General features: G+C 63.9%; 107 protein-coding genes, 1 tRNA gene and 3 pseudogenes (1 of these 111 running past the window's edge). 37 read left to right on the top strand and 74 right to left on the bottom strand.

Features of this window, described 5'->3' with window-relative positions:
- Positions 1-111 precede the first annotated feature (111 nt).
- A pseudogene (locus GY791_13605) lies at positions 112-288 on the top strand (helix-turn-helix domain-containing protein).
- Here GY791_13605 and GY791_13610 read toward each other — a convergent pair.
- From GY791_13610 to GY791_13675, 14 genes are all read right to left on the bottom strand, one after another.
- The gene (locus GY791_13610) at positions 246-704 is read right to left on the bottom strand and encodes a phosphoenolpyruvate hydrolase family protein (protein MCP4329460.1); all 459 of its coding nucleotides are present in this window, start codon (positions 702-704) and stop codon (positions 246-248) included. The pseudogene GY791_13605 and the gene GY791_13610 overlap by 43 nt on opposite strands.
- Complete coding sequence (locus GY791_13615; protein ID MCP4329461.1) at positions 697-1,956, bottom strand: UPF0261 family protein; 1,260 nt, start codon at positions 1,954-1,956, stop codon at positions 697-699. Before GY791_13615 ends, GY791_13610 begins: the two co-directional genes overlap by 8 nt.
- A 12-nt stretch (positions 1,957-1,968) precedes the next feature.
- The gene (locus tag GY791_13620; GenBank protein MCP4329462.1) at positions 1,969-2,799 is read right to left on the bottom strand and encodes a phosphoenolpyruvate hydrolase family protein; all 831 of its coding nucleotides are present in this window, start codon (positions 2,797-2,799) and stop codon (positions 1,969-1,971) included.
- 366 nt (positions 2,800-3,165) lie between these two features.
- Positions 3,166-4,503 carry an amidohydrolase family protein gene (locus GY791_13625; GenBank protein MCP4329463.1) on the bottom strand — a complete coding sequence of 446 codons (1,338 nt, stop codon included), beginning with the start codon at positions 4,501-4,503 and terminating at the stop codon, positions 3,166-3,168.
- Complete coding sequence (locus GY791_13630; GenBank protein MCP4329464.1) at positions 4,400-5,296, bottom strand: alpha/beta fold hydrolase; 897 nt, start codon at positions 5,294-5,296, stop codon at positions 4,400-4,402. The genes GY791_13625 and GY791_13630 overlap by 104 nt, the downstream gene beginning before the upstream one ends.
- Before the next feature lie 41 nt (positions 5,297-5,337).
- A complete protein-coding gene (locus GY791_13635) occupies positions 5,338-6,834 on the bottom strand; it encodes a zinc-binding dehydrogenase (protein MCP4329465.1) in 1,497 nt (498 codons plus the stop codon).
- Position 6,835: 1 nt separating this feature from the next.
- Positions 6,836-7,273, bottom strand: coding sequence for an SRPBCC family protein (locus GY791_13640; protein ID MCP4329466.1), 438 nt, complete (start codon positions 7,271-7,273; stop codon positions 6,836-6,838).
- A gap of 2 nt (positions 7,274-7,275) precedes the next feature.
- Entirely contained in the window at positions 7,276-9,333 is a 2,058-nt protein-coding gene (locus GY791_13645; GenBank protein ID MCP4329467.1) for a flotillin family protein, read from the bottom strand.
- A 15-nt stretch (positions 9,334-9,348) separates the two neighbouring features.
- Entirely contained in the window at positions 9,349-10,182 is an 834-nt protein-coding gene (locus GY791_13650) for a phosphoenolpyruvate hydrolase family protein (GenBank protein ID MCP4329468.1), read from the bottom strand.
- The gene (locus GY791_13655) at positions 10,169-12,460 is read right to left on the bottom strand and encodes an ATP-binding cassette domain-containing protein (GenBank protein ID MCP4329469.1); all 2,292 of its coding nucleotides are present in this window, start codon (positions 12,458-12,460) and stop codon (positions 10,169-10,171) included. Before GY791_13655 ends, GY791_13650 begins: the two co-directional genes overlap by 14 nt.
- Complete coding sequence (locus tag GY791_13660; GenBank protein MCP4329470.1) at positions 12,453-13,247, bottom strand: ABC transporter ATP-binding protein; 795 nt, start codon at positions 13,245-13,247, stop codon at positions 12,453-12,455. The genes GY791_13655 and GY791_13660 overlap by 8 nt, the downstream gene beginning before the upstream one ends.
- A 5-nt stretch (positions 13,248-13,252) precedes the next feature.
- A complete protein-coding gene (locus GY791_13665) occupies positions 13,253-14,500 on the bottom strand; it encodes an ABC transporter substrate-binding protein (protein MCP4329471.1) in 1,248 nt (415 codons plus the stop codon).
- 15 nt (positions 14,501-14,515) lie between these two features.
- Positions 14,516-15,586 carry a branched-chain amino acid ABC transporter permease gene (locus tag GY791_13670; protein MCP4329472.1) on the bottom strand — a complete coding sequence of 357 codons (1,071 nt, stop codon included), beginning with the start codon at positions 15,584-15,586 and terminating at the stop codon, positions 14,516-14,518.
- Between the two features lie 2 nt (positions 15,587-15,588).
- Positions 15,589-16,599 (bottom strand): branched-chain amino acid ABC transporter permease, encoded by a 1,011-nt coding sequence (locus GY791_13675; GenBank protein MCP4329473.1) that lies wholly within the window; start codon positions 16,597-16,599, stop codon positions 15,589-15,591.
- Positions 16,600-17,040: 441 nt separating this feature from the next.
- On the opposite strand from GY791_13675, the gene GY791_13680 reads away from it, so the two are divergent.
- Positions 17,041-17,712 carry a hypothetical protein gene (locus GY791_13680; GenBank protein MCP4329474.1) on the top strand — a complete coding sequence of 224 codons (672 nt, stop codon included), beginning with the start codon at positions 17,041-17,043 and terminating at the stop codon, positions 17,710-17,712.
- A 15-nt stretch (positions 17,713-17,727) separates the two neighbouring features.
- Here GY791_13680 and GY791_13685 read toward each other — a convergent pair whose 3' ends face one another.
- The 5 genes from GY791_13685 to GY791_13705 form a co-directional block, all read right to left on the bottom strand.
- Positions 17,728-19,518, bottom strand: a complete 1,791-nt coding sequence (locus GY791_13685; protein MCP4329475.1) for a hypothetical protein — start codon at positions 19,516-19,518, stop codon at positions 17,728-17,730.
- 279 nt (positions 19,519-19,797) lie between these two features.
- Positions 19,798-20,124 carry a hypothetical protein gene (locus tag GY791_13690; protein ID MCP4329476.1) on the bottom strand — a complete coding sequence of 109 codons (327 nt, stop codon included), beginning with the start codon at positions 20,122-20,124 and terminating at the stop codon, positions 19,798-19,800.
- Positions 20,121-21,215, bottom strand: coding sequence for an IS5 family transposase (locus tag GY791_13695; protein ID MCP4329477.1), 1,095 nt, complete (start codon positions 21,213-21,215; stop codon positions 20,121-20,123). Before GY791_13695 ends, GY791_13690 begins: the two co-directional genes overlap by 4 nt.
- 115 nt (positions 21,216-21,330) lie before the next feature.
- The gene (locus tag GY791_13700; protein ID MCP4329478.1) at positions 21,331-22,698 is read right to left on the bottom strand and encodes a hypothetical protein; all 1,368 of its coding nucleotides are present in this window, start codon (positions 22,696-22,698) and stop codon (positions 21,331-21,333) included.
- 161 nt (positions 22,699-22,859) lie between these two features.
- Positions 22,860-22,949: transfer RNA gene (locus GY791_13705), tRNA-Ser, on the bottom strand.
- A 215-nt stretch (positions 22,950-23,164) separates the two neighbouring features.
- On the opposite strand from GY791_13705, the pseudogene rplU reads away from it, so the two are divergent.
- The 12 genes and pseudogenes from rplU to GY791_13765 all read left to right on the top strand — a co-directional run bounded on the left by rplU (position 23,165) and on the right by GY791_13765 (position 33,925).
- Positions 23,165-23,824: pseudogene (gene rplU, locus GY791_13710) on the top strand (50S ribosomal protein L21).
- Between the two features lie 17 nt (positions 23,825-23,841).
- Positions 23,842-24,102 carry a 50S ribosomal protein L27 gene (gene rpmA / locus GY791_13715; protein MCP4329479.1) on the top strand — a complete coding sequence of 87 codons (261 nt, stop codon included), beginning with the start codon at positions 23,842-23,844 and terminating at the stop codon, positions 24,100-24,102.
- A 95-nt stretch (positions 24,103-24,197) separates the two neighbouring features.
- The gene (obgE, locus tag GY791_13720) at positions 24,198-25,229 is read left to right on the top strand and encodes a GTPase ObgE (protein MCP4329480.1); all 1,032 of its coding nucleotides are present in this window, start codon (positions 24,198-24,200) and stop codon (positions 25,227-25,229) included.
- Between the two features lie 2 nt (positions 25,230-25,231).
- Positions 25,232-26,356 carry a glutamate 5-kinase gene (locus GY791_13725; protein ID MCP4329481.1) on the top strand — a complete coding sequence of 375 codons (1,125 nt, stop codon included), beginning with the start codon at positions 25,232-25,234 and terminating at the stop codon, positions 26,354-26,356.
- A 12-nt stretch (positions 26,357-26,368) separates the two neighbouring features.
- Entirely contained in the window at positions 26,369-27,652 is a 1,284-nt protein-coding gene (locus GY791_13730; GenBank protein MCP4329482.1) for a glutamate-5-semialdehyde dehydrogenase, read from the top strand.
- Positions 27,653-27,659: 7 nt separating this feature from the next.
- Positions 27,660-28,298: a nicotinate-nucleotide adenylyltransferase gene (locus GY791_13735; protein MCP4329483.1), complete on the top strand. Its 639-nt coding sequence runs from the start codon at positions 27,660-27,662 to the stop codon at positions 28,296-28,298.
- A gap of 32 nt (positions 28,299-28,330) precedes the next feature.
- Positions 28,331-28,678: a ribosome silencing factor gene (gene rsfS / locus GY791_13740; GenBank protein MCP4329484.1), complete on the top strand. Its 348-nt coding sequence runs from the start codon at positions 28,331-28,333 to the stop codon at positions 28,676-28,678.
- A 34-nt stretch (positions 28,679-28,712) separates the two neighbouring features.
- Positions 28,713-29,171 carry a 23S rRNA (pseudouridine(1915)-N(3))-methyltransferase RlmH gene (rlmH, locus tag GY791_13745; GenBank protein MCP4329485.1) on the top strand — a complete coding sequence of 153 codons (459 nt, stop codon included), beginning with the start codon at positions 28,713-28,715 and terminating at the stop codon, positions 29,169-29,171.
- A gap of 78 nt (positions 29,172-29,249) precedes the next feature.
- A complete protein-coding gene (locus GY791_13750; protein ID MCP4329486.1) occupies positions 29,250-30,824 on the top strand; it encodes a 2,3-bisphosphoglycerate-independent phosphoglycerate mutase in 1,575 nt (524 codons plus the stop codon).
- A 13-nt stretch (positions 30,825-30,837) separates the two neighbouring features.
- A complete protein-coding gene (locus GY791_13755; GenBank protein MCP4329487.1) occupies positions 30,838-31,995 on the top strand; it encodes a peptidoglycan DD-metalloendopeptidase family protein in 1,158 nt (385 codons plus the stop codon).
- Entirely contained in the window at positions 31,992-33,374 is a 1,383-nt protein-coding gene (locus GY791_13760; protein MCP4329488.1) for a S41 family peptidase, read from the top strand. The genes GY791_13755 and GY791_13760 overlap by 4 nt, the downstream gene beginning before the upstream one ends.
- Positions 33,375-33,421: 47 nt before the next feature.
- Positions 33,422-33,925: an RNA pyrophosphohydrolase gene (locus GY791_13765; GenBank protein MCP4329489.1), complete on the top strand. Its 504-nt coding sequence runs from the start codon at positions 33,422-33,424 to the stop codon at positions 33,923-33,925.
- A gap of 39 nt (positions 33,926-33,964) precedes the next feature.
- Here the strand turns inward: GY791_13765 and GY791_13770 are convergent, their stop codons facing one another.
- The 7 genes from GY791_13770 to GY791_13800 form a co-directional block, all read right to left on the bottom strand.
- Positions 33,965-34,783: an acyl-ACP desaturase gene (locus GY791_13770; GenBank protein MCP4329490.1), complete on the bottom strand. Its 819-nt coding sequence runs from the start codon at positions 34,781-34,783 to the stop codon at positions 33,965-33,967.
- 145 nt (positions 34,784-34,928) lie between these two features.
- Positions 34,929-35,336 carry a F0F1 ATP synthase subunit epsilon gene (locus GY791_13775; GenBank protein MCP4329491.1) on the bottom strand — a complete coding sequence of 136 codons (408 nt, stop codon included), beginning with the start codon at positions 35,334-35,336 and terminating at the stop codon, positions 34,929-34,931.
- An 11-nt stretch (positions 35,337-35,347) separates the two neighbouring features.
- Positions 35,348-36,772: a F0F1 ATP synthase subunit beta gene (gene atpD / locus GY791_13780; GenBank protein MCP4329492.1), complete on the bottom strand. Its 1,425-nt coding sequence runs from the start codon at positions 36,770-36,772 to the stop codon at positions 35,348-35,350.
- A 47-nt stretch (positions 36,773-36,819) separates the two neighbouring features.
- Positions 36,820-37,707: a F0F1 ATP synthase subunit gamma gene (locus GY791_13785; GenBank protein ID MCP4329493.1), complete on the bottom strand. Its 888-nt coding sequence runs from the start codon at positions 37,705-37,707 to the stop codon at positions 36,820-36,822.
- Positions 37,708-37,743: 36 nt separating this feature from the next.
- Positions 37,744-39,273: a F0F1 ATP synthase subunit alpha gene (locus GY791_13790; protein MCP4329494.1), complete on the bottom strand. Its 1,530-nt coding sequence runs from the start codon at positions 39,271-39,273 to the stop codon at positions 37,744-37,746.
- Positions 39,273-39,833, bottom strand: a complete 561-nt coding sequence (locus tag GY791_13795) for a F0F1 ATP synthase subunit delta (protein MCP4329495.1) — start codon at positions 39,831-39,833, stop codon at positions 39,273-39,275. Before GY791_13795 ends, GY791_13790 begins: the two co-directional genes overlap by 1 nt.
- Positions 39,834-40,043: 210 nt before the next feature.
- Positions 40,044-42,254 (bottom strand): primosomal protein N', encoded by a 2,211-nt coding sequence (locus GY791_13800; protein ID MCP4329496.1) that lies wholly within the window; start codon positions 42,252-42,254, stop codon positions 40,044-40,046.
- Between the two features lie 80 nt (positions 42,255-42,334).
- On the opposite strand from GY791_13800, the gene fsa reads away from it, so the two are divergent.
- The 5 genes from fsa to GY791_13825 all read left to right on the top strand — a co-directional run bounded on the left by fsa (position 42,335) and on the right by GY791_13825 (position 46,335).
- The gene (gene fsa, locus GY791_13805) at positions 42,335-42,991 is read left to right on the top strand and encodes a fructose-6-phosphate aldolase (protein ID MCP4329497.1); all 657 of its coding nucleotides are present in this window, start codon (positions 42,335-42,337) and stop codon (positions 42,989-42,991) included.
- 21 nt (positions 42,992-43,012) lie between these two features.
- Entirely contained in the window at positions 43,013-43,747 is a 735-nt protein-coding gene (locus GY791_13810; GenBank protein ID MCP4329498.1) for a DUF484 family protein, read from the top strand.
- Positions 43,723-44,673: a tyrosine recombinase XerC gene (locus GY791_13815; GenBank protein MCP4329499.1), complete on the top strand. Its 951-nt coding sequence runs from the start codon at positions 43,723-43,725 to the stop codon at positions 44,671-44,673. Before GY791_13810 ends, GY791_13815 begins: the two co-directional genes overlap by 25 nt.
- A 108-nt stretch (positions 44,674-44,781) precedes the next feature.
- Entirely contained in the window at positions 44,782-45,432 is a 651-nt protein-coding gene (locus tag GY791_13820; GenBank protein ID MCP4329500.1) for a hypothetical protein, read from the top strand.
- A gap of 159 nt (positions 45,433-45,591) precedes the next feature.
- Positions 45,592-46,335 carry a 1-(5-phosphoribosyl)-5-[(5-phosphoribosylamino)methylideneamino] imidazole-4-carboxamide isomerase gene (locus GY791_13825; protein ID MCP4329501.1) on the top strand — a complete coding sequence of 248 codons (744 nt, stop codon included), beginning with the start codon at positions 45,592-45,594 and terminating at the stop codon, positions 46,333-46,335.
- A gap of 79 nt (positions 46,336-46,414) precedes the next feature.
- Here GY791_13825 and GY791_13830 read toward each other — a convergent pair whose 3' ends face one another.
- The 24 genes from GY791_13830 to GY791_13945 all read right to left on the bottom strand — a co-directional run bounded on the left by GY791_13830 (position 46,415) and on the right by GY791_13945 (position 72,264).
- Positions 46,415-47,107, bottom strand: coding sequence for an FkbM family methyltransferase (locus GY791_13830; protein MCP4329502.1), 693 nt, complete (start codon positions 47,105-47,107; stop codon positions 46,415-46,417).
- Positions 47,083-47,520 (bottom strand): thioesterase family protein, encoded by a 438-nt coding sequence (locus GY791_13835; GenBank protein MCP4329503.1) that lies wholly within the window; start codon positions 47,518-47,520, stop codon positions 47,083-47,085. The genes GY791_13830 and GY791_13835 overlap by 25 nt, the downstream gene beginning before the upstream one ends.
- Entirely contained in the window at positions 47,517-47,858 is a 342-nt protein-coding gene (locus tag GY791_13840) for a DUF454 domain-containing protein (GenBank protein ID MCP4329504.1), read from the bottom strand. The genes GY791_13835 and GY791_13840 overlap by 4 nt, the downstream gene beginning before the upstream one ends.
- 19 nt (positions 47,859-47,877) lie before the next feature.
- Positions 47,878-49,272, bottom strand: coding sequence for a dihydrolipoyl dehydrogenase (locus GY791_13845; GenBank protein MCP4329505.1), 1,395 nt, complete (start codon positions 49,270-49,272; stop codon positions 47,878-47,880).
- On the bottom strand, positions 49,269-49,616 hold the full coding sequence (locus GY791_13850) for a hypothetical protein (protein ID MCP4329506.1): 348 nt from the start codon (positions 49,614-49,616) through the stop codon (positions 49,269-49,271). Before GY791_13850 ends, GY791_13845 begins: the two co-directional genes overlap by 4 nt.
- A gap of 18 nt (positions 49,617-49,634) precedes the next feature.
- The gene (gene odhB, locus GY791_13855; GenBank protein MCP4329507.1) at positions 49,635-50,894 is read right to left on the bottom strand and encodes a 2-oxoglutarate dehydrogenase complex dihydrolipoyllysine-residue succinyltransferase; all 1,260 of its coding nucleotides are present in this window, start codon (positions 50,892-50,894) and stop codon (positions 49,635-49,637) included.
- 36 nt (positions 50,895-50,930) lie between these two features.
- A complete protein-coding gene (locus tag GY791_13860; protein ID MCP4329508.1) occupies positions 50,931-53,816 on the bottom strand; it encodes a 2-oxoglutarate dehydrogenase E1 component in 2,886 nt (961 codons plus the stop codon).
- Between the two features lie 62 nt (positions 53,817-53,878).
- Positions 53,879-54,754: a succinate--CoA ligase subunit alpha gene (gene sucD / locus GY791_13865; protein ID MCP4329509.1), complete on the bottom strand. Its 876-nt coding sequence runs from the start codon at positions 54,752-54,754 to the stop codon at positions 53,879-53,881.
- The gene (gene sucC / locus GY791_13870; GenBank protein ID MCP4329510.1) at positions 54,754-55,923 is read right to left on the bottom strand and encodes an ADP-forming succinate--CoA ligase subunit beta; all 1,170 of its coding nucleotides are present in this window, start codon (positions 55,921-55,923) and stop codon (positions 54,754-54,756) included. Before sucC ends, sucD begins: the two co-directional genes overlap by 1 nt.
- A gap of 172 nt (positions 55,924-56,095) precedes the next feature.
- Complete coding sequence (gene mdh, locus GY791_13875; GenBank protein ID MCP4329511.1) at positions 56,096-57,070, bottom strand: malate dehydrogenase; 975 nt, start codon at positions 57,068-57,070, stop codon at positions 56,096-56,098.
- A gap of 72 nt (positions 57,071-57,142) precedes the next feature.
- The gene (locus GY791_13880; protein MCP4329512.1) at positions 57,143-58,441 is read right to left on the bottom strand and encodes an MFS transporter; all 1,299 of its coding nucleotides are present in this window, start codon (positions 58,439-58,441) and stop codon (positions 57,143-57,145) included.
- A 53-nt stretch (positions 58,442-58,494) separates the two neighbouring features.
- The gene (locus tag GY791_13885) at positions 58,495-59,601 is read right to left on the bottom strand and encodes a cell division protein ZapE (protein ID MCP4329513.1); all 1,107 of its coding nucleotides are present in this window, start codon (positions 59,599-59,601) and stop codon (positions 58,495-58,497) included.
- 105 nt (positions 59,602-59,706) lie between these two features.
- Positions 59,707-60,456, bottom strand: a complete 750-nt coding sequence (locus GY791_13890; protein ID MCP4329514.1) for an SDR family oxidoreductase — start codon at positions 60,454-60,456, stop codon at positions 59,707-59,709.
- Positions 60,457-60,668: 212 nt separating this feature from the next.
- Positions 60,669-61,115 (bottom strand): hypothetical protein, encoded by a 447-nt coding sequence (locus tag GY791_13895; protein MCP4329515.1) that lies wholly within the window; start codon positions 61,113-61,115, stop codon positions 60,669-60,671.
- Positions 61,116-61,209: 94 nt separating this feature from the next.
- Positions 61,210-61,842 (bottom strand): FMN-binding negative transcriptional regulator, encoded by a 633-nt coding sequence (locus GY791_13900; protein ID MCP4329516.1) that lies wholly within the window; start codon positions 61,840-61,842, stop codon positions 61,210-61,212.
- 53 nt (positions 61,843-61,895) lie between these two features.
- Positions 61,896-63,527: a GMC family oxidoreductase gene (locus GY791_13905; GenBank protein MCP4329517.1), complete on the bottom strand. Its 1,632-nt coding sequence runs from the start codon at positions 63,525-63,527 to the stop codon at positions 61,896-61,898.
- A gap of 2 nt (positions 63,528-63,529) precedes the next feature.
- Complete coding sequence (locus GY791_13910) at positions 63,530-64,021, bottom strand: hypothetical protein (protein ID MCP4329518.1); 492 nt, start codon at positions 64,019-64,021, stop codon at positions 63,530-63,532.
- Positions 64,022-64,136: 115 nt separating this feature from the next.
- The gene (locus GY791_13915) at positions 64,137-64,913 is read right to left on the bottom strand and encodes a succinate dehydrogenase iron-sulfur subunit (GenBank protein MCP4329519.1); all 777 of its coding nucleotides are present in this window, start codon (positions 64,911-64,913) and stop codon (positions 64,137-64,139) included.
- A 24-nt stretch (positions 64,914-64,937) separates the two neighbouring features.
- A complete protein-coding gene (gene creD, locus GY791_13920) occupies positions 64,938-66,365 on the bottom strand; it encodes a cell envelope integrity protein CreD (GenBank protein MCP4329520.1) in 1,428 nt (475 codons plus the stop codon).
- A gap of 149 nt (positions 66,366-66,514) precedes the next feature.
- Positions 66,515-68,305 carry a succinate dehydrogenase flavoprotein subunit gene (locus GY791_13925; protein ID MCP4329521.1) on the bottom strand — a complete coding sequence of 597 codons (1,791 nt, stop codon included), beginning with the start codon at positions 68,303-68,305 and terminating at the stop codon, positions 66,515-66,517.
- Complete coding sequence (sdhD, locus tag GY791_13930; GenBank protein MCP4329522.1) at positions 68,305-68,691, bottom strand: succinate dehydrogenase, hydrophobic membrane anchor protein; 387 nt, start codon at positions 68,689-68,691, stop codon at positions 68,305-68,307. The genes GY791_13925 and sdhD overlap by 1 nt, the downstream gene beginning before the upstream one ends.
- A gap of 3 nt (positions 68,692-68,694) precedes the next feature.
- On the bottom strand, positions 68,695-69,087 hold the full coding sequence (gene sdhC / locus GY791_13935; protein ID MCP4329523.1) for a succinate dehydrogenase, cytochrome b556 subunit: 393 nt from the start codon (positions 69,085-69,087) through the stop codon (positions 68,695-68,697).
- A 1,228-nt stretch (positions 69,088-70,315) separates the two neighbouring features.
- Positions 70,316-71,383 (bottom strand): MaoC family dehydratase, encoded by a 1,068-nt coding sequence (locus GY791_13940; GenBank protein MCP4329524.1) that lies wholly within the window; start codon positions 71,381-71,383, stop codon positions 70,316-70,318.
- Entirely contained in the window at positions 71,380-72,264 is an 885-nt protein-coding gene (locus GY791_13945; protein ID MCP4329525.1) for a CoA ester lyase, read from the bottom strand. Before GY791_13945 ends, GY791_13940 begins: the two co-directional genes overlap by 4 nt.
- A gap of 183 nt (positions 72,265-72,447) precedes the next feature.
- On the opposite strand from GY791_13945, the gene pdxY reads away from it, so the two are divergent.
- Positions 72,448-73,290: a pyridoxal kinase PdxY gene (gene pdxY / locus GY791_13950; protein MCP4329526.1), complete on the top strand. Its 843-nt coding sequence runs from the start codon at positions 72,448-72,450 to the stop codon at positions 73,288-73,290.
- On the opposite strand, the gene GY791_13955 is transcribed toward pdxY, so the two are convergent.
- The 3 genes and pseudogenes from GY791_13955 to GY791_13965 form a co-directional block, all read right to left on the bottom strand.
- Positions 73,282-75,048 (bottom strand): tetratricopeptide repeat protein, encoded by a 1,767-nt coding sequence (locus tag GY791_13955; protein MCP4329527.1) that lies wholly within the window; start codon positions 75,046-75,048, stop codon positions 73,282-73,284. The two genes, pdxY and GY791_13955, sit on opposite strands and share 9 nt — an antisense overlap.
- Positions 75,045-77,027: a tetratricopeptide repeat protein gene (locus tag GY791_13960; protein ID MCP4329528.1), complete on the bottom strand. Its 1,983-nt coding sequence runs from the start codon at positions 77,025-77,027 to the stop codon at positions 75,045-75,047. Before GY791_13960 ends, GY791_13955 begins: the two co-directional genes overlap by 4 nt.
- A 107-nt stretch (positions 77,028-77,134) precedes the next feature.
- Positions 77,135-77,305: pseudogene (locus GY791_13965) on the bottom strand (glycosyltransferase).
- Between the two features lie 451 nt (positions 77,306-77,756).
- On the opposite strand from GY791_13965, the gene GY791_13970 reads away from it, so the two are divergent.
- Positions 77,757-78,404 (top strand): LysE family transporter, encoded by a 648-nt coding sequence (locus GY791_13970; protein MCP4329529.1) that lies wholly within the window; start codon positions 77,757-77,759, stop codon positions 78,402-78,404.
- Positions 78,405-78,422: 18 nt separating this feature from the next.
- Here GY791_13970 and GY791_13975 read toward each other — a convergent pair whose 3' ends face one another.
- A complete protein-coding gene (locus GY791_13975) occupies positions 78,423-79,448 on the bottom strand; it encodes an aspartate-semialdehyde dehydrogenase (GenBank protein ID MCP4329530.1) in 1,026 nt (341 codons plus the stop codon).
- Between the two features lie 94 nt (positions 79,449-79,542).
- Here GY791_13975 and GY791_13980 point away from each other — a divergent pair, with 94 nt between their 5' ends.
- Positions 79,543-79,878, top strand: coding sequence for a DUF962 domain-containing protein (locus GY791_13980; protein MCP4329531.1), 336 nt, complete (start codon positions 79,543-79,545; stop codon positions 79,876-79,878).
- Positions 79,879-79,933: 55 nt separating this feature from the next.
- Here GY791_13980 and GY791_13985 read toward each other — a convergent pair whose 3' ends face one another.
- The 11 genes from GY791_13985 to ffh all read right to left on the bottom strand — a co-directional run bounded on the left by GY791_13985 (position 79,934) and on the right by ffh (position 88,421).
- On the bottom strand, positions 79,934-80,110 hold the full coding sequence (locus GY791_13985) for a hypothetical protein (GenBank protein ID MCP4329532.1): 177 nt from the start codon (positions 80,108-80,110) through the stop codon (positions 79,934-79,936).
- Between the two features lie 56 nt (positions 80,111-80,166).
- Entirely contained in the window at positions 80,167-81,279 is a 1,113-nt protein-coding gene (gene leuB, locus GY791_13990) for a 3-isopropylmalate dehydrogenase (GenBank protein MCP4329533.1), read from the bottom strand.
- A gap of 104 nt (positions 81,280-81,383) precedes the next feature.
- Positions 81,384-81,899, bottom strand: coding sequence for a hypothetical protein (locus GY791_13995; GenBank protein ID MCP4329534.1), 516 nt, complete (start codon positions 81,897-81,899; stop codon positions 81,384-81,386).
- Between the two features lie 202 nt (positions 81,900-82,101).
- Positions 82,102-82,713, bottom strand: coding sequence for a 3-isopropylmalate dehydratase small subunit (gene leuD, locus GY791_14000; GenBank protein ID MCP4329535.1), 612 nt, complete (start codon positions 82,711-82,713; stop codon positions 82,102-82,104).
- A 43-nt stretch (positions 82,714-82,756) separates the two neighbouring features.
- Positions 82,757-84,163 (bottom strand): 3-isopropylmalate dehydratase large subunit, encoded by a 1,407-nt coding sequence (gene leuC / locus GY791_14005; protein MCP4329536.1) that lies wholly within the window; start codon positions 84,161-84,163, stop codon positions 82,757-82,759.
- 21 nt (positions 84,164-84,184) lie between these two features.
- Complete coding sequence (rplS, locus tag GY791_14010) at positions 84,185-84,607, bottom strand: 50S ribosomal protein L19 (GenBank protein ID MCP4329537.1); 423 nt, start codon at positions 84,605-84,607, stop codon at positions 84,185-84,187.
- Positions 84,608-84,618: 11 nt separating this feature from the next.
- The gene (gene trmD, locus GY791_14015) at positions 84,619-85,341 is read right to left on the bottom strand and encodes a tRNA (guanosine(37)-N1)-methyltransferase TrmD (protein MCP4329538.1); all 723 of its coding nucleotides are present in this window, start codon (positions 85,339-85,341) and stop codon (positions 84,619-84,621) included.
- A gap of 12 nt (positions 85,342-85,353) precedes the next feature.
- On the bottom strand, positions 85,354-85,878 hold the full coding sequence (gene rimM / locus GY791_14020) for a ribosome maturation factor RimM (GenBank protein MCP4329539.1): 525 nt from the start codon (positions 85,876-85,878) through the stop codon (positions 85,354-85,356).
- A 29-nt stretch (positions 85,879-85,907) separates the two neighbouring features.
- Positions 85,908-86,609, bottom strand: coding sequence for a 30S ribosomal protein S16 (rpsP, locus tag GY791_14025; protein MCP4329540.1), 702 nt, complete (start codon positions 86,607-86,609; stop codon positions 85,908-85,910).
- A 36-nt stretch (positions 86,610-86,645) separates the two neighbouring features.
- The gene (locus GY791_14030) at positions 86,646-87,023 is read right to left on the bottom strand and encodes a VOC family protein (GenBank protein ID MCP4329541.1); all 378 of its coding nucleotides are present in this window, start codon (positions 87,021-87,023) and stop codon (positions 86,646-86,648) included.
- Between the two features lie 33 nt (positions 87,024-87,056).
- Positions 87,057-88,421, bottom strand: a complete 1,365-nt coding sequence (gene ffh, locus GY791_14035) for a signal recognition particle protein (protein ID MCP4329542.1) — start codon at positions 88,419-88,421, stop codon at positions 87,057-87,059.
- Positions 88,422-88,675: 254 nt separating this feature from the next.
- Here ffh and GY791_14040 point away from each other — a divergent pair, with 254 nt between their 5' ends.
- The 8 genes from GY791_14040 to GY791_14075 all read left to right on the top strand — a co-directional run bounded on the left by GY791_14040 (position 88,676) and on the right by GY791_14075 (position 96,910).
- Entirely contained in the window at positions 88,676-89,764 is a 1,089-nt protein-coding gene (locus GY791_14040; protein MCP4329543.1) for a glycosyltransferase family 2 protein, read from the top strand.
- Positions 89,761-90,453 carry a hypothetical protein gene (locus GY791_14045; GenBank protein ID MCP4329544.1) on the top strand — a complete coding sequence of 231 codons (693 nt, stop codon included), beginning with the start codon at positions 89,761-89,763 and terminating at the stop codon, positions 90,451-90,453. Before GY791_14040 ends, GY791_14045 begins: the two co-directional genes overlap by 4 nt.
- 61 nt (positions 90,454-90,514) lie before the next feature.
- Positions 90,515-91,351, top strand: coding sequence for a diaminopimelate epimerase (locus GY791_14050; GenBank protein MCP4329545.1), 837 nt, complete (start codon positions 90,515-90,517; stop codon positions 91,349-91,351).
- The gene (gene mtaB, locus GY791_14055) at positions 91,348-92,589 is read left to right on the top strand and encodes a tRNA (N(6)-L-threonylcarbamoyladenosine(37)-C(2))-methylthiotransferase MtaB (protein MCP4329546.1); all 1,242 of its coding nucleotides are present in this window, start codon (positions 91,348-91,350) and stop codon (positions 92,587-92,589) included. The genes GY791_14050 and mtaB overlap by 4 nt, the downstream gene beginning before the upstream one ends.
- The gene (gene ftsY, locus GY791_14060; GenBank protein ID MCP4329547.1) at positions 92,586-93,557 is read left to right on the top strand and encodes a signal recognition particle-docking protein FtsY; all 972 of its coding nucleotides are present in this window, start codon (positions 92,586-92,588) and stop codon (positions 93,555-93,557) included. The genes mtaB and ftsY overlap by 4 nt, the downstream gene beginning before the upstream one ends.
- 6 nt (positions 93,558-93,563) lie before the next feature.
- Positions 93,564-94,490, top strand: coding sequence for an alpha-1,2-fucosyltransferase (locus GY791_14065; protein ID MCP4329548.1), 927 nt, complete (start codon positions 93,564-93,566; stop codon positions 94,488-94,490).
- Positions 94,491-94,571: 81 nt separating this feature from the next.
- Positions 94,572-95,495 (top strand): alpha-1,2-fucosyltransferase, encoded by a 924-nt coding sequence (locus tag GY791_14070; protein MCP4329549.1) that lies wholly within the window; start codon positions 94,572-94,574, stop codon positions 95,493-95,495.
- Positions 95,496-95,653: 158 nt separating this feature from the next.
- Positions 95,654-96,910 (top strand): MgtC/SapB family protein, encoded by a 1,257-nt coding sequence (locus tag GY791_14075; protein MCP4329550.1) that lies wholly within the window; start codon positions 95,654-95,656, stop codon positions 96,908-96,910.
- Between the two features lie 13 nt (positions 96,911-96,923).
- Here the strand turns inward: GY791_14075 and GY791_14080 are convergent, their stop codons facing one another.
- The gene (locus GY791_14080; protein ID MCP4329551.1) at positions 96,924-97,949 is read right to left on the bottom strand and encodes a haloalkane dehalogenase; all 1,026 of its coding nucleotides are present in this window, start codon (positions 97,947-97,949) and stop codon (positions 96,924-96,926) included.
- A gap of 3 nt (positions 97,950-97,952) precedes the next feature.
- On the opposite strand from GY791_14080, the gene GY791_14085 reads away from it, so the two are divergent.
- A complete protein-coding gene (locus GY791_14085) occupies positions 97,953-98,795 on the top strand; it encodes an EamA family transporter (GenBank protein MCP4329552.1) in 843 nt (280 codons plus the stop codon).
- 33 nt (positions 98,796-98,828) lie between these two features.
- Entirely contained in the window at positions 98,829-99,386 is a 558-nt protein-coding gene (locus GY791_14090; GenBank protein ID MCP4329553.1) for a septation protein A, read from the top strand.
- On the opposite strand, the gene GY791_14095 is transcribed toward GY791_14090, so the two are convergent.
- Complete coding sequence (locus tag GY791_14095; protein ID MCP4329554.1) at positions 99,387-99,935, bottom strand: NUDIX hydrolase; 549 nt, start codon at positions 99,933-99,935, stop codon at positions 99,387-99,389.
- 241 nt (positions 99,936-100,176) lie between these two features.
- On the opposite strand from GY791_14095, the gene GY791_14100 reads away from it, so the two are divergent.
- Positions 100,177-100,881 (top strand): DUF2336 domain-containing protein, encoded by a 705-nt coding sequence (locus GY791_14100; protein ID MCP4329555.1) that lies wholly within the window; start codon positions 100,177-100,179, stop codon positions 100,879-100,881.
- A gap of 16 nt (positions 100,882-100,897) precedes the next feature.
- Here the strand turns inward: GY791_14100 and GY791_14105 are convergent, their stop codons facing one another.
- Together GY791_14105 and GY791_14110 are read right to left on the bottom strand one after the other, a co-directional pair.
- Positions 100,898-102,088, bottom strand: a complete 1,191-nt coding sequence (locus GY791_14105; protein MCP4329556.1) for a phosphoglycerate kinase — start codon at positions 102,086-102,088, stop codon at positions 100,898-100,900.
- Between the two features lie 142 nt (positions 102,089-102,230).
- Positions 102,231-103,553, bottom strand: a complete 1,323-nt coding sequence (locus GY791_14110; GenBank protein ID MCP4329557.1) for a TolC family outer membrane protein — start codon at positions 103,551-103,553, stop codon at positions 102,231-102,233.
- A 627-nt stretch (positions 103,554-104,180) separates the two neighbouring features.
- Between GY791_14110 and GY791_14115 the strand changes: the two genes are divergently transcribed.
- Together GY791_14115 and GY791_14120 are read left to right on the top strand one after the other, a co-directional pair.
- Complete coding sequence (locus GY791_14115; protein ID MCP4329558.1) at positions 104,181-106,346, top strand: type I secretion system permease/ATPase; 2,166 nt, start codon at positions 104,181-104,183, stop codon at positions 106,344-106,346.
- Between the two features lie 13 nt (positions 106,347-106,359).
- Positions 106,360-107,697 carry an HlyD family type I secretion periplasmic adaptor subunit gene (locus tag GY791_14120; GenBank protein ID MCP4329559.1) on the top strand — a complete coding sequence of 446 codons (1,338 nt, stop codon included), beginning with the start codon at positions 106,360-106,362 and terminating at the stop codon, positions 107,695-107,697.
- Here the strand turns inward: GY791_14120 and GY791_14125 are convergent.
- The 5 genes from GY791_14125 to GY791_14145 form a co-directional block, all read right to left on the bottom strand.
- The gene (locus tag GY791_14125) at positions 107,694-108,908 is read right to left on the bottom strand and encodes a cytochrome P450 (GenBank protein ID MCP4329560.1); all 1,215 of its coding nucleotides are present in this window, start codon (positions 108,906-108,908) and stop codon (positions 107,694-107,696) included. The genes GY791_14120 and GY791_14125 overlap by 4 nt on opposite strands.
- 50 nt (positions 108,909-108,958) lie before the next feature.
- Complete coding sequence (locus GY791_14130; GenBank protein MCP4329561.1) at positions 108,959-109,384, bottom strand: hypothetical protein; 426 nt, start codon at positions 109,382-109,384, stop codon at positions 108,959-108,961.
- A 43-nt stretch (positions 109,385-109,427) separates the two neighbouring features.
- Positions 109,428-110,495, bottom strand: coding sequence for a hypothetical protein (locus GY791_14135; GenBank protein ID MCP4329562.1), 1,068 nt, complete (start codon positions 110,493-110,495; stop codon positions 109,428-109,430).
- Between the two features lie 641 nt (positions 110,496-111,136).
- Complete coding sequence (locus GY791_14140) at positions 111,137-111,787, bottom strand: class I SAM-dependent methyltransferase (GenBank protein ID MCP4329563.1); 651 nt, start codon at positions 111,785-111,787, stop codon at positions 111,137-111,139.
- Positions 111,788-111,903: 116 nt separating this feature from the next.
- Positions 111,904-112,851 carry a UbiA prenyltransferase family protein gene (locus tag GY791_14145; protein MCP4329564.1) on the bottom strand — a complete coding sequence of 316 codons (948 nt, stop codon included), beginning with the start codon at positions 112,849-112,851 and terminating at the stop codon, positions 111,904-111,906.
- Between the two features lie 363 nt (positions 112,852-113,214).
- On the opposite strand from GY791_14145, the gene GY791_14150 reads away from it, so the two are divergent.
- Together GY791_14150 and GY791_14155 are read left to right on the top strand one after the other, a co-directional pair.
- Complete coding sequence (locus GY791_14150; protein MCP4329565.1) at positions 113,215-113,856, top strand: hypothetical protein; 642 nt, start codon at positions 113,215-113,217, stop codon at positions 113,854-113,856.
- A gap of 16 nt (positions 113,857-113,872) precedes the next feature.
- On the top strand, positions 113,873-114,350 hold the 5' end (the start) of the coding sequence (locus tag GY791_14155) for a histone deacetylase family protein (GenBank protein ID MCP4329566.1). The gene runs 548 nt beyond the window's last position; only the first 478 of its 1,026 coding nucleotides appear in the window; it begins with the start codon at positions 113,873-113,875; its stop codon lies beyond the right edge, outside the window.

The following is a 114,350-nucleotide window of genomic DNA, read 5'->3' on the forward strand; positions in this document are numbered from 1 at the left end:
GAGGAGGATCACGCCCGGCAGCCGGTCAAACCAGCCGCCTGATTGGTGTCCAGCCCCTGGGGGTCACTCCACACATGGGTAACACTTTTCGCCCGTTGGCGGGAGGTGTTGATGCCGTGGAAAGAGAGTTCGGTTATGGAGGAACGGTTACGATTTGTTGCCCGGTTGCTGGAAGGCGAGGGCATGAGCGATGTCTGCCGGTCTTTCGGGATATCCCGAAAGACCGGCTACAAAATCTTCAACCGCTACAAGGAACACGGTCTTGAGGCGTTGTGCGGCCGCTCGCGTTGAAACCCCAGGCCCGCCGCGTCGAGTTCCGCTTTTATTTCCTGACCGTACATCCCGACAAAGGGTTCGTTCATCACACCCGCGGCACCCAGCGACTCGACAGCGTCGAGCAGGTTCTCGATTGGCTGGCCCGGATCGTGTGCGCCAAGGCCCAAAATGACCGGACAGACGCCGGCATGTGCGAGAACGTCGGGGGCGACGGCAAAGGTAAGGTCGTTTGCATTGTCATACGGCAGGAAAGACAGCAGGGAAGGCAGGCCGCGGCAGCGATACACCGCCGTGCTGTAGGCGGCCAATAGATCGGCACCGCCTTTGACGGCGCCGCGCGCCGTCAATCCGGAGCCGACCCCGGCCATTATCAGCGGTCGGCCGCTATCGATTGAGCCCTTGAAACGAGCCGAGATCTCCTCAAGCATCGTCATTGTCTCCGCCCGCGCTTTCGTGACCTCTCCAAATCCCGATGAAGGCTTCGGCCACGCGGTCCGCAAATGCCGGGTCGTTGATGTTGAACTCCTCCTCGATGCACGGGATGTCCGATCGCAATGTTCGGCGGATTTCGGCACAAAACGCGTCATCCGCGTCGTCGTCGATATACGGGCCATCCGGCCGCTTCTGATAGCTGTCGAACCCGGAAAGCGGAAGCGCCACCACAGTCGGCCCTTTGGCTTGGTTCAGCTTACCGGTCATGATTCGCGCGAGCTCGATGGCCTCCTCCTTCTTCGTCCGGACGGCCGAGACATAGGGATTGTGCACGATCAGGCGCCGATCCGGCCCATTGAATTCGGCAGGAACGGTATCGCGTGGGCCAAAATTCAACACTTCGATGGCACCCGGCACGACGACTTGAGGAATGCTCTGCCGGCCGGCCGCCGACATCCGATCGGGCCCGGCACTGAAGACACCGCCGAGGAATTCGTCCGTAAGCTCGCTGGTCGTGAAATCCACGACGCCGTCGACCAGCCCTTCATCGATCATTTGCTCCATGGCGCGGCCGCCCGAGCCGACGGCGTGGAATACAATGGTTTCGAATCCCGCGTCATGGAGTCGGTCCTGAAGCCGCAGGACGCCTGGTGTCGTCACCCCGAACATGGTTATGCCCACAAGGGGGCGGCCGGCGTCTTCACCTTCACCCCGCCACACCGTCATCCCCGCGGCGGCCAAGGCGGCATTACCGAGGATCCGTCTCGAGAACCGGTTGAGGCCCGCAATGTCGGTCACGGAATGCATCAGCGTGATGTCGCGGGTGCCGATATAGGCGGCGGCGTTCGTCACCATGGTCGTCAGCAGCAGCTTCGGCATGCCAAGCGGCATCGCCCGCATGACGCCGCTGATGACCGAGGCGCCGCCCGAGCCGGCCGCGCCGAGGACCGCGTCGCAGCGGCCTTCGTCTCGAAGCTTCTTCACGATCGTTGTCGCACCACGCTCCATGGTCGCGAGCGCCTTGGCGCGAGTATCGCTTCCCTCGCGGGAGAAGCGCAATGTCTCGATCGTCGTCCCCGCCGCGGTCGCCACGTCCGCGGCTGAGATGTCGGGCTCGATCGCCGGGTCCTTCAGTACGCCGATATCGACGAGAACGACCTCGACGCCGGCGGTCAGCAGGTGTTCTTGCAAATACCGGTATTCGCGGCCCTTGGTATCCAGCGTGCCGATCAGAACGACGGTCGCCATCCTCTTCTCGCCTCAGCTCTTGAAACTCAGGTCTTGATAGGCCCGCAACACCTCCGTCAGCGCTTTCTCGACCGGAATGCGTTCGATGCTGGAGGCCGCCAGGAAGCCGTCGACGTCGGTGGTCTCGAAACAGCGTTGAACCTCCTTCGGACTTTCGAACGGGCCACCATGCGCCACGACAAGGATATCGTCGCGGACCTCGCGGGCGGCGGCGCTGAGTTCGGCGGTCTTGCGGCAGGCGGCATCGAGATCCAGTGCGTCGCCCGCACCGATCGTTCCGCCGGTGGTCAGGCCGACATGGGCGCCGATCACGTCGGCGCCCGCATCGGCCATCTGCCGCATCTCGTCCGGCGTGAAGGCATAGGCGATGGTGAAGATATCGCGCTCTCGGCATTTTCGTATCAGCGCGACCTCCTTTGTATAGCCCAGCCCGGTCTGGTCTATATGCCCGCGGAAAGTGCCATCGTAGATGCCGGCGGTCGGAACGTTGGTGATCCCGGAATAGCCGAGTTGCAAATAGGTGGTGAATAGGGCATCGACGTCGCGATAGGGGTCGGCCGCGCCGATGCCGCCGATCACCGGCGTATTGGGCGATACGGGAACGATTTTCCCGGCAAGGTCGATCGTCATCTGATTGGCGTCGCCGTAGGCAAGATAGCCGGCGAGCGATCCGTGGCCATCCATCCGGAATGGGCCGGTATTATAGGCCATGATGACGTCGACGCCGTTCCGGTCGAGGATCTTGGCGACGAGGCCGATGCCGGCCCCGCCCATGATAAGCGGCTTGCCTGCGGCCACTTTGGCGCGAAGTCTTTCAAGTATCTGCACACGGGAAAAGACCATTTCAATCTCCTCCAAAAGGGACGTTATCCGAAATCGCTTTCACTTACGTTCGCGGGGCCATGCCGAGCACGTTGCTGCACAATTCCCGACCGCCCATCAAAATATCGGCTCATGGATACAGGCGGACCTAACGCCCCAACACACTGAACGCCCCAACACACTGAACCTCCGCTTTCCGCCCGATAGCAGGCATATCCAGCGGCCTTGCGGAACGTCCGGTCACGACCCTCAAAAGGCATAACTCATGGGAAAACGCCGTTCTCAGGGTGTCACTTCGCCTTGCAATGTCTCACTCGGGACCGACATGCGCCAAACTCGACGGATCGTGGGCCAACGAGCTCCTTAGCTTCCCCTCGGTCCGCTCACTTACGCGATCAGCCGCATGCCCGCCGGGTCATGGCTCGGGACCTTGTGGAACGCGCCGTCCTTCATGATCGCGACAAGGCGATCGTGGTCCTGGAGGACACGAATGTTCGCCAGCGGGTCGCCATCGACGAGCAGCATGTCGGCGAGATAGCCTTCGCGGATGAGGCCGAGTTCGTTGCCCATGCCCATGATCTCACCGCCGTATTTGGTACCGGCTTGGATCGCCTCCATCGGCGACATGCCGACCATATCGACGAAATATTCGAGGTCCTTGGCGTTGGTGCCATGGGGCGTCCAGGCGAAGCCGTAATCGCCGCCAATCAGCACTCGGATTCCGCGCCGGTGCATCGCCTTCATAGTCTCGATCGCATGTTCGAGCTCGCGTTCATAGGCGATGGTGATCGGCGTGCCGGGCACGATCCCGTACTCGGCCGCATTGCGCGCCGTGTTGATCAGCCAGGCCAAGCCGGGTGCGACGAAATGCTTGTCCTTGTTGGCCTCCAACATATCGAGCGTCTCGTTGTCGGAGAACGAGGCATGGTAGATGATCTCGATCCCGAACTTGACGCAGCGCTGGATCGATTCCTTGGACCGCGCATGTGCCGCTAGCCGCCGGCCGCGTCCGCGCGCCTCGCTGACGGCGACCGCGATCTCCTCGTCGGTGAACTGGTTCTCCTCGGCACCCATGCCAGTGATCTCTTCCCCGGAGAGATTGATCTTGATCGTATCGACGCCCCATTTCATCAGTTCGCGGACTTTCCGCCGCATCTCCTCGGGCCCGGAGACAACGATGCCGAGATTGAGACCCTCATGGGGAATATGCGGTAGCGAGGCGTCGCCAAGGCCACCCACGGCGGTCAGTTCCGGCCCTGCGGCGGTATATCGTGGTCCTGGAACCCGCCCGGCATTGATCGCGTCGCGGATCACCACATCAAGCCGGGGTTTGGCCGCCGCCGCCCCGTAGCCGGCAGTGAATCCGGCATCGAGGACCGTTTTTGCCATATAGGCACAGTTCAGCGCGTGCTCCTCGGGGGGCATCAACTGTATCGGATCGATTCCCGGTGCGTTGTTCCAACTGAGATGGAGGTGGGCGTCGACCAGACCCGGCATCAGCGTCATCCCGCGGCCGTCGATCCGTTGGCCGCCGCTGCCGCCGATGCCGAAACCGCCGCCGGAGCGGTTGATCGCCCTGATCCGGTTGCCGGCGACGGTTACGTCGCCGGTGTAAGGCGGCTCACCGGTACCGTCGATGATGCGCACGTTGCTGAAAACGGTTTCGTGTTCGCCGCCGTTGGAGGAGCGTTTTCCGCCCCAGCCGACGAAAGTAGTGTCGGTCATGTCCCTGACTCCTTTGCTGTCCGCATTTTAGCGCGGTCTCGTCCAAATGCGCGCGCAGCAGTTCCGCCGAGCGCTGCGGCGCTTCCAGCATCATCCAGTGGCCGACGCCGGGCACGATCTCGAGCCGCGCCCCGGCGATGGCTTGTTGCAGGTGGCGCGCCATGTCGACTGGCGCGACCGGGTCCTTGTCACCGGCAATCAGCAGCGTTGGGCAGCCGATCGCTGCGTGATCGGCGACGTCTGCCACACTCAGCGTCGAACAATGGGCGGCGTAGCCGGCCGGGTCCTGACGCATCAGGCTTTCGCGCACAAAGGCCGCCGCGGCCGGATGACCATCGGCCACGCTGCCCGCCGCCACGGCATCGGCGATGGCGGCCATGCCCGCCGACCGCGCCACCTCGGCCCGTTCCTTGAGCGCCGCGCGCGCGGCGGTGGGCGGCTCTAGGATGGGCCCGAACAGGACCAGGCTGGCCACCGTTTCCGGCCTCTCCGCGGCGATATACTGACAGATCAGCGTGCCCATGGAGTGGCCGACGAAGTGAGCCCGCGCGACGCCCGCCGCCCGCATGGTATCGCGCACCGCCGACGCCAGACCCGCGAGGCCGGGTAACCCCGGCCGGGTGGCCGATCGCCCCGCGCCGGGTAGGTCCGGGCGCAGAACGCGAAAGCCGTCCAGCCCTCCGATCAGCGGCTGGAAGCTGTTGCTGGTGCCGCCGAGGCCATGGACCATGACCACCGCCGGTCCGTCGCCGGAATCTTCGATGACCATGCTGCCAAGCCGGAGTTCGGTCATCGCCTAAATCGCCTCCACCGGGTTTTCGGGCAGCGCGCGCATCATCCGTGACCCGTCGTCTCGTGCTCGGAGATCAAGACCGTCGATGCGGTCGTCTGTCGGGCTTCCAGGGCACGATGGGCGGCCGCGGCCTCGGTCAACGGGACCCGGTTGCCGACCTCGATCGAGAGTATCCGCCGGTCGATGGCGTCGAACAGCCGCTCCGTGAGGACGGCCAACTTCTCGGGCGTGTCCGTGTAATGGCCGTAATTCGGCCGCGAGATCGTCGCCGAGTTGGATGCCAACGCGTCGATGTCCCACGATCCGATCGGGCCCGAGGCCTGGCCGAAACTGACAAGATGGCCGCAGGTTGCCAGGGCAGCGACTGAATGGGCGAAACTGTCGCGGCCGACCGCGTCGTAGATGACGTCCGCGCCGCGTCCTCCGGTCAGGTCTCGGACCTGTTGTTCGAGGCTGGCCGATCCCGGCAGGATGACGTGTTGGGCGCCGACGCCGCGGGCGATACGGGCCTTCTCCTCGGTCGACGTCGCGCCGATGACGGTTGCGCCGAGATGGTTCGCCCATTGGCACAGCAGCCGGCCGACGCCGCCGGCGGGCGCGTAGACGAGGACCGTCTCGTCGCGGCCGACCGCGTGGACCTGGTGCAACAGAAAGGCAGCGGTAATTCCCTTCAACAAGCCGGCCGCGGCAGTCACGTCGTCGATACTGTCGGGCAGCGGGATGACCAGCGCGGCATCCATCGTCCGCACCGTCGCATAGGCGCCAACCGGCGGGCAGGCATAGGCGGCGCGCTGTCCTGGGGCCAGATGGCGGACGCCCGGCCCGACATCGACGACGCCGCCGGCCGCCTCCATGCCCAAGGCGCCCGGCGGCGTCAGCAGGTCGAAGTAGCCGGTCCGGCAATAGACATCGATGTAGTTGACGCCGATCGCGGTCTGACGCAGGCGCACCTGCCCGGGCCCCGGCGGTGGCGCCGAAACCGGCGCCGGGTGCAGCTCGTCGGCCCCGCCGTAGCGATCGATGACCATCGCCATGCCGTCGAGGGCCGGCCCCGATGCCGGCGCCGCGCCAGCCGCCAATGAAGATTGCGGCATCGGGGCATGCGATTCGACCCGCGACCGGATCGCTTCGAAACCGGCCTCGTAGACGCTTTCGGCGACCAACTGTTCGAACTCGCGTTCGCGCCCGCTGGGGGTGTCGAACCGGGAGCTCCACGTCCAGAAGGTCCGGTCGCCGTCGGTCACCGGCTTCAGTGCGACCTCGGCGACATAGTTCATCAGGGGGATCTCGCTTTCAGCGATCGCATAGCGGAAGCTGCGGTCCTTGTCCGACATCGCCAGAAGCTGCTCGCGCAAATGTTCGCCGGTGCCGAGGACGAAATTGCGTACGGCGCCGACCTGATCGGTCCGCTTGCCGCCTTCGAGTGTGCTGCGGTCGACGGCGGGATGCCACCGGTCGTGGCCGTTGAAGTCGCGCAGCACCTCCCAGACCGCCGCGATCGGGGCATCGATGATCGTGCTGCGGCGGACGGTGACCATCTCAGGCCCCGAACCTGCCCTTCAGCGCATCGAACCCGCCCTGGAAGACGTCGCCGCCGATGCTGGCGACCAGTTCGGCCTCGCGGTCCGTCGGGCAATCGAATTCGGCTGACCATTCGGCGAAGGTCCGCGCGCCGTCGGTGATCGGCGTCAGCTTGAGTGTGGCGACATAGTTCTCCACCCCCATCGGACTCTCCAGGATCGAATAGGTGCAGCTGTAGTCGTAGTCCGACAGAGCCAGCAGCCGCTCGCGGATGAAGCCGCCGTCGGTCAGGCGGAAGGCGCGCACGCAGCCGACCTGGTCGGCCGGCGCGCCGCCTTCGATCCGGCTTTCCGCGATCAACGGATGCCAGTCGGGCAGGCCGTTGAAATCGCGGACCGTCGCCCAAACACGCTCGGCCGGCGCGGCGATGACCGACGACGCATAGACCTGCGCCATTCCTATTCGTCCTCCTTCTTGCGGCCCTCGACCTCTCTGGCGATGCTGTGGGCGTCGCGAGCGGAGCGGAAAACGTCACCCATGCGGGCGACATTGGGGTTCTCGACGCCGATCTCCTTCATCATCTCGTCGATCAGCGGCGCCTGAGCGCGGTAGCGGAGCGCGCTTTCGATGACCTCGTCGGTCGGCGAGCGATGGCCGTCGCCACCGTTGCCGCCGAGGCCGTCGACATGGAGGATCTTGATCGCCTCGATCCGTTCCATCGGGCGTACGCTCTCGCGGACAATGCCCTCGAGGCGGTCGATCATCTTCGACCGCAGCATCGCCGCCCGGGCGTCCTGGCTGAGAACGTTCTCGGCCTCGTTGCGCAGGCGCTGGGCTTCGGCGGCGACGGCGGCGGTGATCTTCTCGGTCTCGGCGGCGATGCGGGCGGTGTCGGCGTCCTTGTCGGCCAACAGCCGGTCGACGGCCGCGATGCGCTCGGCGATCTCGGTTTCGCGGACCGTCGCCACCTTCTCTTCGGCCTCGACGGTGCGCGCGCGGGCGCCTTCGACCTCGATGCGGGCCTCGGCTTCCTCGAGCTGTTTCTGGAGCACGGTAATCTGGCGCCCGATCTCCGCCAGTTCCAGCGCCTGCGCCCGCTCGACCTCGAGCCGCTTGAGGTCGCGGTCCTGGACGATCCGCGCCTCCTCGAGGCCGCGGTTGGACGCGATCCGTGCGCGCTCGATCTCCTCCTGGGCGGAGATCTCGGCTTCCTCGATGGATTGGCGCTGGGCGACCTGATGCGAGCGCAGCAACCGGTCGCGCTCGATCCGCGCCTTATCGAGCACCTGTTCCTGGGCGATGCGGGCGGTCTCGACGGCCTTCTGCGACGCGATCCGCGCGGTCTCGATCTCCTGCCCGCGGGCGATGTCGCGACCTTCCGTTTCCTCCTCGGCGATGATCCGCGCTTCGCGCAATTGCCGATCCGAGACGATGCGCGCCCGTTCCACGTCCTCGTTGGCAGTGATTTCCGCGGTATCGAGCTCGTGGCGTTGCTCGATCTGCTGCGTCCGGATGTGCTTCTCGCGCTCGATGCGCGATTCCTCAAGCGCACGTTCCTGGGCGATTCGCACCCGCTCGACCTCTTCCCGGGCCTTGATCTCGGCCTCTTCGACGGTGCGCCGGTGGCCGATCTCGTAGGCGCGCGTCTCCTGTTCGCTGGCAATCCGCGACCGCTCGGCCTCGGCCTCCTCGGCGACCCGGGTCTGCTGGATCTGGGCCTGCTGGGCGGCGCGCAGGGCCTCGACCTCGCGCTCCTGTTCGAGACGCGAGCGCTCGCTTTCCTGTTCCAGCTTGAGGGTGTCCTGCTCGACCTCCAGATTGCGGCTGCGGATCGCGACCATGGCCGACTGTTCGATGTCGTTGCGCAGCTTGCGGCGCTCTTCGATGGTCCCGATCAATTGCGTCAGGCCTTCGGCGTCGAATCGGTTGGCCGGGTTAAAGAATTCGAGGTTGGTCTGATCGAGATCGGTGATCGCCACCGATTCCAGTTCAAGGCCGTTGCGCGCCAGCGCGCCCGCCGCCCGTTCCTCGACGACGGCGACATAGTCGCCGCGTTTCTCGTGCATCTCGTCGAGCGACATCTCGGCCGCGACCGAACGGAGCGCGGCCACGAACTTTCCGAGCAGCAGGTCGGCCAGGCTGTCGGGCTCCATCGTGCGGCGGCCCAGCGTCGAGGCAGCGGCGGCGACCGCCGCTGGTTCCTGGATGACACGGACGAAGAACTCGGCCTCGATATCGACACGCATGCGGTCGCGCGTGATCACCGCGTCCTCGCGGGTTCGCGCCACCGGGATGCGTACGACGTTGAGGTTGACCGCGGTCACCTCATGGACGATCGGCAGGACCAGTGCCCCGCCATTGATCACCACCGTTTCGCCGCCGAATCCGGTTCGCACGAAGGCGACTTCCTTGCTCGACCGGCGATAGAGCCAGTTAAGCAGGTAGACGACGACCACGATCAGGACGATCGCGACAATGAGCCAAAGAATGATCGATCCGATCAACGCACCGGTCATGATTCCATCCTCCCTTTAGCCGCTCGCAATATTCTTGAAGGCCATGGTTTGCTCGGTCAGCGCGCTTTCCGTCGGCAGCCGTTCCATCGACGAGGCGCCATAGAAGCCATGGCAGGTCTCTGTATTGTCCAGGACATAACGGGCGTCGGCCGGCATCGACACCGGCCCGCCATGAACCAGAACGATGATGTCCGGGTTGATCTTGAGCGCCGCTTGCGCCCAGGCATCGACCAGCGCCGGGCAGTCCTCGAGGGCCAAGGCGGTCGCGGCGCCGATCGACCCACCGGTCGTCAGGCCGAGGTGGCAGACGACGAAATCGGCTCCCGCCTCCGCCATTGCCGCCGCATCGTCCTCGTTGAACACATAGGGCGTGGTCAGCAGGTCCTTCTCGCGGGCGAGGCGGATCAGATCGACCTCCTGGCCATAGGACATGCCGGTTTCTTCGAGATTGGCGCGGAAGCTGCCGTCGAAGAGGCCGACCGTCGGAAAATTCTGGACGCCGGTAAAGCCGACCGCCTTCAACTCGTCGAGGAAGCGGTCGAAGATGCAGAACGGGTCGGTCCCGTTGACGCCCGCCAGCACCGGCGTTTGGTGCACCACCGGCAGCACCTCGCGGGCCATTTCCATGACCACGTCGTTGGCGTTGCCATAGGCCATCAGCCCGGCCAGCGACCCGCGTCCGGCCATCCGGTAGCGCCCTGAATTGTAAATCACGATGAGGTCGATGCCGCCCGCCTCCTCGCATTTGGCGGACAGGCCGGTGCCGGCGCCGCCGCCGATGATCGCCACGCCCCGGCGTTTCATGTCGTGGAACTTTTCCAGCAGGTCTTTTCGCTCAAAGCGCGGCATGTTGGCGCATCCTCGTTGTTGGGTGGATTTCTTCCAGGGCCTCGACGACCGCCGTCGCGAAGGCCGGGTCGTTGATGTTGTAGGGCGTGCGAATTAGGCGGCGGGTCGTTGTCTCCTGGAACCGCGTCGCGATCGCATCGAACAGTGCCTTGTCGGCGGCCGGATCGTGGAACGGCTGGCCCGGCGCATCGAGCGCTGAGACGCCGCCCTCCGGGATCAGGAAGCGCACCGGGCCGGTCATCTCGTTCAGCCGGCCGGCGATCCAATCGCCCATCCGCGCGTTCTCCTCGGCGGTCGTGCGCATCAAGGTGACCTGGGGATTGTGCTCGACGAAGGTGCGGCCGCGGTAGCGCTCGGGGACCGTGTCACGGGCGCCGAAATTGACCATGTCGAGCGCCCCGACCGACCCGACATAGGGAATGCGCGTGCGGATGAACGCGCCGAAGCGGTCCTCGGTCGCGGGAAAGACGCCGCCCATCATCATGTCGCAAACCTCGGTCGTCGTCAGGTCTACCGCCGCCGCCAGCATGAAGCTGTCGGCCAGCTTTTCCATCGACCGACCGCCGGTGCCGGTGGCATGAAACACCAGGCAGTCGTATCGGTCGTCGAGCAGCGCAGTGATCTGCTGGACGGCCGTCGTGGTGACGCCGAACATGGTCAGGCCGAGGCCAGGCTTCTCGGGCCCGGCCCGCCGATGTTGCGCCTCCTCGGCGCCGTCTTGGACCATGCCGGCCAAGGCGTTGGCCGCGTTCGCCAGGACCCGCCTGGAAATCCGGTTGAGCCCCTGCACGTCGGTGACCGAATACATCATCATGATGTCCGACGGGCCGACATACCGGCCAACATCGCCGGAGGCGACGGTCGAGACCATGACCTTCGGAATGCCAACAGGAAGGCCGCGCATGCCGGGCGTCACCAGCGAGGTGCCGCCGGAACCGCCGGCGGAGATGATGCCGCCGACGCCGCGCTGGCGCTGGAGCCAGTTCTCGAACGCCTCGGCCATGGCGCCCACCGCCGCGCCGCGATCGCCGGTAAACATCGCCGCCGCGCCGCTGCGGTGATAGGCGGCCACGACATGGGGCGGGACGTCGGCCGATGACGGCCGGCCCGAGGTCGACAGGTCGACAGTGCGCACCGGCAGGCCATGGTCGGCCAGAACATCACGAATGTAGCTGAGCTCCGCCCCCTTGGTATCGAAAGTGCCGACGACATAGACATCGTTGCCGGCAAGGGCGTGGAGCGGGGTCGGCGGCTCCTTGAAGATGGGCTCGGGCTTGGCGTCGAAAGGCCGGACCGGCGCGGTGTCGGCGGCCGGTCGCGGCGGCGCTTCCTGGCCACCTTCGCCCTCGCGCCAGGCGGCGCTCGACCACCGGGTCGGCGCCATATAGACGAGGTTTGTCGCAGCCACTGGTTCAGGCACGGATTCGGGCGCAGGTTCGGGCGCGGCCCTCAATTCTTCGGCCGCCGCCGGTTCCACGACCTCGGGCGCGGTTGGTTCGGGCGCGGGCGCTGCGGGCACCGCCGGTTCGGGGTCCTGGTGGGAATGGCGGCCGACGCCGAGCAACTGCTCCTGCAGGGTGCGGTCGCCGGCAAGTTCCTGCGCCGGCATCACCCGGCTGATGCGGCCGTTAACCATGATCGCGACGTCGTCGGCGATCGAGGTGGCGACCGCGATGTTCTGTTCGATCAGCAGGATCGCGACATCGCGTTCGGCGGCAAGCGTCGCCAGCAGCGACTCGACCTGCTCGACGATGAGCGGCGCCAGGCCCTCGGTCGGCTCGTCCAGAATCAGCAGCCGCGGGTTCTGCAACAGGGCGCGCGAGATCGCCAGCATCTGCTGCTCGCCGCCCGATAGCTGGCCGGCGCGGTTGCGCCGACGCTCGTCAAGGCGCGGGAAGGTCTCGTAGATGCGGTCGATGGTCCACGCGCCGTCACCGCTCTCGGCGAGCCGCAGATGCTCGTCGACGCTGAGCGAGGGCCAGAGCCGCCGTCCCTGCGGCGTGTAACCGACACCCTTGGCGGCGATCCGGTAGGGCGGCAGGCCGGCGAGCTCGTCGCCCTCGAAGCGGACCGAGCCGCGTCGGACCGGCAACAGGCCGACGATGGCGTTGCACAGGGTCGTCTTGCCCATGCCGTTGCGTCCGACCACCGCATGGACGCCGTGCTCCAGCGTCAGGTCGACGCCCTGGAGCGCGTGGGATTGGCCGTAATAGACATGCAGATCCCGAATCTGCAGCGCGGGCGCAGGTTCCCGGCGCTCGCGTTCGCGCCTACGCATGGCCCTGCCCCAGATAGATTTCCTGCACCTCGGGGTCGTTTTCGATCTCGTCCGGCGTCCCTTCCTTGAAGATCCGCCCGTTGTGCATCATCGTCACGCTCTCCGAGACCCGCAGCGCCACGTCCATGTCGTGCTCGATGATGATGTATCCGATGTGATCGGGCAGCGAGCGCAGGATCTCGACCAGTTCCCCCCGTTCGGTCGGCGACAGGCCGGCCGCGGGCTCGTCGAACAACAACAGCCGGGGCGCCCCGGCCAGCGCCAGGGCGATTTCGAGCTGGCGCTGCTGCCCGTGGCTGAGCGCGGCGACCGCCGTGTCCCGCACATTGTCGAGATGCACGGCCTCGAGCAGCGTTTCCGCGGCCTGCATCGCGGTGTCGTCGGGCGGCGGTCGGCGCAGCGCGAACCGCCCGCGGCTGACCCCACGGCAGGCGAGGTAGATGTTGTCGATCACGCTGAGGCCGTCGAATAGCAGCGAGATCTGATAGGTCCGGCGCAGGCCGCGCCGAATCCGTTCGTGGACCGGAAAGTCGGTCACATCCTCACCAAACAGGCGCACGCGGCCCGTGGTCGGCGGGAAATCGCCGGTGATGGCATTGAACAAGGTCGTCTTGCCGGCACCGTTCGAGCCCAGAACCGCGCGTCGTTCCCCCGCCTGCACCGTCAGATTGATGTCGGCAAGGGCGACCAGCGCGCCGAAATGGCGGCTGACCGCTTCAAGCTCCAGCGCAAAACGGCCGGCGCTTTGAAGTCGGGACAGCGCGTCGGTTCCGGGCGTCGACGGCATCGGACTTACATGCAGGACGGGTTTTCGCGGCCGACCTGCCCGTATTTCAGGAACTCCTCATAGGAGAGGCCGAAGGTCTGCGTGACCTGTGGGATCACCTCGATCGTCTTGTTGAGCAGGTTCCCATCGGGTCCTTCGATCACTTCGGTCAGGAACATGTCCGCGATCGCCTGGCGCCGTTCGTCGAGCGACACCTTGCCGGTCGGGGTGTCGAATTCCAACGCGGACAGGGCCGCGCGGAACTTGACGCCACCGTCGGAGAGGTCGCCGCCGACCTCGTTGAGCGCCAACAGGGCCGCCTTGGTATTGATGTAATAGCCATGGGCGAACAGCGAGGGCGACGGGAAGCCGTCCGGGAACTGCTTCTTGTAGGCAGCAACGAACCCGTTCCACGCCGGATTGTCCCAGGTGTCGGAGATTGGTCCCGCCGACGGCGTGCCGATCACGAAATCGCGGGTCCGGCCCTTCGAGCCGAGCACGGTCTGGTCAACGGTGATCGATCCGCCAATCAACGGCAGCTCGCCGCCGGTCTGCTCGTACTGGGTCAGGAAGTTGACCGCATCGGCGCCACCGAGCGCGACGTAGATCGCATCGACGTCATCCGGGAGCGCGGCGATGACCGACGAATAGTCCTTGTTGCCGATCGGGACCCAGAACCGGGCATCGATCGGCGCCTTGCCGCCGAGGCGGCAGAACGGCTCAAGAAAGCCGAAGACCTGGGTATAGGGGAAGGAATAGTCCTCGGCGAGCACGGCGACCTTGCGGTAGCCCTTCTTGTTGTAGGCATACTCGCCGAGCCCGGCCATCCACTGGGCGCCATCGGTGCTGAAGCGGAAGAAGTTCTCCGCCGGGCTGCGCAGGGTCGTGTCCTGGGCCGCCGAGGTGCCGTTGAGGAAGGTCACGTTGGGTTGGGTCTTGGCATAATCCTTGACCGCGAGGCCCTCGGAACCCGACAGCGGGCCGATCAGGACCTTGACGCCGTCCTGCTCGACGAGCTTCCGCGTCGCGCGGATCGCGCTGTCGGGCGACGCGTCCGACGATCCGGTGATGAGTTCGATCTTCTTGCCGCCGGCCATGTGGCCGAACTCTTCGAGCGCCATCCGGACGCCCCGGATGCCGTCCTCACCGGGCGCGGCAAACGCGCCCTCCAATGTTGCCAACGCGCCCAACTTGATTGAATCCTGGGCGACGGCAGGGCTCGCGAATGCCAACACGATGGCCGCCGCAAGTGCTTTCTTGGCTAGTCCGTGCATAATCACCTCCACTGTTCAGGTTTGTTCGAGCGACCCGGCAGCGTGCCGGTCGACCCGTTCCACGCGGCCGGACTTGGACCGCGTGCTTCCGCCAATCCGGAGCCGGGGACGGATCCGGTGCCAAATGCCGATAAGGCCATCCGGCGAAAATAAAACCACCAAAAGAAATGCCACTCCGATCACGGTGTTGAACCGCTCCCGGTCGATCAGGTCGATCGCGAAATTCTCGAGCAGGACAAAGGCCAGCGCCCCGAGGAACGGCCCGACCGGGTGCCGGATGCCGCCAATCACGGCAATGACCAGGATGTCGATGACGATGCCGACGCCGACCGAGCCCGAGGATATGCGGCCGTTGAACCAGACAAATAGGACGCCCGCGGTGGCCGCGATCAGGCCGGACAGAAAATAGGCGACGATGCGATGCAGGGTTACGTTGTAGCCGAGCGCGCGCATGCGCCGCGGGTTATCGCGGATGGCCTGGAGCCCGAGCCCGAAGGTCGAGCGCGAGGCGTAAAGGACGGCGAGGAAGAAGAAGCCCGCCACGGCCAACGATAAATAGTAGAACGGCACTGGATCGCGCCAATAGACCCCAAGCAGCGTCGGCGGCTCGACCCCGGCGAAGCCCGTCCAGCCGTTGAACAGCACGTAGTTCTGCCGCACCAGGTAGAAGAAGGCGACGGCGATCGCCAGCGTGATCATGATCGTATAGATACCCTCGGTCCGGACCGCGACCGCGCCGACGAAGGCGCTGAACAGGGCGGCGCCGAGAATGGCGGTCGGCACGAACAGCCACCACGGCCAGTCGAGCCCCATCACTTCGACGCTGTTGTCGCCGAGGATCGCGACCAGATAGCCGGCGAGGCCGGCCACCGTCATTTGGGCCAGGCTGACCATGCCGCCATAGCCGGCCAGCATCATCAGCGACAGCGCGATCGTCCCGAGGATCAGCGAATAGGCCCCGATCTGGAAGACGAAAAAGTCGGAGGCGAAGGTCGGATAGGCGATCAGGACGACCACGGTGGCGATTGCCGCTGGATGGATATCGCTGACGGAATGGCGGCCGGAGAATAGGCTGCGCGCGTTCATGCCTAGCGTTCCCCCATGATGCCCTGCGGACGCACGGCGAGGACGACGACCATGATCAGGAACGTCAGCACGACGCCGTAAGTCGGGAAGTAGGCGAGGCCGAACTGTTCGGCGAGCCCGATCAACAGGGCGCCGATCGCCGCGCCGGTGACCGAGCCGAGGCCGCCGACGATGACCACGATCAGGGACGCCAGCAGGTAACGGAGGTCCTCGCCCGGTGCAATTGACAGCGCCGTCCCGCCGACGACGCCGGCAAACCCGGCCAGCCCGGCGCCGATCGCGAAGACAAGGGCGAAGACGAGCTGCACGTTGACCCCGGTTGCCGACAGCATCTCGCGGTCGTTGACGCCGGCGCGGATCATCATCCCGACCCGGGTCCGGTTGAGGAACAGCCAGAGGCCGATCCCGACCGCGACCGCGACGAAGAGGACGGACAGGCGATAGACCGGATATTTGATGTAGACCGGGTCGCCCGAGGCCTTGATTACCGATACCACCGGCAGGCTGGCCGCACCGAACAGCCATTCCGGCGGCTGGAACTGATAGGTGGTGCCGGTCCACACCGCCAGCATCAGGTCGGCGGCGATGATCGAGATGCCGATCGTGACCAGGGTCTGGCGCAAATCGTCCCCTTCCATGCGGCGAAAGACGAGGACCTGCAACAGCATCCCGCTGAGCCCGATGGCGACGAAGGCGGCGGCAAGGCCGAGGAACCAATTGCCGCTGGCCTCGGCGACCTCGTAGCCGATATAGGCGCCGAGAAGATACATCGAGCCGTGCGCCAAGTTGACGTTGCGCATCAGGCCGAAGACCAGGGTGAAGCCGCTGGCGACGAGGAAATACAGCCCGCCCAGGGTGATCCCGTTGAGCAGCGTATTGACGAAGGTCTTCTTGCGGCCGAGGGCGTCGATCAGCCAATCGGGCCAGACCGCGGCGATCAGCCACAGAAAAAGCGCCGCAACAACGGCGATCACGATCGCCCAAAAGGTATGGCGCTCGATGAACTGCCTCATGGGGTTTTCCGTGCCGGCCTAAGGCCGGACACGGCGCTCCCGCGTGGCGCCGAAATGCGGCATATCGTTGTCCCTCCCTGCGGCGCCGTCGCCAGCGCGACGGACACCCTTCATTTCGCTAGCGCGGGCCCCCGATCGGGCGGCGCCCATACCGCTGCAGCGTTGTTAGTTCCGCTTTGAAAAGCCTGTCTCGCCGGGACCGCCGCTGCAACCGGCGAAATCAATCGATTGGGTAAATTTGGGTAAAATTATTTGATATATTGACTGAATCCATTTTCGGTCGTGAGTCATTCTCAGGCCGGTCCGACCGAATCGCCATGGCGCGACCCCTTGCCGACCGTGGGACATCGGCCGGCTGCGGCGCGATGCCCGGAAAGGACGGCTTATCGCGGTCGCAATTCGGCCGGCCGGGGGCTAGGCTGGCCGATGATGGTGAATTGCATGACATGGCGGATCGTCCTGCGGCACGGAGGCCCGGACGCGGCGGCGGACATTCCGGCCGCGGTCTTGACGATCGGGCCCCGGTTCCGCCAGGAGGGGATGCCGGAGGAGGTCAGCATTCTGCTGCCGACCAACGCGGGTCCGAAGCGACTTATCGACGCCGTCGCCGAGGGCTCGGCGCCGGTCGACGGCGCGATCCTCGGCCTGTTTCTCGCCAGCCCGTTCCTGAATGTCGAATCGGAGGGGCGGCGCTTGGCCCAGGCGGGGGTCCGATGGGTGACGAATTTGCCCAGCGTCGCCCAGCAGGACGAGGAATTCGCCCGCCAGCTGTCCGATGTCGACCTCGACCACCGCCGTGAGCTGCAGTCGTTGGCGGCCGTTCGCGACCAGGGGTTCCGGATCGCCCCCGTCGTCGCCGACGGTGCGGACGCGGTGGCGGCAGTCGACATCGCTCCCGACGCCTTGATCGTGCTGCCGCGGGTTGCCGATTTCGCCGCCGGTTTCCCGTCCCTGCGGCAGCGCGGCGCCGCCATCCAGGCGGTCGCCAATGCCGTGGCGGCTGCGGGCTGGCCGGGGCCCGTCTTCGGTCTCGGCAACACGGGGGAGGCCGAACACGAACGGCTGTGGCCGGAGCGCCTCGACGGCATGATCTGCCGCCCGGTGCCGGTGTGACGGGGTGGGTCCTGTTCAGCCGTCGAGACCATACTTCTTGATCTTGTTGTAGAGGGTCTTGCGAGAAATGCCGAGGGCGGCCGCTGTCTCCGTCCGGTTGAAGCCGTGTCGCCAGAGGGCATCGACGATGCTGTCCTTCTCGGTGCGGATGACGGGCGCGGCGTCGGCGTCCTGTTCCAGGACCGGGAGCAGCTCGGACGGTTGAACCGGCTCGTCCCACGACCGGTCGGCAAGCGCGCCGAGGAGGGCGCGCAATTCCGCCTCGTTGCCCGGCCAATGATGAGCGTGGAGTTGTTTGGCCGCCGCCGCCGAGAAACGCGACCAGTCGACGGCAACGCTCAGGCTGTCTGCGGTCATCGCCTCGATCACGGTCATCAGGTCGTCGATGCGCTCGCGGAGCGGCGGCAGGCGCAGGGTCCAGCCGGTCATATGGGCGATCAGCTCGGGCTCCAGTCCGGCGCCGGCAAGGGCTTCCTCTTCGTGGCCCTCGGCAACCGGAAAGTCGCAGACCAGGGCCAGCCGCGGCACGACCGGCAGCGGGCGCCGCGTGCCGACCGCGCGGAAGGCGCCGTCGCGGAGCGCCCGGGCGAGCCGCCGCTGGGTCGCCGGCGGCAGGCGCTCGGGCGCACGAATGACAAGCAAGCCGATCTCGCTGTCGGCGAGCGCCGGCCGGCGCCGGGTGATCGTGTCGCGGTGGCCGAATAGGATATTGCGCGCCCGGACGGGTCGGTCCTCGCCGGCGACATCGACAGTGACGATCGCCGACGCGCGGGCCTGACCCTTCGGGGCGCTCAAAGCCTTCAGCGCCGGCATCGCGCCGATGCCCCGTTCGGCGAGCAGCAGGACCGGCTCGGATGCCGACGCCAGCGCCCGCAAACGGCGCAAAAAGGCGAGATGAGGCCGCGAGGTGCCGACTAAGCCGAACTGCCGCGCCCAGGCGACGAGGCCGGAATCGTCCGAATCAAGTTCGGCGCCATGCTTGCTGGCGTGGCGAAAGCGGTCAATCTGATCGGCGACCGACACCTCGAGCGGGATGCGCTCGATCGTCGAGCCGCCGACATAGCCGTCGATCGGCGCGAGGTTAACGATTCGCCCCAGGTCCTCCGCGGTGACGATTGGCCCGCCTTCGAGCAAGAAGCGCGTCGCCGGGTTGATACGTTTTATCAGGCGGCCGACCTCGCGGGCCACGGTAGCGACCTCCTCGATCGTCGCCCGGCCGCGGTGGCCGAAAACGCCGCCGACGTTCCAACCCAGGTTCAAGCAGATGAGGTCGATCGCCGCATCGGCCGCCAGCCGTGCCTGGGTCCGCGTCGCGCAGTAGAACATAGAGGTCAGGCCGACATCCTGGGCCGCTCGCAGGAGCTCGACCTCGCGCTCGATCCCACGCCCGGCACGCGCCAGGAGTTGTTGCATCGGGCGCGAATAGTGCATGCAGCTGGGGAAATTGACCGCCCCGGCGAAGCCGGCGTCGCGGATCGCCTCGGCCTTGCCCACCGGGTCGAAATCTGGTTCCCAGACGTTCACGCCGAGCAGGACCGGAATCCGGCACTGAACGAGCAGCTCCTCGCGGGCGAAGCGGTCGGTCAGGTTGTCAGCATCGAAGATCGGTAGCATGCAGGCGATCGAGGGCGCCCCCATGTTGCGCAGCCGGCCGGCGTTGATCGCCAGCAGGATATCGGCCCCGCCGTGTTCGGCGGCGAGCGCCGTATTGCCCGACCCGATCGCCGCACCGATCAGGAACTTGCGGGGAAACGGCAGCCCGCGGCCATCATCGTCGCCACGGAAGCCTTTTCCCGACGTAGCCACAACCAGAGCCTTTCATTATCCGAAACAGTGATAACACTAGTTGGCCACGCTCGAACTGGCCAGACTAGGCAGTCCGCCCAGATCGCCGCGGGCTGCCTCCTAGCCGCCTAGCAGGCTGCTGAAAAACTATTTCCGGCATGGATTTGAGCAAGAATGATTCCTAAATGACCCGGGGGCGATTCTTTCTTTTCGCTAGTGGCACCGTGTCGATTCTTTTATTGCGAGCCCTGCCCATCTCACCGACTTTTTCAGCACCCTGCTAGCAGGTTGCTGAAAAAGTCACGATTTTCGCGCTTTCAGGATAGCTTCGTCGCCGAGGTGGAAATGGAATTCGATTTCGAGGGTTCCATCATCTTCGAGTTCGGCGGATCCGTCACCGCGCGCCTCGTCCATTTCATCGAAGCCCTCCCAAGTGAAGAAGATGATCCGACGGGAATATTCGCAATCGAGGCCGCCCTTGACGCAACCGAATGCAAAATCTCCATGGCCATCACTTTCAAAGGTCATGTGAGCGGGCTCCAGGAGATCGAGAAAGGTACGATCCCAGAGATCGGCTTCGGTGATGCGCCATTTGCCGATCAGTTCGCAGACAATCTCCCTTGTCATGGCGGCGCTTGGGCGAGGAGCCTGGGCAAGCGGATCAGGTTGTAGGCGGCAGCGGCGAAGGTGAAGGACGCCTCGACACGAGGTTGCCCACGAAAGCGGGTCTTGGCCTGACCGGCGATAGTCTTGACCCAGCCGAAGACCTCCTCGATCCGTTTGCGATGACGCTGCGAGAGATCGTAGCCGGGCGGCGTTGGAATGGGGTGGCCACCCCAGCCGACCTCGGCTCGCCGCGCCATATGGGGCACCAAGCCCCGCTCCTTCAGCGCCTGCTTGAAGCGCCAGACATCATAGGCCTTGTCGGCGCCAAGCGTGGCGCCAGCGCGAGGTGCCTGGCCGTCGACCAAGTCCAAGGCGGCCTCGCGTTCGGCTGTACCGCTCGTGCGGGTCACCAGGATGCCAACCACCAAGCCGTTGCGGTTCTCCATCAAAGCGTGACCCATGAAACAAAGCTTGCTCTCCTTGCCACGGCCTTTGCGATAGAGCCGCGCGTCCGGATCAGTGGTGCTGGCATGGGTCTCATTCTTGCGCCTTTGGCCCCGAAAATCTCGATCCGGATTGCGGTCCTGGCCAGGGCCGCCATCGTCCTTGCCTGACCCATCAGCCTCTTTGGGGCGGAAAGACTTCATCGACGCCCAGGCCTCGATCAAGGTTCCATCCACCGAAAAGTGATCCTGGCTCAGAAGGCCCTGCACACGCTCATGCGCGATAATCCCGGACAGAAACTTGCGGGAGATTTCCGCTTCCAGAAGCCGGTCTCGGTTCTTGCAAAACACCGTCGCGTCCCAGACCGCCTCATCAACGCCGAGACCGACGAACCAGCGGTAAAGCAGATTGAAGTCCAACTGCTCCATCAACTGGCGTTCCGAACGGATTGAATAAAAGACCTGCAGCAGCAGAGCCCGAAGCAGCTTCTCGGGTGCGATCGACGGGCGGCCCCTGTGCGAATAGACCACCGCAAAATCCGCCGACAAACCCACAAGAACGGCGTTCACAACCTCACGGATCAGCCGCAGCGGATGGCCTTCCGGAACACGCTCCTCAAGATCAACATAGCTGAAAAGCGCGCCGCTCCTTCTGTCCTCACAACGCATCAACGCCTCCCTGTTCTCCGCAAACAGGGAATCACTCTCCTAGAAACAACGCGAGGACTTTTTCAGCAGCCTGCTAGTCACCTCGCCTCCTTGATTGATTCTTACCTGGGCTGAGCTAGGCTTCGGTGCCAGGATACTCTGCTTCCGCAACCTCGACCATCTGCGCCATTCCTTCAACGATATAGCCCCATTCCTGGCGAAGCTGTTCGGCGTTCTCGAGTGCCTTCTTCGTCCATTCTTCTGTGTCCAAATAGATGAAATCCTCGGAACTCCCTTGCACGCCGCGCGCGTCAAGCGCGATGCCTACAATAAAACGTCTGTCCGGCATAGTCGCCTTACCGGCGATGCAACGGGCGTGCAATTGCTCGGACCTCGCTTTGCGATACCTGGCATGGTCCTGACCCCGGTCCCCGGGACCCACGAGAAGCACATAAAGCACGTCTTCTTGAGGCGACGGAAAACAGCTGCCGATATAACCATCTCTTGCTCGTTCCACGCGTTCAAGAATCCATTTCGCGAGCAATCGCCGCGAGAAACGAGTCTCACCGGCCATTACCCGGACCGCCCGTTCGTAGTCGGTGATCGCTATCTCGTTGCCCTGCCCAAGATCCTCATTCATGTACAAATTTGTCAAATATCCGATAAGGCCGTCCCAGAGGAAGGAAATCTCGTTCTCCTCGCGTGCGGCAAGGAACTGTGCGTCAGCCTCAACTTGCTGCCAAAGGTTCGGCTCGAGCCGGAATGGGGTTGAACTGGGAATAGGGAACTCGCGATTGTGCCAAAGGAAGTAGCCCAAGAGGTCCAGCTCTGACTCCGCAAACGCAAATCGCCCTGAATCGAAAAGCGCCTCCTTCTTTCGCAAGTAGTCGAGGAAGTCGGCAGTCGTCGAAAGCTCAGATAGAACGATAGGCAGAGTAATCTCGTTGAAGACATGAACGAGCCCCTGGGCGGCATTGATCTTTCCAACTGTGAAGCGCTCACTGTCGTCCTCGGCGATTGCCGAGATAGTCACGTCTCGTCGGCCGGTTTCAGCCATCGCTCGATCCGATGCTCCAAGGGCAATGCAGACACGATGAACCCGCAGGTTCGTCCCCGGCGGGAGCACTATTGGCAGTGGCCTGGCGCATTTTGCATCGAGAAAAATGCGTTCGGGTGATTTCTGGACCCAATTTTCGGCCCGATGAATCTGGTGTGCGGATCTAGCGATTGAGCGACGATACCATCGGCTCCAATCTAGCGCGGCATCACCGCTGTCCGGATAGGCGCAAGACTTATCGGAAAAGATAACAATATCATCGCCAAACACCACCAAGAGGTCGCACAGCTCCTTGGCCACCGCACGATACAGATTCGGATAGCTCCAGAACGAAAGAAAGGAACGATCGCAAAGGTTGGATAAAACCTTTTCGGATGGAGTCAGACCACTGGCTTTCGTAAACCGCATCCTAGCCTCGGCACAGATATCGTCACGCAATTTGCTCAAGATGCTTTTCGGCGTTCTTCTTCTGCCCCGCATCCTCCATAAATCGCCCCTTCGTGCCGTCATGGTTTGCAGATTGTTTGCAAATCATGAGCGGAGTACGAAGTTCACACTCGGTTCACTTAAAGGTGTCTTACCCCAAGCGCTTGGCACCGAGGGGAAATTGGCGGAGGGGGTGGGATTCGAACCCACGGTACGCCTAAGCGTACAACGGTTTTCGAGACCGCCCCGTTCGACCACTCCGGCACCCCTCCGCGGACTGTGATTGGTCTTGGCCGGCGCGCCTTTCCGGAGCCGGCGCGCACCCTAATCGAAAGGCCTTGGCACCGCAATCACATCGTTGTCCGATGCTCGTTGTTGCGGGTTGACTCGCGTTGCGCGGCCGCTATAGTGCCGCCGCTCTGCAAACAGACTGCTTGCACTCTCAGTCTGTTCGCTATTTATATATATCCCCAAAGGTTGATCGGACATGTTCGCAGTCATCAAGACAGGCGGGAAGCAATACAAGGTCGCGCAGGACCAAGTGATCGTTGTGGAGAAACTCCTCGGCGACGCCGGCGCGGTTGTCGAATTCGACGACATCCTCGCGATCGATAATGGTTCCGCGCGCACCATCGGCACGCCGGGCATCGAAGGTGCCGGCGTTCGCGGTACCGTGGTCGAGCAGATCAAGGACGAGAAGGTCGTCATCTTCAAGAAGAAGCGCCGCAAGAACTATCGGCGCAAGAATGGCCATCGCCAGCAGCTGACGACAATTCGCATTACCGAGATCGTTCCCGAGGGTTTCAAGAAGGGCGCTGCCAAGAAGACGGCGGCGGCCAAGTCCGAGGCCGCGCCCAAGGCGGCGGCTACGCAATCAACCTCCCCGGATTCGGCTGGAAAGGAACCGGCTGTTAAGAAAGCTGCTGCTAAGACGGCAGCGGCTAAGAAGACCGCGGCCAAAAAGGCGGTGGTCGGAAAGCCTGCGGCAAAATCGACATCTGCACCTAAGGGCACAGAATAGGAGGATTTCATGGCAGCGAAAAAGGCGACGAAGAGGACCGCGGCGAAGAAGAAGGTCGCGAAGAAGAAGACCGCGGCCAAGAAGAAGGTCGCGAAGAAAAAGACGGCGGCGAAGAAGAAGCGCTAGCCGAGTAGGAGAAAGAGATGGCTCACAAGAAAGCAGGCGGAAGCTCCCGCAACGGCCGAGATTCGATCGGACGGCGGTTGGGGGTAAAGAAGTATGGCGGACAGGCCGTCATCGCCGGCAATATCATCATCCGTCAGCGTGGCACCAAATTCCATGCCGGCGAGAATGTGGGCCTGGGACGGGATCATACTTTGTTTGCTTTGGCCGATGGCGTCGTGAAATTCACGCGCCGGGCAAATGATCGAACATTTGTGTCGGTGGTACCACCGTCGTCATAGACGCTCCCGACTTGATGAACATGATCGGGGGAACGGCTTGGCCTTCCCCCGATTTTTTTTGACAGATGGCGCCGGCGGCTTGAGAGCGCAATCGAATGAAGTTCCTCGACCAAGCGAAGATCTTCGTCCGTAGTGGCGACGGCGGAGCCGGCTGCGTTAGTTTCCGTCGCGAGAAATTCATCGAGTTCGGCGGCCCGGACGGCGGCGACGGCGGCCGAGGCGGCGACGTCGTGGTGGTTTGTGTCGAAGGGCTCAACACGTTAATCGACTTTCGCTATCGCCAGCATTTCAAGGCCGAGCGCGGGCACCACGGAATGGGCCGCAACCGAACCGGCGCCGACGGGGCCGACGTTGTTATCGAAGTGCCGGGCGGAACCCAGATCATCGAAGATGACCGCGAAACCTTGGTCGCCGATCTCACCGAAATCGGGCAGCGCGAGATTCTGGCGCGCGGCGGTCGCGGCGGTCGCGGCAATACGCGGTTCAAGTCGTCGACCAATCGGGCACCGCGACAATTCGATCCCGGCGAGTCCGGCGAGGAGCGCTGGCTATGGTTACGGCTCAAACTCATCGCCGAGGCCGGTCTCATCGGCCTACCCAACGCCGGCAAGTCGACCTTGCTCTCGGCGGTCTCCCGGGCGCGGCCGAAAATCGCCGACTACCCGTTTACCACCCTCCACCCCCAACTCGGCATGGTCGATGCCGGCGGCGAAAGCTTTGTCCTGGCCGACCTCCCCGGATTGATCGAGGGGGCCCATGACGGCAAGGGCCTGGGCGACCGTTTTCTGGGCCATATCGAGCGATGCCAGGTTCTGCTTCATCTCGTTGACGGGATATCGGATGACCCTGTCGCCGACTATCGAACGGTCCGCGACGAGCTCGCCGCGTACGGCGCCGGAGTGGCCGATAAGCCGTCGCTGGTCGCGCTGTCAAAGTGCGATCTGTTGTCGAAACAGGATGAAATCGAACGCTGCGCAATGCTCGCCACCGCTGCCGGCACCTCGATCGAGGTCTTTTCCGCGGCCACCGGTAGAGGCGTAAAGGAGTTGATGGCGAAGCTCCTCGCGGTGATTCAGAATTTGCGCGATCGGCAGGAACCGGTCGCGGCGGGTTGTTGGCAGCCATGACGATGGCGGAGAAGGCCCATTGTCTCGCCGATAGCCGGCGGCTCGTCGTCAAGATCGGCTCGGCCCTTCTCGTCGATGATGATACCGGACGCATCCGAAACGACTGGCTGGATGCCCTCGCCGACGACATCGCCGCCGGCCGCGGCAAGGGGCAAGAGGTCGTCATCGTATCCTCCGGCGCGATCGCCGCGGGGCGGCGCGATTTGGGACTGGCCGGCGCACGACTGCGCCTCGAAGAGAAGCAGGCCGCGGCCGCGGCTGGCCAAATCCGCCTCGCCCACGCTTACCAGGATAGCCTCGCTCGCCACAACCTGCGGGTGGCCCAAGCTCTGCTCAGCCTAGAGGATACCGAACGTCGCCGGCGCCACCTCAACGCGCGCAATACCTTGGAGACGCTGCTCCGGCTCGGCGCCGTCCCGATCATAAACGAAAACGACACGGTCGCGACGGAGGAGATCCGGGTCGGCGACAATGACCGCCTCGCGGCCCGCGTCGCCCAAATGATCAGCGCCGATACACTGGTCCTGATGACCGATATCGACGGGCTCTATACCACCGATCCGCGGCGCGACCCGTCCGCCGAGCCGATACCCGTGGTGCGGGCAATTACGCCGGAGATCGAAGCCATGGCCGGCACCGCGCCCGTCGGCATGAGTTCGGGCGGCATGGTCACCAAGATTCAGGCGGCGCGAATCGCGCTCAACGCCGGCTGCCGGATGGTCATCGTCGACGGTCGTGCACCTCATGCCCTGGCCGAGGTCGATCGGTCGGAACGCCACACCTGGTTCCTGCCCGGGGCCAACTCACGGACCCAGCGTAAGAAATGGATCGCGAGCGTGCTCAATCCGCTCGGTGCGATGATCGTCGATGACGGCGCCGTAAAGGCGCTGAGCAGCGGCAAGAGCCTGCTCCCGGCAGGTGTCGTCGAGATCCGCGGAGATTTCGAACGCGGCGATGCCATCATCGTCCATGACCGCGCCGGCAACGAAATCGCCCGCGGCCTTGCCGCCTACGCCGCCACCGAGGCCCACCTCATCGCCGGCCACAAAAGCGATGAAATCGAGGGCCTCCTGGGCTACCGTGGACGAGACGAAATGGTTCACCGCGACGATCTGGTACTGAGCTGAAAGGATCGGAAGATGACGGCGGTTCAGGCCGAAACCCGAGACGACATACGCGACATCATGCACCGATTGGGCGCTGCCGCCCGCGTCGCGGCACGCGCGTTGTCGAGTGCCGACGCCGCGGCCAAGTCGCAGGCGTTGCGTGCGGCGGCGACAGCCGTTCGCGGCGATCGCGAGGTCATACTGGCGGCCAATGCCAGGGACGTCTCCGCAGCCGTAGCGCGCGGTACGACCGCCGCCTTTCTCGACCGCTTGAAGCTCGACCCGGACCGCATCGGGGCAATGGCGGACGGGCTGGAGGCGGTGGCCGACCTGCCCGACCCGGTCGGCCGGACGCTGGCCGAATGGCAGCGGCCCAACGGCCTCGTGATCAGTCGGGTCAGTGTGCCGTTGGGTGTCATCGGCATCATTTACGAATCGCGTCCGAACGTAACCGCCGACGCCGGCAGCCTGTGCCTCAAGTCCGGCAACGCGACCATTCTGCGCGGCGGTTCGGAGAGCTTTCATTCGTCAACCGCGATCGCCGCCTGCCTCCAGCACGGACTACGGATAACCGGCCTGCCCGAGACGGCCATTCAAATGGTGCCGACGACCGACCGCGCCGCGGTTGGTGAAATGCTGACCATGCGTGGGGTTATCGACATCATCGTGCCGCGCGGCGGTAAATCCCTGATCGAGCGTGTTGCGGCGGAAAGCCGTATTCCGATCATCGGCCATCTCGAAGGGCTGTGTCACGTCTATGTCCATGCCGCGGCCGACCCGGAAATGGCCCGCGATATCGTCGTAAACGCCAAAATGCGCCGCACCGGCATCTGTGGCGCCGCCGAGACAATTATGGTCGACCGCGGTGCGGTGGATCGGCACCTGTCGCCGATCCTTAAAGCATTGTTCGAATCGGGGTGCGCGGTACGTGGCGACAACGAAGTGCAACAATGCGACCCGCGCGTCAGTCCGGCGTCGGAGGAAGATTGGTCGACCGAGTATCTCGATGCCATCGTCTCGATTCGCGTCGTCGACGACATCGATGGGGCGCTGGCCCATATCGAGCGCTATGGCTCCCATCACACCGATTCGATCGTCACCGAGGACGCCGATGCCGCGGCGCGCTTCTTGGCCGAGGTCGACAGCGCCATCGTCCTTCACAATGCCTCCACGCAATTCGCCGATGGCGGCGAGTTCGGCATGGGCGCCGAGATCGGGATCTCCACCGATCGTCTTCATGCGCGCGGCCCGGTTGGCGCCGAGCAATTGACCAGCTTCAAATACGTCGTGCGTGGAACCGGCCATATTCGACCCTGATTCCGGCGTGGATACGGTCTACGACTTGGCGGCGCGAACCGCGGACAGGAAGGTCGGGATTCTCGGCGGTTCGTTCAATCCGGCTCATCGCGGCCATCTCCATATCAGCCGCCTCGCATTGCATCGTCTCGATCTCGATCAGATCTGGTGGATGGTTTCGCCGCAGAATCCGCTGAAACCGCCGGATGCGACCGCGCCCATGGCGGTCCGCATGGCCGAGGCGTGGGCGGTTGCCGGAAGCGATCGACGGATCGTCGTCACCGACATCGAAGCGCACCTCGGCACCCGATTCACCGCCGATACCCTAACCGTCATGCGTCTGCGCATGCCACGAATCCGCTTCGTCTGGCTGATGGGTGCCGACAATTTGATTCAACTGCCGGACTGGCACCATTGGGAAACCGTCATGGCAACCGTCCCGGTTGCGGTTTTGGCGCGCCCCACGTATTCTTTGAGGGCGATGGTTGGCAAGGTGGCACAACGGTACGCGGATTATCGGTTGCGACCCGAAGCATCTCATTACTTAGCTGATCGGTTTCCGCCGGCATGGACGTTCATTGCCGGGCCGATGCATGCCGCCTCCGCCACCGCAATACGCGCCGCACGGCGCGATGAGGACGATAACCAAAGGAGGAGACAGTCATAGTCCATATCGACAAGTCCGCGTCGGATGACGATATGCTTCTCGACGTGGTCACAAAGTCGCTCGATGAAGACAAGGCAGAGGACATTGTCGTCATCGACCTCGAAGGCAAGACCAACTATGCCGATCACATGATCATCGCCAGCGGGCGTTCACGGCGCCATGTCGGCGCAATAGCCGAGCATCTCATCGAGAAATTGAAACACGAAGCGCGACGCCTGGTCTCCACCGAGGGCAGGCAACAAGGCGACTGGGTGCTGGTCGATGCTGGGGATGTCGTCGTGCATATCTTCCGGCCCGAGGTGCGTGCCTTCTACAACCTCGAAAAAATGTGGGGCATGGCCCTACCGGAGCCGGAGCGGGTGACCGAAGCGATGGCCTAGCACCATTCTTCCGTCGTCCCGAGGCTAATCCCGAATGCGGATCCTGATCACAGCGGTCGGGCGCTTGCGCTCAGGCCCGGAAAAGACACTCTACGAACACTATATCGGCCGCTTGACCTGGACCGTGACTGCGCGCGAGGTCGAGGATCGGCGCGGCGGCACAAGCAAGGCGCGGCGCCAAAGAGAATGCGGCCTCTTGCTTGCCGCGCTGCCCGAGGCGGCAATTACCGTGGCCCTCGATGAAACCGGCCAGGCTCTGACCAGCAGCGCTTTCGCGCAGCGGATCGGTCAGTGGCGGGATAACGGACAACGCGACATCGCCTTCGCCGTCGGCGGAGCCGATGGGCTCGACGATCGGATTCGCCGCCGCGCCGATCTCGTGCTGTCCTTCGGCAAGGCGACGTGGCCCCATCTCCTGGTTCGCGCCCTGCTCGCCGAGCAGCTCTATCGCGCCCAGCAAATCCTCGCCAACCATCCCTATCACCGCGATTGAATAGGCTTCCGAGGCGCTTGGAAATCGGTTCCGCATGGGGTACCGCCGGTTGGTAAAACGGCCTATATAACGGGCACGATGAACACTGCCAGTCCACAATGGCCCGCCGTTCTGTGTGTCCTTGACGGTTGGGGCGAAAGATCGGCGACCGCCGACAACGCGATCGCGCTCGCCCGCACGCCGGTCTGGGACCGGTTTGTGGCGTCTTGCCCCCATTCCCAGCTCGATGCGTCGGCCGAGCAGGTCGGTTTGCCGACCGGCCAAATGGGCAATTCCGAAGTCGGCCATATGAATCTGGGAGCGGGGCGCGTCGTGCTTCAGGATCTGCCGAGGATCGACGTCGCCATCGCCGATGGCAGCCTCGCCCGAAATACGGTCCTGGCAACGTTCGCCGAGCGGATGAAGCGATGCGCCGGAACGGTTCACCTGATCGGCCTGATGTCGCCGGGCGGCGTTCACTCGCACCAGGGCCATATTACCGAACTGGCGCGGATTCTTTGCGATGCCGAAATCCCGGTCCGCGTCCATGCGATTCTCGATGGCCGCGATACCCCGCCGCGCAGCGCGGCTGAATTTTTGCGCCGGTTCATCGACGATACTTCGGACCTCGATGGTCTTAGGATCGCCACAATTTGTGGCCGTTACTACGCCATGGATCGGGATAGTCGTTGGGACCGAGTGGCACCGGCCTATGAGGCCATCGTTGCGGGCGCCGGCGCCCATGCCGACGACCCCATTGCGGCGATCGCGGCGGCCTACGATGCCGGCCGTGGAGATGAATTCGTCGAACCGACGGTGATCGGCGATTACGCCGGGTGCGACGACGGCGACGGTATCGTCATGGCGAATTTCAGGGCCGATCGGGTTCGCCAACTCCTGACCGCACTCCTCGATCCGAATTTCGACGCCTTCCCGCGGGCGCAGGTGACGGCTTTCTCCAACGCTGTCGGCATGGTCGGATATTCGGAGGCGCTCAACCGGTTCCTCGGTGCGGTGTTCCCCGCCCAGCAACCTGTCGACACGCTGGGGCAGATCGTCGCCGACAACGGCCGCACCCAGCTGCGCATTGCCGAAACCGAAAAATACGCCCACGTAACCTTCTTCTTCAATGGTGGCCGCGAGACACCGTTCGACGGCGAGCAGCGCATCCTGGTGCCGTCGCCGAAGGTCGCGACGTACGATCTTCAGCCGGAAATGTCGGCACCGGAAGTCACCGACCGGTTGATCGACGCGATCGACAGCGGTCAATTCGATTTTATCGTCGTCAACTACGCCAATACAGATATGGTCGGGCACACCGGCAATCTCGACGCCGCGATCCTTGCGGTGGAGACGGTCGATGGCTGCCTTGGACGGGTTGACGCGGCAATCGCAAGAGCGGGCGGCGTCCTGCTCATCACGGCTGACCATGGCAACGCGGAAATGATGCGCGATGACGCCGGCAACCAGCCCCATACCGCCCACTCCCGGAACCCGGTCCCGTGCATCTTGGTCAACGGGCCCGCGGATGTGGTCAATCTCGAATCGGGCTGTTTGGCCGATGTTGCGCCGACCGTCCTCGCGCTGATGGCGATCGGCCAGCCGGCCGCGATGTCGGGCCGTTCGCTGCTGGTCACCAGCGGCTCCCGCAATTTGGCCGAAGCCGCCGCCTAATGATCGAATCGCCATGAAACCGCTCCTTGCCGTCCTAATGATCATGTTCGTCGCCGGTGGCGCCGCCGCCGACGAACGGTCATCCTTGCGCGAGGTCGAGGGCGACATCGTCGCCGGCCGTGGACAGGCGGCCGAACTGAAGGCGGAGACCGACAAGATCGAGGCCCGGATAACCGCGCTGCGGGCGCAATCGGTCGCCATGGCGCAACGGGTTCAGGAGGCGGAACAGGCCCTCGATGATATCGAAGCCAGGCAGGCCATATTGATCGACCAGGAAAGCCAGCTTTCGGAGCGGCTCGCCGCACGCCACGCCCAGGTCAGCGAGGCGCTGATGGCGTTGCAGCGTCTCGGCCTGCATCCTCCCGATTCGCTGGTTGCCGTTCGCCTGTCGCCGACCGAAACGCTGCGAAGCGGCCTACTGTTGCGGGCGATCGTGCCGGTTCTGCAGACGCAAGCCGGTGAGCTCGCGGCGCAGCTTGCCGAGCTTAATCTCGTCCGCGCCGAGATCGCCGAAACCCGGGAGAGCCACCGCGATCGGTTGGCCACGCAGGAGGCGGAACGACTGGGAATCGAGCGGCTGCTGACGGAAATCGGCACGCTTCGCGCCGCCACACTGGGGCGGGCCAGGAAACTCGCCGAGCGCAACGCGGCGCTGGCGAAAAAGGCAAAGGATCTGAGCGCTTTCCTCCGCGAGCTCGACGCGGCGGCGCCGGAGACCCCTTCGCTCAAGCCGGCCCGTGCTCCGGCGCCCGCTATCCGCAGCTTTGCCGGCGCGCGCGGCCGCATCGATCTGCCGGTTCACGGCCGGATAATTCAGCACTATGGCGCGGAAATTCCCTATGACAGAACCAGTCGGGGAATCAGGATCGAAACCCGCGCCGGGGCCCAGGTGGTCGCACCGTTCGATGGCGAAATCGTCTATGCCGGACCGTTTCGCGACTATGGGCTCATCTTGATCATTGAACACAGCGACGGATATCATAGTCTTTTGGCAGGATTCGACCGTATCGTCGGCGGAGTCGGACAATGGGTGCTCGCCGGAGAGCCGGTGGGAACCATGGGCCGTTCCGACAATGAAAAGCCGAATCTTTATGTTGAACTTCGCCGGGACGGGCAACCGATCAACCCCTCGCCCTGGCTAATCGTGCTCAAGCGCAAGGAAAACGGATGATGCGTCACAAGTGGATCGCGGCGACAAGCGCCGTATGGATTGCCTTAATCGTCGTATTTCACGTCGCCGCCAGCGACGCCCAGGAAGACGGCGCCGACACCTATCGCCAGCTCAACCTGTTCGGCGACGTGTTCGAGCGGGTGCGCTCCGACTATGTCGAGGAAGTCACCGACGAGGAGCTGGTGAAGTCGGCCATCAATGGCATGCTGCAATCGCTGGACCCTCATTCGAGCTATATGGACGCAAAGAATTTCGAGGAAATGCAAGTCCAGACCAAGGGCGAGTTCGGTGGCCTCGGGATCGAGGTCACGCTCGACAGTGGATTCGTCAAGGTCGTCTCGCCGCTCGATGACACGCCGGCGGCCCAGGCCGGGGTCCAGCCCGGTGATTTCATAACCCACTTGGAAGGCGAATCGGTTCTCGGCCTCAGCTTGAGCGAGGCGGTCGAGAAAATGCGCGGCCCGGTCGGAACCGACCTTACGGTCACGATCCGCCGCGAGGGCGAGGAGCCCTTCGATCTGACGATAACGCGGGCGGTGATCACTATCGAATCGGTGCGCAGCCGCGCCGAGGGCAATGTCGGATATATCCGGATTACCGCCTTCAACGAGCACGCCGACGACGGCCTCAGCGAGGCGCTGGAAGAATTGGACGAAGAACTCGGCGAGGATATAGCGGGTATCGTTCTGGATCTGCGCAACAACCCGGGCGGATTGCTCGATCAGGCGATCGAGGTTTCCGACGCTTTTATCGACAAGGGAGAAATCGTCTCGACCCGCGGCCGGCTAAGCGAAGATATTCAGCGCTACAACGCGGATGAAGGAGATCTGGCGCACGGCCTGCCGATGGTCGTCCTGATCAACGGGGGCTCGGCATCGGCGTCGGAGATCGTGGCCGGCGCCCTCCAGGACCATGGCCGCGCGATCGTTCTCGGCACGCGTTCCTTCGGCAAGGGCTCGGTTCAGACCATCGTGCCGCTCGGCTCCCACGGTGCCATGCGCCTGACCACGGCGCGTTATTACACACCCTCGGGAACGTCGATCCAGGCGACCGGCATCGTCCCCGACATCACCATCGAGCGCGCGCGTATCGAGCGCGTCGATACGGCGGCGACGCGGCGCGAGGAGGATTTGCGCGGGCGCCTTGAAAACCCCGGCGCAAATGGCGAAGGCGTGGAACACGATGACGAGGCGGCCAAGGACGAAACCGGGGAAACCGGGGACGACGCGGACGCGGGTGCGAGCGAAGACGCCGACGATGGCAGCGACAAAGCGGCCGAGACCGACGACGACGACGCTTTCATCGAAGACTACCAGCTCTCCCGCGCGATCGACCTGATCAGGGGCCTCCAACTGTTCCGTGCGGCCAATGTTCAGTAGGTGGGCGATCCGAGCCATCGATTGACGCCGGCCGCCGCGACCGCGCAATGACGCCGAACAAGGATTCACTACCCTATCGGTCGTGCGTCGGAATCATGCTGGTCAATGATACGGGGCACGTGTTGGTCGCCCAACGTCGCGACCTGCCGGGCGATTCCTGGCAAATGCCTCAAGGCGGCATCGACGACGGCGAGACGCCGGCGCAGGCGGCGCTTCGCGAGTTGCGGGAAGAGATTGGAACGGTCAAGGCCGAGATTCTCGCCGAAACCACCGAATGGTACGCCTATGACCTCCCCGATGACTTGATCGGCAAGGCGTGGGGGGGCCGCTACCGCGGACAGGAGCAGAAGTGGGTCCTGGCGAAATTCAAAGGCTCCGACGCCGACATCCAAATCGAAACCGAGCACCCCGAATTCGTGGCCTGGAAATGGGCGCCGTTGGAGCAGCTAACGACGCTGATCGTCCCTTTCAAACGTAAGGTCTACCGCCAAGTGGTCGCGGAGTTCCAACCGATCGTCAACGAGTGCCGCGGTGCCGTAGGCGGGAAATGAATTGGATCGGCGCCAATTGGCCGCCGGTACGCCAGGCGATCAGGCGTCGGCCCGTTCGAGCCGCGCGACGCGGGCGCTCACAATGCGATAGCTGAGCCCGGCCAGGGCCTGCGCCACCGGTTCCCGGCGCCGGATGCCGGCGGCCTTGAAGCTCATCGACACCATCCGCTCCAAGTGCTGCTTGCGATAGACGCGATAGACGCGGCGAGCGTGGGCGCGGGTATAGCGCCGCCGCTCATAGGGCTCGTCGGGGCCGGCGTTGGCGGCGTAGTAGGCGTAGGCCAGTTCGTCGTCCTCGGATTCGTTGATCCGCCCCAGAACGACCATAAGGCGGCGCAGACGTCCGATACGGTCGCGTTCGAGGTACCGGTTCATGTGGGTGTAGAACAGCTTGTAATGACGGAACTCGTCGCCGGCGATGTTCTTGCAGAGCTGGTTCAGCACCGGCTCTTCGGCGGCCTCGGCCAGCGCCGTGTAGTAGGAGCTGGTGCCGGTCTCGACAATGCAACGAGCGACCAATTCGCCGGCGCGCGTGCCGCGGACCGACGCCGTCGCGTCGAGCGGCAGCCGATAGCCATCGGTGAATCGCCTGAATCTGGCTTCGAAATCGAAATCCGGATCGGCCAATTCGGCCCAGCGTCCAAGCGCGCGCCCGTGCTGCACCTCTTCCTCGGCCCAGGCAATGACTGCTTGTTTGAAATCCGCGTCGTCGTGGAAGACGTTGCAGAGGTAGGTTGCGTAATCGCCGCCGTTGTACTCGACCAAGCTCGCGGCCTTGACGACCTTCAACAGGTCGGAGTCGACCTTAGACGCATCGAACCGCTCCCAATCGATGTCCTCCAAGGTCCAATACTTCATGCCCTACCTGCCCCTTTTGCTCGTTTGGCGACCGGCTTAACCCACACTGTCAACAGGACCAGCGCACGCGCCGAAAGGACCCCTACCCTAGGTAACAATTAAAATGCGATTCGCGAGCTATTTCCACGGCTCTAGGCGCTCACAACTAGCGGCTTTGGGCGGCCGCAATCTTTGCTTCGCCAATGGCGATCCGGCGCTCTACGGCGCGGGTTTCGGCCTCCTCGGTGGCATCCTTGAGGTCGTCCCGGGCGTGGCTGAGGTCCTCTTCCACCGGCGCAATCTCGATGTCCTCGATCGCCACCGCCTCCTCGGCCAAAACCGTGCACCGCTCCGGCGTCACCTCGGCAAAGCCGCCGGCGACGAAAATCCGTTGGACCACGTCGTTGCCCTGATAGACATTGATGATCCCGGGCCGTATCGAGGACACCAAGGGGGCATGTTCCGGCAGTACGCCGAAATCGCCTTCGGCGCCGGGAATGACCACCATATCGACCTCCTCCGACATGAGGAGCCGGGCCGGCGACACGAGTTCGAAGGATACCTTGTCGGCCACATTCGCCTCCGCTACGCCGCCTCGGCCGCGATGCGCTTCGCCTTGTCGATCGCTTCCTGAATGGTGCCGACCATATAGAACGCCGATTCGGGGAGGTCGTCGTATTCCCCTTCGACAATCGCGCGAAAGCCCTGGATCGTGTCTTCCAAGTTGACGAACACGCCGGGGAAGCCGGTGAAGACCTCGGCGACATGGAACGGCTGGGACAGGAAGCGTTGCATCTTTCGGGCCCGAGCGACGATCAGCTTGTCCTCTTCCGACAGTTCGTCCATGCCGAGAATGGCGATGATATCCTGGAGCGCCTTGTAACGCTGGAGGACGACCTGGACATCGCGGGCGCACGCGTAATGCTCATCGCCGACAACCCGCGGATCGAGCATGCGCGACGTCGAATCGAGGGGATCGACCGCCGGGTAGATGCCGAGCTCCGCGATCTGCCGTGACAGCACCGTGGTCGCATCAAGATGCGAAAACGAGGTTGCCGGTGCCGGGTCGGTCAGATCGTCGGCCGGCACATAGATAGCCTGGACCGAGGTGATCGACCCCTTCTGAGTGGTCGTGATCCGTTCCTGCAGAATACCCATGTCGGTCGCCAGGGTGGGCTGGTATCCGACCGCCGATGGGATTCGGCCGAGCAGGGCCGAAACCTCGGAACCGGCCTGGGTGAATCGGAAAATGTTGTCGATGAAGAGCAGGACATCCTGGCCCTCTTCATCGCGAAAGTACTCGGCCAGGGTCAGGCCGGACAGGCCGACCCGGGCGCGGGCCCCCGGGGGCTCGTTCATCTGGCCATAGACGAGCGCCGCCTTCGAGCCCTCGCCGTCGAGGTTGATAACGCCAGATTCGATCATCTCGTGATAGAGGTCGTTGCCCTCACGCGTCCGTTCGCCGACACCGGCGAACACCGAATAGCCGCCGTGAGCCTTGGCGATGTTGTTGATCAACTCCATGATGATGACGGTCTTGCCGACCCCGGCGCCGCCGAACAGGCCAATCTTGCCGCCCTTCGCATAGGGCGCCAGGAGATCCACGACCTTGATTCCGGTGACCAGAATCTCGGCCTCGGTCGACTGGTCGGTGAGTTTCGGCGCGTCGCGGTGGATCGGTAGCTTCATCTTGGCGTTGACCGGGCCGCGCTCGTCGACCGGCTCGCCGATGACGTTGAGAATGCGTCCCAGCGTCTCGGGACCGACCGGAACCTGGATCGGCAGGCCCGTATCGGTCACCTCCGTCCCGCGCACCAAGCCCTCCGTGGTGTCCATCGCAATCGTGCGAACCGTCGATTCGCCGAGGTGCTGCGCCACTTCCAAGACCAGCAACTGGCCGTCGTTGTCGACGTGCAGCGCATTCAGGATCTTCGGCAGATCACCATCGAAATGGACGTCCACGACGGCGCCCGTCACCTGCGAAATCTGACCTACGATATTCTTCGCCATGTCCTGCTCCTAACCGGAAATCGGCCTTCCGTTTCCAAGTGGTTTGTCTAGATCGCCTCGGCGCCAGAGATGATCTCGATTAGCTCCTTCGTGATCTGAGCCTGCCGCGTGCGATTGTATTGCAGTGTCAGCCGGTCGATCATGTCACCGGCGTTGCGCGTCGCATTGTCCATCGCCGTCATGCGGGCGCCTTGCTCGCTGGCGTTGTTCTCGAGCAGGGCGCGGAAGATCTGCGTCGAAAGATTGTGCGGCAGCAGTTCAACGAGTATTTCTTCTTCTTCGGGCTCGTATTCATAGATCGCCTGCGGCCCTGCGGCCGCCGCGTCCTCTTCGGCCTCAGGAGCCGGGAACGGGATCAGCTGTTGGTCGGTCACGAACTGACTGATCGCCGACTTAAAGCGGTTGTAGAAGATGCTGCACACATCGATCTCGCCGGCTTCGAACAACGTCTGGATGCGCCCGAAAATATTGAGCGCGTCGTCGAAGGTCAGTCGCGGGCGTCCGATATCGGAGATCGCTTCGACGATCAGGCCACCGTATTCGCGGCGCAGGATGTCGCGGCCCTTGCGGCCGACGCAGAACAGCTTGACTGTCTTGCCGTCGATCTCGAGCTGCCGGATCTTCTGCCGCACCCCGCGGACGATGGACGAGTTGAAGCCGCCGCACAGACCGCGGTCGGAGGTCGCAACAATAATCAGGTGAACATCTTCCTTGCCGGTGCCGATCAACAGCGGCGGCGCTTCCGGCTTGTCTTTGGCGCTGGCCGCCAACGAGCTCAGAACGGTTTCCATGCGCTCAGCATAGGGCCGCGCCGCCTCGGCGTGCTCCTGGGCCCGGCGCAGCTTCGCGCCGGCGACCATTTTCATGGCCGACGTGATCTTGCGCGTCGAAGTGACGCTATTGATCCGAATACGGAGGTCTTTGAGGCTGGCCATGGGCGCTGCTACCGGCTTTTCGAAACGATCGCGGGTCTAGACGTAGTTCTTCGTGAACGCGTCGATGAAGTCCTTGAGCTTGCCCTCGGTCTCGTCACTCAGTTCCCCAGCGTCGCGGATTGCCTTCAACAGATCCTGGCCGCTCGCCCGTACCTCGCGCAGCAGCGCCTGTTCGTAGTCGACGATGCCCGCGATCTCGATGTTGTCGAGATAGCCGTTCACGCCGGCATAGATAACGACCACCTGTTCCTCGACCGGCAGCGGCGAATACTGATCCTGCTTGAGAACCTCGGTCAGCCGCGCGCCGCGGCTCAGGAGCCGCTGTGTCGCCGCGTCGAGATCCGAGGCGAACTGCGCGAAGGCCGCCATTTCGCGGTATTGCGCGAGCTCCAGCTTGATCTTGCCGGCGACCTGTTTCATCGATTTGACCTGCGCGGCCGAGCCGACGCGGCTCACCGAAAGGCCGACATTCAGGGCCGGGCGGACACCGGAGAAGAACAAATCGGTCTCGAGGAAGATCTGGCCGTCGGTGATCGAAATCACGTTGGTCGGGATGTAGGCGGAAACATCGTTGGCCTGAGTCTCGATGATAGGCAGCGCGGTCAGGGAGCCGCTGCCGAAATCCTTGTTCATCTTGGCGGCCCGTTCGAGCAACCGGGAATGGAGATAGAAGACGTCGCCGGGATAGGCCTCGCGTCCCGGCGGCCGGCGCAGCAACAGCGACATCTGACGATAGGCGACCGCCTGCTTCGACAGATCGTCGTAGACGATCACCGCATGCATGCCGTTGTCGCGGAAATACTCGCCGATCGTGCAGCCCGTGTAGGGGGCCAGGAATTGCAGCGGCGCGGGCTCGGAAGCGGTGGCCGCGATGACCACCGAGTATTCCATCGCCCCGTTGTCCTCGAGTGTCTTGACGATCTGCGCCACCGTCGAGCGCTTTTGGCCGATGGCGACATAGATGCAATAAAGCTTCTTCGATTCGTCGTCGCCGACATTGATCGATTTCTGATTGAGGAACGTATCGATGGCGATCGCAGTCTTGCCGGTCTGACGGTCGCCGATGATCAATTCGCGCTGCCCGCGACCGACTGGGATCAGGGCGTCGATGGCCTTGAGGCCGGTCTGCATCGGCTCGTGGACCGACTGACGCGGAATGATTCCGGGGGCCTTGACTTCGACCCGTTTGATCTCGACCTCGCCGAGCGGACCCTTGCCGTCGATCGGGTTGCCGAGGGCATCGACGACGCGGCCGAGCAAGGCTCGTCCGGTCGGCACCTCGACGATGGCGCCGGTGCGCTTGACCAAATCGCCTTCCCCAATATTACGGTCGTCGCCGAAGATGACGATACCGACGTTGTCGGTTTCGAGGTTGAGCGCCATGCCCCTGGTGCCGTCCGCGAACTCGACCATCTCGCCGGCGCGAACCTTGTCGAGGCCATAGACGCGGGCGATGCCGTCGCCGACGGACAACACTTGGCCGACCTCGGCGACATCGGCTTCCTTGTCAAACCCGGCGATCTGTTCCTTCAGAATCGCGGAGATTTCGGCGGCGCGGATTTCCATCAGCTAACCCCTTTCATTGTAAGCTGGAGACGCTGCAATTTGGTCTTGAGAGAATTGTCGATCATGCGCGACCCGACCTTGACGATAAGCCCGCCAATAATGTCGGGGTCGACGCGCGTATTCATCGCCACCTTGCCGCCGACCGAACGGCGCAGGACATCGTCGATCGAGGCCAATTGCGCCTCCGTCAGCGGCACCGCCGACGTCACCTCGGCGGTGACCTCACCACGGCGCTCCGCAAGCAAGGCGCGGTAGGCCGAGATCATCGCCGGCAGGGTGAAAAGACGGCGATTTTCGGCGACCACGGCGACGAATCGCCGCACCAGATCCGAAATGCCCGCCAGCTCGAGGACCGCGGCGATTGCCTGAGCCTGCTGGACGCGGGTGAAGACCGGGGACCGGATGAGAAGGCGGAGATCGGCGCTATCCGTGATCAGCTGGCCGACACTGTCGAGGTCCGACTTCACCGCATCGAGCAGTTTACGCTCGTCGGCGAGGTCGTAGAGCGCGGTCGCATAGCGTCCCGCGATCCCAGATACGCCTGTCACGTCGGATGCCACCCTGGCGTTCCCCTTTTTTGGCCTTTGTCGGAAGCCGCTAACTCATTGAATTCAAAGAGTATAGCGCAAACACGAGCGGGGCGGCGCGGGCCGCCCCCAAAACGCGCGTCTAGGTATCATACTCATCTCCCCCATGCAAGCCGAGTCCCCCTTCCGCAACGCGCCGAAAACCGCCCTTTTCCTGCGGCGAATCGACGCCGCGCGGTGCCGTCACAGAAAGCTGTAGGGGCCGATGTCGACATGCAGGCGGACGCCGCCCGGCACCTTGATCTGACCCAACCAGTGGCGCATCAAGCCCTGAATATCGATATCCAATCTGGTCCGCACCAGCAGGCGGCGCCGGTGACGGCCGCGCAATAACGACAGCGGCGCCGGCGCCGGCCCCAGGGTCTCGATGCCGTCACCAGATGGCGCCACCCGGCCGAGCCCCGCCGCCACCGCTTCGACCCGGCCGACGTCGCGACCGCTGACCACAACCGCCGCCAACCGGCCATAGGGCGGCCAGTGGCGCGCCTTGCGGTCAGCCGCCTCGGCCTCGAGAAAGCGATCGCGATCGCCGCTGAGCAAGCCTTCGATGACCGGGTGGTGGGGCTGGAAGGTCTGCAGCAGCACGCGGCCCGGGCGTTCGGCGCGGCCGGCCCGGCCGGCGACCTGGTAGAGCAGCTGAAAGGTCCGTTCGGCGGCGCGCAGGTCGCCACCGGACAGGCCGAGATCGGCATCGACGACGCCGACCAGGGTCAGCATCGGAAAATGGTGGCCTTTGGCGATGATCTGGGTCCCGATCAACAGGTCGATTTCGTGGTCGACGATGCGGCGGATCACCTCTGCGGCGGCGGCGGGACCACGAACGGTATCGCTCGCGACAACAGCGATGCGGGCCTCGGGTAGGAGCGCCGCCGCCTCCTCGGCGATGCGCTCGACGCCGGGGCCACAGGCGGCGAAGCTGTCCGCGGCGCCGCATTCGGGGCAACTGCCGGGCAGGACCGCGCCATAGCCGCAATGGTGGCATTGCAGCCGCCGCGATAGGCGATGCTCGACGAGCCACGCGGTGCAGCGCGGACAGTGCAGGCGGTGGCCGCAGTGGCGGCACAGGGTCAGCGGCGCATAGCCGCGGCGGTTCAGGAACAGCATGGCCTGTTCGCCGGCGCCCAGCACCTCGCACAGCGCTTCCCGCAGCGGCGGCGACAGCCACGCTTGTCGCGGCGGCGGATCGGCACGAAGATCGACGGCTGAGATATCCGGTAGCGATGCTGTGCCGTGACGGTGAGGCAGGTGAAGGTAGCCGTAGCGCCCGCGCTGGACGTTGGTCATCGTCTCCAGCGACGGCGTCGCCGAGACCAGTACGATCGGGCACTCGCCGAGCTGCGCGCGCACCACCGCCATATCGCGGGCGTGGTAGACGACGCCTTCCTCCTGCTTGTAGGACGCATCATGCTCTTCGTCGACGACGATCAGTCCGAGATTTTCGAAGGGCAGGAACAGGGCCGATCGCGCGCCGACGACGAGGCGAATCGTGCCGTCGGCGACCGCGCGCCAGGCGGCGCGTCGGGTCGCCTGGGTGAGGTCCGAATGCCATTCGGCCGGCCGCGCGCCGAAGCGGTCCTCGAAACGCGCCAGCCATTGCGCGCTGAGCGCGATTTCCGGCAACAGCACGAGCACCTGGCCGCCGGCCTCGAGAGCGGCGGCGATGGCCTCGAAGTAGACTTCGGTCTTGCCCGATCCGGTGACCCCGTCGAGTACCGAAACGGCGAACCGGGCGGCCCCGACGCTGGCGACGAGGCGTGCCGCCGCGCCACCCTGCTCGACCGACAGCTCCGGGCCGGGCCATTTCGGATCGGGAACCGGCCAGCGCGGGCCGAATGTGGCCTGGCCCACATCCAATAGACCCGCCGCCGCCAGCCCCTTGACCACGGAGGTGCCGACGCCGGCGGCGCGGGCGAGATCGGCGGCACTGCGCGGGGGGCCGTCGGCCGCCTCCTCGAGGACCCGTTGCCGCGCCGGCGTCATTCTGAATCCGTCGCCCGGCGTTTGGGCGGATCGCGCGAAGACGGTCTTCGGGCGCGGCGGATGCAGCGCGTCGGGCACGCTCATCGCCATGCGCAAAACCGCGCCGGGGTTGTACAGGGTGTAATCGGCAACCCAATCGACGAAGGCGCGCATGGCGGCCGGCATCGGCGGTACGTCGAGAACCGCTTCGATGTCCTTCAGCCTGGTCTCTTCGATATCGTGACCGCCCGGACCCCAGACCACGCCATTCGCCCGGCGGCTGCCCAGAGGGACCTCGACGAAGCTGCCGGACCCGACCGTCAAGTCGGCCGGCACCCGATAGTCGTAGGGGCCCGCGATCGGCAGCGGCAACATCACCTGGACCCGCGCCCCGGCGCCGAATGTTTCCGTGTTCCTGGTATCCCGATTCGCCATGGGCTATACACTAAAGAAGGATTTCCGCGGCGGCCAACGATGCCGTAGCGGGCCCTGTCGATGGGGGAAAGGATAGGTTCATGAAGTTTTTTGTCGACACCGCCGATCTTGACGAAATTCGCGACCTCGCCGCGACCGGCTTGCTTGACGGCGTCACCACCAACCCCTCCCTGGTGGCCAAGACGGGGCGTGATTTTTTCGACGTCCTGAAGGAAATCTGCGAGGTCGTCGATGGACCGGTCAGCGCCGAAGTAACGGCGACCGATCACGAAACGATGCTGCGGGAAGGCCGCAAACTGGCCGCGCGCGCCGACAACATCGCGGTCAAGGTGCCGCTGACCCCGGATGGGCTGAAAACCTGCAAGGCGTTATCGTCGGATGGCATCATGGTCAACGTGACCCTTTGTTTCTCCGCGGCGCAGGCGATTTTGGCCGCCAAGGCCGGCGCCAGTTTCATTTCGCCATTCGTTGGCCGGCTTGATGACGTGGCGACCGACGGCATGCAACTGATCGCCGATATCGTTCAGATCTATGAGAACTACCCCTACTTCCAAACCGAGGTGCTGGTCGCCTCCGTCCGTCATCCGATTCATGTCGTCGAGGCGGCGAAGATGGGCGCGCATGTCGCGACCGTGCCACCCGATGTCATGCGCAAGCTGTTCAACCATCCCTTGACCGACAAAGGTCTGGCCGCGTTCCTTGCCGACTGGGAGAAATCCGGTCAGTCGATCCTGTGAGCGGGGAGCGGGGCGAATGACATGAGCAAGATCGAAACCGACAAGGCCAAACCGGCAGCCCCGGCGGGCGAAAGGAAATTGACGGCGTCGGAAGTTGTCGATTACTTGGCCGAACATCGCGATTTCCTGTCGCGCCGCCCCGAACTGCTCAGCGAGTTACTGCCGCCGTCTCGTTTCGGGCGCAGCACCGTGGTCGATTTCCAGCAGGCGATGGTGCAGAACCTGCAAGGCCGGCTGCACGAGCAAGAGGAGCGCCACCAGGACCTGATCGCCACCAGTCGCGCCAATCTCTCGGTTCAAAACCGCGTTCACGAGGCTGTTCTGACGCTGTTGTCGGCGCGCACGTTCGAACACCTGATCGAGATCGTCACAACGGATCTTGCCATCCAAATGGATGTCGACGTGGTCACCGTCTGCGTCGAAGGCGAACGCGACCGGCTGCCGAGCGCTGTCGGATCGGTGGTTCACGTGCTTGCCCCCGGCACCGTCGATCGGCTGCTTGGGCCCGGACGGAACGTGTTCCTGCAACGGCGCATGACCGACGAGGCGACCATGTTCGGCCCGGCCGCACGGCTGGTCGCTTCCGCCGCGTTCCTGAGGCTGACCGTGAGCCCGGCGACACCCCCCGGCCTTCTTTGTCTTGGGTCGCGATTGGAGGACAAATTCCACAACGGACAGGGCACCGAACTGCTTATCTTCCTCGCCCGTGTCATCGAATATTCGATCAACGCATGGCTCGACCTGCCACCGAAATAGACTACCGCGCGGCGGCCGATGCGCGCGCCGCGATCATCGACTGGCAGCACTGGCTGACCGCCGAAAAACGCGTATCGCCTCACACCCTGGACGCCTACAGCCGCGACTTGGACGCGTTCTTCGCCTTTTTGACCGACCATTTCGGCGCCCGACCCGGCCTCCTGGCCCTCGGCGCCCTGACGACGCGTGACATCCGCGCGTGGCTGGCCCATCGCGCGGCGGCGGGACTCGACAATGCCTCGACCGCGCGGGCGCTGTCGACGTTACGCAATTTCTTTCGCTTTCTCGACCGCCGCGGCCATGTCCACAACGCGTCAATCGCCCACATTCGTGCGCCGCGCATCCGGCGGTCGGTGCCGAAACCCCTCTCCGTCGGCGATGCCGAGGATTCGGTGGTCGCCATCGGAGACCTCAGCGACACGCCATGGATCGCCAAGCGCGATGTCGCATTGCTGACGCTGCTATATGGCTGCGGCTTGCGCCTCGGCGAGGCGTTGAGCCTCAGGCGGCGCGACCTCCCGCGGGAGGAAACCATGATCGTCACCGGCAAAGGGCGGAAGGATAGGGTCGTACCCGTGCTGCCGGTGGTGCGGGAGGCCATGGCGGCCTATGTGGCGGCCTGCCCTCACACGCTGAGCGCGGACGGTCCATTGTTTGTCGGCGCCCGCGGTGGCCCGCTCAACCCCTCCGTCGTCCAACGCCAGGTGCGCAAACTGCGGGCCTGGCTGGGCCTGCCCGAGAGCGCGACACCGCACGCCCTGCGCCATTCCTTCGCCACCCATTTGCTGGCCGAAGGCGGCGACCTGCGGGCCATTCAGGAACTCCTCGGCCATGCCTCGCTGTCGACGACCCAACGCTACACCGCGGTCGATATCGAGCGTCTGGCGAAAGTACACCGGGCCGCCCATCCGCGAGCGCGCAACTGACCCATCCAATCGCGATGGCCGGGGCGTCAATGGTCGGAGTCGGGTCCCTTTTGTGTTAGAATGGCAGCGCTATTCGATGCTGTATCTCGTGATTGGGGAGGCTCGGCAATGCTAAGCAAGTGGATGGTCTTGGTTGTAGCAGCAATCACGTTCACGATGACCGGTACATACGCGCCCCCGGTCACCGCCGCCGATGACATGGAGCGGACCTACACGATCAAGCGCAACGGCAGCAAGATCGGCACCTTGACCCACAAGGTCACCCGTCGCGGTGATTCCCTGACCTTCGAATCGGACACTAGAATCGCGGTCAAGGAGCTCGATATCACCCTTTACCACCGGGACAACAAATTCCGTTCGGTGTGGCATAAGGGCGAACTCGAGTCGTTTTCCAGCGACACCGATATCCAGGGCAAGAACTCGCATATCGCCGGCATCAGGCACGGCGACCGACTTGTCATCACCGGGCCCGACGGCACTGCCGACGCGCCCAACAAAAGCATCCCCAACACGTACTGGAACATTGCCACCGTCGACGCGACCCACCTGATCAATAAGGAAAACGGCGCCATTCAGGAAATCGACATCAGCAAGGTGCAGTCCAAGGACATCATGGCCGGCGGCAAGAAGGTCGAAGCCCAGCACTTTCTAATGACCGGCGGTCAAAACCAAAGCCTCTACTACGACGACGGCGGGACCTGGCTCGGCACCGTGTTTCGCCACTCCGGCGGCAACCTGATCGAGATCGTGCTCGAATAGCCGGAGCCGACGTCAACGGGAACGCGGCGGGATCGTGGTTCGCGCGCACCGAAGCCGTCCCCCCGGTAGGCGTAAGCGCCGCTTCGTGCTTCTCATTGCCGTTCGCGCGGCGCACAATGTGACCCTATCCACGCCACTGGGACATGGTGGGAGGTGGTAATGATCATCTATCCGGATATCGAATTGCGGAAAGGCCGCTGCGTCAATCTCGAACGCGGAAGCATGGACACCCCGGTGGTCTATGAGATCGATCCCGTCGATGCCGCTTGCGACTTCGCCGCCCAGGGCGCGCAATGGCTTCATGTCGTCGATCTCGACGCGGTCTTCGATGACGGAGACAACGCCGCCATTATCGAAGAGATTATCGAGAAATCCGGTTGCCCGGTTCAGGTCGGCGGCGCAATCAGGACGATGGACAAGGCGAGGCGGTGGATCGATGGCGGCGCGCAGCGTGTCGTCATCGCGACCGCCGCGGTAAAATATCCGCACTTCGTGAAGGAAGCGGCCACCGCCTTTCCCGATCAGGTCGTTGTCAGCGTCGACGCCCGCGCCGGCAAGGTAGTCGTCGAAGGGTGGCGGGAGGCGACGGTGTTTACACCGCTCGAGTTCGCCCGCCAGTTCGAGGATGTGGCGCTAGCGGCGATCATTTATACCGACATCGACCGCGACGAGAACGCGCCCGAGAGCAGCATGTCCTATACGACGGACTTGGCGGAAGAGTTGGAAATCCCGGTTATCGCGAGCGGCGTCGTCAAGTCGCTGGACGATATCTCGACGTTGAAATACCTGCCCAACATATCCGGCGCGATCACCAGCCGGGCCCTGTTCGGCGGTGTTTTCAAGCTGTCCGAGGCAATCGAGATTGCGGCCGCGCCGGCGGGGGCCACGGCGCCGTTCGTTTAGGTGCGCGTCACGACGGGATCGAATCGGTTTGCGGGTGCGCGTGGGTGGCGGTCTCCCCACGGCCGATACGGGAGGCGATCTACGGCCGGAAGAAGACCCCGTCGACCTGAAGCTGGCGCTTGAGGTGTCGGCTGTAATAGCCGGGAATGAAGAGGTGAGGCGCGAAACCGCGGCGAGTGAGCGCGGCGAAGAGGATTTCGAACGTCGCCTCGCCCCGGTAAAGCGGGAGCAGTGACATTTCGAGCTGGAATCCGGCGATGCGGTGGATGACACCCTCGCAACCCGCGACCACTTGCCGCTCATAGCCCTGCGTGTCGACCTTGATCATGACCCGGTCTTGGGCGCGCGCATAATCTTCGAAAACATCATCGAGACGGACGATCGGGACCTCTTCTCGTCCGACATAGGCCGAGCTTGGCGAGGATGCGAGGAACTCCGGGTCGAATTCGAGAATCGAGCTCATGTCCGGCTCGGCGGATCGATTGATGGTCGCCGTGCCGTCGGTATCGCCGATTGCCAAGCGTGGCGCGACGTCCCAATCCGCGTCCTCGCTCGCGGCCGCGACGAGCGCGTCCCAGGCGTCGGCCAGGGGCTCGAACGAAACGATTCGGCCGTCATAGCCGGATCGCCGCAGACAGGTGGCGTACTGGCCGACATTGGCGCCAACATCGAAGACCAGCGATACGCCCTGGGCGCGCAGGATATCGACCAGCTCGGCCCAATGGAGCGAAAGCTCGGCTCCACCGTTCATCGTCCGGTCGCGTCGCGCCATGAGGCGACCTTGCGGGCGAGACGCTCGTCGAAACGGTCCCAGTGGACGACGTAGCGTTGATGGCGGCCGCGCCCGATCTCCTCCAATTCGTCGCGCGCCACCACTTCGAACGTCAGCTTCTGTCCCTCACGGGCGACAAGCTCGGCATCGACGGTGACCGCCATGCCGATCGGCGTCGCGGCGCTGTGGGAGACATCGACATGGATGCCGAGACTTCCTTCGCCGGCCTCGAGGTGCGTCGCGATCGCGTCGACGCAGGCCCATTCCATCAATCCGACCATGAATCCGGTCGCAAAGACGCGAGGCATCGAACGGATGATTTCCGATTCCGGAAAAATTTCCGGCACCGCCTTCGAATCGGACACGGTGAACGTATGGCTGTGGGTCAGTCCCACGGCGAGGCTATCTTTCATTCCGTACCCCTTTTCCTTGCTCGTCCGAAGCGTGCCTTGAGCGGCGCCAGCCGTCGCCTGATCCAGTCCATGGCTTGCTTTTCCAAGGTCTCGAAGCGGGCGAAGCGTTCGGGATAGCGCTGCCGCAGCCAACGCCGGACGCGCTGGCGCACCAGCCGCGCCCGGGCCGAGCCGAGCGACAGGAAATAGACGCCAACCAACAGGAACAGGATCCCCTGCAGGATTGGCAGGAACAAACCGGCGATACCGAGTAGGACGAAAATCCATCCCAACGACAGCAGCGCCGCCCGTTTCCACTTCGATGGCCGGCGGACGGGATCGGTTCCGGAATTCGTCATCGAAGCCCGGCCGCGGGCGCTACATGTGTATGGCGCGCTTGGCGACGTCGAGAGCCGCTTCCTTGACCGCCTCGTTGTAGGTCGGGTGACCGTGGAAGGAACGCGCGAGGTCCTCCGCCGAGCCGCCGAATTCCATCAACACGACGACCTCGTGAATCATGTCGCCGGCCTCGGGACCAATGATATGGGCGCCGAGGACCCGATCGGTCTTGGCATCGGCGAGGATCTTGACCATGCCGTCGCTCTGCATGTTGCAGCGCGCCCGGCTGTTTGCCATGAAGGGGAACTTGCCGACCTTGTACGCGACCCCCGCTTCCTTGAGCTGTTCCTCGGTTTTGCCGACCGCGGCGACCTCGGGCCAGGTATAGACGATGCCCGGCACGGTCTCGTAATTGACGTGTCCGGCGCCGCCGGCCAGCATTTCGCTGACGGCAACGCCCTCCTCCTCCGCCTTGTGCGCCAGCATCGGCCCGCGCACGACGTCTCCGATGGCGTAGATACCGTCGACATTGGTCTTGAAGTGATCGTCGATGACGACGAACCCGCGCTGATCGGTCTCAACGCCGACATCGGCGAGGCCCAATCCTTCGGTATGGGGCCGCCGTCCGATCGACACCAGGACCGCATCGCCGGTGAGTTCCTCGGCGTCGCCGCCGGCGGCCGGCTCGACGGTGAGCGCGACCCCGGCATCGGTCACCTTGGCCGCCGTGACCTTGGTGCCGAGACGGAAAACGATGCCCTGGCGCTTGAGAATGCGTTGAAAATTCTTGCCGATCTCGCCGTCCATGCCGGGGACGATGCGGTCGAGAAACTCGACCACGGTGACCTTGGCGCCGAGCCGCCGCCACACCGAACCCAGCTCGAGCCCGATATACCCGCCGCCGACCACGATCAGGTGGCCGGGAACCGGGGACAGCGACAGGGCCCCGGTCGACGACACCACCTTATTCTCATCGATCTCGACTCCCGGCAACGGCATGACGTCGGACCCGGTGGCGATAACGATATTCTTGGTCTTGAGCACCTTGCCGTCGTCGACCGCGACCTCGCCCGGCGCGGTGATCCGGCCCGCGCCCTTGACGTAGTCGACCTTGTTCTTCTTGAACAGAAACTCGACGCCCTTGGTCAAATCGGCGACCACCTTGTCCTTGTGCTTGAGCATGCCGTCGAGGTCGAGTTCGACATTGCCGGCCTTGATGCCGAGCGCGGCAAAGGCGTGGTTGGCCTCCTCGAATTTTTCCGACGCGTTGAGCAATGCCTTCGACGGAATGCAACCGACGTTGAGGCAGGTGCCGCCGAGGGCGCCCCGCTTTTCGACGCAGGCGGTCTTGAGGCCGAGTTGCGCGGCGCGAATGGCACAGACATAGCCGCCGGGGCCGCCGCCGACGACAACAAGATCATAGGTATCGCTCATCGCATATCGCCTTTGCTAGCCGCGGCGGAACCGGTGCCCAAGAATTCGGGAACCTTGCCACCGTAGACCTCATGAACAGTCGTACGCTGATCGCCGCGGAGAAATCCCGCCGCCAAAATTCCCGCGACCGTCTCCTGATACTCCGCCGAGGAAGCGAGGCCCGCGATCGATTCGGCGTCGTCCCACAACGTCATCGTAATCCATTCCTCGCCCTGGCAGGCGAACATCACGCCACGATTGCCGGCCTGTCGCCGCAGCACCGGCAGCGATATGTCGTTGGCAAAACTCTGCAACTCACCAAGCCGGTCGCGGTCGAATTGGGTCGTCCAGATACGCGCGATCATGCTGCGGCCGCGGGTCGGCTACATGTCGAGTAGGATGCGTTCGGGATCCTCGAGACATTCCTTGACCCGAACCAGGAAGGTCACCGCTTCGCGGCCGTCGATGACGCGGTGGTCATAGGACAGCGCCAGATACATCATCGGCCGCGGCTCGACCTTGTCGCCGACCACCATCGGCCGCATCATCGTCTTGTGCATGCCGAGAATGCCGGATTGCGGCGTGTTGAGGATCGGTGTCGACATCAACGAGCCATAGACGCCGCCGTTCGAGATGGTGAAGGTGCCGCCGCTGAGATCCTCCATGGTCAATTTACCGTCGCGCGCCTTGCGCCCGAGCTCGGCGATCGTGCCCTCGATTTCGGCGAATGACATTTTGTCGGCATCGCGAACGACAGGAACGACCAAGCCCTGGGGCGTGCCCACGGCGACGCCAAGATCATAGTGGTTCTTGTACACGATCTCGTCGCCGTCGATTGACGCGTTGACCGCCGGGATCTCCTTGAGCGCGATGATCGACGCCCGGGCGAAGAACGACATGAAACCAAGCCGCACGCCGTGCTTCTTCTCGAAGGCGTCCTTGTGGGTTGCGCGCAGCGCCATCACCCGCGTCATGTCGACCTCGTTGAACGTGGTCAGCATCGCCGCTGTGTTCTGCGCCTCCTTGAGACGCTCGGCGATGCGCTTGCGGAGCCGGGTCATGCGCACCCGCTCCTCGCGCGGGTCCGCCGCGGCGGCAGGCGCCGGCGCTGCATCGGCCTTGGCCGGCGCGGCCTCTGCTTTCGCCGGCTCGGGCATTGCGGCTTTCTTTTCGAGATAGTCGAGTACGTCGCCCTTGGTCAGCCGGCCGTTCTTACCGCTCGCCGGAATGGCCGCCGGATCGAGGTCGTTTTCGGCGACCAGACGCTGCACCGCGGGTGATAGCGGCGCCTCGCCTTCGTCGGCCGCAGCGGCGGGTTGCGGGTCCTCGGCCGGCGCGGGCTCGGGTGTGGTCTCCGGCTTTTTCTCGCTCGCTTCCGCCGCGGCCGGTGCGGCCGCTTTACCGTCGGCATCTCCAATCATGCCAAGAACGGCGCCGACCTCGACTTCGGCGCCTTCTTCCGCCTTGATCTCGACCAGCGCGCCGCCGACCGGCGCCGGCACCTCGACGGTGACCTTGTCGGTTTCCAACTCGACCAGCGGATCGTCGACCGAAAACGGTTCACCGACGGCCTTGAACCACTTCGCCACCGTGGCCTCGGAAATGGACTCGCCAAGCGTCGGGACGATGAGTTCGGTGGCCATGATATTGCGCCCTTGTCTCTGGTTGATTTTGCCGGATTACGACACGGTCAGCGCGTCGTCGACGAATTTCTTCTGCTCGGCCTGGTGCCGCTTGAGGGAGCCGCTCGCCGGCGACGCCGCGGCCACCCGGCCCGCGTAGCTCGGCCGCTTGTGGCGCGCGCCGACCTCGCCGAGCACCAATTCGATCGACGGCTCGACCGAACTCCAAGCGCCCATGTTCTTGGGCTCTTCCTGGCACCACACCATCTCGGCTTGGGGGAACCGGGCGAGCTCGTTCGTCAACGCCTCACGGGGGAACGGATAGAGCTGCTCGAGGCGCAGCAGATAGACGTCCTTCAGCCCCCGGCTCTCGCGTTCCTGGTAGAGATCGTAATAGACCTTGCCGGTGCACATCACGACACGCCGGATATCGCCGTCGTCGGCCAGCGTCCCGGCCTGCTGGCCATGGTCCCACAGCACGCGGTGGAAGGTCGTTCCCTCGGTGAACTCCGACAAATTCGAGATCGCCATCTTATGCCGCAACAGGGATTTCGGCGTCATCAGGATCAGGGGCTTGCGAAACTTGCGATGAATCTGGCGGCGCAGCGCGTGAAAATAGTTGAACGGCTCGGTGATATTGCAGACCTGCATGTTGTCCTCGGCGCAGAGCTGCAAATAGCGCTCCAGCCGGGCCGAGGAATGTTCCGGCCCCTGCCCCTCGAAGCCGTGGGGCAGCAGCATGACCAGTCCCGACATGCGCAACCATTTGGATTCCGCGCTGCTGACGAACTGGTCGAGTATGACCTGGGCGCCATTGGCGAAGTCGCCGAACTGCGCTTCCCAAAGAACCAGCGCATTGGGCTCGGCCAGGGTAAAGCCATATTCGAAACCGAGCACCCCGACCTCGGAAAGCGGGCTGTCGATGACCTCGAACGGCGGTTGCGCCGGCTTGACGTGGTTGAGCGGGATGTAGCGGGCCTCGGTCTCCTGGTCGACCCAGACCGCGTGGCGTTGGGAGAACGTGCCGCGGCCGCTGTCCTGTCCGCTGAGCCGCACCGGGCAACCTTCGACCAGCAACGAACCAAAGGCGAGCGCCTCGGCGGTGGCCCAATCGATGCCCTCGCCGGTCTCCATCATCTTGCTCTTGGTCTTGAGTTGGCGGACCAGTTTGCGATGAATATTGAAGCCCTCGGGCACGGTCGTCAGCGCGGTGGCGATCGTCTTGAGGATCCCCTCGGGGACCGCGGTGACACCGCGCCGGGCCTCGCCGGCCGCGGTTTCCATACCGGTCCATGCGCCTTCCAGCCAATCCGCCTTGTTGGGCTTGTAGGAATTGGCGGCATCGAAATCCGACTGCAGGCGATCGCGAAACTCGCCGAGATAGGCATCGACCTCGTCCTGGGTCGCCACCCCGCCATCGACCAGTCGCTTGGCATAGATCGCCCGTGCCGTCGGGTGGTCGGCAATTTTCTTGTACATCAACGGTTGGGTGAAGCTGGGCTCATCGCCCTCGTTGTGGCCGAAGCGGCGATAACAGAACATGTCGACGACGACGTCGCTCTTGAACTGCTGACGGTACTCCATCGCGATTCGCGCGACATGAACCACGGCCTCGGGATCGTCTCCGTTGACGTGGAAGATCGGCGCCTGGACGATTTTTCCGACATCGGAGCAATAGGGCGAAGATCGTGAAAACCGTGGACTGGTCGTGAAGCCGATCTGATTGTTGATGATGAAATGGATGGTTCCGCCGGTACGGTAACCCTTGAGCTCGGACAGATCGAGGGTCTCGGCCACCAGGCCTTGGCCGGCGAAAGCCGCGTCGCCGTGCATCAGCAGGCACATGACCTGGCCACGCTCGGTATCGCCGCGCTGCTGCTGCTTGGCGCGGACCTTGCCCACGGCAACCGTATTGACCGCTTCGAGGTGAGACGGGTTGGCGGTCAGCGAGAGATGCACGACGCTGTCGTCGAACTCGCGGTCCGAGGACGTGCCGAGGTGGTATTTGACGTCGCCCGAGCCTTGGACGTCCTCGGGGTTGGCCGTATTGCCCTGGAATTCGGAGAAGATCGCCTGAAACGGCTTAGCCATGAAATTGGCCAGCACGTTGAGGCGGCCGCGATGGGGCATACCGATCACCACCTCTTTCAGGCCCAATTGACCACCCCGCTTGACGATCTGCTCGAGCGCCGGAATCGCCGATTCGCCGCCGTCGAGGCCGAATCTCTTGGTTCCGGTGTATTTCTTGTCGAGGAAGTTCTCGAACTCTTCGGCTTCGACCAAACGCTCGAGGATCGCCCGCTTGCCGCGGTCGGTAAACTGGGTCCGGTTATGGACCGCCTCGATCCGTTCCTGAATCCAAGCCTTCCGGTCGGGCTCCTGAATGTGCATGTATTCGACACCGATGGTGCCGCAGTAGGTATCCCTCACCCGCCTTACGATCTCGTGCAGATTGGCGGTCTCGAGACCGAGCACGTTGTCGATGAATATTTCGCGATCCCAATCCCCGTCGGTGAAACCATAGGAGCTCGGGTCGAGCTCGGGATGGTCTTCGGGCTCATGAATACCGAGCGGGTCGAGGTTCGCCATCAGGTGCCCGCGGACCCGGTGCGAGCGGATGAGCATCAGTGCGCGGATCGAATCGAGGGTCGCGGCACGAACATCGCCTGGAACGGCGGATGCCGCGGACGGCGCCGTCATGGCCGCCGGTGCGGTCTCGGCGGTCAGCGAACCGTCGCGGGCCAACTCCTTGAGGTCGGCCGACCAGGTGGCGCCGCGAATTTCGGTCAGCACCGCCTGCTCGTCGTCGCCGAGACTGCTGAAGAATTGTCGCCAGCTTTCGTCGACCGAATCGGGGTTTTCGGCGAAACGGCCGAAGAGCTCGGCCACGAAGGCGGCATTGCCGCCGGAGAGGAAGGAATCCTGGTCGATCTGACTAGCCATTCTCGTCTCGGTGCCGGTTCGCACCCTCCCTTGCCATCGTCACCGCGGCGACGCCGCGATATCTATCCACCCATCGCCTTGGCCATCGCGGTGCCGATATCGGCCGGCGAATCCGCCACCACGATGCCGGCGCTGCGCATCGCCTCGATCTTTTCCTCCGCGCCACCCTTGCCGCCGGAAATGATGGCGCCGGCGTGGCCCATGCGGCGCCCCGGCGGCGCGGTCCGGCCGGCGATGAAACCGGCGACCGGCTTCTTGACCTTCGATGCAGTGAGGAAATCGGCGGCGTCTTCTTCGGCGCTGCCGCCGATCTCGCCGATCATGACGATGCCCTCGGTCTCCGGGTCGCCAAGAAACATGTCGATGCAGTCGATGAAATTGGTGCCGTTGACCGGATCGCCACCAATGCCGATACAGGTCGTCTGGCCGAGCCCGGTGGCGGTCGTCTGGGCGACCGCCTCGTAGGTCAGGGTGCCGGATCGAGACACGATTCCGATCTTGCCGCGGCTGTGGATGTGGCCGGGCATGATCCCAATCTTGCACTCGCCGGGGGTAATGACTCCGGGGCAGTTGGGGCCGACCAGTCGCGTATCCGATCCACGCAGCGCACGCTTTACCCGCACCATGTCGAGGACCGGGATGCCCTCGGTAATACAGACCACCAAAGCGATGCCGGCATCGATCGCCTCCAAGATCGCGTCCCCGGCAAACGGCGGCGGCACGTAGATCGCGCTCGCCGTCGCACCGGTCGCGGCGACGGCGTCGGCCACCGTGTCGAAGACCGGCAAGTCGAGGTGGCTGGTGCCACCCTTGCCCGGGGTCACGCCGCCGACCATCCGTGTGCCGTAGGCGATCGCTTGCTCGGAATGAAAGGTGCCCTGGGCGCCGGTGAATCCCTGGCAGATGACCTTGGTGTTATTGTCGACCAGGACTGCCATCAGGCCGCCTCCTTGACCGCTTTGACGACCTTGTCCGCGGCGTCGTTGAGGTCGTCCGCGGAAACGATTCGCAGCCCCGAATCGGCTAGAATCTTCTTTCCCAGATCGACGTTTGTGCCTTCGAGCCGGACCACCAGGGGCACGTCGAGGCTGACTTCCTTGGCCGCCGCCACGACGCCCTCGGCAATGATGTCGCAGCGCATGATGCCGCCGAATATGTTGACCAGAATGCCTTGCACGTTTTGGTCGGAAAGAATGATCTTGAATGCTTCGGTCACCCGTTCCTTGGTGGCGCCGCCGCCGACATCGAGAAAATTGGCCGGCGCCGCGCCGTAGAGCTTGATGATATCCATCGTCGCCATCGCCAGGCCGGCGCCGTTGACCATGCAACCGATGGTGCCGTCGAGCTTGATGTAGTTGAGGTCGAACGCCGCTGCCCGCCGCTCGGCGGGGTCCTCTTCGGTCTCGTCGCGCATATCGGCGAGGTCGTTGTGCCGGTATAGCGCGTTGTCATCGAAATTCATCTTGGCATCGAGCGCGATGACGCCGCCGTCGCCGGCAACCACCAGCGGATTGATTTCGACCAGGCTCGCGTCGAGGCTGGTATAGGCGTTGTACATCGCCAACAGGAACTTGACCGCGGCGCCGACCTGCTTGCCTTCGAGGCCGAGCCCAAAGGCAATCTTGCGGGCATGAAAAGCCTGCATTCCGGTCGCCGGGTCGATGGCCACGCGGAGGATCTTTTCCGGCGTCTTGGCTGCCACTTCCTCGATGTCCATGCCGCCCTCGGTCGAGGCCATGAGGGTGATACGGCTGGTCTCGCGGTCGAGCAGCACGCCGAGATAGAGCTCGCGCGCGATATCGCAGCCCTCTTCGACATAGACGCGGTTGACGACCTTGCCGGCGGGCCCAGTCTGATGGGTCACCAGATTCATGCCCAGCATCTGTTCCGCCGTCTCGCGCACCTCGTCGATCGATTTCACGACCTTGACGCCGCCACCCTTGCCGCGTCCGCCGGCATGGATTTGCGCCTTGACGACCCAGACCGGGCCGCCCAGCACCTCCGCCGCCTCAACCGCCTCTTCGACGCTGAAGGCAACCCGACCCTGGGGAACCGCGACGCCGAAGCGGGCCAGCAATTCCTTGCCCTGATGCTCGTGGATATTCATTGAATGGCCCGTCCCCGATTGCGAAACCGCCGCTGGGCAATCCCGGCCTCTGCCGATTTTTCCCTAACCCTTAATAACACGCCCGGCGGGGAGCGCAAACGCCCGCCCAGAGCTTGACGCGCCAACAACCGTCCGCCCGATGGATGCTGACGGCGCGGGCAATCCGGCCCGCTTATCTCGCCTTCTTCTTGCTTTCCGCCAGAAGTTTCTTCGACGCGCCGATCAGCCCGCGCACCGACGCAACAGATGCGTCGAACATTCTTTGCTCGGTCTTGTTGAGGCTGATTTCCATGATCCGCTCGACGCCCTTCGCGCCGATGACCGCGGGAACACCAACATAGAGACCCTTGACGCCGTATTCGCCGTTGAGATAGGCGGCGCAAGGCAGCACCCGCTTCTTGTCACGGAGATAGGATTCGGCCATCGAGATCGCCGACGCCGCCGGTGCGTAGAACGCCGATCCGGTTTTCAGCAGGCCGACGATCTCGGCGCCGCCGTCGCGGGTGCGCTGGACGATGCGGTCGATCCGCTCCTTGGTCGTCCAGCCGATCTTGATCAGGTCGGGCAGCGGCACGCCGGCAACCGTCGAGTAGCGGACCAACGGCACCATGCTGTCGCCATGACCGCCAAGCACAAAGGCGCTCACGTCCTCGACCGAGACCTTGAATTCCTTCGCCAGAAAGTACCGGAACCGTGCCGAATCGAGTACGCCGGCCATGCCGACGACGCGGTTGGTCGGTAACCCGCATTCCTTCTGCATGACCCAGACCATCGCATCGAGGGGGTTGGTGATGACGATGACGAAAGCCTTGGGACAGTATTTCTTGATCGCGCCACCGACGGTCGAAATCACGTTGGCATTGATGCCGATGAGGTCGTCGCGGCTCATGCCCGGCTTGCGCGGGATGCCGGCGGTCACGATGACCACGTCCGATCCGCGGATCGCGCTGTACCCGGTGGCGCCGCGATATTCGGCATCGAAACCTTCGACCGGCGTCGCTTCGGCGAGGTCCAACGCCTTGCCCTGAGGTATGCCGTCGACGATATCGAACAGTACGACATCGCCCAAGTTCTTGAGCCCGGCGAGCAGGCCGAGCGTGCCGCCGATATGTCCCGCGCCGATCAGCGCGATCTTGTTTCGTGCCATGACCAAATTCCCGCTTTGATGGTTGGCGCCGCCCGCCGGCGCAAGCGAAGGCCGGCGGCAGCCCTTGGATATCTACGGCGAATCGTCCTCACGAGCAAGGACATCGCCCGACGATTCCGTTTCGGCATGGATTTCCTCCGGCTCGTCGCCGCGCGGGTCGAGTGCGCTCGCCATCGCCGTCGTTGGCGGCGGTGCGGCATAGCCGCCCTGTTGATCGGTCGGCACCGGCGCCCGCCGGAAAGTGCGATAAAGGGTAAACAGCGCCGTCAGCGCCGATACCGTCGCCATATAGAGAATCAGCCCGCCCTGTGGCAGGTGCTCGACCGCCTGGCCGGCGATCGCCGGGCCGGTGGCGGCGCCCAGGCTGTAGGCCAAAATCAAGCCGCCACTGGCCGCGACCAGGTCCTTGCGTTCGATGTAGTCGTTCATCTGGGCGACGCTCAGGGGATAGACCGTGAACGCGAAGGCGAATAGCAGCCCGACCAATATCCACAAAATCTCGGGACCCTTGAAGAGTTCGAGAAGGAAGATCCCGACGCATGAGATAAACACCGCGGTCAGACACCCGATAACGATGTAGCGCCGGTCGGTGCGGTCGGACAACCAACCGACCGGCCACTGCATGCAGAGCCCGAACAGGATCACCACCGTCATCAGGGTGCCGACCTGCGAAACCTCGAGCCCGCCCTGACGTTGGGCGGTGATGGGAAACAGGCCATAGAAGGCTCCCATCAGCATGCCCGACGTGAAGCAGCCGATGATCCCCATCGGCGAGATTCGATAGAGCCGGGCGAAGTTCATGAACGATCGCTCGGGCAGCGGCGGCGCCTTGACGCGAGTCAACGCAACCGGGACCAGCGACACGGCGAACAACAATCCGATCAGGGCGAACGGTTCGACGCCAAGGGGATCGTAGACTCCGAGGAAGAGCTGGCCGAGGCCCAGCGCCGAATAGGTCGTCACCATGTAGAGCGACATCACGCGGCCGCGCCACTTTGTTTCGGTTTCTCCGTTGAGCCAGCTTTCGATGACCATGAAAAGGCCGGCGATGGAAAATCCGACCAGCCCGCGAAAGACGCATAGCGAAATCGGATCGAAGAACAACCCCGACAGGATCGCGCCCGCCGCGCCAAGACCGGCGAAGGCGGAAAAGGAGCGGATATGTCCGACCGCCCCGATAATTCGCTGGCTGGCGAAGGTGCTCAGGATGAAGCCGAGGAAATAGGCGGATTGCACATAGCCGGCGAGGTCGGCACCGAGATCCTCGAGGTCGATTCGGATGCTCAGCAGCGTGCCGAATAAACCGTTCCCGAGGAGGAAGATGAAGGCGCCGATCAGCAGTGAGGACAGAGATATGATAATGCCGCCCATGGGGCCTCCCGCGCTACCTCCGCTCAATGCCAGTGGCGTCGGGCGCGGTCAAGTCACTTGCCGGCGATGTAGCCCTCGGCCTGCATTTCGATGAGGCGTGAGGCGGTGCGCAAGAACTCGTCGGCATGGTGCCCGGCGACATAGAGCTGGTTCGGCGGTGCGGCGGCGGCACAGATCAGATTGGTACGGTTTTCGTAAAGCGAATCGATGAGTGTGATGAAACGGCGCGCTTCGTTGCGCATGTCGGCATCCATTCGCGGAATGCGGTCGACGATCAGCGTATGGTAGCGCGCCGCCAGCGCGAGATAGTCGGCGGCTCCCCGCGGCTGCTCGCAAAGGTCCGAGAAATCGAACCGCGCCACGTCGCGCGCCGCTTTGGGCACGTCGAGCGTGCGTCCCTGCACCTCGAGCGCTTCCGGCGCGCCATCGGCGGCGTCGGTTAGGTCGGCGAAGGCGCGGTCAAGCGCGGCCGAGGATTCGGCGCCGAGCGGCGTGTAGTAAACCGGCCTCCCCTTGAGGCGCGCGAGGCGATGATCGGTGCCACCGTCGAGCACCAGGACATCGAGCCGCGCCTCGAGAACATCGATGAAAGGCAGGAAGCGGTCGCGCTGCAGCCCGTTCTTGTAGAGCTCTCCCGGCGCGGTGTTCGAGGTCGCGACCACCACGACCCCCTGGTCGAACAACGCCGTGAACAGCCGGCCGAGGATCATGGCGTCGGCAATGTTGGTGACTTGAAATTCGTCGAAGCAGAGCAGCCAGTCGGTGGCGAGATCGCGTGCCAGCGGCTCGATCAGGTCGGCACCTCCGCCGCCGGCGGCCCGGCGCGCCTCGTGGAGGCGGCCGTGGACCTCGAGCATGAACGCGTTGAAATGGACCCGGCGCTTGCGGTCGGTCGGTGCCGATTCGAAGAACAAATCCATCAACATCGACTTGCCGCGACCCACCGGGCCGAAGATGTAAAGCCCTTGGGGCGGTGCCTCCTGCCGCCGCGCCAAACCGAACCGCGCCTTCCACCCGGCGGCGCCGGTGTCCGGATTGTAATACCGCAACGCGTTGTGCAGGCTCTGCAGCTTCTCGGCGCCCAGCGCCTGTGCTGGATCGCCGATCAACGCACCCTGCTCGACCAAGGTCCGGTAGGTTGCGATCGGCACCTCGACCATGCCCACTCCATTCCAACGGCGGCTTCCCTACAGGGAAAGCGGCGCTGTTGTAAAGGGAGCGCGATGGCGGTTCCGCGGTCGGCGCAAAGGTCGGCACGCGAAAGCTCACCGTCCTCCGGCGACGTGGATGTTGGCGGCGGTGACATAGGACGCCGCATCCGAGAGCAGCCACAGGATCGTCTCCGCGGTCTCCTCGGCCGAACCGGGACGCTGCATCGGTACCAACGGCGCGAGCCGCTCGAGCCGGCCGGGAAGCCCCGCCGAATCGTGAATGTCGGTCTCAATCAGGCCGGGGCTGACGGCGTTCACGCGGATACCCTCGGCGGCGACCTCTTTCGCCAGACCGAGAGTGAAGCTGTCGATCGCCCCCTTGGAGGCGGCGTAGTCGACATATTCGTTGGGGCTACCAAGCCCGGCGGCGCGGGATGACAGGTTGACGATCGCCCCGCCCTCGCCGCCGTGCCGGGTCGACAGCCGGCGGACGGCCTCGCGGGCGCACAGAAAGCAGCCGACGACGTTGATGTCGAACATACGGCGTAGCGCGTCGGCCTCGACGTCCTCGACCCGGCCCGCCCGGGTGATGATGCCTGCATTGTTGACGAGCGCGTCGAGGCGGCCGAATTCGGTGTCGGTGGCCTCGAACAGGGCCAGGATATCGGCCTCGTGGCCGATGTCGCCGGCGACGGTGATGGCCCGCTGCCCTGCCGCCCGCACGTCGGCCGCAACCGCCTCGGCGGCATCGCGGCTTTGGCGATAATTGATGCACACATCGTAACCGCGGCGACCGGCGAGACGCGCCGTCGCGGCGCCGATTCCCCGGCTGGCGTCGGTCACGATGACAACCCTGGACATCATTCGAGCTTATACCAGCGCCGGCCCGAATGACCAATGACGGCCGGACCGAAAGATCGCAGGCTCAGATGGCTGCTTCCCGGGCATCTCGCGCACCGCCTGCGGCGGCGCGAACGAAGGGGCCGCCGGTTGCGGACGGCGGCCCCATGAGGTCGGCTCGCGGACGGGGGGTTGGAGCCCGAGGGCCGACCGTCGCCGGTCGATCGACGGGCGGTTTAGTACCGGTATTGACCGTCGGGCGTGAAGGTGCCCGACCAGCCGACGACCTCACCGTTTCGCTTCAGGTGACGACCTTCGACGAAATAGCTGCCGTCATCGCCCCGCGTCGCACGCCGCTTCGTGCCGGTCGTGGTGCCGTTTGGCCACACCGTCTTGCGGCCCGACGCGTAGGTGCCAGCCTCGCGGTCCCAGGTCGTCCGACGCTTGTTGGTATAGGTGCGACCGTTGTGGGATTGGGCCTTCGTGGTCGAGGAGCGGAAACCGGGTTCGCGGGTTACCTTGCGGCCGAACTTGCCGTGACCGCCGTTCGATCCCACCCAATGGCCGCCGTATTTCTTGGTCTCGGCCTGAGCCGTCGATAATGTCAATCCGAGCGCCGCGACCGCGATGAGGAGTGCGCCGGCCATTTTGATCGGAAGGACGTTGCTGTACTTCTTGAGCATCTCAGCCTCCGTGGTTGAACCGTTTCGGGAATGGATGCGGCCGCATTCGATTCCTTAAACGATCAACACGAAGACTCCCTGCGCTAAAAGTTGGTCAATCGGCGGCCGGCTCATGACCGGACATGAGCGCGGCGAGCGCGGCGTCCAAGTCGCGGCCCGAGGCGCCCAACGCCTCGATAACGCCCCTGCGGTCGGCAGCGGTCTTGTCTTGGCTGAGCTTGGCTTTGCCTTGCCACCGCGCGATCGGCAACTCGAAGGCCACGATTGCGCGCTGCATGCGATCGAGGAATTCCGGGTCCCGATCGGCGAGCCGCCACGGACGGTCGAATCCGGCCTCATGGGCGATGACCAGGCGATCGAGGACGGCGCGGACCCGTGCCGGCTCCTCGATCACGCGCGCGACCCCATAAGCATGGACCGCGGCATAGTTCCACGTCGGCACGTAACCGCCCGCCGCGTACCATTGCGGCGAGACGTAGCCATGCGGTCCCTGAAACACGACCAGCGACTCGCGATCCTCCCGAAAGGCGCGCCAATGGGGGTTCGCTCGGGCCATATGGGCAACCAGCACGCCTTGCCGACCGGCGTTGGCCTCGAACAGAAATGGCAAATGTGTCGCCTCGGGCACGCCGTCGATGGCGGTCACCAAAACACCGAAAGAATAGCCGTTGATCAGGTCGCTCAGGAACGGCGGGTCGTCTATGGCGAAACGGCTTGGAACGTACATATTGTTGGCTGACCCCCGTGGTTGATTTCCGCTTCGCGGCGCCGCGGGCGCGCCTATCCGGTGATCGTCTTGGTGACCGGACCGACGGCGCGCAGCGCCAAGGCGGCGATGGTCAGCGTCGGGTTGGCAGCGCCGACGGCGGGAAAAACGCCGCTTCCCAGCATGAACAGGTTGTTGTGATCGTGGGCGCGAAGATCGCTGTCGACGACCGAGGTTTTGGCGTCGTTTCCCATCAGCGTCGTTCCCATGATATGGCCCGCGCCCTGGAAGTCGGCGTCATCCTTATGATTGATGTCGCTACAGCCCATGCGCTCGAAGAGCAGCTGATGAACCCGGCGCGATTCCGCCAGGCCCTTCTTGGTGTAGCCGTCGAGACGGTAGGACAGGCGCGGCCGCGGAATACCGATCGCATCCTTGCGCGTCGGATCGGGGACGATCCGGTTTTCGGGATCGGGCAGCTGTTCGGTCAATGTTGCCAGGCGCAGCTGACGTTCGCAGCGGTGGCGAAGAAGCTCCGCCAATCGGCGCCCGCGAATGCCTTGACCGACGAGATCTTGGACGTCGCTGAGCGGCGCACCGGTCGGCCACGACCACCCCCAATTGCCCAACTCGATACGGTAGGACGGCCGCTCTCGCCGCCAATCTCCGGCGCGGGTGTTCTCGACGCCTGAGGTGGATCCCGGGCCGCGATAGGGAAAAATCGGATTCGGCGTCAACGCCCAGCTGAGCTGCGTCGGGTGGTCCATCAAGTTGCGGCCCACCTGATCGGAGGAATTGGCGACACCGTTCGGCGTGCGCTCGCCCTTCGACATGAGCAGGATTTTCGGCCCCTCGATGGCATGGGCGGCGAGGACATAGACCTTGCCGACGGCCCGTCCTCCGCTCATGTCGGGGCGCTTGAAGCGGACGCCCGACACCGCGCCATTGCTATCGACCTCGACGAATTCGACGACATGCTCGGGCATCAGGCGCGCGCCGCTGCGCTCGGCCAGCGCCAAGGCTGCGGTCGCATCGTATTTGGCCTGGATCGGGCAGATCGGGATGCAGCTCGCGTTGCCGCAGCATCGCGGGCGGCCGCCCCGGGTCACCGAATTTCGTGCCTGCGGCGTCGATTTGAGGTCAAAGGGCGTCCCGTCGAAGGCGTGCTTCCGGACCTGCCGATCGAGATAGCTCTGCGCGATCATCGGCATCGGATAGTCTCGGGACCGGGGAGACCCCAAATCGTCCGAAGAATCGCCGGCGACGCCGATCTCGTGCTCGGCCTTCGCGTACCACGGCTCGAGGTCGTCGTAGGACAGCGGCCAATCGCGCCCGCGGCCGAATTTGGTGTTCAGGCGAAAGTCGTCCGGTACCAGGCGCAGAGCCGTCCCCAGCCAGTGCCATGTGGTTCCGCCGACCAACCGGACATAGGTGCTGGCGAACTTCGCCGGGCCGGCCTGGACGTAATAGGAATCCAAATCGTCCGACTTCGGATGGGGCGCATAGGGCGCATCCGGATAGGGAGCCTCAGGGACGCCCTTGAGTGGCGACGCATAGTAGCGCTCCATATTCGCCCCGCGGTGCGTCATCGGGCCGGCCTCGAGAATCAGGACCGAATGACCCGCCGCCGCCAGTTCCTTCGCCACCAAGGCGCCCGCGATACCGGCGCCGACGATCACCGCATCCGCGGTCAGTGTCTCCGCCATGCTCAATCCTCGCCGCCGGTGGGCGGCGCGTCGGCCCATGAAATCCAATCGCAATGAGCCGGCGGCTTGGTGAAATCGAGCGCCCGCCAAACCAGCGCGCCGTTCCACAGAATGCTGTGCTGGGTCCCGTCGCGATCGGTCACGATCCCCGTATACCAAGCCTTGACGATGGTGTTGGCGAGGTCGTCGAGACCGGCATCGGCGATCACCGCGTCGAGGTCCCCGGTCTGGTGGGCTTCGACGAGTTCGGCCAGCCGGCGCAGCTGAGCGGGATCGGTCGATGCCTGGATGGCGGCGAAAAACCTGTCGAGTTCGGCCAGGCCCTGATCGGGGATCAGCCCGTTGAGCTTGTTGGAAAAGCTGAGAAACGTGCCCGGCGTGAGCTCGAACGCGCCGGCGTTCAGCGGCGGCAGCAGCGCCCCGCCGGCGAGGCCGGCGATCAGGGTCAGGAAAGTGCGCCGATCGGGCCCGGTCACCGGTTGCGCTCCACTCATGACAAGCCTCGCGTGTAATGATTGGACCGCGCAAAGATATCGGCTTTGGGCGATGGCGACAATCCGATGCCGTCCGGGATAGGCCGCGAAGTGATGAACACGCGGCGGCGGCCGCTTACTTGCGCGCCACCATGAGCTGCTTGATTTCAGCGATGGCGCGTGCCGGGTTGAGGGCCTTGGGGCACGCCTTGGTGCAGTTCATGATAGTATGGCACCGATAGAGCCGAAATGGGTCCTCGAGCAGGTCGAGACGCTCGCCCGTCGCCTCGTCGCGGCTATCGGCGATCCAGCGATAGGCCTGCAGCAGGATGGCGGGACCGAGATAGCGGTCGCCGTTCCACCAATAGCTGGGACAGGACGTGGAGCAACAGAAACACAGTATGCATTCCCACAACCCGTCGAGTCTTTGGCGCTCCTCCGTCGATTGCAGCCGCTCGCGGCCGGGCGGCGGGCTTGAGGTCATTATCCATGGCTGGATCGACGCATACTGCGCGTAGACCATGTTGAGATCCGGCACCAGATCCTTGACCACCTGCATGTGCGGCAGCGGATAGACGTTGGCGTCACCCTTGATGTCATCGATGTACTTTGTGCAGGCCAACGTATTGGTACCGTCGATGTTCATGGCGCAGCTGCCGCAAACGCCTTCGCGGCAGGACCGCCGGAAGGTCACCGTCGCATCGGTCTCGTTCTTGATCTTGATCAGTGCATCGAGGACCATTGGTCCGCAGGCATCGAGGTCGACATCATAGCTGTCGATGCGCGGGTTCTCGCCGTCGTCCGGGTTCCAACGGTAGACGTTGAACTTCTTGATGTTGGTGCCGCCCGAGGATGCCGGGTGATGGGTGCCTGGTTTGACCCGAGAATTCCGCGGCAGATTGAACTCGACCATTTCGTACGCCTCCTGGCGCTGCCTTTATGCCCGGCCCGATGCGAGTCCGTCAATGTTTGGCGATGTCGTGCGGGATCGAAGGTTTCGAGTCGCGTACATGGTCGCGGTCAGCGCCACGAACAGAGTCAGCGCGCCGGCCAACAGGGCATAGTCCTGGGCGTTGAGGACAAAGTAGAGGACCAGATAGAGCGCGGTTAAGATCGCGCCGACGATTGCCGCGTCGCGCTTGGTGCTCATGGCGGCCCCGACATACACCGAAATCACCGCGATCTCAGCCACCGTCGCGACGAGGTAGGCGAGCGCGAAGCCGATATGCTCGGCGAAAGAAAACAGCAGCAGGAAGAACAGCACCAAAGCGCCACCGACGACCCCATACTGCAAGAGATGCAGGCGCCGTCCGGTGACATTTTCCATGACAAAGAACGTCAGAAGCGTAAGCGCGACGAACAACAGCCCATATTTGGCCGCGCGCACGGCCTGTTGATAGGGATCGACCGGCTGGTAAAGCCGGACCCCGGTGGCGTGACGGTCGGGCCGATATTGCGCTTCGATGCTCAGCGGATCATGAACCCAGTGCTGGGGCAACGATCGCGCCAGATGTGGAATGTTCCACTCTGCCGAAAATCCGGTTTCGCCGATCTCACGCGCGGTGGGAAGGAAATCGCCATCGAAACTCGGATGGGGCCAATCTCCCGACAGCGCAATTCTACTCTCGCGACCGGTCGGGACAACGTCCAGGCTTGCGCTTCCGTTTAGGTCGAATTCAAAGGCAAACGGATAATCACTCTCCCCCGGTGCGAGATCGGCCAGCCGGGCATGGATTCCCGATTGGACGACCGTCACGCCACCGGTCCCGGGTTCGAGAACCAGGCTACGACCGGCGAACGTCGCCGTCCCGATATCACGTATCGCGGTCGTGTCACCGATGCCGAGAACGAGCAAGGCTTGATCCCACAAGATCTGCCGATCGCCCCGTCCGGCCAGCAATTCCGACTCGGCGGGCACACGAAAGGTGCCGGCGATGCTGGAATTCGCCACGTATACGATGCTTTCGTAAATGCTTCGCTTGCGCTTTTCATGATCGAGGGTCACCGCCACAGACAAGTCATCTGGAAGAATGATCAGATGGCGCAGCTCGACGATTTCTTCCTCGGCCGACTTGATCCACGGGCTGCGGCCGTCGTCGGTGCGCGTTCGCACTGTCCGCGACCGTTCCATGGGAATGACCAGGAGCGGACCGGTCAGCGTTTGGGGATTGCCCCAAATATGGGCGATCTCGGCGCGCACTTGGTCGCGCCTTCCTTTGCGTTCATCGATTACATCCTCGACCAGCGCCAAGGGTACCGCCATGAGAAGGCCGATCGCCGCAATCAGAAGTGCGCGAACTGTTTGTGCGGTTTGTTGGGTATCGAGACGCTGAAAGAATGGCGGTCGGCTGTCGCTATCGCCCATGGCGCTTGCCCCTGCATTGTGCGAGCAGCCGACAGCCTGAAACTCCGAGAGGGCTGTTCAAAGACCATTTTGCGGCAATATTGGGATTGGATATCTAGAGCGCTCTTGCGTGACGGCATCCGCAGCGCGCCACACACGGCGACACGGCGTCAGTACACGCGGGCCTTGGGCGGAAAGTGCTGAACCTCATTGCTGAGCGGCTGCAGATGAACCGGGCGGTAGTCGATTGCTGTCTCTCCCGCCTCGTTGCAGGTCGTGATGGTGTGCTTCAACCAATTGACGTCATCGCGGTCGGGGAAATCTTCGCGGGCATGCGCGCCGCGGCTCTCGGTCCGATTGCGCGCCGAATTGATCGTCACCTGAGCCTGGTAAAGAAGGTTATCGAGTTCGAGTGTCTCGACCAGATCGCTGTTCCAGATCATCGACCGGTCGGTGACGCGGATATCGCTGCGTTTACTCCACAGGTCCGCCATCCGTTCGCACCCCTCGCCGAGCGTTTCGGCGGTCCGGAACACGGCACAATCGCGTTGCATGATTTGCTGCATTTCCAGCCGCAGCGCGGCCGTCGGCGATTCTCCCTCGGCATGGCGGAAACGGTCGAGGCGGTCGAGCGCGCGGTCTCCGATTCCGTTGGTCAGCGGTCGCTGTGGCTGACGGGGCGTCATCAACTCACCGCACCGGTTGGCGGCGGCGCGGCCGAAGACGACGATATCGAGTAGCGAGTTCGAGCCCAAGCGGTTGGCGCCGTGCACCGAGACGCAAGCCGCCTCTCCAATCGCCATCAGGCCCGGCACGATGGCGTCCGGATTGCCACCGTCCAAGGTGACGACCTCGCCGTGATAGTTGGTCGGTATGCCGCCCATGTTGTAATGGCATGTGGGCAGGACGGGGATCGGCTCGCGTGTCACATCGACACCGGCGAAGATACGCGCCGAATCGCTGATGCCCGGCAACCTTTCGTGGATCGTCGCCGGGTCGAGATGTTCGATGTGCAGGTGGATATGGTCCTCGGTTTCGCCGACCGCGCGGCCTTCCCGGATCTCCACCGTCATCGCGCGGCTGACCACATCGCGGGATGCGAGATCTTTGGCCGAGGGCGCATAACGCTCCATGAACCGCTCGCCCTCGCTATTGGTCAAATAGCCGCCCTCGCCGCGTACGCCTTCGGTGATCAACACGCCGGCGCCGTAAATCCCGGTCGGATGGAACTGGACGAACTCCATATCCTGCAACGGCAGGCCGGCGCGCAACACCATCGCATTACCGTCGCCGGTACAGGTATGGGCCGAGGTGCAGGAGAAATAGGTGCGGCCGTATCCGCCGGTCGCCAGCACGGTCATGTTGGCGCGAAAGCGGTGAATCGTGCCGTCGTCCAGGTTCCACGCCATGACGCCGAGACAGGTGCCGTCATCGTCCATGAGCAGGTCGATGGCGAAATATTCGATGAAGAACTCCGCATCATGCTTCAACGCCTGTTGATACAGCGTGTGAAGAATCGCGTGCCCGGTGCGGTCGGCGGCGGCGCAAGTTCGCTGGGCGGTGCCCTCGCCGTAGTTGGTCGTCATGCCGCCGAAGGGACGCTGATAGATCTTGCCGTCCGGCGTTCGCGAAAATGGCACGCCGTAATGTTCCAGCTCGACGACCGCTGGAATCGCCTCGCGCACCATGTACTCGATGGCGTCTTGGTCGCCCAGCCAATCGGACCCCTTGATCGTGTCGTACATGTGCCAACGCCAATCGTCGGGACCCATGTTGCCGAGCGCCGCCGACATACCGCCCTGGGCCGCCACGGTGTGGCTGCGGGTCGGGAAGACCTTGGTGATGCAAGCCGTGCGCAGGCCTTTTTCGGCCATGCCGAATGTCGCGCGTAAGCCCGCGCCGCCGGCGCCAACGACAATCACATCATATTCGTGATCGATGACTTGGTAGGCTTGCGCCATCAGATGCCGGCCCCCAGAGCGATGCGCAGCACGGCGACGACGGAGGCGACGCCAAGCACGATCGCGAGCCCTTTGACGGCGATGATGGCACTGATCTTGATCGGTTCGCTATGCACGTAGTCCTCGATCACGACCTGAATCCCCGATTGCGCGTGATGGAAGGTCGCGACGATGAGCAGAACCAGGAGAACGGTCACCACGGGCGAACTGATCCATTGCAGGAAGACCGCATGATCGGCCCCGGTCAACGCCGCCACCGATGCGACGAACCATATTGTCAATGGGATCAATGCCAGGGCGGTGAGCCGCTGGGCCCACCAATGGGCAGTGCCGTCCTTGGCTGAGCCCAGGCCGCGCGCGGTCTTCATCGGTGTCCGAAACGCCATCGTTCACCCTCCCATCGCGGCATAGCCGAGGATCCACGACAACAGCGTAAGGCCGATGGCGGCGAACACGACGATCCACCCGGTGGCCGTCATTGTCTTGATTTCAAACCCCAACCCGGCATCCCAGGCAAGGTGACGAATGCCGTTGCACAGGTGGTAAAATAGCGCCAGCGACCACCCGAAAAGCATCAACCGGCCAATCCACGACCCGATAACCGCTTGCGCGGTCTCGAACGGACCCGGTCCGGCCGCCGCCGCCAGCAGCCACCAGACCAAAATAAATGTGCCGACCGCCAGCGCGACCCCCGTGAGGCGGTGCAAGATCGACAGCGCCATGGTGATTTGCCAGCGGTAGACTTGCAAATGCGGAGAAAGAGGCCGGTTTTCGGACGCCATGATCGCAATCCCAGAATAGGGCATGGAACTAGGTACGAATTTCGTCGTTCGATGCCGCCTACACCATCAATGTTACTTAGACTGCCGCTGCCCGCCGAGTCAACTTAGCGGCGGCGGCGATAACGGCGAAGAACGCAACTGCAACAATTTTGCGGCGAGCTTGTGGTCGCATTCGCCCGGAAGCCACGACATCTAGAAATATTCCATTGAAAGGGTCCACAATCGTTGGCTCCTGTGAATAAGTTTGTGGAAAAAATTTGGAGTAATTGTGTGTCTTTCGAGTAGATATACACAGAAATATCGAAACACCCGTGAATTTATTATTGCGGTTCAACTTTGCCCTGAGCAGTATTGTTTCAGGTACGCGATGCGTCGGAGCGCAATGTGTCAGGAAGCGAACGGAGCCTTCGGGCCGAGTGAGCGGAAAGATGAGGCGCGCTTCGGGTCGAACGGGAAACCGAACGACCAGCCGGAGTAACCTGCGGAACCTCCGGGATCCAAGGGTTGCAGCCGAAGGGCTCTTGTCTCCGGCCGCTCGGTCCCAAGTGACCGGCATGGGTTTCGCCTCGGTGGAACCGGTGTCAGGACACGGCGGCGCCTCTCCCTCCCGAGATGGCGATGCAGGGATCGGGGCTCGGCGGACCTGTCGGGAAACCGGTGGGAACGGCGGGGCGGCAGACGGGCAACCGTGTGTCGGCAAGGCCGGAGACAGTCCTCCGGACGATTTGCCGGGCAACCGGGAGGTCGGACGGAACGGTGGGCGGGTAACCGCCCGACGGATGGGCCGGTGACGGGTCACCGGAAGGCTCGCTGGGCGACCAGCGGACTGGACGGATCGGCGGGTGGGCAACCACCTGACGGGATGGCCGGAGACAGTCCTCCGCGAGGTGCGTTGGGAAACCGGCGGGCTGAACGGAGCGCCGGGCGGGAAACCGCCTAGCGGAAAGGCCGGAGGCAGCCCCTCGGGGCGCGACGCCGAAAGGCGAAGCGAAGTTCATCACGAGCGTCAACTCTGTCAGGGGTGCACGCTCAGCTGCAGGGATGGACGGAAAGGCTTGTAACGCGTGCTGCGAGGAACCCGCTGGGTTCCTGAGGCGCCAAGGGTGTCCCCGCCGGACAGGACCTTATGGTCCAAAGCCCTTGGCGCCTCGCGCATTTTAACACAGGCGATTCGCATTCACAACAATATTTTGTGTTATCAGCCACACGGCGTGGCAAATGTAGTGATTCAAGCCGCGGGATCCCGACGCGGCATCAACACCGTATAGTCCAAATCGAGCAAGATCGCGGGGTCTTCGGTTGGCCCCGGATCGCGGCCCGGGAAATCCGTGCATGGGAGATCCTTGGTTGCGACGGTCCGCAGCCGCAGGGCGCCGAACCCGGGGGCCTGCTGCACCTCGAACCGGTCCACCACCTCGCTCCACGCATACACGGTGTCGCCGGCAAAGGCCGGATTGAGATGACGGCCGCCGTTGAGGGCCGCCACCTTGAACGCATTGGCGAGGCCATTCACGCTGAGCGCGCGGGCGAGACTGATGATGTGCCCGCCATAGACGATGCGGCGGCCGAACCGGCCGTTGCGTTCGGCATGTTGATTGAAATGCACTTTCGCCGTGTTCTGGTAGAGTCGGGTTGCAAGCATGTGATCGGCCTCTTCGATTGTCATGCCGTCGACATGATCGATGCGCTCGCCCGCTTGGTAGTCATCCCACAAATAGGGACTGCCGCTGTCGGCAACGTCGTAGGAGTCGGCGCCGAGGCCGGCGGGTATCACGATATCCTGCGCCGATGCCGCCGTCGGCAATTCCGGAACCTCCGACGCGGGCGCCGGCGCATCCGGGTCGCGCTTGCGAACCATCACCCAGCGAACGTAGTCGAGGACGGTTTCGCCGCGCTGGTTGCGGCCATTCGAATGCGCGTAAACGACCCCCGTCTTGCGGTTGGAATTCTCCCTCAGGCCGACAATGGTGGAGGCCGCGGACAGAGTATCGCCGGGATAGACCGGGGCGCCGAAACGCCCCGCCGCATAGCCGAGATTGGCCACCGCGTTGAGTGATATATCGGGCACCGTCTTGCCGAACACGATGTGAAACACGAGCAAATCGTCGAGCGGCGCCCGGTCCAGCCCGAGGGTGCGGGCGAACTCGTCGCTGGAGGGAAGCGCGAAGCGGTTGCCGTAAAGCGCGGTGTAGAGCGCGGCGTCACCGGTGGTTACCGTGCGTGGGGTGGCATGGCGAATCTCCTGGGCGAGGCGAAAATCTTCGAAAAAGTTGCCCCGGTTGGTCTTTTCGCTCATTCGGCGGCGTCTTTCGAAAGCGCTTCGATGGCCTCGGCTAGCTTGACCAATCGCCGAGCGTTCTCGACGTGGAGGTTCTCGATCAATTTTCCTTCGACGACGACCACGCCTTTTCCGGCGGCGGCGGCTTCCGCATGAGCTTCAATGATGCGACGGGAAAACGCGACCTCTTCCTGCGACGGTGCGAAAACCTCGTTCGCGACTGCAATCGTCTTCGGGTGAATCAAGGTCTTGCCATCGAATCCGAGTTCCAAGCCTTGCCGGCAAGACTCGGCGAAGCCTTCATCGTCGTTGAGATCGAGGTGAACGCCATCGACGATGGCTCGGCCATAGGCCCGCGCCGCCAGTAGGCATAAGCCGAGGCTGGTCAACATCGGCAAGCGGTCGCGGGTATGGCTAGCGTGCAGGTCTTTGGCCAGGTCCGACGTTCCCATGACGAGACAGGAAATGCGTTCGCTCGCCGCCGCGATTTCTTCGGCATGAAGCGTGCCGCGGGGCGTTTCCATCATGCACCAGATGTTCATGTGCTCTGGCGCGCCATGGCTCCGCATCAGGGACTCGACCTCCTCGACCATGGTGTTGGTTTCGACTTTCGGCACCAGAATGGCATCGGCTTGGGAACCCGCGGCGGCGATCAGATCCTCCCGTCCCCATTCGGAATCGAGGCCGTTGATGCGAATCGCGAGTTCTCTTCCGCCGTAGCCACCGGCGTCGACGGCGTCGACCACCTGCTGGCGCGCAATTTCCTTGGCATCGGGCGCGACCGCGTCCTCGAGGTCCAAGATCAGCGCATCGGCCGGAAGGGTTCGTCCTTTCTCGAGCGCGCGGGCGTTCGAGCCCGGCATGTAAAGAACACTGCGCCGCGGTCTTGTGGTCGCCATATTTTCTCGTCCCCCTTATGATTCAAGCCGCGCACACTATAGGCGCGGGCCCGAGCCTGGCAAGACCTCGACAAGGTGTCGTCGGTGCCGCGCGGCGGACACCCGTTGACGCATCGACGGCGCTGTTGGCGGTCGATGGATTGTATGCCACCGTGAACGCCGCCAACACATGATCGGCGGACCATGAATATTCTGTCCATCCAGTCATCGGTTGTTTACGGCCATGTTGGCAACAGCGCGGCGGCCTTCGCGCTGCAGGCCCTCGGCCACGAGGTGTGGCCGCTGAACACCGTGGAGTTCAGCAACCACCCAGGGCGTGGCGCACGGACGGGCCGAATCAACGATTCCGGCCACCTGCGCGACCTGCTCGACGGGCTCGACCGCCTGGGCGTCCTCGGCGATTGCAATGCGATATTGAGCGGGTACCTGGGCTCGGCGCAAAACGGCGCTGTCGCGCTCGAGGCGGTTGCACGGGTTCGGGCCGCGCGAAGCAATGCAGTCTATTGTTGCGATCCGGTCATGGGCAACGAAAAGAAGGGCCTGTTCGTGACCCCGGATGTCGCGGAATTCATTCGCAACCGGGCGGCCGCCGAGGCGGACATCTTGGTGCCCAACCGGTTCGAGCTTGGGCACTTGACCGGCCGCGACATCGGCGGCGTAGCCGATGCGTGCGCCGCGGCCATGTCGCTGGCCGAGCAGGGCCCCGAAATCGTGGTCGTCAAGGGCATCCGGTCCGACGACCGCGTCGCCGCACTCGCCTGCACCGGCGGACAAACATGGCTGGTCGAGACGCCCCGCCTCGATGACGTCGCCGACGACGGTGCGGGCGATCTGTTCACCGCGATCCTGCTCGGCCGATTGCTCGGCGGCGCGAAGCCGGCGGCGGCGCTCGAACAGGCCGCAAGCTCCACCTTCGCCGTCCTCGAGGAAACCCGCACGGTTGGGGCGGATGAGCTCGCCCTGATCGCGAACCGGACCGCCGTGACCGATCCGCAACGCCGGTTCGAGGCCGAAGCGCTAAGTTGAGCGGCGCGCGACCAAAGCCGTCAGATCTGCCGCGACCCGGTCGATAACCGGCCGCCAATCCCGCGCCGCCGACTGGCGGTAGAGCCGCATCGACGGATACCACGGCGAATCCGGACGGTCGAGCAGCCAGCGCCAGTCGGGCACATGGGACAGCAGCGTCCAGGTCGGAAGCGCCAGGGCACCGGCGAGATGCGCCGTCGCGGTGTCGACGGTAATGATGAGATCGAGGTTCGCCATCGCGGCCGCCGTCTCCTCGAAGGGGCGGAGGTCATCGCCAAAAGAAACAAGTTCCAACTCGCGCGGCGGCTCCTGCGCCGCCGCCTCGCCGACCTGAAGCCCATAGAACGCAACGCCGGGAATGTTTCCGAGCGGCGCGAATTGCGCAAGGCGGATCGACCGGATGCGGTCATTGGGGTTCCTCGGATTGCCCGCCCAGGCCAATCCGACACGCAGCGGTCCCGACGAAAGGCGCTTCTCCCATGCCGCCCGTCGTGACTCTTCCGGATGGAGATAGGGGACCGCGTTCGGAATGGTTTCCTCGGTCGTGCCAAATATGAATGGCAGGCTGAGCAGCGAGATATGAAAGTCATGCTCGGGATAGGGGAGATCGGGGGAAAAGGTCTTGGCGACGATCTCGTCCCATCCGGCCGCACCCTCCAACAATGGCAACAATTCGCGCTCGCATTCGAAAACGATGCGACCGCCGCGTTCCTTGACCATCGGCAGATAGCGGATCAATTGCAGGATGTCTCCCATGCCTTGCTCGGTATGGACCAGGAGGCGCTCGCCGGAAAGGCGGCGACCATCCCACGCCGGCCGTTCGAACGGTCCGCGAACGCGTTCCTGGCTGATCAGGTCATCCTTGACGCGCCATTCAAACTCCTGCCAGCCGACGGCGAAACGGCCGAGCCTCAACAGGCATTGCGCCTTGTCGACATGCGCCTTGACGTTGTTCGGCGCGGTGCCAATTACTTGGTCATAGCACTCGATTGCATCATCGAAGCGCGCCGCGGCGACATAGGCCATGGCGAGGTCCCGCCGCGCCGGGACGGACGACTCATCGACGGCGAGCGCCTGCTTCAAAACGCCGATCGCTTCTTGCGGTCGGTCGGACCGGATCAGTGCATGTCCGAGCGCCTTGAGGTTCTCGCCGTTGCCGGGCTGGAGCGTGCAGGCTTGGCGAAAATGCACAACCGCCTGCTCAAATTTATTCTGCGCATGCCATCCGAAGCCGTCCCAATAGGCGGCCCGGCCCGCGTCGCCGCGGCCGCGGCTCATGTCGGCCAAAGCAAAATAGGCCGGGGCGAATTTCGGATGCTTTCGAATGGCGCGCCTGAGCAGGGCCTCCGCCTCATCGCCACGCCCATCATCGAGTACCAGCTTGCCGAGATTGAGCAACGCCTGGGCGAAGTTGGGTGCAACGGCGAGCGCGCCACGAAACGCGGCTTCGGCGGCGGAGCGATCATTCCGCCGCGTCTCGATAAGCCCGCTGGTGTTCAGATACGCCGCGTTCTTCGGCTCGACATCGAGCGCGCGCGTGATCAAACCGGCTGCATCCTCGATTCGCCGCTGTTGCATCCGAATCAGAGCGAGGACGTGCAGGGCATCGGCGGATTCGGGATCTTCGGAGAGGATCGCCGTACAGATCGTCGCCGGCTCATCGAGGCGGCCAATTTGATGCAACCGCTGGGCCTCGCGAAGGCGGTCCTCAAAGTCGCCGGTCCCAGAACCGGTCGCCGGGGCCACCCTACCACTCATTGGGCTTGCGCCTTTGTCGCCACCCGGTCCCCCAGGGCCGACGCCACCGCATCGACGACGGGCCCCCACGCACCCGGCCGCGGCTGGCGGAAAAGACGCATCGTTGGGTACCAGGATATACGCGAATCATCGCTACCCCAGCGCCAGTCGGCCGCGTGGGGCAGCAGGGTCCAAGCCGGCCGTGCCAACGCGCCGGCAAGATGGGCGGCCGCGGTTTCGACGGTTATGACGAGGTCGAGGTTGGCCATCACCGCCGCGGTATCGGCAAAATCGCCCAGTCGCCCACCAAGATCGATCAAATCGAACGCCGCCGAGGCAACCTGCCGCCGCGGGGCGCCGACCTGGAGGCTGAACAACGCGACCCCGTCGATCTCACCCAACGGGGCGAGTTGCTCGATCGCAATCGAACGAAACCGGTCGACGGCGTTCTTGGGGTTTCCCGCCCAAACCAAGCCGACCTTCAGCCGACGATCGCGTACGGTTTCGGCAGGAATATCACGCCGTTGCGGGTCTGCGGTCAGATAGGGAACGTCCGCCGGTACGGTGTCGACCGTCGTCCCGAATATGCCGGGCAGGCTCATCAATGGAACATGGAGGTCATAGTCGATGGCGGGATCCGTGCCCTTGGTCGACCGGACGATCTCGGCGTCGGGAAAGGACGCCCGAAAGAGTTCAACCAGTTCCTTGCCGCACTCGACGATAATCCGCCCGCCGCGTCGCCCAATCCTAGGCAGGTAACGGGCGAATTGCAGTGCATCACCGAAGCCCTGCTCGCATAACACCAGCACCCTTTCGCCGGTCAGTCGTTCGCCCTGCCATTTCGGCCGCCGGAATGCGTGGAAACCGGAACGCGCCATCAATCCTGGCTCTTCGCATCGCCACTCATATTCGGGCCATGCCTCGGCCCACCGGCCCTGCTGCAATAGCGCCAGTCCCTTGTTGAAATGGGCCTTCGCGTTGTCCGGGTGCCGCGCCAGGAGGCGGTCGGATTCGGCGATCGATTCGGCGATTGCACCGGTCAGTCGAAGCAATTGCAATCTGCCGAGCGCCGCATCGACATGGTTTTGATCCGCGTCGAGCGCCCGTTGATAGCAGGACAATGCCCGCTGATAATCGTGGCGCGCCTCATGGATCAGACCACTGTTGAAAAGGGTGTCCGCATGTCTCGGATCGAGTTCCAGGACACGATCATAGGACGCCAGCGCCGCATCTCCGTCGCCGGCCCGGTCGCGGGCGAGGCCAAGCCTGAAGTGACCGTCGGAGAGATCTGGCGCAATTCGAACAATTTGCTCCAAGGCATCGATGGCGCCCGTGCGGTCTCCCAGTTTTTCGCGGCAGAGACCAAGGATTCGCCACGCTTCGGCGTCGGAAGGTTCATCGCCGACGGCCGTCGCCAATATTTCGGACGCCTCAGCCCAGCGCTCATTCTGGGCCAGTGCTTCGCCCAATGCCATTCTCAAGATGGCATTCCCAGGCTCCAGTTCCGCGGCCCGCCGATAAGCTTCGATCGTTCCTTCTCCGTCTCCATTTCGACGCGAAGCGTCGGCGCGATGAAACCACGCCGCCACATTCTTGGGGTCGGCACGAGTCGCCCGATCAAAGAAATCGTAGGCACGCGCGAACGTACCGGCCTCTTCCGCCGCCTTGCCAAGCGCCACCAGCGCCGACGGCTCATCCGGGTCGACGCCGAGCACCTTTTCATAAACTTCCTCGGCGTCTTTGGACCGGCCAAGTAGGTTAAGGGTACGAGCCAAGGCGCCGAGGGAATGGACGTCGGCGGCGTCGCATTCGACCGCGCGCTCGAACGCCGGCAGAGCATCCGCGTGCCGGCCCTGCTTGGCCAGGGCGACACCCAGCAAATACCATGCTCGGTCGTCCCCCGACGCCTTGTCGATGGCTTGGCGGCAAAGATCTTCCGCTTCGATCGCGCGATCCTCGCGCAAGGCGCGGGACACGGAATCGATAAGGGATGAGGTCATCCTTCCGGTTGGCGCATTCATCGCACGAACGTCGACCCGCCCTCTTTGCGGCGGTACGAGGTTGACCGTTTTCGGGACCGGTCGGCAACCAGACGGCGGAGATCCTCGGCGACCCGAGCGAGGACCGTCGTCCAGTCGCCCGGCCGTGGCTGACGAAATAGCCGCATCGTTGGGTACCGGGGGAAATCGGACCGGTCGAGCATCCACCGCCAGTCCGGCACATGGCGCAGCAGAACCCATGCCGGTTTTGCGAGCGCGCCGGCGAGATGAGCGACGGCGGCGAGCAGCGGAAACGGCTGCCATGCCTCCGGGCGATCTGCGGCGGGGATCGGCGTCATTCGCACCACGTCATCCAGACATCCGCGATCGATCGGGATCCGCATCGCCACCGCCGCGTCGCTCAGATGCCGATTAGTGGCAGGCGAATCGTCTGCCACTGTCGTGCCCCATGTTGCTGCCGATTCTGGCCGCCGCCAATCTGGCCATCCACACTCACCCGTGAAGGGCGGGAGTCTAGTTGATTATGGAGCGCGACGGAACCGGCCCCGATGCCGGCGAGCCGCCTCAACCTAGCCGGCGAGGAAGCCTCGAAAACCCTGTTCAAATGCCACGCAGTGGGCTAGATCAGGACGCGGTTCTTCGTGATCGCGCGCCGGTCGAACGGTCCCTAGGCCCGACCGCGCCATTGCGTCGGCCAGGCAAGACGGCAAAGGGGGGCCGGCGAGCGGCATGGACTTGGCGCTCTTTATCAAGGGGTTGATCGTCGGTTTCGTCATTGCGGCACCGGTGGGCCCGGTCAACATCCTTTGTATCCACCGCACCTTGACCGTCGGCCGGCGCTCGGGATTGATTTCCGGCGTCGGCGCCGCGCTCGCCGATACGTTTTTCGGCATCATCGCGGCGTTCGGCCTGACACTGATCGCCGATTTTCTCATCGCCCAGCAGTTTTGGCTGCGGACCATCGGCGGCATCATAATCATCACCTTGGGAATACGCGCCTTGTTCTACAAGCCGAAGCCGCCGGGCAGCGTGGAACGGCGCTGGCACAAACGGATCGCCGGCGACTTCACCAGCACATTTGCGCTGACGATCACCAACCCGATCACGATTTTTTCGTTCGTCGCGATCTTCGCCACCGCCAACGCCGTGGTTCCCGAAGACGATTTGAGCGCGGCGCTTGCCCTTATCGCCGGCGTTTTTGTCGGTTCGCAAATGTGGTGGTCGACCCTGACCTTCGGCTCCGGCATGTTTCGCCACCGCCTCGACGAAGACGCGCTGCGCTGGTTGAGCCGCATTTCCGGCGCGCTGATTATCCTGTGCGGCGCGGTCGCGCTGTTGAGCGTGGTGCCGCCGTTCAACAAGATTTTCGAGTACTGACCACTTGGATCTGCCGTCTTAGGCGGCCCGCTTCATATGACCGTCGATCAAATTTTCCGCGATTTGTATCGCGTTGAGCGCCGCACCTTTGCGCAGGTTGTCGGCGCACACCCACATCGCGAGCCCGTTGGCGATGGACGGATCGCGGCGGATGCGGCTGACATAGACGGCATCCTCGCCGGTGCACTCGACCGGGGTCACATAGCCGTCGTCGGTCCGGTGATCGACGACCGCAACCCCCGGCGCGTCGCGTAGGATTTCGCGCGCCGCGTCGTCGGACAGCGGGCGCTCGAATTCGACATGGACGGCCTCGCCGTGGCCGATGAACACCGGAACCCGCACGCAGGTGGCGACGACCTCGATTTCCGGATCGAGAATCTTCCTCGTCTCTTCCCGCATTTTCCACTCTTCCTTGGTCGAGCCATCGTCCATGAAGACGTCGATATGCGGGATGGCGTTGAAGGCGATCTGCTTGGTGAATTTCTCTTTCTCGACCGGGTCGTTGACGTAGATGGCGCGGGTTTGCTGGAACAATTCGTCCATCGCCGCGTTGCCACCACCGGACACCGACTGGTAGGTCGCAACCACGATCCGCCGGATGCGGGCCACGTCATGGAGCGGCTTCAACGCCACCACCATCTGGATGGTCGAGCAATTGGGATTGGCGATGATGTTCTTCTTCGCGTATCCGGCGATCGCCTCGGGGTTGACCTCGGGAACGACCAACGGAACCTCCGGGTCCATGCGGAACTGGGAGGTATTGTCGACTACCACGCAGCCCGATTGCGCCGCGCGCGGCGCGTGAACCGCGGAAACCTTCGCGCCAGGCGAGAACAGCCCGAGATCCCAACCCGTGAAGTCGAAGTGATCGAGCGCCTGTACTTTGAGTCGCCGGTCCTCGCCGAAACTCACTTCCTTGCCGACCGACGCCGTCGACGCCACCGCCGCAATCCTGTCGACCGGAAACTTGCGCTCGCTCAGGGTATTGAGGATTTCGAGCCCGACATTGCCGGTCGCCCCGACCACCACTACATTGTACGTCATATCGCCGCTTCCGTTCGAACCATTGCGTCCCCGACCTTGCCGTCGCGGGATCGATTGAATTACGCTTTCATCACCGAGTTTTCAAGGATTGGCCGTGACCGGACGTTTTCAAACCTTCGCCGAGTTCTGGCCGTATTACCTCGGCGAGCATGCACGGCCGCTGACCCGCCGGCTCCACTATTTGGGCACCTCCCTCGGCATCCTGCTGTTCGTTCTGGCGCTATCGCTGGCCGAGCCGTGGCTGCTGCTCGCGGCGTTGATCGCCGGATACGGCTTCGCCTGGTTCGCACACTTCGCCGTCGAGCGGAACCGTCCGGCCACCTTCACCTATCCGCTGTGGTCTTTTGCCGGCGATTTCAAGATGTTGTGGTTGTGGCTCACCCGCCGCCTCGACCCCGAACTCGAGGCCGCCGGCGTCAAGAAGCGCTAGACAGGACGCCGCGAGCGACCCGCATCGTCGCGCGGCCGAAAATATCGTCGCCGAATCAGCCTTGCGGCTTGGTTTCGGTCGGCACCGGCGTCATTGGCGCGCCCGCGGTTTGCGCCGGCTTCTCGGTATGTGCGCTTTTCAGTCCGCCACAGCCCGGCCCCGCCATTGCGACGGAGGTCGTCAGCGCGACCATGGCCAAACCGCCAACCAGCGTCAGTATAAGCCTTTTCATGGCGCTGTCCTTTTCTGCCGTGAACCGACCAAGTCTACGACCAAAACGACCTGCGCTCAAGCCGCCAGGGCGTCGAGCTCGAGCAAGAGTTCGGCCCCCATTTGGGCGGTCGATACCAACTGCATGCCGGGCTGCATGATATCGGCTGTGCGAACCCCGCGCTCGAGCACGTTGTTGACCGCTCTTTCGATCACCTCGGCGTCGGCGGCCAGATCGAAGGCATAGCGCAGGGCCATCGCGAAACTCAGGATCATGGCCAGCGGATTGGCCTTGTCCTGACCGGCGATATCCGGGGCACTGCCGTGGACCGGTTCGAACAGCGCCATGCGCCGCCCGGTGGCATCGGGTGCGCCGAGCGACGCGGACGGCAGCATGCCGAGCGAACCGGTGAGCATCGCGGCCTCGTCCGAAAGCATGTCGCCGAACAAATTGTCGGTGACGATGACATCGAATTGCTTGGGATAGCGCACCAACTGCATCGCGCAGTTGTCGGCGTACATGTGGGTCAGCTCGATATCCGGAAATTCGGCGTCGTGAAGCCGCTGCACCTCCTGCCGCCACAGCACGCCGGTCTCCATCACGTTCGCCTTTTCCGAAGAGCAGACCCGGCCGTTGCGCTTGGCGGCGAGTTCGAACGCGACCCGCGCGACGCGCTCGATTTCGGGCGAGGTGTAGACCTGGGTATTGACCCCGCGGCGGGTGCCGTCGGCCAATTCCTCGATGCCGCGGGGTTCGCCGAAATAGACGCCGCCAGTGAGCTCTCGCACGATCAGGATGTCGAGCCCACTGACGATTTCAGGCTTGAGGGTCGAGGCATCGACGAGCGCTTCAAAACACATCGCCGGGCGCAAGTTGGCGAACAAATCCATCTCTTTGCGCAAGCGCAGCAGTCCACGTTCCGGCTTCCGCTCGAACGGCAGGTCGTCCCATTTCGGTCCACCAACGGCGCCGAGCAGAACCGCGTCGACCGCCAATGCATCGGCCATCGTCTCATCGCTCAAAGGGGCGCCATGGACATCGATGGCGGCGCCGCCGACATGGCCCTCGGCGATATCGAAACCGACCGCGCGGCGGCGGTCGAGCCAATCCACCACGTGCCACACCTGGCGCATCGCCTCGGGGCCGATGCCGTCGCCCGGCAGCGCAAGGATCTTTCTGTTTGAAGCCATCGGTTATCGCTCGCTGTCGAAGTTTCTTGTTTCGGTTGGCGCCCGTTCCTACATCGCCAGCCTCGGGGCGACAAGGTCCGCGTCGATAGTGCGCCGCGAGACCGTCAATTGCCGATGATGCGCATGAAGGTACGGTACATGGCGTCGTCGGCCGCTTCGCCCCGGCGCTTTCCCGAATCGGTGAAAAAATGGGCAAATCCGAAAACCGTCTTGTCGCCGCCGACGAAGAATGCGCGCGAGAAAAAGGTGCCGCCGGAATCGGCGCATTCGACGATCGCGCGACGGGCGAATTCCCCGTTGCCGACGGTCCGACGGGCGTGCATGCGTACGCGGGGCCGGCCGGAACAGCCCTTGGACCAATCGATGACTACCTGACGGACAACCTTGTCGAAATCGGCAAGGACACCGATCGGATAGGAGGCGAGAACGCCGTAGACCGATTCGCGGACGTCGCCGACCACCGCATCGTTGCTCCAGACGAAGCTGGCGTCGGGCCAGTCGTTCTCGATCTGCGCCGCATCGAGGAGGCGGAAATCGGATAGCCCGGCGACGTCGAGTAGTGTCCGAACGTCGGCGTGCTCAAGCGTCGCGTCCGGCTCGGCCGCCGCGGACGACGCCATCGTGCTCGCCAATAACGGCGCCAAACAGGCGCCGACAATCGCCAGCCGGACGATCGAATTATGCCTAAATCGCGTCGCTTCCGATGCGTTGCGCCCGCGCCGGTCGGTTGACCGCATGTCCCCCTCTACCAATCGACCCCAGACCTAGTGGCCCCATTTTAACGCGTTCGGCCGACCTGCGGGACTTCTTCTGTCGCGCCCGTCAGCGCCACAGCCAGGGGTGTCGCTGGCGGAGGCTGTCCTCATGGTTGTCGATATGGGCGGCCTTTTCCATGGTCAGGCCGATATCGTCGAGGCCGTTTAGGAGGCAATGCTTGCGGAAGGGGTCGACGTCGAATTCGATGATTCCGTGGTCGTGCCCGGTGACCGTCTGGTCCTCGAGATTGACCGTCAGCGTCGCATTCGCCCCGCGCCCGGCATGCTCGAGAAGGCGCGCGACGTGATCGTTGTGCACGGCGATCGGCAGGATGCCGTTCTTGAAGCAGTTGTTGTAGAAAATGTCGGCGAAGCTCTCGGCGATGACGCAACGAATGCCGAAGTCGAGCAGCGCCCAGGGCGCATGCTCGCGCGACGAACCACAGCCGAAGTTTTTGCCGGTGACGAGGATTTCAGCGTTTTCGTAGTGCGGGTGATGGAGCACGAAGTCCTCGATCCGCTCGCCTTCGTGGGTGTGGCGCAGCTCGTGGAACAACCCGGCGCCGAGCCCGGTCCGCTTGATCGTCTTGAGGAACTGTTTGGGGATGATCATGTCGGTGTCGACATTGTCCATGTGCAGCGGCGCCGCCACCCCGGTTAGTTCGATGAATTTGTCCATACCGTGTTCCCGCCTCTATTCGGGTCGTTGCGTTATTTGAGACCTATTGCATATCCCGCACGTCGGTCAGGTGGCCCGCGATCGCCGCCGCCGCGGCCATGGCCGGGCTCAACAGATGGGTGCGCCCGCCACGTCCCTGCCGGCCCTCGAAATTGCGGTTCGAGGTCGAGGCGCAGCGCTCGCCCGGCTCGAGCCGGTCGGCGTTCATCGCCAGGCACATCGAGCATCCCGGTTCGCGCCAATCGAACCCGGCCTCGACCAGGATGCGGTCGATGCCCTCGTCCTCGGCCTGAACCTTGACCAAGCCGGAGCCGGGCACGACCATGGCATGAATGCCGTCGGCGACCGTGCGGCCCTTGGCGATTTCGGCGACGGCGCGCAAATCATCGATGCGGCCGTTGGTGCACGAGCCGATGAAGACCTTGTCGATGGCGACCGCGTTGAGCGGCGTCCCCGGCGTAAGACCCATATAGTCCAGGGCGCGCTCGATGGCGCGGCGGCGTGATTCGTCGCTTTCCGCCGCCGGATCGGGCACCGCGCCGGTGATCGGCAGCACGTCCTGCGGGCTCGTGCCCCACGTCACCTGTGGCGGAATGTCGCCCGCGGCGAGGCGCACTTCGCTGTCGAACACCGCGCCGTCGTCGGTCGGCAATTCGCGCCAGTGGGCGACCGCCTGCTCCCAGGCCCCCGCCTTCGGCGCCATCGGCCGGCCCTTGAGATAGTCGAAGGTCACCTCGTCCGGCGCGATCAACCCGGCGCGGGCGCCGGCCTCGATCGTCATGTTGCAGACCGTCATCCGGCCTTCCATCGACAGGCCACGGATCGTGTCGCCGGCGTATTCGATGACATGTCCGGTCCCACCCGCGGTGCCGATGCGGCCGATGATCGTCAGCACCAGATCTTTCGCGGTGACACCGAGCGGCAGATCGCCCTCGACGAGGATCCGCATGTTCTTGGCGACCTTCTGAATCAGTGTCTGGGTGGCGAGGACATGCTCGACCTCCGACGTTCCGATGCCGAAAGCCAGGGAGCCGAAAGCGCCATGGGTCGCGGTATGGGAATCGCCGCAGACGATGGTCATGCCGGGCTGCGTCATGCCCTGCTCGGGCCCGATAATATGGACGATGCCCTGGCGGACATCGTCCATGTCGAAGAACTCGATACCGTGCTCGGCACAGTTTCGGCGCAGGGTCTCGACCTGGATGCGCGACTCCTCGTCCTCGATTCCGCGGCTGCGATCGTCCGTTGGCACATTGTGGTCGGCGACGGCGAGCGCGGCATCCGGCCGCCGCACCTTGCGGCCGGCCATGCGCAGACCTTCGAACGCCTGGGGGCTCGTCACCTCATGGACGAGGTGGCGGTCGACATAGATCAGGCAGGTTCCTTCGTCTTGGCGATGGACCACGTGATGGTCCCAGATCTTGTCGAACAGCGTCCTCGGCGACGTCATCCGGTCCTCCGCCGTTGTCGGTTAACTTCCCGCCTTTTTCGCCTCTGCGGCGGCACTCCGCGACTTGGCGGCGGCCATGCCGCGCCCGGTCGTCCGCTCCGCGATCCGCGCCCGCTTGCCGGTCCGGCCGCGGAGGTAATACAGCTTGGCCCGGCGGACCTTGCCGCGGCGGACGATTTCGATCTTCTCGATGCGCGGCGAATAGAGCGGAAAGACGCGTTCGACGCCTTCGCCGTAGCTCAGCTTGCGCACCGTGAATGACGAGTTCAAGCTGGCATTGCGACGGCCGATGCAGACCCCCTCGAACACCTGGATACGCTCGCGCGTTCCTTCGACGACACGAAGGTGGACCTTGACCGTATCGCCCGGGCTGAAGTCGGGGATCGTCTTGGACTCGGTCAGCTTGGCGATCTGATCTTGCTCGATCTGCTCGATAACATTCATAACCACACCTCCTATCCCTGCCCGCGGCGGGCGACATAGCGCGACCACAGGTCGGGCCGCCGTTCGCGGGTAATTCTCTCTGCCTCGGCCAAGCGCCAGGCCCTAATTCGTTCATGGTGGCCGGATAGCAACACTTCCGGCACCGCGCGGTCGCTCCAAACTTGCGGCCGCGTATAGTGCGGGTACTCCAACAATCCCCGCTCGAAACTCTCCTCGGCGAGCGACGCCTCCGCACCCACGACCCCCGGCAGCAATCGCACGCAGGCATCGATCAGCGCGATCGCTGCCGGCTCGCCGCCGGAGAGGACGAAGTCGCCGAGACTCACCTCCTCGAGTCCGCGCGCCTCCACAACCCGTTCGTCCAAGCCCTCATAGCGGCCACAAACCAATGTGATCGCCGTTTCCCCGGCCAACCGCCGGATCCGCTCCTGATCGAGCATCCGTCCCCGTGGCGACAGGTAGATCAAAGGCCCGGCCGCACCGTCGGCCGCATCCAGTGCCGCGTCGACGACGTCCGGCCGCATCACCATTCCGGCGCCGCCGCCGAATGGCGTGTCGTCCACGGAGGCGTGTTTATCGCGCGCGAAATTCCGAATGTCCACTGTTTCCAGCGCCCAAATGCCATCGGCCAGACCCCGCCCGGCCAGCGACAATCCGAGGGGGCCCGGAAACATTTCGGGGAAAAGGGTCAGCACCTTCGCCGTCCACACCGGGTTCCGCGACATCGTCGTCATCGCCTCCGACCGTCAACTTTCCTCATCTACCGCCGTGTCACCTTCGGGCGGCGGTTTGATCACCACTCTGCCGCCGCCGATGTCGATTTCGGGCACTGCTTCCCTGGTAAAGGGAACAAGCACCTGTCGGCGATCCGAATCCACGACCTCGAGCACGTGGCCGGCGCCGAAATCGTACACCGCCTTGACCTTGCCAACCTCGCGACCGTCCGGATCGACCGCCGTCAATCCGATGAGGTCGGCGTGGTAGAACTCCTCCGGATCGGTTTGCGGCAACGCCGACCGCGGTACATAAAGGCGCGTCCCCTTGAGAGCCTCGGCCGCGTCGCGATCATCGATACCGGCGATACGGGCGATGAGCTGTCCCCGGCTGCGCCCGACGATTTCGAGATCGTAGCGCCGCGCCCCGTTCTTGTCGCTGAGCGGCCCGTAGCTTAGGAAATCTTCCGCGTTCGCCGTAAACGAGGCGATTCGAATATTACCGCGGACGCCGTGCGGGGCACCGATCGCACAAACACAGATCATCGCCTCGCCCATCGCTGTCGATCCCGGATTCTCGGCGACTGTTACTCCTCTTTCTTGACCTCTTCGCCCTCGCCCGGCGCGGCGTCCTCTGCAGGTGCCTCTTCAGCCACCGCGGCCTCATCCGCCGGAGCCTCTTCCGTCGCGGTTTCTTCCGCCGCAGCCTCTTTCGCCGGAGCTTCTTCCGCCGCAGCCTCTTCCGCCGGAGCTTCTTCCGCCGCAGCTTCTTCCGCCGGAGCTTCTTCCGCCGCAGCTTCTTCCGCCGGAGCTTCTTCCGTCGCGGCCTCTTCCGCCGGGGCCTCTTCAGCAACGGCCTCTTCCGCCGGGGTTTCTTCGGCCGGGACTTCCTCGGCAACCGGTTCCGCCGCCTTAGCCTCTTCGGCCGCTTTCGCCGCCACCACGGCGGCAGCCGCAGCCTCTTCCACGACCTTCATCCGCTCGACCGCCTTGGCCTTGGGCTGGTTTTTCTTGGTCTGTTCGGGGATCGCCGGCGCCGCGGCGATGCTGGCATCGCCCAGGAACCGGGCGACACGGTCGGACGGCTTGGCACCGACCGACAACCAGTGACGGATCCGCTCTTCCTTGAAGGTCAATCGATCGCCATGGTCTCGCGGCAACATCGGATTGTAGGTGCCGAGCTTCTCGATGAAGCGGCCGTCCCGTGGATCGCGGGAATCGGCGACGACAATGCGATAAAACGGCCGTTTCTTGGCGCCGCCCCGCGCCAGACGAATTCTTAGGGCCATGCAAGCTTCCTCCTGAATTGATCCTGATTTCGTGGACTATTCCGCGTCGTAACAAACGGCTTCTATCTTGTGCCCGTCGGGGTCGAAGACGAAGGCGCCATAGTAGGTTTCGCTGTATTCCGGCCGCAGCCCGGGCGCGCCCGCATCGGTGCCGCCGGCCGCGATCGCGGCGTCATGGAATGCTCGAACCAAGTCGCGCGACTTGGCCTGAAAACAGACATGCATCCCGTTGCAGGGCGCCGTCGGTCGGTCACCATCGAGGGGCCGCGTGATCCAAAACTGCATGGACGGCATCTCGGGGCCATAGGCTGCCGCCTCGCCGTCAATATCGTACAGCCGCTGGTACCCCAGGACGGCAAACACCCGGTCGTAGAAATCGCGCGAGCGGACGATGTCGGCGACGCCGATGGACATGTGATCGATCACGGTTCCCGCCTCCTGCCTCGCCTACATGCCGCCGAATCCAGGCGGCAGCCCGCCCGGCGCCATACCGCGCATCATGCCCTTCTTGCCGAGCTTGCCCATGCGCTTCATCATCTTGGTCATCTGCAAATGCTGCTTGAGCAGCTTGTTGACCTCCTGGACGGTCGTGCCCGAACCGGCGGCAATGCGGCGTCGGCGCGAGGCGTGAATGACTTTCGGACTGCGCCGCTCCTGTTTGGTCATCGACGAGATGATCGCCTCCTGGCGGCGGATCATCCCGTCGTCGATCTTCGCCTCGGCCAATTGCTTCTTGACCTTGCCGACACCCGGCATCATGCCGAGCAGTCCCTCGAGGCCGCCCATTTTCCGCATTTGCTGGAGTTGCTGGGCCATGTCGTCGAGATCGAAGTCGCCCTTCTGCACCTTGCGCGCGAGCTTCTCCGCCTCTTCCTGCTCGATCGTCTCCTGCGCCTTCTCGACCAGGCCGACAATGTCGCCCATGCCGAGGATGCGGCCGGCGATGCGCTCGGGGTGGAAGGCTTCGAGGGCATCGAGCTTCTCGCCGACACCGATCAGTTTGATCGGGCACCCCGATTCCATCCGCATCGACAGCGCCGCGCCGCCCCGGGCATCGCCGTCGACCCGGGTGAGAACGATGCCCGTCAAGCCGACCCGATCGCCAAACGCCCGCGCCACGTTGACCGCGTCCTGACCGGTCATCGCGTCGGCCACCAGCAGGGTCTCGACCGGGTTGGTCGCGTCGCGGATCGCGGCCGCTTCGTCCATCAGTTCATCGTCGATGGCGAGCCGCCCGGCGGTGTCGAGCAGCAATACGTCGTAGGCCTCCAGCGTCGCCTTTTGCACCGCGCGGCGGGCGATCGCGACCGGCGGCTCGCCGGCAACGATCGGCAGGGTATCGATTCCCGCCTGCTCGCCGAGCACCGCCAGCTGCTGCTGGGCGGCCGGGCGCCGGGTATCGAGCGCCGCCATCAGGACCTTGGACTTCTGCCGTTCGGCCAATCGCACCGCGACCTTCGCCGTCGTCGTCGTCTTGCCCGAACCCTGCAGCCCGACCATCAAGATCGGCACCGGCGGGTTGGCCCTGAGGTTCAATTCGACGGCTTCACCGCCGAGCATCTCGACGAGCTGGTCGTGAACGATCTTGACCATCTGCTGGCCGGGCGTGACACTTTTCAGCACGGTCTCGCCGGTTGCCGCCACGCGGACATGGTCGATGAATTGCTTGACCACCGGCAGCGCGACATCGGCCTCGAGCAGCGCCACCCGGACTTCGCGCAACGCCACGTCGATGTCGGCCTCCGACAAGGCGCCGCGCCGGGTCAGCCCGTCGAAAATGTCACCCAGCTTACCGGTCAGGCTTTCGAACATTGCCGCATGACTCCAAAACACAAAAGCGCCCGTGCGCGAAACTCGCGGACGGACGGGCCCCCTCGGGGGCATGGGTTACTCAAATTGATTGAGCGCGGCGGAATTTATGCACCCCGGCCGCCAACGTCAAGCACGACCTTGCTCCCTATCTCGGGGCGCACGACCGCATTTGGCCGCGTGTACCGACGCCGCCGCCTTGCTATGATCGTGCGCCCAAACGATTTACATCGCAGCCGAGGCACGACGCGCAGGCCATGATCGACTTCCTCGCCACCTGGATCCGGGTCGTCTCCCACGGCGGCGCGGGCGCGCGCGTGCTGACCAACGGCAAGTACACTGGATGGTTCTTCGGCGCCAGCGATGCCGGTACGATCGACCCGGCCGGCTTGGGTCGCGTCTCGTGGGTGGTTGTGCGCAAGACGCGGATCAACGAGGTGCCGCTGCCGACCCTTCGAGCCGTGGCGAAGGGTTTCGCCTGTCGGCTGGAGAATGCCCGCTTCATCGTCCTGCAGCGCGGCGCGGCGGCCCGCCCAAGCGCGTTTCTCGATGCTGTCCGGCGCCAAATCGGCAGCGACACCGACGCGCCGGCCGGCCCCCTATTCGACGACGCCGACGCGGCCTCATCCGGCGCCGAAGCGGTCGCGACCCGAGCCATCGTCGTGACGACTTACAACCGACCCGCGGCACTTGCCCGGACTCTGCCGCAGCTGATAGCGCTCGGCGTTCCGGTCCTCGTCGTCGACGACGGCTCGAACGAGGATGCCAGCGACGCCAACCGCCAGTGTGCCGAACGACTGGGCGCCCGCTATCTCGCCCTGACGGAAAATCGCGGGGTTGCCGGGGCCGTTAATTTGGGCGTCGCATACTGGCTGGCCGATCCCAAAATCGAGTGGATTTCCTATTTCCAGGACGATGTCGACGTCGACCCGGAGCTGTTCGACGTCCTGGCCGTCTACGAGGACCCGCTTCGTCAGCCGGTGCTGACCGGGCTCGACACCAACGAGCATGCCGCCACACGCGAGACCACCGACCGCGGCCACAAATTGAAATACAAGGCCAACAGCACCGGCATGCATCTACACTGCCACCGCGATTACTGGGCCGCCGTGTTGCCGGTTCCGTCGCGCTATCTTGGCGCGCCGAAGGCGGGCCGCGGCGGATCCGGCGCCGATTCGTGGATCGTCAAGCGCGCGCCCGGGTCCATCGTGCAGCGTGGGATGAACGCGCTCTGCGTCTGCGGCTTGGTGACGTCGTTCGCCTGGCGCAAGGAAGATTCGACCTGGGGCAACCAGCATCTGGTCGACCCGCCGCAGGACCCCGCCGACGGCTCGCCGGCGGAATGACCGGGGACGACGACGTGCGGGACGCGATTGACTGCGGTGTCAGCGCCGCCGGCTTGGTCGTGCTTGGCAGCCTCGCGGTCGGTCGGGCCGATTTCGCCGATATACGCTCCGGCACCCTGGTACTGATCGGCAATGCCGGCCCCGCCATGTGGCGCCATTTCTCCACCGACCGCCGCGACGAACCCGATCCGCTGAACGGCTGGTCGCGGCGTACCCTGGACGCGATCGCTCAAGGTCTGACGCCTGAATTTGGCCCGATGCGTGTGCTCTACCCCTTCGATGGCCCGCCCTATCACCCGTTTCAGGCCTGGGCGGTCCGCGCCGGCGCCGCATTTCCATCGCCGATCGGCCCGCTGATCCACCCCGTCTACGGTTTGTGGCATGCCTATCGCGGCGCTTTCCTGCTTGCCGAGCGGCCGCATACGCCGAGCCCGAACCAGGCGCTCCACCCCTGCGAAAGCTGCGCCGAAAAGCCCTGCCTGACGACCTGCCCGGTCGATGCCTTCACCGCCGGCGGCTACGACGTCGCGGCCTGTGTCGGCCATATCTCGGGGGACAGCGGGGCCGAGTGCAGGGAACTCGGTTGCCGGGCGCGGCGCGCTTGCCCGATCGGCCGCGAATTCCATTACGGCGGTGAGCAGGCGGGCTTCCATATGGACGCATTTTTGGCCGCGCGCCGGGACCCTTAGCGGCGGCGGCGAGAACGCGCGGGCATGGACATTTTCGGCCTGCGCAACATATAAACTGCTCATGGGCGACTATCCCTTCAAAAAGATGCACGGTCTGGGCAACGATTTCGTTGTCGTCGATATCCGCGCCGATCCCCTGGTCCTATCGCGCGACCGGGCACGGACGATTTGCGACCGCCGTCTCGGCGTCGGCTGCGACCAGTTGCTTGCCGTCGAACCGCCGGCCAACGGCCGGGCCGACGCGTTCATGCGCATCTACAACGCCGACGGCAGCGAGGCCGGCGCCTGCGGCAACGGCACCCGGTGCGTGGCCGATCTGCTGATGGCAGAGACTGATAAGGACGCGATTGCGATCGAAACCATTGCCGGCGTGCTGACCGCCGAGCGGTGCGGCGATGGCCGGGTCGCGGTCGACATGGGACCGGCAACGGCCGAGTGGCAGCTGATCCCGTTGGCCCGAGCGATGGATACCGACCATCTCGACCTGACATGCGGACCGCTCAGCGACCCGGTCGCGGTCAATGTCGGCAATCCGCACGCGGTTTTCTTCGTCGATGACGCGGCGGCGGTGCCGCTCGAGACGTTGGGCCCCGAGCTGGAGACCGATCCGCTGTTCCCCGATCGCGCGAATATTGGCGTGGTGCAGGTTCTGGGGCCCGACCGGCTGCGGTTTCGGGTCTGGGAACGGGGCGCCGGGATCACTCGTGCCTGCGGTTCCGGCGCCTGCGCGGCCGTGGTCGCGGCGGCGCGGCGCCACCTCATCGCCGGTCGCCGAGCCACCGTGGTTCTCGATGGCGGCGCGCTCGACATCGATTGGCGCGAGGACGGTCACGTCATCATGACCGGCCCGGTCGCCACCAGCTACCATGGCCGGTTCGCCGCGGATCTCCTGCAATGACCGCGCCACGCGTCATCACCTTCGGTTGCCGTCTCAACGCCTACGAATCGGAATTGATCGCCGGGTTGATCGGGGACAGCCCTTGCAACGATCTGGTCGTCGTCAACACCTGCGCGGTAACGGCGGAGGCCGAACGCCAAGCCCGCCAGACGATTCGCCGCGCCTGGCGCGAAAACCCGGCGGCGCGGATCGTCGTGACCGGATGCGCCGCGCAGATTGACCCCCACGCCTATGCCGCCATGGCGGAAGTCGATCAGGTCCTGGGCAACGAAGAAAAGCTTCGCGCCGAGAGTTATCTCGCCGCCGACCGTGTCATCGTCGGCGACATCATGACCGTGCGCGACACCGCGGAGCATCTCGTCGAAGGCTTCCACGGCCGCAGCCGGGCCTTCGTCCAGGTCCAGCAGGGCTGCGATCACCGCTGCACGTTCTGCATTATTCCCTTCGGTCGCGGCAACAATCGCAGCGTCCCGGTCGGCCGCATCGTCACCGAGGCGCGCACGCTGGTGGCGGCGGGGTACCGGGAAATCGTGCTGACCGGCGTCGACATCACCGGCTACGGAAGCGATCTGCCGGGCCGGCCGAGCCTGGGCCAGATGGCGCGGCGCCTGCTCAACCTGGTTCCGGAACTCGAACGCCTCCGGCTCAGCTCGCTGGATCCGGTCGAAATCGACGGCGACTTGTTCGCGCTGATCGCCGACGAGCCACGCCTGATGCCGCACCTGCATCTCAGCGTCCAGTCGGGCGACGATCTGATTCTCAAGCGCATGAAGCGGCGTCACCTGCGGCGCGACGTGATCGATGTCTGCGACCGGGCGCGGCGGGTGCGGCCGGACGTGGTGTTCGGCGCCGACATCATTGCCGGCTTTCCGACCGAGACCGAGGCCATGTTCGAACGGACATTGGACCTCGTCGTGCGCTGCGATCTGACATACCTGCACGTCTTTCCCTATTCGGCGCGGCGCGGAACGCCGGCCGCCCGGATGCCGCAGGTGCCGATGGCGATCCGCAGGGAACGGGCCGCGCGGCTGCGGCGCCTCGGGGATGAAACGCTTGGCCGTTTCCTCGACCGCCGCATCGGCGGCACGGCAACGGTCTTGGTCGAAAAACCGGATACCGGCCGCAGCGAGCATTTTGCCGTCGTGCAGTTCGACCGCCGGGCGATACCGGGGACGATCCGGTCGGTCCATATTTCCGGCGCGGAAAACGGCCACCTGGTGGGTACGCTCGCTGCATGAGCAGGGACGAATCGCCACCGGAGGGGAGCTGGCTGGCCCGCCTCAAATCCGGCCTCAAACGATCGACCACCAAACTGAGCGACGGCATCGGGTCGGCTTTGACCGGCCGCCGGCTTGACGACGATGCTCTCGAATCGCTCGAGGAGGCTTTGATCAGCGCCGACATCGGGCCGGCCATGGCGGCCCGCCTTACCGCGTCGCTGGCCAAGCAACGATTCGGGCGCGACATCACGCCGCGACAGGTCCGCGAGACCTTCGCCGGCGATATTGCCGCGCTTCTGGCCGACGTCTCCGTGCCGCTCGAATTCGAAGACAGCGATGGCCCGGTGGCCGTACTCGTGGTCGGGGTCAACGGATCCGGCAAGACAACGACCATCGGCAAGCTCGCCCATTGGTTGGATGGCCGCGGCAAGCGCGTCATGTTGTGCGCCGCCGATACCTTTCGTGCCGCCGCGATCGAGCAATTGCAGAGCTGGGGCGAGCGCAGCGGCGTACCGGTCGTCACCGGACGCCAAGGCGCCGACCCGGCCGGGCTGGCCTTCGACGCCCTCGAACGGGCGCGCCGGGAGAATATCGACGTGTTGCTGATCGACACCGCCGGCCGGCTTCACAACAAGGCCGGGCTGATGGCCGAGCTCGAAAAGATCAGCCGCGTGATCAAGAAGCTTGACCCATCCGCGCCGCACCATTGCCTCTTGGTCCTCGATGCGACGACGGGCCAGAACGCGTTGGCCCAGGTCGAGACCTTCCGCGAGGTGACGAACGTGACCGGTCTGATCGTTACGAAATTGGACGGCAGCGCGCGCGGCGGGATACTTGTCGCGCTCGCCGAACGGTTCGGCCTGCCGGTTCATGCGATCGGCGTCGGCGAAAGCGCGAAGGACCTGCGGCCTTTCGATGCGCACGAATTCGCCCACAATTTGCTCGACATCGAGCCCGGTGTCGATCCCGCGATCGCCTCGCGGTGATCGCGCATGCCCGGTTCGCCGACGCACCCAGCGGCACGGGACGGCACGGCCGCGCGGTACCGTATTTATGTGCAGCTCGACGGAAGACTGGGCAACCAGATGTTCCAATACGCCGCCGGCCGCGCCCTCGCCGACACGCGGAACGCAGCGCTTGTTCTCGTCAGCCCAAACACCGGTAACGGGAAAAAGCCGGGCTGCGCGCTCGACCCGTTCGAGCTTGGCGACGTTGAACTCGTCGGCCCACTGATTCCGGACGATCCGTGGCGACGCCGCATTCAGCGGATCACCGACAGATGGTTTCCCGCCCACAGCCGGCGCCTCGGGCTGCCGGTCATCCGGGAGGCCGATATCCGGTCGCCGGAACAATTTTTTGGCCTGTCCCGGAGCAGCTGTCTGGTCGGATTTTGGGAATCGCCGGGATATTTCGACCGCATCGCCGATCGCATCCGCGCCGACTTCGATCTCGGCCGTTTCGCCGCGGAAGCGCAAGCCGAGACCATGGCAACGATTTCGGCCCGACAGACGGTCGCCGTGCATGTTCGGCTCGGCGATCTCACCGACGCCAGCCGTCGCGACGGCAGTTTCGATTTCTGCCGGCGCGACTATTACGATCGCGCCCGTGCCCTGATCGACCGCTGCGGTGAAGATCTTCACTATCTGGTTTTCTCCGACGAGCCGGCCACCGCGCGCGCGATGCTTTCGGATTGGCGTAAATGCACGTTCGTCGAGGGAAACTCGCCCTACCAGGACATGATGCTGATGAGTCGATGCCGGCATTTCATCATCGCCAACAGCACGTTCGGCTGGTGGGGAGCGTGGCTGGGCGCCGGCGGCGAATCGATGGTCGTCGCGCCGCGATTGTGGCTGTCGCTCAACCTGTATCGTGCCAATCATCCGAACGATCTCTATCCGGAGGATTGGATCGTCGTTTAGACCTCGCGTCTTCCACAGCCGTCACGAGGGCCCTATGCTGGTCGCCGCGGAGAGGCATCACGGTTCCAAGATGTGTGACCGATGACGGCGAACGGTGCGGCGCCCTCGACGGCAGGGTCGGAGCGTCGACGTCATGTCTTTGCCAAGCTCGACGGACAGCTTGGCAACCAGATGCTGCAATACGCGGCCGGGCGGGCGCTCGCCGAGCACCTCACCGCCGACCTCGTACTGGTTACCCGGCAGCGCGACCAGGAGGGGCAATTAACGACCCACCTGGCACCGTTCGAAATCGACGGCTTCGAATTGATCGGGCCGGAGTTGCCGCGCACCTGGACCGGCAAGAAATGGCGCCGCATCAAGGAGCGATGGCTGGATCGGGATGACCGCCGCATGGGCGTGCCCATCGTGCGGGACGACCGTCTCCGGTCGATCGATGATTTCTTCACCATCACCGATGATTGCTATTTGGCCGGTTACTGGCAGTCGCCGGGCTTTTTCGAGCCGATCGCCGACCGCATCCGCGCTGAATTCGACCTCCGCCGCTTCGACCAGCCGCAATTGCGCGGCACCCATTCGCTCATCGATCCGGCGCGCACGGTCGCGGTTCATGTCCGGCTCGGAGATTTTGTGGGGAAAGCCGAGCGCAGCGATTGGTTCGATTATTGCCGCCGCGACTATTTCGATCGCGCCCGCAAGCTCCTCGATCGATCGCTTCCGGAGAAACACTACCTGGTTTTTTCCGACGATCCGTCGGCGGCGCGACGAATGTTGGAAGGGTGGTCCGACTGCACCTTTGTCGAGGGCAACTCGGCAACCGAGGATATGTTCCTGATCTCCCGCTGTCGGCACATCGTTATCGCCAACAGCACGTTCAGCTGGTGGGCGGCGTGGCTCGGCGCCCGACCCGACTCGCTCGTTATCGCGCCCCGACTGTGGCTCGGCACGCTTGGCCGCGGGCCTCATCCGCTTCCCGATCCCTTCCCGAAGGACTGGATCGTCATCTGAAAACACGGCGCCAACGCGCGCGCTGCCGGCTGCCGGCGGGCCCGTGATTCCGCGATCATCGAATGGCCCGGGAGCTCCCCGGTTGATCTGGCGCAACGCCGCGGCATCCGGCGGCTCATACCATGGCATTGGCATCGAAGGAGAATGCCGTGGGCGACTTGGAACTATACCAGCGCCTCATGGTCGCATTGGCGCTCGGCTTCCTGATCGGCTTCGAGAGGGGCTGGCATGCGCGTTCGGCGCCGGAAGGCGCGAGAATCGCCGGCGTCCGTACCTTCGCGATCACCGGTCTGCTCGGCGGGCTGTGCGGCCTACTGTCCTTGCAGCTCGGAGAAATCGTGTTGGCCGCCACCTTCATCGCCTATGCGGCGATACTGATCGCGGCCCGTTGGAGTCACGTCAGGCAAAGCGGCGACCAGGGCATAACCACCGTTGTCGCCGCGATGCTGACCTTTGTTCTCGGCGTGGTGGCGGTTCGGGGAGAGGTCGCGATCGCCGCCGCCGGCGCCGTCGCGGCGGCACTGCTGCTCGGCATCAAGCCGCCCTTGCATAAATGGCTGGAGCGCATCGAACGGGACGAAATGCTGGCGGTGTTGAAGCTGCTGGCGATGACCCTTGTATTGCTGCCGGTGCTGCCGGACCAGGGGTATGGACCCTGGCATGCGCTCAACCCCTACGAGCTGTGGCTGATGGTGATCCTCATCGCCGCGATCTCCTTCGTCGGCTATGCGGCGGTGCGAATCTTCGGCACCACCGGCGGCATGATCTTGGCCAGCGCGGCCGGGGGCCTGGTCTCCTCGACCGCGGTCACGCTGACGTTCGCGCGCCTGGCGCGGCGCAATCCCGAGGCCACGCCGTTGCTGTCCGCGTCGATCTTGATCGCCGGCGGAACGATGTTCCCCCGCACACTGCTCGTAGTCTGGATTATCGCACCCTCGATGGCCGGCTACCTGGCGCTTCCACTCGGGTTGGCGGGTATTGGCGCGTTCGCCGCCGCGTACATGTTATGGCGGCAGCAAGCGAAGCATCCGGAGACGCCGGCGCTAAAGCTGCGCAATCCATTCGAGTTCATGACCGCGCTCCAGTTCGGTGCCTTGCTGGCCGCCATCATGCTGTTGTCTCGCGCGCTTCAGGCATGGTGGGGTGACGAAGGCATCTATGTTCTTGCCGGGGCCTCCGGACTCGGCGACGTCGATGCGATCAACCTTTCTCTGTCCGGCATGGTGAAGGCCGCGGAACTCACTCCCGAAGTCGCGGCAACCGGGCTTCTCATAGCGGTTATCTCCAACACGCTGGTCAAAGGCGCGCTCGCAACGGTCCAGGGCACACGGCGCCTCGGCATTCGCGTGGCCGCGGGTCTTCTCGTGTCCGTCGCGGCGGGGGGCTTTGGTCTGCTGCTGATGGCGGCGCTTTAGCGCTAACCGCTGCTCACGCCAGTTTGGCGATCATGTCGACGAATTCCGCGACTGCGCGGCCGATCTCATGCGGCGAGTCTTCTTGGATGAAATGCTTGCCGGCAACCGTGATCTCGGTCTGGTTCGCCCAGCCACGGCAGATTTCCCGCTGCGGGCCGATCAGGATCGAGCCCGGCTCGGCATTGACGAAGAGTTTGGCAAACGGTGCCCCGGCCATGAAAGACTGATTGGCCGAAACCAGATCCGCCATCTCCGGCGGCTCGCCGTCGATCGGTATCTGCCGCGGCCAGGTTAGCGTCGGGCGGCGGCTCTCGCCCGGCTCGACGAATGGCGTGCGATAGACCGCCATCTCTTGTTCGGACAGATCGCGCAGCACACTGGCCGGCAGGATTCGTTCGACGAATACGTTTTTCTCGAGCACGAGCTCCTCGCCGGCCGGCGACCGCATCGCCTGAAATATGCCGCGCGCCGCTTCCGGCCAGCCGTCCCAGGTCAAGGGGGTGACGATGGTTTCCATATAGGCCATGCCGCGTACCTGGGCCGGATTGCGGCGCGCCCAATACATGCCCAGCGCCCCGCCCCAGTCGTGAACGACCAGGATAACGGGATCGGAGCCGACGACGTTCTCGAACCAGCCGTCGAGATACCGGGCATGATCGCGGAAGGCATAGCTGCCATCCGGGGCCCGGCCCGACCGGCCCATGCCGACGAGATCGGGGGCGAGACAGCGGGCGTGCGGCGCGACATGGGGAATCACGTTGCGCCACAGATAGGACGATGTCGGATTGCCGTGCAAGAAAACGACTGTGGGCGATTCCTGTCCGGTTTCGACATAGGAGATCTCGGAACCGGCGACGGCAACGGTGCGGCGCGGATGACCGTCCTCGGCGGATATGGTCGTGGTCAAGAGGACTCCTTCTTTGTTCGCGATCCCATTCTTCGGTATCACCGGACGCCACGACCATACATCCCGACGATCCTGTTGACCATTCGTGCGGTGCGGCGGATTGTCACGATTCCACAATATCCGTCTTGCCATCCCATGCCCTTCGATCTCGCCGTCCTCGTCCTCATTGCAGCGGCCATGCACGCGTCCTGGAATGCGTTGATCAAGGGCGGCCGCGATCCGCTCACGGTTCAGGTCATGATATTCGGCGTACCGGCCGTGATGGCGGTGCCGCTGATTCCAATTCTCCCCCTCCCCGACCCCGCGAGTTGGCCGTTCCTGGCCGCATCGACGGTCATTCACGTCGCCTATTACATCTCCCTCGCCGCCGGATACCGGGTCGGTGATCTAAGCCTTGTCTATCCGATCGCGCGTGGAATCGCGCCGGTCCTGGTGACCGTGCTGGCGCTGGCCTTTGAGGGCGAAGTGCCGACTCCCATCCAACTGGTCGGCGTCGCATTGGTTTCGCTTGGCATCATCAGCCTCGGCGCCCGTCGCGGCGGACCGCCGCGCCACCGCCACGCCATCTTCTTCGCCATCCTCACCGGCATCTGCATTTCCGCCTACACCGTATCGGACGGCATGGGCGTCCGCCGCACGGCGATTCCCCTGAGCTATATCGCGTGGCTGTTCTTGTTGCAGGGCTTCCTGTTCGCCACCATAACGGTCGCCTGGCGTGGCCGCGCGGTGCTCGAATCGATGCGGCTGGAGTGGCGGCGCGGCGTGTTCGGCGGCGTCATTTCGGCATTGAGTTACACGATCGTAATCTGGGTCATGAGCCTCGGCGCGCTGGCCCCGATCTCCGCCCTGCGCGAGACCAGCGTCATCATCGCCGCGCTGCTCGGCACCACACTCCTCGGCGAGCCCTTCGGCCGGGCCAGGTTCGTTGCCGCGATCGTCGTCTGCGCCGGCGCGGCGCTTCTCAGTCTGGCGGGCTAGCGTATCGGTGCGCTGGGCCCTATATAGGGCAGCATGAATCCGGTGCTCAAGATCGCCGTCGAAGCAGGCCCATTGGTGGTGTTCTTCGCGGCCTACGCCTGGGGCGACATCTTCGTCGCCACAGCGGCCTTCATGATCGCGGTCATTGTCGCGCTGTCGGTGTCGTGGCTCGTCCATCGCCGCATACCGATGGTGCCCTTGTTTACCGCGATCATCGTGATGGTCTTCGGTGGTCTGACCCTATGGTTCAACGACGAGACGTTCGTAAAGATGAAGCCGACGATCATCAATGCCGCCTTCGCGTTGGCGTTGTTGGCCGGGCTCATCTTCGACCGCCCGCTTCTCAAACCGTTGTTCGATTCGGTGTTCCAGGTCGACGACAAAGGGTGGCGGTTGCTGACCTGGCGCTGGGCCCTGTTCTTCGCTGCCATGGCGGTCCTCAACGAAATCGTCTGGCGAAGCTTTTCGACCGACGTCTGGGTCAGCGTCAAGGTGTTCGGCTACCTGCCACTGACCCTGATCTTCAGCGTCATGCAGATGCCGTTGATTCAGCGTCATGGCATCGCCGAGGAACCCGAGGCCGCAGACTAGTCAATCCTGGGCCATCGTCATCGCCTGTCCCGCCGGATTGCGATGCGGCGCGAAGTCGGTTTTGCCCCGCGTATCGGCGAAGTGATTGAGCGCCCATGTGACGCTGGGAAAGGCGAGTTCGTCCCACGGAATTTGTTCCCATGAAAACAGGGCGACCTCCTGGTTTTCTGGCCCGGCGGAAATATCCGGCGACAGTAGACGGGCGCGAAAGAAGAGCTGGATCTGACTGATGTGCGGAATATCGTAGAGCGCGATCAGCGCATCGATCTCGATACGCGCACGGGCCTCCTCCCACGCCTCGCGCTTCGCGCCGTCGGAAGAACTCTCATTAACCTCCAAATAGCCGGCCGGCAGCGTCCACTTGCCGATGCCAGGGGCGATCGCCCGCCGGCAGAGAAGGATTCGATCCTCCCACTCGACAACCGCGCCGGTAACGATCTTGGGGTTCTCATAGTGGATGAAGCCGCAATCGGGGCAGGTTAGCCGCTCCCGCTCGTCCCCCTCGGGAACGGTCAAGACGGTCGGCCCGGAAGGTTTTTGGCCTTTCATCCCTTTTCCCCGGCGATGGCGGCCGCCGGCGGCTGGCATTTCCATGATTTCGGCGTTCGCCGGCGCCATCCCGACGATAGGGCCATAATCGGACAACGCATAGAGAACTTGTTTCCGGCACCCGCACTATGGTTAACGCGGCTCGGGATACCGCGCGCCGGGCCGCACTTTGGTTAACTTTTTCGAAAGGCGTAAACGGAATAATAGAAACCGGAAGCGTAAGAGCGAAAGGGATGAAGCGATGACTATCGGCGCCGCCCCCGACATTCAACCGGACAAGCTGCTTGGATTGGCACGCACGCGATCGATCGCCTCGCGCGCGACCTTGGCGGCTTCGCTCAGCGATTTGTACTTCAACGGTTCATCGGATCGCAGCGATCGCGAAAAGGAGCTGATGGCAGAGGTGCTTCAGAACCTGATTCGCGACGTCGATACCTGTATGCGCGAGGTTCTCGTTCGGAACACGGCGCCGAGCCGCATTCCAGCCAGCGACATGGCCCGTGTTCTGGGCAGCGACAATGCCAACGAGGTCCACAAGACACTGCGTGAAAGTGGCAATCTTACCGACGACGACCTGGTCGCCGTCGCCCGCCGCCGATCCGATGACTACAGGCGCGCCATCGCGGAGCGGGATGGCCTAACCGAGCGGGTCACCGACGCGATCGTGGCCGTCGCCGACGACGCCGTCATCTTGCGCCTGGTCGCCAACCAAACGGCGGCGCTGTCCGTCGATGCCGTTGAGCTGCTGATCTCGCGCTCGGCCGATGCCCCCGCGCTTCAAGCCTTGCTTCTCGAGCGGCCCGAGCTGTCGTCGGAACAGATCAATCGCCTTGGTATGCCGCGGAGCGCCGCCGCTCCCCAGTCGGCCGCAGAGAGCGACGGCGAGGCCAAGCTTTCGTCGCTGCCAAAATGGTTGCGCCGCGGCATCGCCGAAGGAACCGCCTAAAGCGGAATCGCATCGGTCAGGAGTCCCGGTATAGAACCGCGACGCCCGGCAGTTCTTTGCCTTCCAGCCATTCCAAGAAAGCTCCGCCGGCGGTCGACACATAGCTGAATTCGTCGACCACCCCGGCATGGGAGAGCGCGGCCACGGTATCGCCGCCACCGGCAATCGAGCGCAAGCGGCCCGCCTGCGTGAGCCGCGCCACGGCCTGCGCAACCTCATTCGTGCCGGCATCGAAGGGCGGATGCTCGAAAGCCCCCAAGGGGCCATTCCACAGCACGGTCTTGCACGCGGCCATGGATTCACAAAGCGCCCGGGCGGATGCCGGTCCGATGTCGAGCATCATGTAATCGGGCGGGATCGCGGCGACCGGCACGACGCGATGGCCGACGCTATCCCCGAGACCGGTCGCGATGACGGCGTCGGCGGGGAGAACGAACTCGCAGCCGAGCTCATCGGCTTGAGCGAGAATTCGGCGCGCCTGATCCGCCATGTCCGGTTCGCACAGCGACCGCCCGACGTCGACGCCCAGGGCGTGAAGAAACGTGTTGGCCATGCCGCCGCCAACCGCCAGGCGGTCGACCTTGTCGATCAGATGGCCAAGGACGGAAAGCTTGGTCGACACCTTCGCGCCGCCGACGACGGCGGTCACCGGTCTTTCAGGGTCCTCGAGCGCGGCGGCCAGGGCATCCAGCTCCGCCTCCATGAGCAGGCCGGCGGCGGACGGCAAGATCGCGGCGATCGCGAAATTCGACGCGTGTGCCCGATGGGCGCACGAAAAAGCATCATCGACATAGAGATCGGCCAACGCCGCCAGCTCGGCGGCAAAGGCGGAATCGTTCGCTTCCTCGCCGGCGTGGAAACGCAGATTCTCGAGCAGCGCGATATCGCCGTCACCCAGCGCAGCGACCGCGTCCCGCGCCGACGGCCCGATACAATCCTCGGCAAAGCGCACACGCCGGCCCGACAACGCCTTCTCGAGGACAGGGACCAATGGGCGCAGCGACAGATCGGCGACAACACGGCCCCGTGGTCGGCCGAGATGCGACATCAAGACCACCCGCGCCCGCCGTGACAGCAGATTTTCCAATGTCGGCAACAGGCGCTCGATACGCGTCGCATCGGTGACCCGGCCATCCTGCATCGGAACGTTCAAGTCGCCGCGAACGAGAACGCGTTTCCCGGCGACGTCGAAATCGCCGATTTTCATGAGTCTTCGCACCTGACGTCGAACCCTGTGTGGGGCACGGTCGGTCCGGCCCGCGACAAAGACCCGACCGCCTGGCGGGCGGTCGGCGCTACAACTGCACTTACAATGATTTTGAAACGCGAACCGTCGCTCGTCGTCAAGATTATTGCGGCGGCGGCGTTGATTCCGACGGCGACGAAATTCCGAGCGTCGGCGTCAGCAGACCCATTGTCGCGAGGACGCGGTAAACGCCGAACTCGGTCGTAAAGTCCTCGGTGACCAACTGTGTCCGCGAGACGAAAAGCTCGTTTTGCACGTCGAGCAAATCCAGCAACGATCGGCGATTAACCTCGAACTGCTGAAAGTAGGCGTCGCGCACCTTGACGTTGGCCTCGACTTCTTCCCTGAGCGCAACGCCGGTCTCGCGAGACGCGAACAAGCCGTTCCAGGCGAGCCGGGTTTCCTCAGCGACATCGCGTCGGGAAACATCGAGTTCGCTTCGCGACTGGGCGAGGCGCTCCTTGCTCTCCTGCACCCGCGCGGCGTCGATGCCACCCCGGAAAATGTTGTAGGTCATCACCGCGTTGACCGAATAGTCGGTCGCGACGCCCGAAATACCGCCCTGGTCCTCCTCGCGGTTTGCCTCCGCCCGGAGATCCAAACGCGGCCAGAAATTGGATTCGGCGACGGTCACTTCCCCGCTCGCGCGTTCGATCTCGGCGGCGGCGACCTGAACGACCGGGCTATTCGCCAGCGCCGTTTCGACCGCCACGTCGATCGTTGGCGGCAATGCGTCCTCGGGCGGGTTGGGACGCAAAAGATTCTCCGGCATCGCGCCGACAACCGCGATGTAATTGGCCACCGAGTCTTCCTGGCGCCCTCTCGAGACCGCCAAGGATGCCTTGGCGGCACCGACACGGGCGACCGCCTGGTCGATGTCGGACCTCGGACCGGCACCGCTCTGGGCGCGGCGGGTGACCAAATCGAGCAGACTCTCGTGCTCGTCGACATTCTCTTGCGCGATGCCGACGATCTCGGTGGTCCGCTGGACATCGAGAAACACCTCGACTGCACGCAACGCGAGCACCTCGACGGTATCGAAAACACGGTAGGCGGCGGACCGCACGCGACCGATCTGCCGATCGACCTCGCCCTCGCGTCCGAACCCATCAAAGATCAACTGGTTGAAGATGGCGCCGACCTCGTTCGGAAACTTGTCGACATCAGTGCCGCCGGTAGCCACGTTGTTCGACACCTCGTAGCCGTACTCGCCGGCGATATCGATGCTGGGATAGTAGAGACCGCGGGCCGCGCGAAGCTCCTGGTCGATCGCGCGACGGTTGTCGCGAATCGCCGTGACCTCGGGGTTGGTCTGCAGCGTGGTAACGATCGCGTCTTCGAGCGTCACCGCCGGCGCGCCGGTCGTACTCGCGATAATTGTCGCGGCGGCGACAGCAACGGCAGAAATCTGAGCTCGTGGCGACATGGTTCCCCTCATTTGTCCACCCCTGGAATTACGCGCAGGTTAAGTTGCCTAATCCATTGTTTTTGTTGACGACAACGCTGGTAATGAACGCAGACAATGCTACTCTTCCCCAAGATCGACGAAAAATCAAGGCCACTCAGGCTCATACCGCGGATACGACCGCGATTCCTACCTGCGCGCATTCTTCGCCGTGCGCGATAATCCATCCAACCAGACCCGATAATCGCATAATTCCGATCCAATCCGAGAAAAGATTGTTGGATATGCCGTTATGAGAAAAGTAATCGTTGCGTGGTTAGGTGCGGTGGCGACCCAACTTGCGGTGGTGTGACGGGGCGCACTGGCAGGTGCCCGTTCTCGGCGCTACTATTTCGTGACTAACTCACTGGTAACCAATATGTTTCGGTAGCAGCCACATTTCGCCACTTTTGGCGAATATGAACTGCCTCGCCGGAGGCTTACGCGCCCGCTGTCGGCTGGGTTAAGAGGAGATCTCGTGTGGGCAAAAGATCCGACGAAAGTCGGAATCGCAATTTGCCGGAACCGCCACTCACGGAGGCGGTGAAGCCGGAGGCGTCGCCGACCGTTTTCGATGGTACGCATGCTGTGGTGCAACCTGGGCCCACACTGGCGAACATCGAGACCCTGCCGGCCGAGCAGGTGCCGAAGGGCCCGACGATTGACGACCCGCTCCTCGAGTGCCTGGTGATCCTGACCGCCCTGCTTGAGCGGCCCCATTCCGGTGAGGCTCTGCGGGCCGGCCTTCCGCTGGTCCACGACCGCTTGACACCGGACCTGTTCATCCGCGCCGCCGAGAGGGCTGGGCTTTCGTCCCGTCTCGTCCGCCGCAAGCTGGACGATATTTCCGTCCTGTCCTTGCCGTGCGTGCTGCTGATGAAAGGCGGGCGGGCCTGCGTATTGGCGCGCATCGAAAAGGGCGATACCGCAGTCGTGGTCATGCCGGAAAGCGGGCGCGGCGTGCGGGAGATTTCGTTCGACGATTTGAACGAGGAATTCGCCGGCTACGTGCTCTATGCGAAACCCGAGTATCAATACGACGCGCGGTCGAAAGAGACCGACATTCCACATTCGAAGGCGTGGTTCTGGGGCACGTTGTGGCGCTTCCGACGGATCTATTACCAGGTCATGCTGGCGGCATTGATGATCAACATCTTTGCAGTCGCGACGCCGATATTCGTCATGAGCGTCTATGACCGCGTGGTTCCAAACAACGCGATCGAAACGATGTGGGTCCTGGCGTTGGGCGTGATCACTGTATTCGTCTTTGAATTCATACTGAAGAATCTGAGAGGACATTTCGTCGATACCGCCGGCCGTCACGCCGATGTGATTCTGTCGTCGCGCATCTACGAGCAGTTGATGAACATCAAGCTGTCGTCGCGCCCGGCATCGGCAGGCGGCTTCGCCCAGCAGCTGCGCGAATTCGAAAGTCTTCGCGAGTTCTTCACCTCGGCCACGGTCGCGACCACGGTCGATCTGCCGTTTATCTTCATTTTCATCGCCATAATTTGGCTGCTCGGCGGGCCGGTCGGGTTGGTCCCGACGATCGCGGTTCCCGTCGTATTGATCGTCGGATTCCTGGTCCAGGGGCCGCTGGGCCGGCTGGTCGCGAACTCGTCCAAGGAAGCGGCGCAGCGTCACGCTCTATTGGTCGAAAGCATCGGCGGCCTCGAAACCGTCAAGAGCCTTGGCGCCGAAGGCCGGATGCAACGCAAATGGGAGCGCTTCGTCGGCGCCGCCGCGAAGTCCGGTGTCAGAGTCCGCGCGCTCACCTTCCTCGGCTTGCACTTCACCGGTTTCATCCATCATCTGACGATCATCGGCGTGGTCATATTCGGTGTGTACAGAATCACCGCCGGCGAGATGTCGATGGGCGCGCTGATCGCCTGCATGATCCTGGCCGGGCGAGCCATGGCGCCCTTGACCCAGGTCGCCTCACTGCTGTCGCGATACAATCAATCCATGGTCTCCCTTCGCACCCTGGATTCGATCATGCGGCTCCCGGTGGAGCGGGCGCGCGGGGCCGCCTTTCTCCATCGCCCGGTATTGTCCGGCGACATCGAGTTCAAGGACGTGGAGTTTCGCTATCCCGAACAGGCCATCGGCGCGCTGAACAAGGTGTCGTTCAAGATTTCGGCCGGCGAGCGCGTCGGGATCATCGGCAAGATCGGTTCCGGCAAGAGCACGCTCGAAAAGCTGATCCTCGGCCTCTACACACCCGATGAGGGAGCGGTCTGGGTCGATGGTGCCGACGTGCAACAGATCGACCCGGCGGACCTGCGGCAGAACATCGGCTATGCGGCGCAGGACATTTTCCTGTTTTTCGGATCGATCCGCGACAACATCGGCGTCGCCGCCCCCTACGCCGACGACTTCGCCATCCAGCGCGCGGCCCAGATCGCCGGCATCGACAGTTGGGTCAGCAAACACCCGATGGGATACGATTGGCCGGTCGGGGAGCGCGGCGAATTCCTTTCCGGTGGCCAGCGCCAAGCCGTGGCGGTGGCCCGCGCTCTGGTTCGCGACCCCAACATTCTGCTGATGGACGAACCGACCAGCAATATGGACAAGGGCTCCGAGGAGCAGTTCATCAACAAATTGGAATCGGTGCTCGAGGGCAAGACGATAATTCTGGTCACGCAACGCGTCTCCATGCTGCGCCTCGTCGATCGCCTGATCGTGCTCGACAGTGGCAAGGTGGTCGCCGACGGGCCACGCGACAAAGTGCTCGAGACGCTGTCTCGCGGACAGATCCGCGGCACCGCCGCCTAAGCGGGACTTTTTCATGGCCAAGAAGATCAAGCACCGCGAAGATATCGATCTGCTGCCGGACGTACAGTCGGCGATCCAGGGCATGACGTACCGTTATGCCACCATCATGTTGGTGTTCATCGCGATCTTCCTGACCACTTTCGTCGGCTGGGCCTACTACGCCAAGCTCGACGAGGTCACGCGCGGCGACGGCCGGGTCATCCCCTCGCGGTCGGTGCAGGTGATCCAAAATCTGGAAGGCGGGATCGTCGCCGAAATTCTGGTGCGCGACGGCGAGGTCGTCGACGCGGGCCAAGTTCTTTTGCGTATCGACAACACCGTTGCCGAATCCGACTTCCTCGAGAAGCGGGCCCAATATCTAAGCTATTTGGGTCAAGCGGCCCGCCTCAAGGCAGAATCCGAGGGTGCCGAGGCGCCGGATTTCCCGGCACAGGTCATCGAGGAAGCGCCGGGGGTCGTCGCCGACCAACTCGCCCTTTTTGAATCGCGCAAGCTGTCGATCGCGAACAAGGCCAAGATCTACCAGAACCAGGAAGAGCAGAAGCAATTGGAATTGCGCGAGCTGCAGTCGCGCGCCTCCATGCTGAATCGGTCCTACGGCCTCGTTCGCGAAGAACTCGACATCACCAAGCCCCTGCTCGCGGACGGTGCCGTATCGCGGGTTGACGTGCTTCAGTTGGAACGGCAGGCGAACGATTTGAGGACCGAATTGGAATCGGCGCGGCTCTCCATACCGAGACTGGAATCGGCATTGGCCGAGGCCAGTCAAAGAATCGAGGAGGTCGAGCTCGACGCGCGTGCCGAGGCACGGCTCGAGTTCACCAAGACCAATACCGCGCTGGCCGCGCTCCAGGAAATTTTGGTCGCCGAAAAGGACCGCGTCCTCCGTACCGAGGTGCGGGCGCCGCTGCGTGGTATCGTCAAGGATATCTCGGTTACCACCGTCGGCGGTGTTATCCAGCCGGGCGAGGATTTGGTCCAGATCGTCCCGCTCGAGGACACGCTTGTCGTCGAGGCCCATATCAAGCCCCACGATGTCGCCTTCCTGAGCCCGGGGCAGAAGGCGAAGGTCAAGATCAGCGCCTATGATTTTGCGATCTACGGCGGGCTCGACGCGATCGTCGAACACATCAGCGCCGACACGCTCGAATCGGAAGAAAACCCGCGCGAGGACTTCTACCTGATCCGACTGCGCACGGACCGGAATTACCTGGGCACGGAAGAAAACCCACTGCCGATAATCCCCGGGATGACCGCCACGGTCGATATCCTGACCGGCGAGAAGACGGTTCTCGCCTATTTGATGAAGCCGATCCTGCGCGCCCGCTACAACGCCCTCAGCGAACGTTAGATCACCTCGCGAAAGGTGATGGGCAGCGATCGCATGCCCCGGAAGACCAGCGAATCGATCCATTCCGGCGACCGGTCCCCGAGCGCCACTTGTTCGAGACGCCGAGCCAACGCGTGAAGCGCGTAGCGTCCCTCCAGTCTGGCGAGCGGGGCACCGAGACAGAAATGAATGCCGTAGCCAAAGGCAATATGATTGGCGGACTCGCGTCGGACATCGAACCGGTCAGGGTCGGTAAACACCGTGTCATCCCGATTGGCCGCGTTGATCATGAGATACAGGCGGTCACCGGCCGCGATGCGCCGTTCGCCGATTTCGAGGTCTTCCAAGGCGATGCGCACCATGGCCTGGGTCGGGCCATCGTAACGCAGCGCCTCCTCGACGGCGCCATCCAACGGCTCGGGCGACTGTCTCAACACCGCTAAGGATTCACCGTGCCGAAGCATCGCGTATAGTCCGTTGGCGATCAGATTGGTCGTCGTTTCATGGCCGGCGAACAGCAGCAACACGCAACAGGCGATGAGTTCGTCCTCGCCGAGAACATCGCCGCGATCCTCGGCCGCGATGAGGGCGCTGAGGATATCGTCCCGCGGCGCGCGACGGCGTTCGGCGATAATATCGTGGAAGTAATCGGCCATCGCGCCGGCGGCGGCCTCGGCGCGGGCATGTTTGTCCGGGCTCAGCAAATTGCTGCCGACGAAGGTCGCCAGCTCGTCGGACCAAGTCTTGAACAAATGCTGATCGTCGCTGGGCACGCCGATCATGTCGGCGATGACCGTAACCGGCAACGGGTAGGCGAAGTCGGCGATTAGGTTGGCCTCGGTGTTGCCGGCCATAGCGGTGATGAGGCGATCGACGATTGCGATGATGCGCGGCGTCAACCGTGCCACCGCCCGGGGCGTGAAGGCCTTGTTCATCAAGCCCCTGAGGCGCGTGTGCCGCGGCGGATCGGTGAACACCGCCCAGTTGCCGACGATCCGAGCCAGGGTCGGAACGGGACGGCCCGACGTCGTCATGTGGTGGAGAAAAGGCGTAATGCGGTCGGCCGACAGACGTTTGTCGTTGAGTGATTTCTTGACGTCATCATAGCGGGTCAGCACCCAGCCACCCAAGACATCGCTTCTGTGAACCGGGTCCTCCGATCGCAAGCGCGCGAAGATCGGGTACGGGTCGGCAATAATCTCCGGTCGCCGGGGGTCATAGGAAACGGTCATGCCATCCTCGACCGACTAACGTCGAAACAAATGAATGTCGCGCCCATATCTCATGCCTCGGCCTTCGTATCGGCGTAGTCGTCGGTCGCACCGGCCGGGTACCGCCGTCGTCGCAGCCACCAACGGTGAACCACCGCGACCGTAACCAGGTAGCTCAGCGTCCACGCGATCATCGCGTAGCGGCGGTTCGGTTCCCAGAAGAAAAGGACGCAGTGATTGGCGACCGCGGTCGCCGCCAGCAGCCGCACCGTCGGGGTCGACAGCCGCGGCACCGTCAACGCGGCGACGGCGCCAACGAAAGCGAGCGCGTTGAGGATGATGCCGTACCACGAATCGCTGGTGCCCGAGATATGGAGCCAGCGGAAGAGGTGGTTGCCGACCCGCGCCAAGTCTTCTCCCAAGAAATTGCCGGCGAAGACGTCGCCGATGGCGGCGAGGTAGAGCGCCGGCGGCGCATGGAGATTGGATTCATGCATCGCCGACGTCGTGGTTGGCACAAAAACGCCGCCAAAATAGAAATTATGAAACGGGGCCAACGCCAATGGCAGGAAGACGAGTGCCGCGGCGATGAGGCTTCCCCTTTGCGCGCGCGGCAATGAATAGAAAGTAGCCGACCAGGAATACGATGGTGCCGGGACCGAGGTTGGGGCGGATAAAGAGGGCCAGCGCGAGCAGCGCATTGGCCCACAAGGCCGATCTCAAGATGCCGTCAAAATCGCGGCCGGCGGCGTTCAGATAGATGACCAGCGCGAACAGGAAGGCGGCGTACGCGATGGCCTCGCCGAGCCCGCGTTGAAACAAGTCGATGTAGCTGAGAAAGGAAAAGCCGAACGGCGAGGAAATCGGAAAGACGAGAAATATCGCCGCCATGATCAGCGCCATCCGCACCGGAAGTACCGTCCGGAACAACAGATAGAACGCGGCCGGCACGGCCAGCACGATGGTTAGAAAGCCGAACGAGGTATCGCCGAAAAACACCGAACCGAGTGCCCGTACATAGCGCAGCCCCGGCATATGCCAGTAGACCGTTTCGTTGCCGCGCAGCGCCTCCCGCCAATCGCCGCGCACCGCCGCGTCGAGCACAATGTGTCCGTAGCCTTCGTGGGTCAGGCCGTCATTGCCGCCGGAATACGGCCACCACCCTCCGATCGCATTCCCGCCCAACAGCTCGAGTGTCACCACCAATCCCGCGCCGACGCCAACGACCATCGCCGTGCGGCGCCTCTCACCGGCGATTCTTAGGTCGAAGATCAAAAGAACAATACACAGCACGGCGACCGCTTTTGTCAGGTCTTCGACAACCGCGGACGACCACAACGCCGTCGACGGATCGAGGCGCATCGCCAGCGGCGGATCGTAGGAGACCGCAATCCCGTAAACCTGCCGCCCGGCGTCCGCGGCCGTGATCGCACGGCAATCCCATGCGCCGTTGGCCAACCGATCGAAGCCGCCGCCGGCGCCGGGCCAAAACACCACGCCGCGCCAGCACAACGCACTGCCGACGCTGGCGTCGGAGAGCTCGTACATGACGAAGAAGGGCATTTCCTTGCGTTTGACGTCGCTGCGACCGTCGTACCAGTTGTACATCTTCTCGTTGACGAACCCGCCGCGGAAGGATCGCAGACCGGCGAAATCGATGCGGTCGACGGTTCGCGAATAGGGCCGCCGGCCGCCATACCGAGTCGGCTGAAAACGCGAAGATTTCCGTCGGCCATTGGTTTTGGTGGCGCCAGCATCCGGCCTTTCGCGTGCACCATTTGTCGGGCGGATAACGCGCTTCGAAGGCGGTTTCCAATTCGGCGGCGACAACACCCGGAAGCGCCGCCCGAAAGATCGGCGCCTGATCGGTCTTGAGGTAGACGTTGTGCCCCTCCTCGATCGCCGCACGGGGCAAGCTATGCTGCGCGACAACCGCGGCCAGCACGATTGCGGCGGCAATGATCGGGCGTGCGACTTTCCGCGACGGTTCGCCGAAGGCGGCGCAGAACAGGCCGAGGACAAAGAGACAGTAGGTATAGCTATCGACAATCGGCAGCCCCAAGGCCGCCACGATCAAAATAACCGCAAACGTGCGCTGTATCATTCGGTCCCGCCCCAGGGTGCGCACGGGTTGCATACCCCCGGCGGCCAACGAAGCACAAGGCCATTTTGACCGCGGAAACCAATGCCGGGACTGGTCGGTTCGATTCGCGCCCGACCGCGACCAAGACCGGCTCGCGGCCTACCGCTTACGGCCGGTGTGCTGTCAGCAAATAGTGGGGATACCAGAGCGACCGATGATGCGACGGCGGGCTTACGTTCAATCCGCAGTCCGCGAGGATTGCGGCGATGTCCGCGGCCCGTCGCGGCTGCACCCATTCACGGCTCAGAACCAAATCGTGGATCTGATTGAGGGCGCTGCCCATTCTGCGGTCGGCGTCGATATCCATGACGATAAGCCGAGCACCCGGCCGCAAAGCCGACGCCAGGTCGCGGAGGAAGGCTTCCTGGCGCGCCGCCGCCACATGGTGCAGCACATCGATCAATGTGACGACATCGTAGTCGTCGAGGTCCGGCAATGCGTCGTCCGGTGCCGTCAGGCGAACTCGTACCCTGTCGTCCGCGCCGATCAGAGATCCGGCATTACTGACCGCGTCGGCCGAAATGTCGTAACCGTGGGCGGCTCGGCAGCGCCGGTATTCAAGCGCCAGATAAAGCAGGGTTCCGTTGCCGCAGCCGATATCGAACAGTCGTGCGCCGGTCGGAATTCGGGCGAGAACCTCGTGCAGCGGCACGACGAACGGGCGATAGCGGACTTTCAGGCGATCGAGCAAACCGAACGCGCCGATGCGGCCGCCGAGTTTGGCCGACAGGGCCTTCCTGGTCAGTGTCGATGACACGGCCGTTCCTCCGTCGCGCGAGCTTTTGGCGGACAAAGTGGAGACCGGCTCAAGCGTTCCGCGCGCCGATGTCGGCGACCCGGCGTATCGTTGTCCGACACTTTCGGTGGTTGACGTCACAGGTAGAACAGGACCGCGTAAGTCAAAACCCAGCACACCACGGACGTGCGGATCATCGGATCCTGGAGCACCAGTTCGGCTGGGGCATCGGGCGTCTCGGTCACGACGACCAATTGAAGATAACGGAACAATCCGAGCGCGACGAAGATCGCCGTCGCGATAAGATAAGGCGATCCGACCCGGGTCATGGCATAGCCCGAGACACAAAAGAGAACGTAGCTCAGCAGGGTCGTCGCGGCGGCGACGCCGAGCAGGAGGTCGAGGAAGGATTTGTTATAGGCCGACAGGACGGGGCGGCAAGCGGCGGCGCGGCCATCTCCGGCTTGCGCGAGGTCGGCGCGCCGCTTGCCGACGACGAGGAACAAGGCGAGCAGTGCCGTCATACTCAAAATCCAAGGCGACGCCGTAACGCCGATCGCCGCGCTGCCGGCCAACAAACGTAGAACGTAGCCGCTGGCGACGACGAACATCTCGATGAGCGCGACATGCTTGAGCCATATCGAATATGCGATATTGACGGCAATGTATGCGGCGGCGACCAGGGCGAATATCGGGCCCAGCCCGGAAACCAGCATCGCCACGCCGGCCGCCGACAGCAACCCGGCGAACAGTATCCAGGCCTGCCGAGGTGTCACCGCACCGGCGGCAATGGGCCGGCCTCGCTTGAGCGGGTGGTCACGATCGTCGGCGGCATCGTGGATATCGTTGAACACATAGACCGCGGCCGATATCAGCGTAAAGACAAGGGTGGCGACCACGGCCACCCAGACTTGGCCGACGATCAGGATTTGACCGGCGAAGAAGACCGGCGCCGCGACGAATCCGTTCTTGATCCACTGCCATGGCCGCGTCAGGGTCAGCAACGCGGCGGCGGTACGCCCGATATGCCGCGACGGAGCGGCGCCACCGCCGATGGTGCTTCGCGCTTTGGTCGCCGGGCTCAAGATTGGCCAATCGATGGCTACTCTAGGCGGGCGCATTGCTTGATGCTGGTCCATTGCCAATCGCACGCATCGTGGTGAATTTCCGCGATTTGAACCTAGCCACAAGAAGTTAACAATTTCGCTACGTAAAGGCGCCGGCGCCCAGGCCGGTCGCGGCTACGGTCGGCCTGCCGTTTTCGCCGCTTCACCCCTGGAAAATAAGGGCAATTCTCCCCATGTACGGAGCGCGGTCGGCCCCCCACGGGGCCGACATTGGTGTTGGCAGATGGCTCGCGGTTTGGCACAGTAGACATATCGCCGACCGAAAATGCGTTTGGTGCCGGCTATCGCCCCGGGCGACGGCCCAATAAGTGAGGTGTTCCAATGAGTAAGGCGGTTCGGTCTTTGGTGTTGAGTTGCTTGTTGGTGGCGCCTGTCGCTGCGACGGCCGAAGACGGCATCACCGAGATTCTGGAATATCGTGTCCTGCGCGACGGCGATCAGATCGGCAGCCATATTTTTACGATTTCCCAAGACCAGGACCAGACCAGGGTCAACGTCAAAACCGATATTGAGGTCCGGATCGCATTTATCACCGCATTCCGTTTCGAGCACGAACGCGACGAAGTGTGGCGGAATGGCAGTCTGGTCAGCATCGAATCGACGACCAACGATGACGGTGACGAATACACGATTAAGGGTTGGGCCACGGACGATGGTTTCTTGCGCAACGTCAATGGGCGTACCGATTCGTTCGACAACGGAACCGGCCTTGTCAGCTTCTGGGACCGCGACCTGATCCTCGCCAACAATTCCTATTTCAGCGGCGTGGTCGACGAGACCTACGATGTATCGATCTCGTCTCCGAGCGTCGAAACGCTGTGGATCGACGAACGCAGCTATGACGCCGAGCACTACCGGATGTCCGGCGATTTGGACTACGACCTGTGGTACGATTCCGAAGGGAGCCCATTGAAGATCTCGTTTGAAAAGCGCGGATCGAAGATCGATTGGATCCTGAAATAGCGCGGATGTTGCGACCGTGAAGGTCGTCTATCCCGAGGCGCAGGCGCTCCATCAGCCAGATTTCTATTACATCCGCGGCAACCGATCAGGCGCCCGTGAGGTGCCGGAAAGAGCCGAAGTGCTGTTGCGCGCGGCGCGCAGTGCCGGTCACGAGATCGTGGCGGCGGAGAGTTTCGGTGCGACGCCCCGTGAAGCGGTCCATGACCGGGATTATCTGGCGTTTCTCGAAACCGCGCACGAGAGGTGGCAGGCGTTGGAAAATGCCTCGCCCCAGATCATGCCGAGTATTCATCCGGTCCGCCACATGCAGGGCCGGCCGGCCCACATCGTCGGCCAGGTCGGCTGGTTCATCGCCGACACCTCCTGCCCGATCGGTCGCGGAACTTGGCAGGCCGCCTGCGCCAGCGCCGACGCGGCGATCCACGCGGCGCGGCTGGTTCAGGGCGGCGAACGCGCGGCCTACGCGCTGTCGAGGCCACCGGGGCATCATTGCT

It is taken from the genome of Alphaproteobacteria bacterium (assembly GCA_024244705.1).
In the GTDB taxonomy this organism is placed as follows: domain Bacteria; phylum Pseudomonadota; class Alphaproteobacteria; order JAAEOK01; family JAAEOK01; genus JAAEOK01.

Excerpts from the sequence above, each read along its gene's own strand:
- GY791_13610 (MCP4329460.1), bottom strand. The coding sequence starts at position 704 with ATGCTTGAGGAGATCTCGGCTCGTTTCAAGGGCTCAATCGATAGCGGC.
- GY791_13615 (MCP4329461.1), bottom strand. The coding sequence starts at position 1,956 with ATGGCGACCGTCGTTCTGATCGGCACGCTGGATACCAAGGGCCGCGAA.
- GY791_13620 (MCP4329462.1), bottom strand. The coding sequence starts at position 2,799 with ATGGTCTTTTCCCGTGTGCAGATACTTGAAAGACTTCGCGCCAAAGTG.
- GY791_13625 (MCP4329463.1), bottom strand. The coding sequence starts at position 4,503 with ATGACCGACACTACTTTCGTCGGCTGGGGCGGAAAACGCTCCTCCAAC.
- GY791_13630 (MCP4329464.1), bottom strand. The coding sequence starts at position 5,296 with ATGACCGAACTCCGGCTTGGCAGCATGGTCATCGAAGATTCCGGCGAC.
- GY791_13635 (MCP4329465.1), bottom strand. The coding sequence starts at position 6,834 with ATGGTCACCGTCCGCCGCAGCACGATCATCGATGCCCCGATCGCGGCG.
- GY791_13640 (MCP4329466.1), bottom strand. The coding sequence starts at position 7,273 with ATGGCGCAGGTCTATGCGTCGTCGGTCATCGCCGCGCCGGCCGAGCGT.
- GY791_13645 (MCP4329467.1), bottom strand. The coding sequence starts at position 9,333 with ATGACCGGTGCGTTGATCGGATCGATCATTCTTTGGCTCATTGTCGCG.
- GY791_13650 (MCP4329468.1), bottom strand. The coding sequence starts at position 10,182 with ATGCCGCGCTTTGAGCGAAAAGACCTGCTGGAAAAGTTCCACGACATG.
- GY791_13655 (MCP4329469.1), bottom strand. The coding sequence starts at position 12,460 with ATGCGTAGGCGCGAACGCGAGCGCCGGGAACCTGCGCCCGCGCTGCAG.
- GY791_13660 (MCP4329470.1), bottom strand. The coding sequence starts at position 13,247 with ATGCCGTCGACGCCCGGAACCGACGCGCTGTCCCGACTTCAAAGCGCC.
- GY791_13665 (MCP4329471.1), bottom strand. The coding sequence starts at position 14,500 with ATGCACGGACTAGCCAAGAAAGCACTTGCGGCGGCCATCGTGTTGGCA.
- GY791_13670 (MCP4329472.1), bottom strand. The coding sequence starts at position 15,586 with ATGAACGCGCGCAGCCTATTCTCCGGCCGCCATTCCGTCAGCGATATC.
- GY791_13675 (MCP4329473.1), bottom strand. The coding sequence starts at position 16,599 with ATGAGGCAGTTCATCGAGCGCCATACCTTTTGGGCGATCGTGATCGCC.
- GY791_13680 (MCP4329474.1), top strand. The coding sequence starts at position 17,041 with ATGACATGGCGGATCGTCCTGCGGCACGGAGGCCCGGACGCGGCGGCG.
- GY791_13690 (MCP4329476.1), bottom strand. The coding sequence starts at position 20,124 with ATGACAAGGGAGATTGTCTGCGAACTGATCGGCAAATGGCGCATCACC.
- GY791_13695 (MCP4329477.1), bottom strand. The coding sequence starts at position 21,215 with ATGCGTTGTGAGGACAGAAGGAGCGGCGCGCTTTTCAGCTATGTTGAT.
- rpmA (MCP4329479.1), top strand. The coding sequence starts at position 23,842 with ATGGCTCACAAGAAAGCAGGCGGAAGCTCCCGCAACGGCCGAGATTCG.
- obgE (MCP4329480.1), top strand. The coding sequence starts at position 24,198 with ATGAAGTTCCTCGACCAAGCGAAGATCTTCGTCCGTAGTGGCGACGGC.
- GY791_13725 (MCP4329481.1), top strand. The coding sequence starts at position 25,232 with ATGGCGGAGAAGGCCCATTGTCTCGCCGATAGCCGGCGGCTCGTCGTC.
- GY791_13730 (MCP4329482.1), top strand. The coding sequence starts at position 26,369 with ATGACGGCGGTTCAGGCCGAAACCCGAGACGACATACGCGACATCATG.
- rsfS (MCP4329484.1), top strand. The coding sequence starts at position 28,331 with ATGCTTCTCGACGTGGTCACAAAGTCGCTCGATGAAGACAAGGCAGAG.
- rlmH (MCP4329485.1), top strand. The coding sequence starts at position 28,713 with ATGCGGATCCTGATCACAGCGGTCGGGCGCTTGCGCTCAGGCCCGGAA.
- GY791_13750 (MCP4329486.1), top strand. The coding sequence starts at position 29,250 with ATGAACACTGCCAGTCCACAATGGCCCGCCGTTCTGTGTGTCCTTGAC.
- GY791_13755 (MCP4329487.1), top strand. The coding sequence starts at position 30,838 with ATGAAACCGCTCCTTGCCGTCCTAATGATCATGTTCGTCGCCGGTGGC.
- GY791_13760 (MCP4329488.1), top strand. The coding sequence starts at position 31,992 with ATGATGCGTCACAAGTGGATCGCGGCGACAAGCGCCGTATGGATTGCC.
- GY791_13765 (MCP4329489.1), top strand. The coding sequence starts at position 33,422 with ATGACGCCGAACAAGGATTCACTACCCTATCGGTCGTGCGTCGGAATC.
- GY791_13770 (MCP4329490.1), bottom strand. The coding sequence starts at position 34,783 with ATGAAGTATTGGACCTTGGAGGACATCGATTGGGAGCGGTTCGATGCG.
- atpD (MCP4329492.1), bottom strand. The coding sequence starts at position 36,772 with ATGGCGAAGAATATCGTAGGTCAGATTTCGCAGGTGACGGGCGCCGTC.
- GY791_13785 (MCP4329493.1), bottom strand. The coding sequence starts at position 37,707 with ATGGCCAGCCTCAAAGACCTCCGTATTCGGATCAATAGCGTCACTTCG.
- GY791_13790 (MCP4329494.1), bottom strand. The coding sequence starts at position 39,273 with ATGGAAATCCGCGCCGCCGAAATCTCCGCGATTCTGAAGGAACAGATC.
- GY791_13800 (MCP4329496.1), bottom strand. The coding sequence starts at position 42,254 with ATGGCGAATCGGGATACCAGGAACACGGAAACATTCGGCGCCGGGGCG.
- fsa (MCP4329497.1), top strand. The coding sequence starts at position 42,335 with ATGAAGTTTTTTGTCGACACCGCCGATCTTGACGAAATTCGCGACCTC.
- GY791_13810 (MCP4329498.1), top strand. The coding sequence starts at position 43,013 with ATGAGCAAGATCGAAACCGACAAGGCCAAACCGGCAGCCCCGGCGGGC.
- GY791_13815 (MCP4329499.1), top strand. The coding sequence starts at position 43,723 with ATGGCTCGACCTGCCACCGAAATAGACTACCGCGCGGCGGCCGATGCG.
- GY791_13820 (MCP4329500.1), top strand. The coding sequence starts at position 44,782 with ATGCTAAGCAAGTGGATGGTCTTGGTTGTAGCAGCAATCACGTTCACG.
- GY791_13825 (MCP4329501.1), top strand. The coding sequence starts at position 45,592 with ATGATCATCTATCCGGATATCGAATTGCGGAAAGGCCGCTGCGTCAAT.
- GY791_13830 (MCP4329502.1), bottom strand. The coding sequence starts at position 47,107 with ATGGCGCGACGCGACCGGACGATGAACGGTGGAGCCGAGCTTTCGCTC.
- GY791_13835 (MCP4329503.1), bottom strand. The coding sequence starts at position 47,520 with ATGAAAGATAGCCTCGCCGTGGGACTGACCCACAGCCATACGTTCACC.
- GY791_13840 (MCP4329504.1), bottom strand. The coding sequence starts at position 47,858 with ATGACGAATTCCGGAACCGATCCCGTCCGCCGGCCATCGAAGTGGAAA.
- GY791_13845 (MCP4329505.1), bottom strand. The coding sequence starts at position 49,272 with ATGAGCGATACCTATGATCTTGTTGTCGTCGGCGGCGGCCCCGGCGGC.
- GY791_13850 (MCP4329506.1), bottom strand. The coding sequence starts at position 49,616 with ATGATCGCGCGTATCTGGACGACCCAATTCGACCGCGACCGGCTTGGT.
- odhB (MCP4329507.1), bottom strand. The coding sequence starts at position 50,894 with ATGGCCACCGAACTCATCGTCCCGACGCTTGGCGAGTCCATTTCCGAG.
- GY791_13860 (MCP4329508.1), bottom strand. The coding sequence starts at position 53,816 with ATGGCTAGTCAGATCGACCAGGATTCCTTCCTCTCCGGCGGCAATGCC.
- sucD (MCP4329509.1), bottom strand. The coding sequence starts at position 54,754 with ATGGCAGTCCTGGTCGACAATAACACCAAGGTCATCTGCCAGGGATTC.
- sucC (MCP4329510.1), bottom strand. The coding sequence starts at position 55,923 with ATGAATATCCACGAGCATCAGGGCAAGGAATTGCTGGCCCGCTTCGGC.
- mdh (MCP4329511.1), bottom strand. The coding sequence starts at position 57,070 with ATGGCACGAAACAAGATCGCGCTGATCGGCGCGGGACATATCGGCGGC.
- GY791_13880 (MCP4329512.1), bottom strand. The coding sequence starts at position 58,441 with ATGGGCGGCATTATCATATCTCTGTCCTCACTGCTGATCGGCGCCTTC.
- GY791_13885 (MCP4329513.1), bottom strand. The coding sequence starts at position 59,601 with ATGGTCGAGGTGCCGATCGCAACCTACCGGACCTTGGTCGAGCAGGGT.
- GY791_13890 (MCP4329514.1), bottom strand. The coding sequence starts at position 60,456 with ATGATGTCCAGGGTTGTCATCGTGACCGACGCCAGCCGGGGAATCGGC.
- GY791_13895 (MCP4329515.1), bottom strand. The coding sequence starts at position 61,115 with ATGCTCAAGAAGTACAGCAACGTCCTTCCGATCAAAATGGCCGGCGCA.
- GY791_13900 (MCP4329516.1), bottom strand. The coding sequence starts at position 61,842 with ATGTACGTTCCAAGCCGTTTCGCCATAGACGACCCGCCGTTCCTGAGC.
- GY791_13905 (MCP4329517.1), bottom strand. The coding sequence starts at position 63,527 with ATGGCGGAGACACTGACCGCGGATGCGGTGATCGTCGGCGCCGGTATC.
- GY791_13910 (MCP4329518.1), bottom strand. The coding sequence starts at position 64,021 with ATGAGTGGAGCGCAACCGGTGACCGGGCCCGATCGGCGCACTTTCCTG.
- GY791_13915 (MCP4329519.1), bottom strand. The coding sequence starts at position 64,913 with ATGGTCGAGTTCAATCTGCCGCGGAATTCTCGGGTCAAACCAGGCACC.
- creD (MCP4329520.1), bottom strand. The coding sequence starts at position 66,365 with ATGGGCGATAGCGACAGCCGACCGCCATTCTTTCAGCGTCTCGATACC.
- GY791_13925 (MCP4329521.1), bottom strand. The coding sequence starts at position 68,305 with ATGGCGCAAGCCTACCAAGTCATCGATCACGAATATGATGTGATTGTC.
- sdhD (MCP4329522.1), bottom strand. The coding sequence starts at position 68,691 with ATGGCGTTTCGGACACCGATGAAGACCGCGCGCGGCCTGGGCTCAGCC.
- sdhC (MCP4329523.1), bottom strand. The coding sequence starts at position 69,087 with ATGGCGTCCGAAAACCGGCCTCTTTCTCCGCATTTGCAAGTCTACCGC.
- GY791_13940 (MCP4329524.1), bottom strand. The coding sequence starts at position 71,383 with ATGAGCGAAAAGACCAACCGGGGCAACTTTTTCGAAGATTTTCGCCTC.
- GY791_13945 (MCP4329525.1), bottom strand. The coding sequence starts at position 72,264 with ATGGCGACCACAAGACCGCGGCGCAGTGTTCTTTACATGCCGGGCTCG.
- pdxY (MCP4329526.1), top strand. The coding sequence starts at position 72,448 with ATGAATATTCTGTCCATCCAGTCATCGGTTGTTTACGGCCATGTTGGC.
- GY791_13955 (MCP4329527.1), bottom strand. The coding sequence starts at position 75,048 with ATGAGTGGTAGGGTGGCCCCGGCGACCGGTTCTGGGACCGGCGACTTT.
- GY791_13960 (MCP4329528.1), bottom strand. The coding sequence starts at position 77,027 with ATGACCTCATCCCTTATCGATTCCGTGTCCCGCGCCTTGCGCGAGGAT.
- GY791_13970 (MCP4329529.1), top strand. The coding sequence starts at position 77,757 with ATGGACTTGGCGCTCTTTATCAAGGGGTTGATCGTCGGTTTCGTCATT.
- GY791_13975 (MCP4329530.1), bottom strand. The coding sequence starts at position 79,448 with ATGACGTACAATGTAGTGGTGGTCGGGGCGACCGGCAATGTCGGGCTC.
- GY791_13985 (MCP4329532.1), bottom strand. The coding sequence starts at position 80,110 with ATGAAAAGGCTTATACTGACGCTGGTTGGCGGTTTGGCCATGGTCGCG.
- leuB (MCP4329533.1), bottom strand. The coding sequence starts at position 81,279 with ATGGCTTCAAACAGAAAGATCCTTGCGCTGCCGGGCGACGGCATCGGC.
- GY791_13995 (MCP4329534.1), bottom strand. The coding sequence starts at position 81,899 with ATGGCGTCGTCCGCGGCGGCCGAGCCGGACGCGACGCTTGAGCACGCC.
- leuD (MCP4329535.1), bottom strand. The coding sequence starts at position 82,713 with ATGGACAAATTCATCGAACTAACCGGGGTGGCGGCGCCGCTGCACATG.
- leuC (MCP4329536.1), bottom strand. The coding sequence starts at position 84,163 with ATGACGTCGCCGAGGACGCTGTTCGACAAGATCTGGGACCATCACGTG.
- rplS (MCP4329537.1), bottom strand. The coding sequence starts at position 84,607 with ATGAATGTTATCGAGCAGATCGAGCAAGATCAGATCGCCAAGCTGACC.
- trmD (MCP4329538.1), bottom strand. The coding sequence starts at position 85,341 with ATGACGACGATGTCGCGGAACCCGGTGTGGACGGCGAAGGTGCTGACC.
- rimM (MCP4329539.1), bottom strand. The coding sequence starts at position 85,878 with ATGGGCGAGGCGATGATCTGTGTTTGTGCGATCGGTGCCCCGCACGGC.
- rpsP (MCP4329540.1), bottom strand. The coding sequence starts at position 86,609 with ATGGCCCTAAGAATTCGTCTGGCGCGGGGCGGCGCCAAGAAACGGCCG.
- GY791_14030 (MCP4329541.1), bottom strand. The coding sequence starts at position 87,023 with ATGTCCATCGGCGTCGCCGACATCGTCCGCTCGCGCGATTTCTACGAC.
- ffh (MCP4329542.1), bottom strand. The coding sequence starts at position 88,421 with ATGTTCGAAAGCCTGACCGGTAAGCTGGGTGACATTTTCGACGGGCTG.
- GY791_14040 (MCP4329543.1), top strand. The coding sequence starts at position 88,676 with ATGATCGACTTCCTCGCCACCTGGATCCGGGTCGTCTCCCACGGCGGC.
- GY791_14045 (MCP4329544.1), top strand. The coding sequence starts at position 89,761 with ATGACCGGGGACGACGACGTGCGGGACGCGATTGACTGCGGTGTCAGC.
- GY791_14050 (MCP4329545.1), top strand. The coding sequence starts at position 90,515 with ATGGGCGACTATCCCTTCAAAAAGATGCACGGTCTGGGCAACGATTTC.
- mtaB (MCP4329546.1), top strand. The coding sequence starts at position 91,348 with ATGACCGCGCCACGCGTCATCACCTTCGGTTGCCGTCTCAACGCCTAC.
- ftsY (MCP4329547.1), top strand. The coding sequence starts at position 92,586 with ATGAGCAGGGACGAATCGCCACCGGAGGGGAGCTGGCTGGCCCGCCTC.
- GY791_14065 (MCP4329548.1), top strand. The coding sequence starts at position 93,564 with ATGCCCGGTTCGCCGACGCACCCAGCGGCACGGGACGGCACGGCCGCG.
- GY791_14070 (MCP4329549.1), top strand. The coding sequence starts at position 94,572 with ATGACGGCGAACGGTGCGGCGCCCTCGACGGCAGGGTCGGAGCGTCGA.
- GY791_14080 (MCP4329551.1), bottom strand. The coding sequence starts at position 97,949 with ATGGCAAGACGGATATTGTGGAATCGTGACAATCCGCCGCACCGCACG.
- GY791_14085 (MCP4329552.1), top strand. The coding sequence starts at position 97,953 with ATGCCCTTCGATCTCGCCGTCCTCGTCCTCATTGCAGCGGCCATGCAC.
- GY791_14090 (MCP4329553.1), top strand. The coding sequence starts at position 98,829 with ATGAATCCGGTGCTCAAGATCGCCGTCGAAGCAGGCCCATTGGTGGTG.
- GY791_14095 (MCP4329554.1), bottom strand. The coding sequence starts at position 99,935 with ATGAAAGGCCAAAAACCTTCCGGGCCGACCGTCTTGACCGTTCCCGAG.
- GY791_14100 (MCP4329555.1), top strand. The coding sequence starts at position 100,177 with ATGACTATCGGCGCCGCCCCCGACATTCAACCGGACAAGCTGCTTGGA.
- GY791_14105 (MCP4329556.1), bottom strand. The coding sequence starts at position 102,088 with ATGAAAATCGGCGATTTCGACGTCGCCGGGAAACGCGTTCTCGTTCGC.
- GY791_14110 (MCP4329557.1), bottom strand. The coding sequence starts at position 103,553 with ATGTCGCCACGAGCTCAGATTTCTGCCGTTGCTGTCGCCGCCGCGACA.
- GY791_14120 (MCP4329559.1), top strand. The coding sequence starts at position 106,360 with ATGGCCAAGAAGATCAAGCACCGCGAAGATATCGATCTGCTGCCGGAC.
- GY791_14125 (MCP4329560.1), bottom strand. The coding sequence starts at position 108,908 with ATGACCGTTTCCTATGACCCCCGGCGACCGGAGATTATTGCCGACCCG.
- GY791_14130 (MCP4329561.1), bottom strand. The coding sequence starts at position 109,384 with ATGCATGAATCCAATCTCCATGCGCCGCCGGCGCTCTACCTCGCCGCC.
- GY791_14135 (MCP4329562.1), bottom strand. The coding sequence starts at position 110,495 with ATGTACAACTGGTACGACGGTCGCAGCGACGTCAAACGCAAGGAAATG.
- GY791_14150 (MCP4329565.1), top strand. The coding sequence starts at position 113,215 with ATGAGTAAGGCGGTTCGGTCTTTGGTGTTGAGTTGCTTGTTGGTGGCG.